This is a genomic window from Burkholderia cepacia complex sp. TUM26381 (assembly GCF_057439935.1).
Genome location: NZ_CM172007.1, coordinates 3,237,267 through 3,349,978, shown reverse-complemented (window position 1 = coordinate 3,349,978; position 112,712 = coordinate 3,237,267). Strand labels below are relative to the sequence as shown.

Here is a 112,712-nt window from a genome sequence, read left to right as displayed (position 1 = left end):
CATGCGCGACGTGACCATTTCAACGCCCGGCTTGTGCACGCCGCGCGTCGAGATGCACTGGTGCGCGGCTTCGAGGATCACGCCGACACCCTTCGGCTGCAGCACGTCGAACAGCGTATCGGCGATCTGCACGGTCATCTTTTCCTGGATCTGCAGGCGCTTCGCGAATGCGTCGACAAGGCGCGCGAGCTTCGAGATACCGACCACGCGATGGTTCGGCAGATACGCGACGTGCGCGCGGCCGATGATCGGCACCATGTGGTGCTCGCAGTAGCTCTCGAAGCGGATGTCCTTCAGCACGATCATCTCGTCGTAACCGTCGACTTCGCTGAACGTGCGCGCGAGGATGTCGCGCGGCTCCAGCGCATAGCCGGCGAAGAACTGCTCGTATGCACGCACGACGCGTGCGGGCGTATCGATCAGGCCTTCGCGGGCGGGATCGTCGCCGGCCCAGCGCAACAGCACGCGGACGGCGTCTTCTGCTTCTTCACGGCTCGGCCGGGATGCGGCCGGCTCGGTCACTGCGGATTTCTTACCCTTACCCATGTAGTGGCTCCATCGAAGGCCGCCAGCGGCGGCGGATATCCGGCCATTGTTTCATGCTTTCGCGGGTCGTGCGTGCGGGCTGCCGCTCGCCCTTCGTCACTTCGGCCATTCGTCCTGCTCGTCGTTGAACAGCGACGCGACGACGCCGCGCAGCCACGCGGTGCGCGGATCGTTGTGGTACTTGCGATGCCAGTGCTGTTTCAGGTCGAAGCGCGGCAGGGCGAGCGGCGGCTCGACGGGCACGATGAACGCGTGCTCGGCCGCATACGCATAGCCGATCGCGTGCGGCACCGTCGCGATCAGGTCGGTGCGGCTCAGGATGAACGGCAGGCTCATGAAGTGCGGCGTCTCGAGCACCGCGCGGCGCTGCATGCGCTGCTTCGCCAGATATTTCTCGAGCACCTCCTGGCTGCGGCCTTCGGCGCGCACCACCGCGTGCCCGCACGCGAGGAACTGCTCGACCGTGAACGGCGGCGCCTGCTCGAACGGATGGCCGCGCCGCATCAGGCACACGAACCGGTGCGTGAACAACCGCTGCTGGAAGAAGTTGTTGCCGTCGAGGTCGGGGAAGTAGCCGACCGCGAGATCGATCGACCCGGCTTCGAGGCCACGCCCGACTTCGTCGTGCGCGAGCGAGACCGAACGCAGGTTCGCATGCGGTGCGCGTGTCGCGAAAGCCTGCAGCAGCTTCGGCAGGAACACGATCTCGCCGACGTCCGACAGCGCGATCGAGAACGTATGCGTGCTCTCGGCCGGATCGAAGTCGTGCGGCGCGACGAGGCCGCGCTCGATCTGCGCGAGGGCATCGCGGGCGGCCGGCAGCAGCGCGAGCGCGCGCGGCGTCGGCTCCATCCCGCGCGACGTGCGCACGAACAGCGGATCGCCGAAATACTCGCGCAGCCGGCCGAGCGCGGTGCTCACGCGCGGCTGGCTCACGCCGAGCAGGTCGCCCGCGCGGCTCACGTTGCGGGTGTCGTCGAGCGCGACGAGGTAGGGAATCAGGTTCAGATCGAGCGTATCCATCGCCGGTCCAGTATCGTCAAAACGTATACAACATATCTCCTGAATCGCGTTGCCGCATAGTCGGGAAAGCGCTCAAATGTGTTCGACGATTCGAATTAATGTTCAGGAGACGAACAATGCGCACCCAAGTCGCGATCATCGGCGCCGGGCCGTCCGGCCTTTTGCTGTCCCATCTGCTGCGCCTGCAAGGCGTCGATTCCATCCTCGTCGAAGCGCGTTCGCGCGAATACTGCGAGAACCGCATCCGCGCCGGCGTGCTGGAGCAGGGCACGGTCGACACGCTGAACGAAGCCGGTCTCGGCGACCGGATGCGCCGCGAAGGGCTCGAACATCACGGCATCGAACTGCTGTTCGACGGCCAGCGCCATCGCATCGACCTGTCCGAACTGACCGGCGGGCGCGCGATCACCGTCTACAGCCAGCACGAAGTCGTGCGCGACCTGATCGCGGCCGGCGTCGAGCATGGCCATTCGATGCATTTCGAAGTCAGCGATGTCGCGCTGCACGACGTCGAAGGCGAGCACCCGTTCGTCACGTTCAAGCACGCGGACGGCCGCGCCGACCGCATCGACTGCGACTACGTCGCCGGCTGCGACGGCTTCCACGGCATCGCACGCCAGACGATCCCGGCCGAACGGCTGAATACGTTCGAGCGCGTCTACCCGTTCGCCTGGCTCGGCATCCTCGCCGATGCGGCGCCGTCGCTCGACGAACTCGTGTACGCGCACCACGACAACGGCTTCGCGCTGTTCTCGATGCGCTCGCCGACGGTCACGCGCCTGTACCTGCAGTGCAAGCCGGACGAGGACCTGGCCGAATGGTCCGACACGCGGATCTGGGATGAACTGCACACGCGCTTCTCGAACGATACCGGCTGGACGCCGACCGAGGGCCGGATCACGCAGAAGAGCGTGACGCCGATGCGCAGTTTCGTGTCGGAGACGATGCAGCACGGACGCCTGTTCCTCGCCGGCGACGCCGCGCACATCGTGCCGCCGACCGGCGCGAAGGGGATGAACCTCGCGGTGGCCGACGTCCGCGCGCTGTCCCGCGCGCTCGGCGCGCGCTACCGGACGGGCGACGCGACGCCGCTCGACACGTATTCGGCGACCTGCCTCGAACGCGTGTGGCGCGCCGAGCACTTCTCGTACTTCATGACGAACATGCTGCACGCGTCGCCGGACGATTCGCCGTTCGTCAATCGCCTGAAGTTTGCCGAGCTGAAATACGTGACGCGCTCGCGGGCCGCCGCGCAGTCGCTCGCCGAAAACTATGTCGGCCTGCCGTTCGACGACGCGACGGCCCCCGAGGGAACCCGCCTTGACAACGCGCTGTGCGCGACTCTATGATCGGCCCATCGTTCGCTAATCGAATCTAGGTTCGAATAGCGAACAAATACCGGGATCGACATCGGCCCCGGCGCGGCACGCGGCACGCGCGTGTCCCCTCGACAGGCCGCGCATCGAGCCGCGGGTTCGTATCAGGAAGAGACATGGTCAACAAGATTTTCGAATCGCTCCAGTCGGCGGTGGCCGACATCCACGATGGCGCGACAATCATGATCGGCGGCTTCGGCACGGCCGGCATGCCGTCCGAGCTGATCGACGCGCTGATCGCACAGGGCGCGCGCGACCTGACGATCGTCAACAACAACGCGGGTAACGGCGAGACCGGCCTCGCGGCGCTGCTGAAGGCGAAGCAGGTGCGCAAGATCATCTGCTCGTTTCCGCGCCAGAGCGATTCGCAGGTGTTCGACGGGCTGTACCGCGCGGGCGAGATCGAGCTGGAACTCGTGCCGCAGGGCAATCTCGCGGAGCGCATCCGCGCGGCGGGCGCCGGCATCGGCGGCTTCTTCACGCCGACGGGTTACGGCACCAAGCTCGCGGAGGGCAAGGAAACGCGCGTGATCGACGGCAAGCCGTACGTGTTCGAGACGCCGATCCATGCCGATTTCGCGCTCGTGAAGGCGTACAAGGGCGATCGCTGGGGCAACCTCGTGTATCGCAAGACCGCGCGCAACTTCGGGCCGATCATGGCCAGCGCCGCGAAGGTCGCGATCGTGCAGGTGTCGGAAGTGGTGCCGCTCGGTGCGCTGAACCCGGAACACATCGTGACGCCGGGCATTTTCGTCCAGCGCGTCGTCGAAGTGCCGCAGGCTGCGCATGCAGCCGAGCTGGCCGCCGAACATGCATTGCAAGCCGCCTGAGGAGACCGAGATGAAACGACTGACCCGCGATGAAATGGCCAAGCGCGTTGCCCAGGACATCCCCGAAGGCGCATACGTGAACCTCGGCATCGGCGTGCCGACGCTGGTGGCGAACCACCTCGACCCGAGCAAGGAAATCTTCCTGCACAGCGAGAACGGCCTGCTCGGCATGGGCCCCGCGCCCGCGCCCGGCGAGGAAGACGACGAACTGATCAATGCCGGCAAGCAGCACGTGACGCTGCTCACCGGCGGCGCGTATTTCCACCATGCCGATTCGTTCGCGATGATGCGCGGCGGCCACCTCGACTACTGCGTGCTCGGTGCGTTCCAGGTGTCGGCGAGCGGCGACCTCGCGAACTGGCACACGGGCGCGCCCGATGCGATTCCGGCCGTCGGCGGCGCGATGGATCTCGCGATCGGCGCGAAGCAGGTGTTCGTGATGATGGAGCACCTGACGAAGCAGGGCGAAAGCAAGATCGTCGCGCAGTGCTCGTATCCGGTCACCGGCGTGCAATGCGTGAGCCGTATCTATACGGATCTCGCGGTGCTCGACGTGACGGCCGACGGCCTCGCGGTGAGCGAGATCTTCACCGACCTGTCGTTCGACGAACTGCAGAAACTGACCGGCGTGCCGCTGATCGACGCGACGCAGAAGGCCGCTGCGTGAACCGCCGGCGTGCCGCCGCGTGCGCTCGCGCGCAGGCTGGCACGCTTGGGTGGACAATAGGCGCACGCCGTTTCCCCTATCTGATGCCATGCTCGAAGACAGCGCCCGCCTGACCTCCCTCATCTGCGGCACCGAGCCGCTCAACCGGATCTGGTCGCCCCGCGCGACGATCCAGCGGATGCTCGACGTCGAGGCCGCGCTCGCGCGTGCGCTCGCCGCGCAGCAGGTGATTCCCGCCGCCGCGGTCGCGCCGATCGAGCGCGCGTGCGACGCCGGCCGGCTCGACGCCGACGCGCTCGCGCATGGCGCGGCGCTCGGCGGCAATCTCGCGATTCCGCTCGTCAGGCAGCTCACCGCGCAGGTGAAGGCCGACGACCCCGAGGCCGCGAAGTTCGTGCATTGGGGCGCGACGAGCCAGGACATCATCGATACCGCAACCGTGCTGCAGCTGCGCGACACGCTCGACGTGCTGGAGCCGATGCTCGACGAAGCGTGCGCGTCGCTCGCGGCGCTCGCGCGCGCTCATCGCGCGACGCCGATGATCGGCCGCACGTGGCTGCAGCAGGCGCTGCCGATCACGCTCGGCCTGAAATTCGCCCAATGGCTCGATGCGCTGCTGCGCCACCGCGCGCGTTTCGCCGAATTGCGCGAGCGCGTGCTCGTGCTGCAGTTCGGCGGCGCGGCCGGCACGCTCGCGAGCCTGCGCGAGCAGGCGGCGGGCGTGACGGCTGCACTCGCGGCCGACCTGAGGCTCGCGGCGCCGGCCGTGCCGTGGCACACGCAGCGCGACCGCATCGCGGAAGCCGCGTCCTGCTTCGGCATGCTGACGGGCACGCTCGGCAAGATCGCGCGCGACGTGTCGCTGCAGATGCAGACCGAAGTCGGCGAGCTCGGCGAACCGGCCGCCGCCGGCAAGGGCGGCTCGTCGACGATGCCGCACAAGCGCAACCCGGTCGGCTGCGCGGCCGTGCTGACCGCCGCAGTGCGCGCACCGAACCTCGTTGCGACCGTGTTCGCGGGGATGGTGCAGGAACACGAGCGCGCGCTCGGCGGCTGGCAGGCCGAATGGGATGCGCTGCCCGACCTCGCGCGCCTGACGGGCGGCGCGCTCGCGCAGATCGCGCAGATCGTCGCGGGCCTCGACGTCAATACCGAACGCCTCGCCGCGAACCTCGACCTGACGCACGGCCTGATCCTCGGCGAAGCCGTGATGCTCGCGCTCGGCGACCGCATCGGCCGGCTCGACGCACACCATGTCGTCGAGCACGCATCGAAGGAAGCCGTGCGCACCGGCGCGACGCTGTTCGACGTGCTCGCCGCCGACGCGACCGTGTCGGCCCACCTGTCGCGCGACGCGCTCGCGCGGCTGCTCGATCCCGCACATTACGTCGGCGAGGCGCAGGCCTATGTCGACGCCGTGCTCGCGCTGCATGCGGGCACGACTCAACCAGGAGAACATTGATGCCTTTCGCCACTGTCAACGGCGTGAATCTGCATTACCGGATCGACCGTGCCGCGCGCGCCGACGCGCCGTGGCTCGTCTTCTCGAACTCGCTCGGCGCCGACCTGCAGATGTGGGCGCCGCAGATCCGTCCGCTCACGCAGCACTTCAACATCCTGCGCTACGACACGCGCGGCCACGGCCACTCCGACGCGCCGGCCGGTTCGTACACGATCGAGCAGCTTGCCGGCGACGTGATCGGCCTGCTCGACCACGTCGGCATCGACTGCGCGCATTTCTGCGGGATCTCGATGGGCGGGCTGACGGGCGCCGCGCTCGCCGCGCGCTACCCGTCGCGCATCGTGCGTGCGGTGCTGTCGAATACCGCCGCGAAGATCGGCTCGCCGGAAGTGTGGGCGCCGCGAGCGCAGAAGGCGCGCGCCGAAGGGATGGCCGCGCTCGCCGACGCCGTGCTGCCGCGCTGGTTCACCGATGCATTCGTCGAACGCGAGCCGCGCCTGTTCGACGCGATCCGCGATACGTTCGTGCATACCGACAAGGATGGCTATGCGGCGAACTGCGACGCGCTGAACGCGGCCGACCTGCGCGACGAAGTGAAGGGCATCACGCTGCCGGTGCTCGTCGTGACCGGCGCGAAGGACATGTCGACGCCGCCCGATCAGGGCCGCGCGCTCGCTGCCGCGATTCCCGGCGCGCTGCACATCGAATTCGACGCCGCGCATATTTCGAACATCGAGTGCACCGACGGCTTCAACCGCGCGCTGCTCGATTTCCTCAACGCGTGAGGGCATGGCGATGGACGACCAGGAACGTTACGAAGCAGGGATGAAGGTGCGCCGCGCAGTGCTCGGCGACGCGCACGTCGACCGTTCGATCGAGAACCGCACCGAGGTGACCGACGAATTCCAGAACCTGATCACGCGCTATGCATGGGGCGAGATCTGGACGCGCGACGGCCTGCCGCGCCATACGCGCAGCCTGCTGACCATCGCGATGATGGTCGCGCTGAACCGTGGCGAGGAACTGGCGCTGCACCTGCGCGCCGCGCGCAACAACGGCGTGACGCGCGACGAGATCAAGGAAGTGCTGCTGCAAACCGCGATCTACTGCGGCGTGCCGGCTGCGAACTCCGCATTCCATCTCGCGGACAAGATTTTCAAGGAACAGGACGAGGCCGGTTAAGCAACGGCTGTAGTGCGATCCTGAGCCGGGGCCTGCCGTCGATGGTTGGCGGGCCGTCGACGATGAATGAACGCGCCGGCAGAGTATCGGCGCGCGGCGCACCGGATGGCCGGTGCGCGAACAAAGGCAAGACGCGGTTCCGAGGCCGCGTCGCTTATAAACATACTGGCTTTGCATGGGGCTGGAGCAAGCGCTGAAGCGCGAACTCCGGTCGACCGCGAAGCATGGGATCCAGGCAAGCGCTAAAGGGCCAACCTGGATCCACACAGGAGACTAGCGATGAATCGCACACCCGTGGTCGATGTCCAGACCTTCATCAACGAGCAGCCGTTCGGCGGCTTTCAATGGCTCGTGTTCCTCATGTGTTTCGTGATCGTGCTGCTCGACGGTTTCGATACGGCCGCGATCGGCTTCATCGCACCGTCGCTGCTCGGCGAATGGAACCTGACCAAACCCGATCTCGCACCGGTGCTGAGCGCCGCGCTGTTCGGCCTCGCGTGCGGTGCGCTCGTGTCGGGCCCGCTGTCCGACCGGCTCGGCCGCCGCTCGTTGCTGCTCGGCTCGGTGTTCCTGTTTGGCGTTGCATGCCTGATGTCCGCCTTTTCGAACACGATCGGACACCTGACGATCCTGCGTTTCATCACCGGCGTCGGGCTCGGCGCGGCGATGCCGAACGCGGTCACGATGATGGGCGAGTTCTGCCCGGACAAGCGCCGCGCGACCGTGATCAACCTGATGTTCTGCGGGTTCCCGCTCGGCGCGGCGTTCGGCGGTTTCCTGGCCGCGTGGATGATTCCGCATTTCGGCTGGCGCAGCGTGCTGATGCTCGGCGGCGTGACACCGCTGCTGCTCGGTGTGCTGTTGCTGCTGAAGATGCCGGAATCGGTGCGCTTCATGGTCGCGAGCGGCCAGCAGGTGGACAAGATCCGCGCCACGCTCGCACGCATCTCGCGCGACGCGCTGAACGCCGGCTCGTTCGCGATGACCGAAGCCGCGCCGCAGACGGGCAGCAAGGGTCTCGGCGTCGTGCTGTCGCGCTCGTACATCGTCGGCTCGGTGATGCTGTGGCTCGCGTACTTCATGGGCCTCGTGATCTTCTACGCGTCGATCAACTGGATGCCGATCCTGCTGAAGGATGCGGGCCTGACGCCGAAGAGCGCGACGCTGATCTCGGCGCTGTTCCCGCTCGGCGGCGTGGGCGCCGTGTTGTGCGGCGTGCTGATGGACCGCTTCAACGCGAACCGCGTGATCGCCGTGTGCTATGCGCTGACGGCGGTGAGCGTGTATGCGATCGGGCAGGCGGCCGGCAACGTCGGGCTGCTCGTGCTGGTCGTGTTCGTGGCCGGCGTGCTGATGAACACCGCGCAATCGTCGATGCCGGCGCTGGCCGCTGCGTTTTATCCGACGGAAGGGCGTGGCACGGGTGTCGCGTGGATGCTCGGCGTCGGCCGCTTCGGCGGGATCGCGGGGTCGTTCCTCGTCGCCGAACTGACGCGCCGGCACTTCTCGTTCGCGGGCGTGTTCGCGACGATCGCCGTTGCGGGCTTGCTCGCGTGCATCGCGTTGCTGATCAAGCAGATGGCGCGGCCGCATGGTGTCGCGCAGCCGGCAGGCAAGATCGAGTCGCTCGGGCATTGAGCGAAGCGCGGGCCGGTGCGCTGCGCCGGCCCGCCGATACGGCAGCCATCGGGCCGCCGGCTATTCTTCCGCGTCGTGTTGCTTCACGAAGTTGCGCAGATACGCGCGCAGCGCGGCTTCCCGGCTGCGATGATCGGCGAGGTTCGCGGCGCCCATCTCTTCCTCTTCACCGAACATCGTCGGCGGCGCGCAGTAGGTGCCGATCTCGATGTCTTCGCGCAGCACACGAATCTCGTGCGTGAGCGGGTGATACTCGGCGATCCAGTGCATCCCCTCGATGTGTTCACCCGCCCTCAGCAGTGGCTTCATCGGCACTCTCCCGGCAGCAGCGGCGCAACCGGCGAAACGGTGGCGCGCGCTCGTAACAAAAGGGTACGCCTGCATCGGGCGAATCTCAACGGGCGCGCGGTGAGCGTTCACTACGCCAGCAGGTGCGCGATCAGCGGATACAGCGACAGGATCAGCAGTACGGCCATCGTCACGTTGAAGATGCGCAGCGCGCGGGGGTTCGACAGGAAGCGGCGCAGGCCGAGGCCGAACGCGGCCCACAGGCAGATGCACGGGAAGCCGATCAGGATGAACACGACGGACATCCACGCGGCGTTCATCCCGTAGTCGGCGGACAGGCGGACCGTCGTCGCGGCGGTCAGCACCATCATCCAGGCCTTCGGGTTGACCCACTGGAATGCGGCGGCTTCGACGAACGTCATCGGCCGTGGCTTGGCGCCGTGCGCCTTCACTTCGCCCGACGTGCCGATGCGCCACGCGAGGTACAGCAGATACGCGACGCTTGCGGCTTCGAGGATCGTGTACAGCAGCGGCAGGCGCTTGAACGCTTCGCCGAGGCCGAAGCCGACGCAGAGCATCAGGATCGCGACGCCGATGCTGATGCCGAACAGGTGCGGCATCGTGCGGCGGAAGCCGAAGTTGACGCCGGATGCGAGCAACATCGTGTTGTTCGGGCCGGGCGTGATCGATGTGACGAGCGCGAAGAGCATGCCGGCGGGCAATGCGCTCAAGGTGAGGAATTCCATCGCGGATTCTCCGTTCGGTTCGAGGCTGGGATGGAGATCAGTTTAGCGACGGTTCTCTGTACAGTACCGGTACAGTTGGATTGACGATTGCCGGTACGGGGGAGGTGGGGGCGGAAGGGCTTGTCGGCGATTGTTGAGGACCGGCAATGAAGAGGCGATTCAACGAAGATGGTATGAACGCGCCCCGTCCCAGGCCATCGGGCAGGAAGGCTGGCGGCCGCCATGCCCAAATTTTGATGACGGTAGCGTTGCCTGGGGGGCGGGCCGATCATGGCCCTGACATGAGATAGCGCTTGCACGGCCGTGGTATAGGGCGCATTCTCGTGAGGTTCGATGCGCGCGACCGACGGTTTTGCTTCGACTCCTTACGCTTCCCCCTGTCCGCAAGCTACGCAGAAGGCTCACCACGACGATCCCGCGCGCGAACGTCGAAGCTGCGAACTTCGCGCGTCAACCGAGCCTCCGTCCGAGGTTCGATCCGGCAGTTCCGTGCGCGAGAGATGCCGTCGGCCGCAAGCCCGCGGGTCGTCGTCCGCTCCTCGTATGGGGCGGGCGACGACGAAACTCAGTCACCGCGACGGTCCTGAAACTTGAATTTCTTCTTTTGGGATCCGGCATGCCTAAGCAAACTGAACTGAACCCAGACACGCCCGCCAGGCAAGGCGATTACGTTGACGTGAAAAAGGCGCGCGCCTTGGCACTGAAGCGCGCGGACAGCGAGCGCGCCGAGAAGCGGCGCGAAAACGACGCCCGAATTAATGTCAACGCGAGCAAGTGGCGTTATATCTGTCAGGAGGGTTAGATGGGGAATAGCGCCGTAACACTCAACTTTCCCAATCCCAGCCGCACCTACGACGCTTCCAGACACTGTGTGTGCTTCTGGGGTTACGACAATTCTCGCGAGATTACCTTTCTGGTCGACGATGCGATGCTGGCGAAACTGAACTCCGACATGGGTTCCGGCGAGCCCGCCTTGCTTGCGGCCTTCGACCGCAATCGCGACCGGATTCTGGGACTTGCCAGAGACCTTTACAAGGGGGGGCCCCAGAACCGGTACACGATCTCGTGAGCGTGGCCCCCGTTTGCGCGTGCACCCCATGCGCGGCTTCTTTCTGACCTGCACTCGCCGCGCGTGCGGGTATTCCGGGTCTGAGGGGACATGGATCGGTCAAGGCGTGCGGTGCTTGATTATCACGAACGCAGCAAGCACCGTCTCAACTTCTACGCTCCTGGCCCTGGGGGGCTCGACTGGGCAACCCAGCCGGATTCGTTTCGCGTATTTCACGGCGCTCCGCGCGTTGCTCTGCCGTTGGCCGCGGACACCCTGGCCACCTGCTACAACGCGTTACGCTGCGGCACCCTGCCGCCCACGCAGGGATTCGATCTATCCAGTCTGGCAATCCTGTTCGAACTCTCGCTTGGCTTGTCGGCGTGGAAATCCTTTGGTGCCCAGCGGTGGGCACTGCGCTGCAACCCTTCGAGCGGAAATCTGCATCCGACCGAGGGCTATCTTCTGTGTCCGGCTCTGCCCGGCTTGCCCGCAGGCGTCTACCACTACCTGAGCCGGGATCATGCGCTTGAACATCGCGCTTCAGTGGACGAGCCACGATGGAACGAGGCGTTTTCTGAAAGTGGTGTCCTGGTCGGCATAAGCTCGATCCACTGGCGCGAGGCATGGAAATACGGCATGCGCGCCTGGCGCTACTGCCAGCAGGATTGCGGCCATGTCATCGCTGCGATGAGTTACGCAGCCGCAGCGCTCGGCTGGCAGACGCGGTTGATGGAGTCGGTTGCGGATGATGCAGTGGCCGGCTTGCTTGGAGTGGACCGCCGCGAAGATTTCACGGAAGCCGAAACTGAGGCGCCGGATCTTTTGCTCTGGATTGGTAACCCTGATACGCGGCCCGATCTCGAGAGCATGCTGATCGCTTTGGACGGGGCACAGTGGCACGGACGCGCCAATCGACTGAGTTCGGGGCATGTGGCCTGGCCGGACATCGATTCGATTCATCGCGCCACCCACAAGACCCACACTCGCGGACCACCCTCGCCACCGCATCCGGAGCAGTGTCCAGCGCCGGCGACGCCAACCCTCGATCTCAGCTTCGCCCGAATCGCCAGACAGCGTCGCAGCGCCGTGAATTTCGATGGCACGACGCGCATCAGCGACGCGACTTTATTCAGCATGCTGGCGTGCTTGCTGACACATCCCGACACGCCGCCGTGGAATGCGCAGATGTCTCCTGCCGCAGTGCATGCGGCGCTGTTGGTGCACCGCGTCGACGGGCTGGAGCCGGGCCTGTATATGCTCGTCAGGACACCGGCCGCACTGCCGGATCTCAAGCGATCTCTGCGTCCGGAATGGTTGTGGCAAAAGATCGGGCCGGACCATCTGCCGCTCTATCTTCTACTACCGTACGATTTGCGCGCGGCGGCAAAGTTGATTTGCTGCCATCAGGATATCGGTGCCGATTCCTGCTTTGCGCTTGGAATGATCGCGAGATTCGAAATCGCGTTGAAGCAACCCTGGCGTTATCGCCATCTGTTCTGGGAATGCGGCATGCTTGGCCAGGCGCTTTATCTCGAAGCAGAAGCCGCCGGTGTGCGCGCGACGGGGATTGGCTGCTTTTTCGATGATGAGATGCACGCATTGCTCGGCGTGAAGGATCATGTCTGGCAATCCCTGTATCACTTCACCGTCGGTGGCGCGGTGGACGATCCACGCCTGTCGGCATGTCCGCCGTACGAGATTCAGCCTTGATGCGCAAGCCCACGCATCGATCCTGGCGGGGGAATATCCGCGAGGATCGCTCGCTGCCCGGGCATCGCAAGTCATTTCGATGCGATGAACGCCGCGGAAGCGAACCCATGACGCGTGCGTTCGGCTTCTGGCGTCGCCGTGGCCGATCGCTGCGCTCGACCGAACGAAGAAATGTGCCGGAGGATACCCTCCGCACGTGATCGTTTTTCAGAAACAACGACGGTCAAGTCGGCCATCGACGAGAGAGCAACTCGCGGCCCGAACCAGTCAGCTGATGCCGGGCATCGGCAGCCTCGTCACATGTCGATGACCGAAGCGCCGCTCACCTTTCCGTCGATGATGTCCTCTCCCTGCTGCCGGGCGGCACGCCTTGCCATTCCAAAGTCAGAGAATGCAAGCGGTTGGTCCAGCCTGAAAACACGGTTCGCGGCGGAGGTTGCTATCGCGCCCGGGCGACATATCCGCACCGCAACGTCATACCCTTCGGCGTAGCGGGAATGTCCGTCAAAGCGAATGAATGTGCGGGCGAAGACGAGGGGATGAAGCTCATACCCCTTGTAGAAAAGAAGCGGGCGTGTCGACATGTTGGTCACTCCACAGGGGGTGAGTCACTATACCTTCGAACGAGCACCTTAGGGCGGCGCCGAGACGATTACCGCAATTGAATTGACCGAAGGTGGCCTGGCGCGTATCGCGATCACGAGCTCTGCGAAGCGGATCGCTGCCTGCACGTGACGACGGCTGTCAGCCTCGCTCCTCTTCGGTGCGTGGCGATCTCTTCGAATCCATCTCCGCCCGAACGCGGCTTTTCATTTCCGCCGCCGCAGCCGGCTTAGCAGCTCAAGTGCCACCGTGTCAGCGTCGTTGTTGAGCATTTCCGCTCGCAACAGCAGGCCGCCGACACGAACGGCTGCATCCCAGCTATCTTCGGTCATTGCCTGATGGTTGCGTGCAAGCTGCTCGGCAAGAGCCAGGAGCGCCACCATCCTGGCCGACTCGCCAGAAGTCCGGCGCTCCTCCCTCTCGGCAATGAGCCGGAACAGACCAAGGACCGACTCGGCGGTCACGGAGGGGATAGTCATTCGGACTTTATACGCCCTTTCGGTCCGCCCCGCCCATATATCACGCCAGCCCCCGAACCTGCCTAGTACCGCCGCGCATACCCCTCGCGATACAGCGTAGCGCCGATTGACGTCAGCAGTGCGATCTCGTCCTCACTCAATCGACCCCATGCCTCCGCCAACCAGCCGGCGAACCCGGCACACGCATGGTCCAGATCGGCGGCCGCCTTTCCTTCCGCGTTCATCCGCTCGAAGATCGTCATCACGTCATGTGGCTTCATGGTCGGCTCCTTGTGAGCTTCCAGCATAGTTGATCGGGGGCGTCCGCCCCTACTTCGTCGCGCGCTCGATTTTCGCTCTGCCCGTGGCCACAAGCCGAAACCGGCCATTAGCGGTTCGACCCGGTGTCCCGTTCCGTTGACGTCAACATGCCACGTGCATATGGATCGGTTAAAGCCTGCCTGCGCCATGTCATCGCTCGCATTGTCGAGCATCCCCTGAACCGCGTCGGCCAGTTGCTGCCACCGGCCGTCGCTGATTTGTCTTGCTCCAATATCGTCCGGGTGCCTGGCTAAATCCATTCGCAGTCCGCAGGACTAGTCGGTCATGAACGACGAAGGAGGATATCTGCGACGGCTGCAACTGCGTTACCGGCCCGGATGAAGGTCGTGAACGTAGAGGGCGCCTGCCTGAACGCCCCGCGCCTGGATATCGTGTGCGTAGTCAGCCTGCGGCTGGAGACACTGCCTGCGGTACCAGGGGACGTACTCGCGAACGGAATCCTGGGCGGAATGCCGCTTAACCGAGGGACACGGCGGCTCGAATGTCATCGCGACGTAGGCAGCCAGCGGCAGCTGATGGCCGCCTGTTGCCTGCCGCAGCGACGCATGGCACTCGATTCAACGAATGAGCGCTGCGGTCACGGCTCTCATGGTCGCAATGGGACTACACTGAAGACGCTATAGCAGTAGGAGACAGTGATGAGAGACCCCGACCCCAAAAGCACCTTCCGGGGGCTGCCGCTAACTGCGGAGCAGGACGCGGAAGTGAGGCACTACATCAAGGTCCGAACCAGCCGTGGCCTGCCGTGGGACACGCCGGAGCTGAGCGCGATGCTCAAGGACATGCTGCTCCCCCCGGGTGACAGCAACAGCGATGCCGACTCCCCGGAAGACGAAACCAAAGCGGCTGCTGAGCGCGCAACGGCGTCGGTTGACGAAGCGATGGACCCCATCGAGGCGAGTGAAGAGCGGAATGCGGCCATGGAGTCGGAAAGCATGAAAGGACCGAGACGATAAAACCGCAGGCAATGATGCTTGCTGTCTGGTAGCGCCGTATGTCGGGGATCGTGATGTACACCGCATGGGTTCAGTGCGCATGATTTCAACGCCTGAGCGGGTGCCGTCGGCCCCCCGTGACATCGAGCCCCGCGACATCTGCGCTGAACACAAGGGGGCTGAATATGCGGCTGATCGAACCGGATGAACACCGAGACTTTCTGGCGACCCTGGCGCGCCGTGGTTTGGCAGAGGGCGATTTCGATCTGCAGGAAACCGATACGACCGACCCGAAGGGTGATGAGAACCTCGGTCTGCAGGGCTATGTCACCATAACCAGGTTCTCGACGCAGATTGCGAGGGAATACGTGGTCGGCGACGAAAGCGACTGGCTACAGCATTTCAGGAAAGATCTCGAAGCGGGTGCCTTCGATAGACTGGAATGATTTCCCGACGCGACGTGCCGCACCTGGGAGGAAGTCCGGCTTACGAGAGTCGCGGACTTCGTGGGCGTGGGACTCGTGCGGCCCGATGGCGTGAGCGCGGGAAAGACGAGCGGCGCAATGGAGGCGCTTCCTGCGCGGGTGGCTGGCGTGCCACCCGAAGTTCAAATCATCGACGCTGGGAGATCGTCGACCCAATACGCCTCGAGCCATTCGAGGGCCCAGCTTTTCGCAAAGACAATCGCGTCCTCGCGCACATCGAAGCCAGCCAGATCTCCGCTCAGTTGCACGTCATACTCGCTGCCATCCGAACGATTGATGCTGATCCGCGCGTGTGCCATGTATTCCCCGTCGGCTCTGCGCGGTGTCGGGTCGATATGGAATCGGGTTGAATCGAGCTGCATTTTCCTTCCTCCTTCAGTTGCTGCGGGACCAGTGGCCACCGCGAGCGTTTCGTCGCGACCGGGACCATCAAATATCGAGGAATGCCATGATATGACCTGCCTCCGGGCCCGATTCTCAGCTCGACATTCCGCCTTTGCGCAACAGCGCGCGGATCGAGAGAAACATCAGAAAGGCATCCTCATCGATTTCATGACGACGATCGAGAATGACGTCATCCAGCTCGGCACGAGCGTCATACGGCAGGAACTGCTCGATGACGCCAGAACCATCGTGTCGAATTCACTTCAACAGGTCTTTCCTGTTCATTTCCAGTCTCCCGCCGATGCCGGCACGCCATGCGCCAGGCGTGCTCGAGCTGTGGCGCCGCCGCGGACGCAGAAGCAGGATGGACAGAGGAAGAGGTCGGGACGCGCTATCCAACACGCTCATGCCCTGAAGACACGCATCGATCAGACGCTTCGTATAGGAAGGCGATACGTGTCGCGCTCGTCCGCATTGCGCGGTTTCGATGAGAGGCCCGATCACGTTCGGAGGGGGGCGCGCCTTGAGTGGCGCGGGAATCGGTAGCGAGTCAGTCAACGAATCCATGCTACGCCCATTGGCGAACTTGTACAGCGAAAGTTCTGCGCGAACCGCCGCATGGCTTGCGGCCCCGATCGGGCGCGGGGACGCATCGGTTCCGTCACGTGTGAACAATCGCCAGTACGCGGAGCGATGGTGCCCTGACGGTATCGTCGAAATTTCGCTTAGAAATTCGAAACAACTCGAAGCCATGGAGACAAAGATGTGCAACCGGGGCGAGCTTCGCCGATCGCGGCGTCTTCTTGCGCTCCCACCCGACATGCTCCGACCGAAACAGCTTGACAGGGTGTTTGGCCCCGCGTAGGGTGGGTGTCTGAAGCCTTCAAGAAGCGTGATTGCTGCTCATCACTGACCGCGGAACGCGGTATTCGTTGTCCTCTCCCTCCTTGATCCTTTTTCGTGCACCCCTATCGGGGCGCATGCATATTGTCCAATATCAGGAGAGTTTCCATGGATACCGGTACCGTCAAGTGGTTCAACGACAACAAGGGTTTTGGCTTCATCACGCCTGACAGCGGCGGCGATGATCTGTTCGCGCACTTCTCGGAGATTCGCGGCGATGGCTTCAAGACGCTGGCCGAAGGTCAAAAGGTCAGCTATGAGACGAAGCACGGGCCCAAGGGTCTGCAGGCATCGAACATCACTCCTCAGTAATCCACATCATTCTCCGATCCTGTGTACAGGGTCGGTCATGCAGTCATCGGTCGGGATCTTTCGCATCCGCCGCAGACGCCCCCGGTCCTCCTGCGACTACCGTTTCGCGTCGAGACGACTTGCACGGATATGTGCGAACGTACACCACAAGGAAGAAGGTGGGGACGCCGCGCGTCCGGCGACGAACGACTGGACGGCTCATTCATCGTGAGTTTGCGATCGACGCGTACGGAGGTAACTTTGACCAAGAGTCAGTTGCGCAACAAGCGATCACTCGCGAGACCACGGCGCTCCAAGGATTGGCCGGTGCTCGGCGCGGCGCTGAACTGGGTGCCGCCGAAGGCACCCGCTGCGCCCGCCAGATCGAGCGGGAAGAAGCGCTCCACCGGGACGCGCTAGCGGCCGGACAGGGCGTGGCCCGCATGTCGTGTTGGTACGCGCTCCCCACGCATGGTCAATCTCGTATTTGCAATGAAGCCGCGCCCTGTCGGGGGGCGGAGATCCGCACGCCACTGCGATTGCGGTGCGTCACATCGATTGGAGAAATTGATTTGGCAAAGGAAGAATTGCTGGAATTGGACGGCGTAGTGAATGAGGTGCTTCCGGACAGCAGGTTTCGCGTCACCCTGGAAAACGGCGCGGTCGTTGCGGCGTACGCATCGGGCCGCATGCGCAAGCACCGCATTCGCATTCTCGTTGGCGATCAGGTCAGGCTCGAATTGTCGGTCTATGACCTGACCAAAGGACGTATCAATTTCCGGCACAAAGACGAACGGGCTTCGCCCAGTGCGCCTCGAAACCGATTTGTTCGACGCTGACCATGTAGCGTCGATACAGGATTGATTGCGCTCGTCTACGCAGTTTGTAGCCATCAATCACCAGGAGTTCATCATGAGTATGTGTACCTATCGCGGATTCGAAATATATCCGCTGATCTACCCTCACTTTCACGCAGGCGCCGGCCGTACTCACAACTACGAAGCCGGTTTCGACGCGGCGGTCAAGGTTTGCCTGCGCGGCACCGACACCACGCTGACCCGGAGCCAGACCTTCAAGCTTGTCGACGGTGCGCCATTTGCCAGTGCCGGTGACGCACGCCGGGCCTCGCAACGTTACGCAGAAGACATCATCGACCGGAACCGAGGCGAACACTGGATGCTCGACGCGGTTCTTTGAGACGACTCTTTGTCGAACAGCAATGCATGGGCGCGCGCGTCAATCGGAGACTCGCGTCCCGATCCGATATTGAGCGAGCCGATGCCATGCTGCCGGTCACGGGAAAATTGCACCGTAGCGCCGGCATTCCTTTTTTCCGTGCTCTCAAAGCAGACCAACGGACGAGCGGCCGCATTGTGCGACTGGCGCGCTACGCGCTGATGGACGTCGCGTTGTCGAGCGACGCTGCGTAGCGACCAATCCGCCGACGCAGATTCAATCGATTCCTTGCGCTTTTTCGTGCACCTCGATTTGCTCGTCGAGCAAACTGCGCGCGAGCGTTCGAGCGGCGTCACGCGCCTCTACGTCCGTCGAAAAATCCCCTTCGGTATCGTGTTGCTCAGAGGAGTCAGGATCCTCTCCAATGCGGTGCACGTGGACGATTCCGCGATAGCGCCCAGACACGGTCTTCACCACGCGAAGGCGTGCCACGTGCGTATGGGTCGTACACACTTCATCATCCATGATGCCTTCCTTGCCAGGACCCCTGGTAAGACAACGACATGGTCGACTACACCCGCCCGCCTGCATCCGTGCGTTTGGCCCCCGGTAAACTTCGGCAAGGCGGGGTTGTCGCCGCCAGCGTGGGCACGTCAATGTTTGCGATGCAGCCACCCCAGGTGATGCGAGTCCAACCACTGACCGACTTCCATACCGGGATGTTCGCTCTGGTAACGGCGCGCCAACGCGAGGGCAACCACCGCGACCACCGCAAGACCAACCACCCAACCAATCATCGACTGAGTCATGACAGCCTCCTTGTGGAATGCAGCCATGACTGAATTCTAGGCGTCTTGGGGGAAGGATTCCCAAGTTCTGCTACGCCGCGAGGATGTATCGCCTCCACATATACGATCCTGGGGACGGTACGCTCGACCTCTTTCCGATCGGTAGCGCCCCATAGCCACGGACCCGGTTCGCAAGCGATCAAGCAGGTCATGGACTGGACAAGCGTCGCGTCGGAAAGCGAACCTCTGCTGTCTCGGCACCAGGATGCAGGCAAATGCGCTCTCATGTGTCTTGCGACAGACCGCGGTTGAACAGTCGCGGGGCCAACAGGCGCCATCCGATCGCTTCGACGCCACCGATACCCAGGCGGATTGCTGTTCCCGGGCCGCTTGGCCGACAGGGGCGCATGCTCGATCGAACCCGAGATATCTGTCGCTATGCGTCAGGCGTCCTTGTCGAGCCACCACGGCTTCGCTGCTCGCTCGACCGGATAGTAGTCGAGCGGCTTGCCAGCGAGCCGTTTCGGGCGCAGATCGTGGCCGGACCATGCCTTACCCGACGATGGGCCATGGTATTTCGCTGGGGCTCGGATCCTGCGCGACTTCCGGAAACCAGCGGCACACGGCAAATCATTCATCGGATGGTTCTACCGGAATACTCCGATGCAGGCGGGCGACATTCCCAAAGACGAATTCTCTGAGAAATCCCATACCCAAGGACATTTTTTCCGAGCTGGGTAGCATGGGGTTGTTTCAAAAAATATGGCCAAGTCATTGATTTTTATCGGGCGGAAAAGTCCCTTTTTCTGAGGGGCCCCAGTTGTTGTTGTCTCTCCGAAAAGATGTCCGGCTTCTCAATCTGTTGCCCTCCATCTACATGCCAGCCGATACGTTTGCCGTGTTTGGTGATCGGCGAGAAGGTGCGTGATTGTTTCCGACGAGGCTGGAATCGCCGGATTGATATTTTTCGCGACTCAATCGGTTGTCGAAAATATATTGGACGTCTCGAAATGGATGCTGCATTGTTCACGCATTCGCCGTGATCGCGGAAATTGTGCCGAAGGGGCCAGGTGACACGAGCGAACGCCATTCACGATTGCGGTCGCGGCTCCTGTTCCCGGAGTCGTGGCACGGGTCGGCCGGGCATTGAAAATAATGTCCGTGGGCCAGGCCGGGGCAACAAAGAAAGAAAAGCGGCGAAAAGGACCTGAGAAGATGAAGGAGACGCGACGGACGCGGGCAGCACTCCGGATCGGGCACATGCCCGACCCGGTTTCGCCATTACGCCCAGACCGAGATCTGTTCGACCGACAGCGCGGTCGCGACGGCAGGGCGGCGGAGCATGCGCTCCGTATGCGCAGCCCAATGCGCGAACCCGCGCATGTCGAGCTTCAGCATGTTCCCCCATTTGAAGAAGATCAGCAGCATCGGATCGACGATCGAGTAATGCTCGCCGAGTGCCCAGTCGTGCGCGGCGAGCCGTTCGTCGATTTGCGCGTACGCGGCGAGGATGCCGGTGCGTCCTTTCGCACGGATACCGTCGTGCGCGGCCGTGTCGTCGCTGAAGCGCGACGGATGGAAATTGAGCGCGACCGTCCCGGGCAGCACTGACGCGAGCCAGTTCATCCACTCGACGGCACGTGCGACGCCCATCGCGGTATCGGGCAGCAGCCGGGCCTCGGGATAGCGCATGCCGAGATAGAGCAGGATCGCGGACGACTCGGTCAGCACATCGTCGCCGGTGTGCAGCACGGGCACCTTGCCTTTCGGGTTGAGTTGCCGGAATTCGGCGCTCTGCGTTGCACCGTCCTTGATCGAGACGAGTGCGAGTTCGAACGGCGCGCCGAGCTCGCGCAGGATGACGTGCGGTGCAAATGACAGGTGGCCGGGGCAGTAGAACAACGTATGAGTTTTCATATTGGTTAAGTGTCCTATTTATATGAATCGGGAAGCTGACCGGGTTGTCGTGTCGACGCGTCGCATGGTGCATGACGCCCGCTCGAAAGTCAAAAACGAAAGACGATGTGAAGGATAGTGCGGCTCGATGCGAATGTCGCCGGCGGGCGCGATGCATGCGGGACGGGACGAACGAAAGTTTCTGGAGCGTAATCGTGATGCGGATGATGAGTCTCGACGAATTGATCGACAGCGTGAAGACGTTTCTGGCCGGCATCGATCCGGGCGCCCCGGCACGTGTGACGGCGCAGACGAACCTGCTCGATGCCAGCCTGCTCGATTCGCTGTCGCTCGTGCACTTCGTGTTGTTCATCGAGCAGACGCTCAGGATCGAGATTCCGATCGGCGATTTCGTGCTCGACTCGATCGCGTCGGTCGCGGCGATCTACGACCACTACGTGCTGGGTACGCCGCGCGCTGCAGGTTCTTCATGCTGATGCGCGCCTGTCCAACCTCGAACGTCACGACCCGGGACGCGACACGATGACGACGGAAGACCTGCTGAGCGGCGAGCATTTCGCGTATTTCGCGTACGGCTCGTGCATGAATCTCGCGAGCCTGTCGACCTCGCTCGGATGCGATGCGGCGCCGTATTTCGCGGGCGCGGCGCGGCTCGATGACCACCGTCTCGCCTTCAACTACGCGTCGCTCAACGAGCCGGTTTGCTGCGCCAACATCGAACCGGCTGCAGGCGCAATCGTCGAGGGGGCGCTGTACCGGTTGCCGATGGGCATGCTCGCCGCGCTGGAGCGCCGCGAAGGCGTGCATCTCGGCCGCTACGTACGGTGCGCGGTCGAGGTGTCGGAGCAGGGCGGGCAGCGCGTGCACGCGCTGACGTATCGCGGTGCAGTCACGCTCGACTGCGACGCCGCGCCGAGTGCACGCTATCGCGACCTGCTGGTGCGCGGGCTGGCCGATGCGGGCGTGTCGACGTCGTATCGGGACAGCACGGTCGCCTACATCGCCGGGTTGCGCGATCGCCCGCCAGCAATGCAGTGACGGCACGCCGTGCGCGGCCGGATGGAATCACGGTACCGGAGGCTCCACAAGGGCGTCCGGTCCAGCGGTGCGTTCTCGACTTCGAACGTCGACGAACGTTGTAAAGGAGCCCTAAGCGGGCATGTGAGCAAAAGGCTGAACATGAAGAACGCTTTCGACTACCCGCGCGCGCTGCGCGCGTTCCATCCTGCCGGCGACGCGGTTCCCGGGCACAACGACGTACAACGAGCCCCCGGGGGCGTCGCGCTGTCGCGACCGGCCATCGCGACACCGATGCGCACCTGATCCGCAGCACCCGAACCGGATTCGACGAACCGCTGAACGGACGTCGCACGCAGGCGTGCGGCCCGCGGCATCCTGCGCGCGCGAACGTGACGGCTGCGCTCGGCCGCGCTGGGCGACGCGGCCCGATGCCGAGCGGCGCAAGCCGGAATCCGGACGCCGTGCGCAACAAAAAATAACCGATCGAAAGAAAGGAAAAATCATGGAGACGCTTGTATCGACCGTATCGCCCGCATTGCGGGTTTCGGAGGAAGCAGCCTATCGCAAGGTCGCGTGGCGGCTGATGCCGCTGCTGCTGTTCTGCTATCTCGTGTCGTATCTCGATCGCGTCAACGTCGGCTTCGCGAAGCTGCAGATGGCCGGCGATCTCGGGCTGTCCGATGCGGCCTACGGGCTTGGCGCCGGCATCTTCTTCTTCGGCTACTTCATCTTCGAAGTACCGAGCAACCTGATTCTCCATCGTGTCGGCGCACGCGTCTGGATCGCGCGGATCATGGTGACGTGGGGCGCGATATCCGCGCTGACGATGTTCGTCACGACGCCGGCGGCGTTCTACGTAATGCGCTTCGTGCTCGGCGCCGCCGAGGCCGGGTTCTTCCCGGGCGTGATCCTGTACCTGACCTACTGGTATCCGGCGCACCGGCGCGGGCGGATGACGACGGTGTTCATGACGGCCGTGGCGCTGTCGGGGGTCGTCGGCGGCCCGGTGTCCGGCTACATCCTGAAGGCGTTCGACGGGCTCAACGGCTGGCACGGCTGGCAGTGGCTTTACCTGCTCGAAGGGTTGCCGTCGATCGTCGCAGGCGTGCTCGTGTATGCGCTGCTCGACGACCGGATTGCGCAGGCGAAATGGTTGAGCGACGACGAGCGCGCGCTGCTCGAGCGCAACGTGAACGCGGAGGAAGCCGTCAAGTCGCATCTGTCGCTGGGCGCCGTGATGGTGAATCCGCGGGTCTGGCTGATGTGCGCGATCTACTTCTCGTTCGTCATCGGCCTGTATGGCGTCGGGTTCTGGCTGCCGACGCTCATTCATGCGACCGGTGTGGCCGATCCGCTGACGATCGGGCTGCTGTCGACGGTGCCGTACGCGCTGGCGGTGCTCGCGATGATCGCGATCGCGCGCAGTTCGGACCGGCAGCGCGAGCGGCGCTGGCACCTTGCGGTGCCTGGCGCGATGGGCACGATCGGGCTCGTGCTCGCGGTCGGATGGGCGCATCAGACCGGGCTCGCGATCGCGGCGCTGACGCTCGCGACGATGGGCATCCTCACCGCGATTCCATTGTTCTGGAGCTTGCCGACCGCTTTTCTCGGCGGCACCGCGGCGGCCGCCGGGATCGCGATGATCAACTCGATCGGCAATCTCGCGGGATTCCTCGGCCCCTATCTGATGGGGCTGCTCAGGCAGGTGACCGGATCGAACGACGCAGGCCTTTACATGATGGCCGGCTGCATGGCGCTGGGCGGGCTGCTCGCGCTGTCGTTGCCGAAGGCGCTGGTGAACCGGTAGCGCGGCGTTTCCCCCAATGCATCCCGGAGACAGGACATGATCCACAACGAACCCGCGCTGTTCACCGACCAGTCGATCGGCGCTTCGCCGCAACGCTTTCGCGACGCGATGTGCCGCGTTGCGTCGGCGGTTCACGTACTCACGAGCGACGGGCCGGCAGGGCGCTGCGGCATGACGGCGACCGCCGTGCTGTCGGTGTCGGACGCGCCGCCGACGGTGCTGGTGTCGGTCAATCGAGACAGCGTGTCGGCGCAGCGGCTGATCGCGAACGAGGTGTTCTGCGTGAACACGCTCGGCGCGGCCGACCGGTTTCTCGCCGACGTGTTCGCGGGCCGCACCGCGCACGCACGCGACGAGCGCTTCTCGGTGGGCGAATGGGGCACGCTCGCGACGCGCGCGCCGGTGCTGGCGAGTGCACGCATCGCGCTCGACTGCCGGCTCGTGGCATCGATGAGCGCCGCGACGCACGAGCTGCTCGTGGGCGAAGTGGTGTCGCTGCATTGCGCGGCGCCCGACGACGACGCGCTCGTCTATCTGCAGCGCGAATTCCGCGTCGTATAACGACGCGCGCCGACAGGACGACTCACATGAAACGCGAAATCGTACAAGCCACCAACCGCTGCCGGAGCGAGATCCTCGCGGGCGGCTTTCGCACCGACGTTACGCGCATTGCGCAATGCGCACGGACGCACCTCGGCAACTATGCCGACAATCCGCACGTGCGCGCGCTGCTCGTGACGCTGGAAAACCGTTGCCTCGCATCGGGGCGCCTGCTGGACCTGACGTACTCGGTTGACCCTAGCTTCATCCTCGGTTTTTTCGATGTACCGTACAACGCCGACGCGTTTCTCGAGGCGGCCGCCATCGCACCCGTGCCGATTCCGCCGAGCGTGCTTGAAATCGCGCCGGACGGCAATGCGCTGCCGGTGCAGATCCGGATGTGCACGGACGGCTTCCGCAATCCGCTGGCGGTCGCCGTGTTCGGCGAGAACTTCATCGATGCCGATCTGCACGCCTATCACAAGGCGTATTACTTCATCGACAAGTTCGTCGAGCGCTTCAAACGCTACACGCGCCCGGCGATCGAGGCGAGATGGTCGCCGACGGCCTTTCCGGACCTGCTCGCGGCCGATGACGAACTGCTGACGCAGGCCAGCGCGATCTGGGTGCATTTGCACGAATACCACCATCGCACGGGCTTCCTGCCGATTCCCGAGTACCTCGATGCGAAGAGTACGCGCAACGGTGCCGGCGCCGAGGAGTTGCGCGTCGACATCCTGTCGATCCTCGCGCTGTTCCGGCTGCGCTCGGACGATCGCGTGCTGCGCGCATCGATCCAGTACATCCTGGCCGAGCGTCTGATCCGCTACCCGCTGCAGGCGCCGCCGCTCGACAACTACGACGCGCGCTCGTCCGTCGCGCTGTTTCATTACCTGTCTCGTCACGGCGTGATCGCGCAGCGTGGCGAAACACTCTATTTCGAAGGGGGCTACGAACGCCTGACCCAGGCGCTCAGGTCCATCGTGATCAAGCTGACCGCGCTCGAATACAAGCTCAGCGTGTCGTCCGATCTCGACCGGAGAAAGATCCTGTCGTTCGTGCTGCCGACGCTCGCGAAGAACGACAACAACTGGGGTGCGGCCGGCCGGCCGCACTGACGGCGGGCTGCTTGCCGGCCGCGCCGACCTTTTCGAATCGAATCAACCGAGGATCAGGATGCCTACCTATCGTTCACGTACTTCCACCCACGGACGCAACATGGCCGGCGCTCGCTCGCTGTGGCGCGCGACCGGAATGACCGACGCCGATTTCGACAAGCCGATCATCGCAGTCGTCAACTCGTTCACGCAGTTCGTGCCGGGCCACGTCCACCTGAAGGATCTCGGCCAGCTCGTCGCGCGCGAGATCGAAGCGGCCGGCGCGGTCGCGAAGGAATTCAACACGATCGCGATCGACGACGGCATCGCGATGGGCCACGACGGCATGCTGTACAGCCTGCCGTCGCGCGAACTCATTGCCGACAGCGTCGAGTACATGGTGAACGCGCACTGCGCGGATGCGATGGTGTGCATCTCGAACTGCGACAAGATCACGCCGGGGATGCTGATGGCCGCGATGCGCCTCAACATTCCGGTGATCTTCGTGTCGGGCGGGCCGATGGAGTCCGGCAAGCTGACCTTCCGCGGAAAGCGGCGGTCGTTCGACCTGATCGACGCGATGGTGGTGGCCGCCGATGAGCAGGTATCGGACGACGAGGTGCGCGCGGTCGAGAACGTCGCATGCCCGACCTGCGGCTCGTGCTCGGGCATGTTCACTGCGAACTCGATGAACTGTCTGGCCGAAGCGCTCGGGCTCGCGCTGCCGGGCAACGGCTCGGTGCTCGCAACGCACGCGGAGCGCAAACGGCTGTTCCTCGAGGCCGGCCGCGTGATTGTCGATCTCGCGCGCCGCTACTACGAGCAGGACGATGCGAGCGTGCTGCCGCGTTCGATCGCGACGCGCGATGCATTCGAGAACGCGATGACGCTCGACATCGCGATGGGTGGCTCGACGAACACGGTGCTGCACCTGCTGGCCGCCGCGCACGAAGGCGAAGTGCCGTTCACGATGGCCGACATCGACCGGCTGTCGCGCCGCGTGCCGGTGCTGTGCAAGGTCGCGCCGTCCGTGCAGGACGTGCACATGGAAGACGTGCATCGCGCCGGCGGCGTGATCGGGATCATGGGCGAACTGGATCGCGCGGGGCTGCTGAATACGACGCTGCCGACGGTTCATGCACCGAGCGTCGCGCACATGCTCGAGCGCTGGGACGTGATGCGCAATCGGGTCGATTCGGTCGCGCGCTTCTATCGCGCGGCGCCGGGCGGCGTGCGTTCGCACGTCGCGTTCAGCCAGGACAACCGCTACGACGAGCTCGATCTCGACCGCAAGACCGGCTGCATTCGCGACGCCGAGCATGCATTCTCGCGCGACGGCGGGCTCGCGGTGCTGTTCGGCAACATCGCGCGTGACGGCTGCATCGTGAAGACCGCCGGCGTCGACGGCGGGATGCTGCGCTTTTCCGGGATCGCACGCGTGTTCGAGGGGCAGGAGGAGGCGGTCGAGGGCATCCTCGGCGGTGCGGTCGGCCCGGGCGACGTCGTGATCGTCCGCTACGAGGGGCCGCGGGGCGGGCCCGGGATGCAGGAAATGCTGTATCCGACCAGCTACCTGAAATCGAAAGGGCTCGCGAAGCAGTGCGCGCTGATCACCGATGGCCGATTCTCGGGCGGCTCGTCCGGGCTGTCGATCGGGCACGTGTCGCCGGAGGCGGCCGAAGGCGGCGAGATCGGCCTCATCGAGAACGGCGACGTGATCGAGATCGACATCCCGAACCGCTCGATCCGTGTCGTCGTCGACGACGACGAGTTGCAGCGTCGTCGTGCGGCAATGGAAGAACGCGGCGAACGCGCGTGGCAGCCGGAGAAGCGGCAGCGCCGCGTGTCGGGTGCGTTGCGCGCGTATGCGGCGATGACCACCAGCGCCGCGCGCGGTGCGGTGCGCATCGTGAAGGGGTGATCATGCGGCCCGCCCCGATCCGTCCGGCAGCCGACGCGCAGGTCGACACCGTGCTCGTCACGGGCGGCCGCGCGCCGGCCGCGCATCACGGCTTCGTCAATCCGCCCGTCTATCGCGGCTCGACCGTGCTCGCGCCCAGCGTGGCCGATCTGCTCGGCTACACGCAGCCATACGTTTACGGCCGGCGCGGCACGCCGACGACCGCCGCGCTGCAGGACGCGGTGCTTGCGCTCGATCACGGCGCCGGCGTGGTGCTGTGTCCGTCGGGGCTCGCCGCGATCACGACCGCGCTGTCGTCGTGCCTGTCGGCTGGCGACCATCTGCTGATGACGGACGCGGTGTACCGGCCGGCCCGGCAGCTGTGCGACGGCGTGCTGCGGCGCGCGGGCATCGAGACTACGTACTTCGATCCGTGCGCGTCGGTCGACACGCTCGCCGCGCTGATCCGGCCGAACACGCGCGCGCTGTATCTCGAAGCGCCCGCGTCGCAGAGCATGGAGATGTGCGACGTGCCTGCGCTCGCCGCACTCGCGCACGACCGCGGGCTGGTGGTGCTGTTCGACAACACGTGGGCGACGCCGCTGTTCTTCGATGCGTTTGCGCACGGCGCCGATCTCGTGATCCAGGCCGGCACCAAGTATCTCGCCGGCCATGCCGACGTGATGATCGGCATGGTGTCGGCGTCGGCGCGCGCGCTGCCCGCGCTCGAGCAGTACCAGCGCGACACGGGGCAGTGCATCGGCTCGGACGATGCGTTTCTCGCGCTGCGGGGGGTGCGCACGCTCGGCGTGCGGATTCGCCAGCACCAGGCGAATGCGCTGCGCGTGGCGCGCTGGCTCGCGGCCCGCCCGGAAGTGCGGCGGGTGTGTTATCCGGCGCTCGAGGACGATCCCGGCCATGCGCTGTGGGCGCGCGACTTCAGTGGCGCGACCGGGCTGTTCTCCGTCGTGCTCCGGCCGGCACCCGCGCAGGCCGTCGCCGCGTTGCTCGAAGGGCTGGCCTATTTCGGCCTCGGCTATTCGTGGGGCGGCTACGAAAGCCTCGCGATGCCGTTCGACTGCTCGGCCTACCGCACCGCGTCGCACTGGGATCCGGGCGGCCCGTGCGTGCGCTTTCACATCGGTCTCGAAAACGCCGACGACCTGATCGGCGATCTGGAGGCCGGCTTCGCCCGCTTCAACGACGCGCGCTGACGGGCCCGCCGCGCGCGGCCCGCACGCATTGCGCCCCATTCCGACGACGAGGAACCCCGTATGACGAAGCAACTCTGCCTGGGTGGATTCATGCGACCGATCTGCCTGCACACCGCGTGGTGGCGGCATCCCAGCGCGCCGACGCTCGCAAATTTCAACTGGCCGATCATCCGGTCGCTTGCGCAGAAGCTCGAGCATGCATGCTTCGACGCGGTCTTCACGGCCGACCATCTGGCGGTGATGCCGATGCCGCCGAACGCACTCAAGCGCAGCGGCACGATTACGTCGTACGACCCGCTCGTGATGCTGTCGGCGATCGCCGCGTGCACCGACCGCATCGGCCTGATCGCGACCGGCACGACGAGCTACGAGGATCCGTACCTGCTCGCACGCCGTTTCGCGTCGCTCGATCACCTGAGCGGCGGGCGCGCGGGCTGGAACATCGTCACGACCGTCAATCCGGAAGCCGCGCTCAATTTCGGGCTCGAGACGGCGTTGCGGCACGCGGAACGCTACGAGCGCGCGGAAGAGTTCTTCCAGGTCGTGACGGGGCTGTGGGACGGCTGGTCCGATCATGCGCTGGTGATGGACAAGGAAGCCGGCGTGTTCTCCGATCTCGACCGGATCCGGCCGCTCAACCACAAGGGCAAGTTCTTCTCGGTGAAGGGGCCGCTCAACGTTGCGCGGCCGGTCCAGGGCTGGCCGGTGATCGCGCTCGCCGGGGCGTCCGAGGAGGCGCGCGACATGGCCGCGCGATCGGCCGATCTCGTGTTCGGCAACGCACGCAGCATCGAGACGGGCCGCGCGTTCTATCGCGACGTGAAGTCGCGCGCGGTCGCGGCCGGACGCAATCCCGACCATCTGAAGGTCTTGCCCGCGAACCAGGTGTACGTCGGCCGCACGCGTGCCGAGGCGCTGGCGAAGAAGCGCTACATGGACGATCTCGTGCACGTCGACAGCAACATTCCGAACCTGTCGATCCGGCTCGGCGTCGACTGCTCGAAATTCGATCCCGACAAGCCGTTGCCGGAGCTGCCGCATACCGAACAAGGGCAGGGCAACCAGCGTGAATGGGCGGCGCTGGCGCGTCGCGAGGGGCTGACGGTGCGCGAGCTTGCGAAGCGGGCCGCCGAATCCGGCACCGGCGAAATGGTTGGCACGGCGTCGGAAATCGCCGACCAGATGGAGGAGTGGCTGATGACGGAGGCATGCGACGGCTTCATCGTCGTGTTCTACACGGTGCCCGACGGCTACGACGACTTCGTGACGATGGTGGTGCCCGAGCTGCAGCGGCGTGGCCTGTTCCGCACGCGCTACGAAGGCGCGACGCTGCGCGAGAACATCGGCCTGCCGCGGCCGAAGAGCCCGCTCGACTGAGCGGCGCCGCATCCGATTTCGTGACGGGAGACCGTAATGACCCATGAAGCTTCACCCAGACACACGTGGATGACGACGACCTATCGCCGCCGGCTGGGCGTGCTGAGCGACGCGGCCCACCTGCCGTTGCTCGGCCACGGGCTGTGCGGCGTCGAGCGCGAGACGCTGCGCGTCGATGCCGCCGGCCGGCTCGCGATGACGCAGCATCCGCGCGCGCTCGGCGCGGCGCTCACGCACCCGTCGATCACGACCGACTATGCGGAGCCGCTGCTCGAGTTCGTCACGCCGCCGCAGCACGACGCCGCCGACGTGATCGAGCGGCTCGACGAGCTGCATCGCTACGCGTGCGATGCGATCGGCGACGAGCTGCTGTGGAGCCAGTCGATGCCGTGTCCGCTCGACGACGATCGCCGCATTCCGATCGCGTGGTACGGCACGTCGAACCTCGGCATCCTGAAGCACGTGTACCGGCGCGGGCTCGCGTTCCGCTATGGCAAGGCGATGCAGTGCATCGCCGGGATTCACTACAACTATTCGCTCGCGGATGCCGTGTGGCCGCTGCTGCGCGACGGGCGCACGCCGGCCGGCCGCGACGGGCACGACGCGCGTTCGGCCGGCTATTTCGCGCTGATCCGCAATTTCCACCGCTACGGCTGGCTGCTGCTGTACCTGTTCGGTGCGTCGCCGGCGTTGTGCGCGGGCTTCGTCGCGGGCGACCTGCACGACCTCGACACGTTCGATGCACAGACGCTGTACCGGCCGTACGCGACGAGCCTGCGCATGAGCGACCTCGGTTACCAGAACCGGGTGCAGGGCGCGTTCGCGCCGTGCCTCGACACATTGCCGGCCTATCTGGAAGGGCTCGCGCGGGCCGTCGCGCAGCCGTGTCCCGAGTACCAGGCGATCGGTGCGAAGCGCGATGGCGAGTGGCTGCAGCTCAGCACGCACCTGCTGCAGATGGAGAACGAGTTCTATTCGGCGATTCGCCCGAAACGCACGGTGCGCAGCGGTGAACGGCCGCTCGATGCGTTGCGCGGCCGCGGCGTCGAGTACGTCGAAGTGCGGTGCCTCGATATCGATCCGTTTGCACCGCACGGCGTAGCGGAGACGACGTTGCGCTTCGTCGACGCATTCCTGCTGTTCTGCGCGCTCGACGACAGCCCGTGCTTCACGGATGCCGAACAGGACACGTGCCGGCGCAATTTCGCGACGGTTGCACGGGAGGGCCGGCGCCCGGGGCTCGAACTGCAGCGCGGCGGCGAACGCGTTGCGCTGCGCACCTGGGCGCACGAACTGCTCGCACGCGTTCACGAGGCGGCCGGTGTGCTGGATCTCCAGCGCGGCGACACGCGCACGACCGCGGCGCTCGATGCGCAATACGCGAAGCTCGACGATCCGCGGGCGACGCCGTCGGCACTTGTGCTCGACGCGCTGCACACGTTGCGCGACGACCCGCGCGGCGCGTGCTTTGCGTTCGGGATGCGGCAGTCGCGTACGCATACCGGGGACTTCCGCGCGCGGCCGCTGCCGGCTGACCTGAAGGCGCGATTCGATGCGACGGCGGCCGAGTCGCTGAGCCGCCAGGCCGATCTGGAACGCACGCAGATCGGCAATTTCGACGCGTTCCTCGCCGCGTATCACGCGGGAACGCTGAACCAGGAGTGCGGCGAGCCGGCGCGCGACGCGCGATGAGGCCGCTGCTGTACCGAATCCATTCCACGGAGGACAGATGAGCAGTATCGCGGAAATGAAAACCGAACGCGGGTTCTCGGCACGCGCGGCCGGCGCAGGCGCGCTGGCGTCGTTCGTCGGGTTCGCGTCGACATTCACGCTGATCGTGAATGCGCTGACGAACGTCGGCGCGACGCGCGCGCAGGCCGCGTCGGGCCTGATGGCCGTGTCGATCGTGATGGGGCTGGCCGGCATCGTGCTCAGCGTCCGGACCCGGATGCCCGTCAGCGTCGCGTGGTCGACGCCCGGTGCCGCGCTGCTGCTCGGCCTGGGCGCGGTGAAAGGCGGCTATCCGGCGGCGGTCGGGGCACTGGTGCTGACCGGCGTGCTGCTGACGCTGGCCGGGCTGTGGAAGCCGCTCGGCCGCGCGATCTCGAAGATCCCGTTGCCGATCGCGAACGCGATGCTCGCCGGGATCATCCTGAACCTGTGCGTCGCACCGGTGCATGCGCTCGCGCGGTACCCGCTGGTCGTCGCGCCGATCCTGCTCGTCTGGGTCGTCATGATGCGGATCCGCAAGATCCTCGCGGTGCCGTGCGCGGCAGTCGCGACACTGATCGTGATCGCGTTCATCGCAAAGACGGGAGGCATCGGTGCGGACGGCATGATGCCGCATCTCGCGCTCGTCGCGCCGGTGTTCTCGGCGGAGACGATGATGAGCGTCGCCGTGCCGCTGTTCATCGTGACGATGGCGTCGCAAAACATTCCGGGCGTCGCGGTGCTCAACGTGAACGGCTACCGGCCCGAAGCGTCGCGGCTGTTCGCCGCCACGGGGCTGTGCAGCCTGCTGGCGGCGCCGTTCGGCGCACCGCCGATCGGGCTGGCCGCGATCACCGCCGCGCTGTGCGCGGGCGACGAGGCCGGCCCCGACGAATCGCGCCGCTACTGGGCGGGCATCGTGTGCGGCGCCGCGTACATCGTGTATGGGCTGGCCGCGAGCGCGGCGACGCTCTTCATCGCGGTCGCACCGCCGATCATCATCGAGGCCGTTGCGGGCCTCGCGCTGATGAACGCGCTCGGCGGCGCGCTGCTCAACGCATTCACCGACAAGGAGGCGCGCGAAGCCGCGATCCTGACCTTCCTCGTGACGATCGCCGGCCACGCGTTCTTCGGCATCGGCGGCGCGTTCTGGGGGTTGCTGACCGGCATCGGCGTCACGTTCGTGCTGCGTCGCGCGCAGAGCCGGTGATGCCGCGCGAACGCGCGGCCTGACGAAGTCCTGTTGCACTCATCAAAACAAAACGGAGCAGACATGCAGCACACCATCGTGAAAATGACCGCGACGCCGGTGTTCGCGCGCGGCGACGCCGAGATCGCCGGTGTCCGGTTGTCCGGCAAGCTGTCGGGCGTCATCGTCGAAATCGAGACGTCGCAGGGCGTGACCGGCCACGGCTTCACGGCGATCACCGACGAAGCGGTCGTGGCCGCCGCGATCGATCACGTTGCCGCGCCGAACCTGGTCGGGATGAACGTCGTCGAGCGCGAGCGGATTCTCGACAAGCTTTACTGGCTGCTGTGCCCGCGCGGGCAGACCGGCTACGCGGGGCACGTGATCTCCGCGATCGACATCGCGGTCTGGGACGCGATCGGCAAGATCGCCGGCATGCCGGTATGGAAAATGCTCGGCGGCGCGCGCCCGGTGGTGCCGCTGTACACGACGTTCGGCTTCGCGTCGCTCGAGCGCGCAGAGCTGACGCATGCCGCGCGCGCGCTCGTCGGCGCCGGGCACCGACGCATCAAGATGATCGTCGGCTATCACGCGCTGGCGCGCCGCAACGAAGGCCGGCCGCTCGACCAGGTCGTCGCCGACGACGTGGCGCGCGTGCGGGCCGTCCGCGATGCGGTGGGCGATGCCGCGGAAATCTACATCGACGCGAATTGCGGGCTCGACCACTATCACGCGCTGCGGCTCGCCGAACGCGTGGCCGACTGCGACATCGGCTTTTTCGAGGAGCCGATTGCCGACAACGATCCCGTCAAGCTCGCCGACCTGAGAAAACGCGGCGGCATTCCGGTCGCGACCGGGCAGAGCGAGGGGCAGTTGTTCCGGTTCCGCGATTTCCTCGTGAACGAGTCCGTCGACATCCTGCAGCCCAACGTATGCGTGTGCGGCGGCTTTTCGGTCGCGGCGCGTGCGGCCGCGCTCGCGCAGGCGTTCGGCGTGCCGATCGACAACGGCGGCACGTTCCCGTTCCACAACATGCACCTGCACGGCGGGCTCGCGAACGGCGGGTCGGTCGAGTGGCACGTTGTCGCGGTGGAGATCTGCCGGAACCTGTTTACCGGCCTGCCGGCCGAGCAGGACGGCACGCTGGCGCTGCCGGATGCGCCGGGCCTCGGCTTCGGCATCAATCGCGACGGCGTGCGCGAATTTTCGTCCGGCCCCGGATCGCTGGGGCACGGCAAGGCCTGACCGGCGGCCGGTGCGTGCCCGCCGCGGTGCGCGCACCGGCTGCGATGCGCTTGCAGTTGCCGGAGGTGGGTGTGCCGGTGGCCGATATCGGCGGCACGATCCACGCGCACCCGACGCTCGACGAAGTGCCGCGGGGGCTGCATTGCGCGCGCTCCCGTAGGCGTTGCAAGTGTGATCCAGCGTGGATGCGACTGGTGGGACTGGTGGGACTGGTGGGACGGAGCCCCGATACGCGGGGCTTCTTTGTTTGCGTTGGCAACGGATGCCATGCTTGGTTGGCCGGCTACCGGACGGGGTGCTGCGTTTCTACCCGGAAGATGGACGAGCAAGCGGTCGTTTCGATCGGATGCGACGGCGCCGACAAATGGACGAGCATGCCCGACGCTTTAAATGACCGAGCAACTCGAGCGCGCGTATTGACGCACGTATGGATGGTCGAGCCGTGAGCGGATGGCGAATCGGTCTCGAGCGTTGACCGTTCTCGGGATTAAATTTGTCTCGTTTGAGGTGCGAGGGTTCGCACGATGTTGATGAAGCTGGCGAGGACGTGCCCGATATCGTCTTTCCGCCACACAAGACCCGTTTCAACGATGGATGGCCCGTGTGCCAGAGGGCGATAGACGACGCCCGTGCGTCGCAAGTTGCGAAGCGATTGCGGAACCAGGGCGACGCCCATGCCGGCGGAAACGAGACTGACGATTGTTTGCATCTGGATCGCCTCCTGACCAATGCGAGGAACGACGCCGGCAGAACTGTAGCACTCCATAATGGTGTCGTAGAAAGCCGGCGCGAGATGCCGCGGGAAAATCACGAGCGGAAGCGCTGCGACGTCTGGCAGATGAATGGGTACGTCCTCGGGTGCGTTCGACGCGCCGGCCGGCATCGCGAGCACGAGTGGTTCGCTCAAGACCGGAAAATACGATATTTCAGCCGCGTAGCGCGGCGATACTGGCGGGATAATCAGGCCCGCGTCGATGCGGCCTGCGACCAGCGCGTCGATTTGGACGTCGCTTGTCGCTTCGGTGAGTTGTAGCCGCACTAGCGGATAGCGGGCGCCGAATTCGCGTAGCAGCGATGGCAGGAGCCCGTAATCGGCAATGGAAACAAATGCGAATGACAGTTTCCCGGTTTCGCCGCGCGCGAGGCTCTGCGCGAGTCGCGGAAGCGCTTCAGCCTCAGCGAGCAGTTTGCGCGCCTCGGGGAGCAACGCTTCGCCGACCGGGGTGAGCGCAACCGTTCGGTTCGTGCGCGCAAATAAAACGACGCCGAGTTCCCGCTCCAGGGAACGAATTGCCTGTGAGAGGGGAGGTTGGGTGATTGAAAGGCGCACGGCCGCGCGACCGAAGTGCCGCTCTTCAGCAACTGCCACGAAGTAGTACCACTGGCGTAGATCGGGAGGGGAATTGAACATTCTCGTGAAATGCGACTAATAGCGATGAACAATATATTGGACAAGCGGTATCTAGCGCGTGGGTTTTCCGGTCCGCATGTCGAAAATGGGCAGACTGCCCTTTGAAGGCACCCGATATCCCCTTCCACTCTGTAATTCTCGCGAATGATGGTCTCGTAGCAGCCTGGTATCGCGTTGTCATTCAGGAAGAGCGCGCCTCGGTCTGTTTGATTATTTTTCATCACCTTGATGTGACGAGTGAGCGGACACAAGTGGGATTTTACCTAACTCGGCGATCTGATTTTGGCCCTCTTCGAGAAGCGGCGATTTTCATGGTCGTGAGGGCGGTAATGGGCAGCGGAATCTTATCGGCGGTTCCAGCCGACTGAATGCCAAGGCAGGGCGGCTGACGAGAATCTCGCGCGAGCAGCACGACGAGTTGGGTATTTTTCCAGATGCGGCCCATCCAGGTGACGATAGAGACGAGCGTCCCATCGACGGTCAAGTCGAAGGAAAGCACTTCGGGGCGTCCTGTGTGAGCCGGGCCAAGCGTTGTCCTCAGGCAGGCAAACTTCGCTCGCGTCCGCGCCGGCAACCCGTGTTGGCTAGTCGCCATTTTGTATGCTCGCGACGGGTGTATCCGCCGCTATCCCGCTGTACCTGTTATTGAGCGCTGTGACGTAACACAGCAGGTCTTCAGTGCGCCCTTCTGAAACGACTTGCTCATCAAAGGTCGACACACGAGTTGAAAGAAACTCGCGCGCCCAGAACGATCAGAAAGCTGACTCACGGATTGGTCCGGGCTTGGGTTTGCGGATTGACTTGTGCTGTTTCTCGCTCTGATATCGTTATCGATACGCTCACTAATCCATGCCCACACGAGTGAATTTTGGCGAGCCGCTTCGAGGGCCATTTCTGCCGCGACGTCAGAGTCGCTGCCGTTGGCATTCGCTCCGAACATCTGCTTTGTTCGATTGACGTTCACGTCGCGCTGCCTGCTGGAAGCCCCGGCAGCATTTATTTCAGCTTGTAGTTTTTGACGCTACTTTCTCTGGGCGAGCCTGTTCTGCCCCTGCGTCTACTCGTGATATCTGTCGACTGCTGTTCCCTGTTCATGTCGGAACCGATACCGCCAGCCTCGCGGGTTTCGCGCCGGATCTGCCCGGCCTGTGTTCCCGCCACGGTCGCGGCGGGTTGCTGGGTGGCCGCGGATCGGGCGCCGAAGGATCACGTCGGCGTGATCAGCGGGATGACCAAACTGGTCGGAACGGAGGCAGCGTCGGCGCAAGTGCCGACGGGCGTCGCCCTTCCGGGTGACTGCTTGCGGTCCGGTACAGCGGATCGCCGGCGCAGCGCGATCGTGCGACGCGATTCATTCGGGTAAATTCGAACGCCTGATTGACAGGCGGCACGAGGTTGACTAGATTCATCGCATGAACGCACGTTTCGTCACGACCACCACGACCACCACCACGACCGCCAATGGCGGGCTGGGGGGAGGTTGCACGTCGTAGATCCATGCGTCGATCATCCCCAGAAGCCCCGCCGGAAACGGACGGGGCTTTTTTCATGCTCCGTTCGACCGGCACCTGACGTCAACGGAGAACGTGATGGACGATTTCGATCATCGAGTGCTTGGCAACAGGCTCGATCTGTTTCACCAGCAGGATGAAAGCCCGGGCGCCATTTTCTGGCATCCGCGCGGCATGATCCTTTTTCGCGTCGTCGAGGAATATATTCGTGTCCGGATGCGGCAGGCCGGCTTCGCAGAAGTCAGGACACCTCAGATTGTCTCGCGCGAGCTATGGGAGCAGAGCGGTCATTGGGAGAAGTTCGGGCGAAACATGTTTTCGCTCGAGAGCGACAGCAAGCCATACTGCCTGAAGCCGATGAGCTGCCCGGGCCATGTACAGGTCTTCAGGAAAGGCACGCGTTCGTATCGCGATCTGCCGGTCCGGTATGCGGAGTTCGGCGCGGTTCACAGGGCGGAGCCGTCGGGGGCATTGCACGGCCTCATGCGTGCCCGTGCGTTCACGCAGGACGACGCCCACGTGCTGTGCATGCCCGATCAGGTCGAGGCCGAAGTGGCGCGCTTCTGCGTGCTGCTGAAGACGATCTACGCAGACTTCGGGTTCGACGGATTCGACGTGGCGCTGTCGACGCGGCCGGCGCTTCGAGCCGGCGACGATGCGGTGTGGGATCGCGCGGAAGCGATGCTGGCGTCCGCTGCGCGAGCGGCGGGCCTGGATTTCGCGGTCCTGGCGGGCGAAGGCGCGTTCTACGGCCCCAAACTCGAGTTTCATTTGCTCGACCGTCAGGGGCGGAAGTGGCAGTGCGGAACGATCCAGCTCGACTTCGTGTTGCCGGAGCGGCTCGGCGCAACCTATGTTGCGGAGGACGGTGCGAAGGCCACGCCCGTCATGTTGCATCACGCGGTGCTCGGGAGCCTCGAACGGTTCATCGGGATTCTGCTCGAGCACTATGAAGGGTGGCTGCCGACGTGGCTGGCGCCGGATCAGATCGTCGTCGCGAACATCGGGGAGGGCGACCGCGCGTTTGCCGACGATACGGCGTTCGCCTTCGAAGAAATCGGTTGCCGGGTGCTGCGGGATTTTCGTTCGGAACGCTTGCCACGCAAGATCTTCGATGCGCGGGAGTTGGCCGCGCCGATCGTCGCGGTAACGGGGCCGAAGGAGGCGCTCGCCGGCGAGGTGTCGTTGCGGACGAGAGGCGGGGAGCAGCACGTGCTGAAGCTCGACGATGCGCTGGCTTACCTGAAGCAGCAGGCACGCGCGCCGTCAGCGACGCGCGTGTTTCGTCCGCCGGTTTGAGCGGACGGCGGAGCCCGTCCATGTGTCGTCGCGGCATGGACGGGTATCGGAGTGTCGGCGGGTACGCCGGAGGCGGCGCATGCTACCGGGTCCTTCGGAACCGCCCGCTCGCACACTTGAACCACAGCCGCACGGCCCCGACTCCGCCCGCCACCGGAATCCGCGGCAGCAGAAACGGATCGTCGGCCGCGCTGGCACATCCGCGCCGGGTGGTCGTCGCGTTGCCGTACCCGGCGTCCATGACCTGGTCGCGCACGCGCGCGTCCAGGTCGCCGTACGGATAGCAGAACGATTCGACACGCCGGCCGCTCAGCATTTCGAGTTGCCGCTTCGATTCGGTCAGCTGGAAGTCCGATACGGGCGTCGGCACATACGACAGCGCGACGTGATCCAGCGTATGCGAGCCGATTTCATGGCCGTGATCGCGCCACGCGAGCATATCCTCGCGCGTCATCAGCGGCGAGCGTGCCGTATGGGCATCTGCGTCCCAGTCGTTCGCCCCGCCGAACCGGCCGGCGACGAAGTAGCAGGTCGCGGTGAACCCGAGCGCGTCCAGCACGGGCATCGCGTGCGTCAGCACGTTGAGGAAGCCGTCATCGAACGAAATGCCGAAGACCTTGCCCTTGCGCTCCCCGCGCAGGTACGGCTGGAGTTCGCGCACGCTCACACCGCGGTAGCCGAGCCGCTTGAACAGCGTCATCTGGCGGCGGAACGCGTCGGGGGCGACGCTCAGGCCGCGCAGCCGGTCGGGCGGCGGCGGCAGCGGGCGGATCTGGTGATACATCAGGATCGGATAGCGTGGGGTGCGCGCAAGCATCGGCGGATCGCGGGAAAGCGGGGTTACGCGGCCTTGCGGAAAATCCGCAGGGTCTTGAAGTCGCCGACCTCGACGAAATCGGCATTCGCCGCCCATTGCGCGATGATCGGCTCGGCCTTCCGGTACGCCGACGAACCCTTGTAGAACAGCAGGTGGCCGTTGGGCGTGGTATGGCGTGCGAACAGGTCGAGCACCTCTTCGTCGGTCTTCGCGCCGTAGCGGCTGTTCGACTCGTCGCGGAATTCGCACAGATGGAACAGCGTGACGACGTCGAATGCCGGCAGCAGGCCCGAATTGCTCGTGTAGATGTCGCCGAAATACGCGAGATAGGTCTTGCTCACCTCGGGTTGCCGCGTGACGAGATCGACATACGACTTGTATTCCTTCGGCGACGCCGTCACGCCGAAGACGGTGTTGTTCAGGTGCGGCCGCGCGCATTCGACGCCGACATGGTGATGGCCGCCGGTGCCGAAGTGATAGATGCGCACGCCCTTGAGGCGCACGGATTCCAGCCATTCGACGAAGTGCACGTCGCACGGGCATTCCTGCGTGCGCAGATCCCAGTACTTCTTCCAGATATTCATTGCCATTTCGTGGTTCCCAGGGATGTCACCCAGCGATAGGGGTTGTGTCGAATCGAGTTCTGATAGACGGACAAGGTCGCCTCGACGAATTTGTCGAACGAGAATTCGTGCTTGCCTTTCAGCCGCGCGCTGCGCCCCATGGCGCGAACGCAGCCGGGTTCCCGCACGATCGCGCGCAGGATCGCCTCGATCGCTTTGGGCTCGCGCGGCGGGACGACCCACCCGTCCACGCCCGGCTCGACGTTCTCGGGCAGCCCGCCCACGCGCGTCACGATGGCCGGGCAGCCGAGCGACATCGCTTCGCGGCACGCGTACGACAGGCTCTCGTGGTACGACAGGACGAACGACACGTCGATGATCGAGAACGGTGTCCGTACGTCGTCGAGCCGTCCGGTGAAGGCGGTGCGCGACGCCATGCCGTGCCGCGCGATCTGCTCGCGTTGCTCGCCGGAGGGCTCCGCGCCGACCAGCAGTACGCGAAACCGCTCGCGCTCGGGTTCGGGCAGGCGGCCGAGCGCCGCGATCAGATCCATCCAGCCTTTTTCCGGCGCAGTGCCGGCGCTGCTGCCCAGCACGATCGCATCCGCACCGGACGACCCGAACAGCGCGATCTTGCGGCGGCGGAGCTCGTCGCCCGCCAGCCGTTCGGCAGCCGGCCGGCGCACGCCGTGCTTGACCACCGTCACGTTTCCATACGGCGAGCGCAGCGCGAGCATGCTCGCGACGTAGTCGCTGACCGCGATCGTGTGGTCGGTGGCCAGCCGGGCGCGCAACTGGTTGCCGAAGCTGTCGGCGCGATAGGTGTTGTGCTTGGTCAGCACGACCGCGGGCCGGTACCGGCACCCGAGCAGCGCCAGCATCACCTGCCGGTGATCGGCGGACCCGTTGACGTGGATGACGTCGAAGCGCTCGGCGACGATCCGCTGGCGCAGCCGGACGATTTCCTGGCAGAGCCGGTTCCAGCGCGGCTTGAATTCCATGTCGAAGATGGCCACGCCGGGACTGTCCTTCAACAGTCGCGACAGGCGGCTCCCCTCCGGCGACGCGACGGTCACGCTGTGATGGCGGCTCATCGCGACGGCGAGATCGCGGACGTAGGTGTCCTGGCCGCCGCCGTAATCGCCGTGGAAGTTGGTGTACAGAATGTTCATCACGATGCCGTTTTTTCTCGATCGCTCACTTCAAAGGAATCCTGATGAAATGAACGACTCAGCCTGATGGGAGCAATGACTCGAACACGGTGCTGCATTTCCGGCTCTGGATCGCGCATTGACGTCAAGGGATGGCGTCAAGGCGAAACATTTCCAAATATTACATATCGTTTACGTGCCGTAGTGTCGAGGTCTGCGCATCTTTGTGAAAATGTGTCGCGATCGCTTGATCGTGTCGCCACCGGCGTGACGATCTCCGGTGAACCTGACTGGAAGATGTGCCCCCGGGATTTGATCTCGACGGGCGCTTTCCATATAATGCGACGAATTAGTCCGGTTATCTCTGCAAGCATGGCTCGCACACGCAACGAAAACCTTCATCGGCAGCGCCGGGAGCAGGTCCTTGCCGCGGCCGCCCGAGTCTTCAAGGCCAAGGGGTTCCACGGCGCGCGCACCGAAGATATTTGCGCGGCGGCCGACATGAGCGCGGGCGCGGTGTTCCGCTACTTCGCCGACAAGCGCGAGATGATCGACGCGATCATCGTGGCCGAGGTGGAGCGCTATACGCAGGATGTCGAGCGTTTTCTGAACCGGGAAGGGTTGACGCGGCTCGCTCGCATCACGGCCGACGAACTGGCCGGGATGACGGGGCAGACCGATGGCGGCCTCGGTGTCGACAGCTGGCTCGAACTTGCGCGCGACGCCGACCGTCGTCCCGATTTCGTCGCACTCGACCGGAAGTTGCGCGGGGAGTTCGCGCGCGTGCTGGCGAGCGGCCAGGCCGATGGCTGGGTCAGGCCATCGTTGGATCCGGCCGGGGCCGCGAACATCGTCTTCTCGCTGTTCAACGGCCTGTGGCTCGACCAGAGCCTCGGGACCGCGAGCGACATCGAGCACATGGCCGCCGCGCTCGGCGACTTCTTCCGGACCTACGTCCTGGTTTCCTGACACCCCACGCTGCCCTTCATGAGGAACATCGCATCATGCAGACAATGACGCCCGACGTCGTTCACGCATCGGCCCGCCCGCCCGGGTCGTTTTTTTTGCTCATTAACGAGACGAAGTACTCCGTTTATTATTGGATACATGCGCTTGCAGGCTTGCTCAAACGGTGCAGCCGGTTGTTGCCGATCGTGTGCGTCCTCCTGCTCGGTGCCTGCGCGACGCCGCCGGAGGTGGTGAAGTCCGGCGAGGCGGTGTCCTATCGCGGGCTCGTGAAAAGCGGCGAGCATGGCATGGCGGTGCCGCCGCGGCCGGCCGATCTGGGCCGCTATGAGCGGGTCGTCGTCGAGTCGGTGCAGGCCACGCCGTCCGTATCGGCCGACGTGTCACCCGACGAGGTTCAGGCGGTGCGGGATGTGCTGCAGCACAGCCTGGAAGCGGAACTGCACAAGCGCTTCGCCGCGCCGGCGAGCGGCGATGCCGGCCCCTCGCTCACCGTTCGCGTTCGCATCACGCGCGTGGCCGACGCGTCGCCGCTGCTCAATATCGTGACGACGTCGTTGATCTTGTGGCCGGTCAGCACGGGCGGCCTGTCGATCGAGGTCGAAGCGCTCGATGGCCGCACGCGCCGGCAGGAAGCGTTGCTGCTGCTGGCCGACGATGGCGGCGCACGGGATTTGATGGGGAGCTTCCAGCGCACCGGTCATGCGCGCGCGCTCGCGCAACGGTTTGCCGCCGAGGCGGCGGACTTTCTCGCACAGTTCGGCCGGGCCCCCGCGCCCTGACGCATCCACGGGCCTGCCGCGCCGTTCCCTGCCTGATCCGCCTGCATTCCCCGGCATCCGGCCCCACAGGAAGCGGGCCGGATCGCGACAAACCCGCCTTTTACGACGACATCCGGACGCAAATCAACCGGCGCCGCTTTCAGATTTGAAAGCCGGTGCGCCATTTGCGTTAGAATGCCCCCCCTTGTCCGCCCAGGCGACCGCCAGAGACCGCCAAAGCGGACTCGTCGCCCGCGCGGCGACACAGGTTCCGATTCGCAGCCGGACGCGAATGATTTGCCAGCCGTTAGCAACATACGTTTTGTAATTTGGATTACTAATGAAGAAGAAGCACAACATTACCAAGTACATCGTTGTCGCGATGATTCTTGGTATCGCCGTGGGTTACGCATGCCATAGCGCGTTTCCCGACCCGAAAATGGCGAAGGAAGTCGCCGGCTACGTGTCGTTGCTGTCCGACGTGTTCCTGCGACTGATCAAGATGATCATTGCGCCGCTGGTATTCGCGACGCTGACCGTCGGCATTGCGCAGATGGGCGACGGCAGCGCGGTGGGCCGCGTGGGCGTCAAGGCGTTCGGCTGGTTCTTCATCGCATCGTTCACGTCGCTGCTGCTCGGTCTGCTGACCGCGACGATCCTGCAGCCGGGCAGCCACCTGAGCCTGCCGCTGCCGCCTTCCGATGCGGCGCTCAACCTGAAGACGGGCGCCTTCACGCTGAAGGATTTCGTGGTCCACCTGGTGCCGAAGTCGATCGCCGAGGCGATGGCGAACAATGAAATCCTGCAGATCGTCGTGTTTTCGATCTTTTTCGGCACCGCGCTGTCCGCGCTGGGCGATGCGGGCAAGCGCCTGACCGGCGTGATCGAGGATCTCGCGCAGGTGATGCTGAAGGTGACGGGCGCGGTGATGTGGTTTGCGCCGATCGCGGTCTTCGCGGCGCTTGCGTCGACGATCACGACCGAAGGGCTCGGCATCCTGCTGACGTTCGCGAAGTTCATGGCGAGCTTCTATCTGGCGCTCGCGCTGCTGTGGGGCGTACTGACGCTCGCCGGCGTGACGTTCCTCGGCAAGCGTGCGTTCACGCTGATCCGGCTGATCCGCGAGCCGTTCCTGCTGTCGTTCGCGACGGCGAGCTCCGAGGCCGCGTATCCGAAGCTGCTGGACGCGCTCGACCGCTTCGGCGTGAACCGCAAGATCTCGAGCTTCGTGCTGCCGATCGGTTACTCGTTCAACCTCGACGGTTCGATGATGTATTGCACGTTCGCGGTGCTGTTCATCGCGCAGGTGTACGGCATCCATCTGCCGCTCGGCACGCAGATCACGATGCTGCTGATGCTGATGGTGACGTCGAAGGGGATGGCCGGCGTGCCGCGCGCGTCGCTGGTCGTGATCGCCGCGACGCTGAACCAGTTCAACATGCCCGAGGCCGGGTTGCTGCTGATCATGGGCGTCGACATGTTCCTCGACATGGGGCGCTCGGCCACCAACGCGGTCGGCAACTCGATCGCGGCGGCCGTGGTCGCGAAGTGGGAAGGGCAGCTCGGTGATCCGCGCGACGACAACGAGTCGGACGGCGGCACGGTTGCCGACGTGAAGATACGGGAGACATCGGCATGATGCGCGGCAACGCGGCGACGCGTTGCCTGCCCCGGCGTCCATGACGATCGCCGGCCTGGATTCGATACGGATTCAGGCCGGCGATTTGCTTTGTGCAATGACTTTGCGCCGTATGCGGCGGCCTGTTCCGATTTTCCGGTAAAAGCGTCCGCCGTTTCAATCTGTCGTCGCTGGGCAAGCGGCGATATTCCCGCAGGCGAACGCCCGACTTTCTCCATTCCCGTTCCGGCACGCAAGTGAACATTCACTGTTGCGCAGTCGCGCTTGCCGCAAGCGTGCGATCCGCAATTTTTTTCGATTTATATAACGCTATTCTCGCCCTGCTCATTATCGAAGGCATGCCGTACGTAATACCGACTGCGCCAGATGATTCAGGGGAAGAAGTTCCGCATCGCGGATTTCAAGCCATCTGGCCGGCCCGATCCCTCATGTGAATGTTTGCCTCATTCAGGAGCGCATCCGTCATGGTCGCCAGTAAACGAATCCAGGCTGCGCTTCTTGCCGCAGCGATCGCCGCAATTGCGCCGGCGACTCATGCAGGCAATACCACCGACTGGCTGGCGAATACGTACGGCACGCTCGCGGCGCACGTCGGCAACGTCGCGCGCGCGATGTGGGTCGCGCCCGAAGGCGTGATCTACACGGCGTCGATGTGGGACGAGGATGAAGGCGGCGTCGCGATCTACCAGAACGGCAAGAGCATCGGCTCGATCGGCACGCATTCGGAATTCCAGGGCAGCGCGATCACCGGCAACGCGACGTCGCTGTTCGTCGCGCTGCAGCCTGGCAAGACGTACGGCAGCGGTGCGGTGGGACGCTACAACCGCGCGACGAAGTATCGCGACCGCGTGATCCAGATCAGCGCGGCGACCAACCAGCCGCGCGTCGATGTCGTCACCGGGCTCGCGACGGCCGGCTCGCTGCTCTATGCCAGCGATTTCTACGGCAATCGCGTGCGCGTGTTCACCACCGACGGCGTGTGGCAGCGCGACATCGACGTGCCGGCGCCGGGCGCACTCGCGGTGGATGGCGCGGGCAACGTGTGGGTCGCGCAGAAGGCGGCGGGCTCGATCGTCGGCTTCAGCCCGGCCGGTGCGCTGCTGAACACGATCCGGATGCCGGCCGGCTCGCAGCCGTCGGCGCTGTATGTCGATGCGGCGGCCGCCCAGCTGCTGGTGGGCGACGAAGGCCCCGACCAGAACATCAAGCGTTATTCGATAGCGGGCCGCCCCGCGCTGGCCGGCACGTTCGGTGTGCGCGGCGGCTATCTCGACACGACGACGGGCATCAAGGGGCAGGTCGGCGCGCAGCGCTTCACGCGCATCGTCGGGATCGGCAAGGACACCGGCGGCAACCTCTACGTGCTCAACAACCCGTGGGGCGGCAGCTGGGATCTCGGCCGCAACGGCGCGACCGACATTCATGCGTACAGCAGCACGGGGAGCCTGCGCTACACGCTGCAGTCGCTGAACTTCGAAGGCATCGCCGCGCCGGACCCCGTCACGGACGGCGCGCTGTTCTACGGCGGCACGCACGTGTACAGCGGTACCGCGGGCGGCAAGTTCGTCGCGAACACCGTCGACCCGTTCGCCTACCCGTCGGACCCGCGCATCAACATGAGCGATACGCAGCGCGACGAACACTTCGGGCTGCTCACGTCAGTGGGCGCGAACCGGATCCTCGTCGCGGCCGGCCAGAATCCGCCGGTCTTCTACTTCTACCATTTCAACGCGGCGAACGGCTATATCGCGATTCCGGACGGATCGATTCCGGGCCCCGCGTTCAACACGACGCAACGCGTGACGAGCGGCTTCAGCCTCGACAGCAAGGGCGGCGTGTGGGCCGGCCTCGACAAGACCGGTGCGATCACGCATTACCCGCTGAGCGGCTTCGACGCGAACGGCAAGCCGTCGTGGGCGGCGGGCGTCGCGACCCGCATTCCGGCCAGCATCGTGCCGCTGACGCGCATCGTCTATCTCGCGGACAGCGACACGATGGTGCTTGCGCAAGGGGCGGCCGGCAGCAACGACTGGACGTCGATCGGCACGCGCATCGAGGTGTATCACGGCTGGAGCGCCGGCAACACAACGAAGCCCGATCCGGTGATCACGCTGCCGCACAGCGGCGCGAAATCGATCGACGCGGTGGGCAATCATCTGTTCGTCGGCTACTGGTTCAGCAGCAGCGGGCCGCTGTGGCCGAACGTCGACGCGTTCAACCTCACCACCGGCAATCTCGACGCCACGCTGGTCAATGCAAGCCCCGCGACCGTCGATACCAGCAGCGCAATCGACGCGATGTACAGCATCCGCGCGTACCGCCGGTCGAATGGCGAGTACGTGGTGATGAAGAACAACGTGAAAGGGAACAGCATCACCGTGTACCGGTGGACGCCCTGAGCCGCTGAACGCGCGGCCGCTTCGGCTGACGGCCGTACTCGCGAAGTCGTGACGGCAATCGGGGCGTTCTCGCGGGATTGCTGCACAACACGAATGCAATGAACGGCGCGCACAATGCGCGCCGTGCCGCGTTGCGCGGCCTCTCCCAACCTCCCGACGCGGAAATGCCGTTCCGTGCACAATGACAGCGGCACACGCAGACGCTGCGTGTGCAGGTGTGCACGATGAACGGGCGCGGCCACCCCGTGCCGCGCTTTCCATGCTCGAAGTGACGAAACGATGAAGATGAAAACGACACCGAACCGCCTGTTGCTGATTGCCGCGCTCGCAGGCGCATTGAGCGGTCCTGTCCACGCGCAGACGGCGGCGACCGTCGCGACCGTCAACGGCACGCCGATCACGCAGGCCGACGTCGATACGCTGCTGCGCGCGTCGGGGCAGCCCGACTCGCCGCAGGTCCGCCAGGCGATCAAGAACCAGCTGATCACGCGCTTGCTGGTGCAGCAGGCGGCCGAGAAGGCGAACTACGGCGACAAGCCCGAGGTCAAGGCGGCGGTACAGCAGGCGAAGGTGACGGCCGAGGTGCAGCTGTACCTGCGCGACAACGTGAAGCCCGAGCCGGTGACCGACGAGCAGGTGAAGGCGCGCTACGACGCACTCGTCGCGACGCTCGGCAAGAGCGAATACAAGCCGCGCGTGATCGTCGTCAAGGATCCGGTGACGGCTGCGACCGTGCTGAGCGAGCTGAAAGCGGGCAAGTCGTTCGACGGGCTGGCGCGGCAGTACAGCATGGCGCCGAGCCGCGACAGCGGCGGCGAACTGCCGTGGGTGAGCTTCAATACGCCCGCTGCGGAAGGCAAGACGGGCGGGTTGCCGCTGCCGGTCGCGCAGGCGCTCGAGAAGCTGACCGCCGGCGCGGTGACGAAGGATTCGATTCCGGTCGACGGCGTGCGGGCGATCGTGAAGCTGGATGCGAAGCGGCCGACGCAGGTGCCGGGTTTCGAGGCCGCGAAGCCGGGGCTTCAGCAGCAGCTGCAGGCGATCGCGGTCGAGAAGGCGAGCGCGCAGATGATCGGCAATCTGCTGAAGGACGCGAAGATCACGCAGTAATCGTCATGCGGCGGCATTGCAATGGCGCGCGTCACGCGCGCCAGATCATGCTCGCGCTCGTGCCGGTTTCCGACGCGAGCCGGAAGCCCAGCCGTTCGTAGAGCCGGCGCGCCGGGTTGCCGTGCAGCACGCTGAGCGATACCGGCACGTGCTCGCGCGCGGCGTCGGCCAGCAACGCGTTCAGCACGGCCTCGCCGATGCCGCGGCCCTGGTGCGCGGGGAGGATCTGGATCTGATGGACGTGCCATTCGCCGGCGGCACGCGTCACCTTCAGCAGGCCGATGGCGGCAGCGCCTTCGCAGACGATCATCGCATCGTCGAAGTGCGCGCAGATGCGCTGGTCGTGCGCTGCGTCGTCGGTCGGCGCGCCGACGCGCTGCAGGTGCTCGGTCATCGTCAGTCGACGGAGCGTCAGCAGGAAGGGGAGGTCGGTGTCGGAGGCGGTGCGCAGGCTGATTGCGTGTGTCATGGTGCGGACTCGTGCATTCGGGATGGGGAGCGGTAAGTGGCTCCCCGCCGCGCATGATTCCCGATTGCGGGAAGCCGGTCAAAGGCAGGGCAACGGAATGTGCGGGACATACCCGATCGTCCTGCCCGATGGGCGTGCCGGATGTCGATCATGCGTCGCCAAGATTGGCAGTCAGGTTGTCGATCACGACGCGTTTCAGGCTGGCGAGTGCGGAGGGCGCATTGCCGCTCGCGCCGTGGAGGCACACGTCGACGGGCGGCAACGGCGGGAGGCCGTCGCGCTCGCCAAGCCGTCGCAGCGCCGACGGCACACCGACCATCGTTCTCGGCGTAATGCCCAGTCCGCCCGCGACGCCGGCCCACAGGCTTTGCAGGCTGCCGGTCGTGTAAGCGAGCCGCCACGGGATGCCGGCCTTGTCGAGCGCTTCGGTCCCGGCCTTGCGGAACAGGCACGGCGGCTTGTACAACGCGAGATCGAGCGAGGCGCCGGCGCGCGGGCGCACGTCGACACCGGACGGCCCGATCCACACCATCGGCAGCGTGACCAGGCGTTCGGCGTCGGCGCGATGGCCCCGGCCCATCGCGAGAACGAGGTCGAGTTCGCCGCCGTCGAGCCGCTCCAGCAGTGCGCCGTTGCCGTCGACGACGATGTCGACCCGCACGCCTGGGTGGGTGCGCTTGAACTGGCCGAGCGCGACCGGCAGCCACGATTCGGCGAAGTCGCCGGGCAACCCGAATCGCACGGCGCCTTCGATTGCCGAGCCGCGGATGGCATTCACCGCTTCGTCGTTCAGTTCGAGGATACGGCGGGCATAGGACAGCATCAGTTCGCCGGCGTCGGTCGGCACGAGGCCGCGCCCCTGCCGGCGAAACAGCGGCTGGCCGATCTGTGTTTCGAGCTTGCGCATCTGCTGACTGACCGCCGACTGCGAACGGCCGATCCGGTCGGCGGCGCGGTTGAGGCTGCCGAGCCGGTCCGCGGCGATCAGCGTGCGCAGCGCATCCATGTCGAGATTCGGGAGCGTCATGATTCGGTTTTTCTTATAAGTCAGTTTCAAATTATCGTATTTATTGCACATTCTCCCCGCTACGATCAAGCGAACCGTTCATTGCGGTTGACGGGGATGCGCGCCTACGCCACTGCGGATTCCCGTGACGTTTCTTCCCTTCTTTCCGACAAGGACTGCGAATGAAAATCGGCTCGATATTCCGTCAAGGCTTCCCCGGCATGTTGCTGGCCGCATCGATGGTTCCCGGCGGCGCATCGGCCGCACCGTCGCTCGCGGGGACCTGGACCTTGGTCGCGGCGGACGTTCAGCATCCCGACGGCACGATCGGCCGCGACTACGGTGCGGATCCGAAAGGCCTGCTGCTGATCGACCCGCACGGGAACTACTCGCTGCAGATCTTCAAGTCCGAACGCCTGCGTTTCGCTTCGAACGACAAGGCGACCGGCACGCCGGATGAATTCCGTACAGCCGTGCTCGGGTCCAGCACCCATTACGGCACCCTGACCGTCGATCCCGCGGAGCACACGCTGGCGTTTCACATCGTCAACGCGTCCTATCCGAACTGGGTCGGGCAGACGCAAACGCGCAGCTATCAATTGAAAGAGGGCGAATTGAGCTATCGCGTTCCACCGCGGCCCAACGGAGACATACCGATTTCGGTGTGGCGGCGAGTCGATTGAGACGGACGGAGATCCGAAGCCAGCCGCAAACGGCCGCGAGCGCGGCCGGCGTTGCGCCCGCCGGTATTCCCCCGCCCGCCGCGTCCGCATATCATTCGCACATCGCGCACCTGCAGGCCGCAGGCGCGGCACACAGGGATTCTCGATGGACACCAAACGATCGCGGCCGGGGCTCGTCGCCGCGCTGCTCTGGGCGGCGCTGTATCTCGCGACCGGTTACATCTCGCACGAGTTCAACGGCCCCGTCCGGCTGACGGGCTACATCTGGCTGCCGGCCGGCGTGACGGTCGGCGCGTTCATGCTGCGGCCGGTGCGCGACTGGCTGACGCTGGCCGGCGCGTTCCTCGTCGGGCAGCTCGCGCTGACCACGATCGAACACGGCAGCCTCGTCAACGCGGTGCTGTTCACGGTCGACGAGGTCGGCGCGGCTGCGCTCGCGGTCTGGCTCGTGCAGCGCGTGCGCTTCTCGCTCGAAGGGCTGTACTTCCTGCGCTCGGTGATCCTCGCCGGGATGATCGCGGGCGTCGTCGGCGCGGTCGGCGGCGCGGCGTGGTACACGACGGTCAAGGGCGCGCCGTTCTTCGACGTGTGGTCGGTGTGGGCGGCGTCCGATTTCGTCGGCGTGCTGCTGGTCACGCCGGTGCTCGCATCGTGGTCGCGCTTCCGTGCGCACCGCTCGGGCGACCACGAACGCTTCGACCTGGTGCTCGGCATCGTCGCGTTCGTGCTGCTCGCGGTCGTCGCGCTGGTGATCTTCGACGGCGACACGTCGCGGAAATTCGGCACGGGCGCCGGCTTCGCGCTCACGTATATCCCGCTGTTCCTGACCGTCGCGGTCACGCTGCTGCTCGGCGGCCGCGTGGGCTCGTCGTCGGTGCTGGTGCTCGCGCTGATCGTGATCGAGCAGACCGCGCAGGGCGACGGCCCGTTCTCGTCGTTCCACGAGCACTATGGCAGCGCGCTGCTCGAAGCGCAGCTCTATCTGGCGGTCGCGTCGCTGCTGGTGCTGACGGTCAGCACGCTGAAGACGACGCGCGAACGCGTGCACGAGCATGCGGCGGTCCTGCAGAACAACATGGAGCTCGCACTCGCGAGCGCCGGCCAGATCGCGTACGTGCTCGATCCGGAGTCGGGCCGGATCGACTGGAGCGGCGACGTCGAGCGCGTGTTCGGCGTCGGCGTCGATGCTTCGCAGATCGCGAGCGTGCCGCTCGTGCTCGAACGCGTGCAGCCGGGCGACCGCGAGGCGCTGAGCGACTACTGGAACGCGGAGATCGCGGGCGAGGATCGCGCATCGCTGTCGCTGCGCATCGTGCTGCGCGACGGCGGCACGCAGACGATCACCGACCACGGCGCACCGCTGCTCGATTCGAACGTCGACGTGACGGTGGTCGCGGGCGTCTGGCAGATCGAACGCGTATGGCCGGCGGACGAATGAGCGGGCACGCGTCATGACAGGCCGCACGGGCGTCCTGCTGATCCACGGGCTCGGCGGCACGCAATACGATCTCGGTTCGCTGCACAAGGCGATGCGGCGCGCGGGCGCCGACACGCACATGATCACGCTGCCCGGGCACGGCACGCGCCCCGAGGATCTGGCCGGCGTGCGCGCGGAGGCGTGGCTCGACGCGGTGACCGAACAATATCGCGCGCTGGAGCGCGAGTACGACACGCTGCATGTCGCGGGCATGTGCATGGGCTCGCTGGTCGCGCTGCTGCTGTGCCATCGCGTGCAGCATGCGCGCGGCCGGCTCGCGTTGCTGGCCACGCCGATGTTCATCGACGGCTGGTCGACACCGTGGTACCGGTCGCTGCGGCACGTGCTGTACCGCGTGCCCGGAGTGGCGGAGCGAATGCGCGTCGAGGAAGGCGATCCGTTCGGCATCAAGAACGCGACGATCCGCGCGATCGTGAAGAAGAAGTTCGAGCGGCAGGACAGTTTCCACTATGCGTGGGTGCCGCTTGCCTGCGTGCGGCAGGTCGACCGGATGCGCGACTGGGCGCTCGACGCCGCGGCCGGCACGCCGTGCCCGACGCTCGTTCTGCATGCACGCGAGGATGAACTGACGAGCCTGCGCTCGGCCGATTTCCTGCTGGAGAAGATGCCCGACGCGCGCGGGATCGTGCTGGAGAACAGCTATCACATGATCTGCGCGGACAACGATCGCGACGACGTCGCGCGGCACGTGCTCGAATTCTTCGGGTTCGATCCCGTGCATGCGGTGAGCCAGGCGATGGCGCGCAGGATGGGGCGGCTGGAACCGTGACGCCGAAGCGCCCGGCTCGGGACGCCCGACATCCGCCGCCCCCGGTACGCATCGGCTCATGCATGCGAGCGCCGGGGCGCATTCATGCCGTTGCCGTCGCGCGTCGAGCCAGCAGCGCCGATGCGGCCAGCTGGCCGCGTACCGCGTCGATCGCTGCGTTGTCCGGCGCAATGCCTTCAAGGTAGATGAAATCGACCGTCGACAGGCCGATGACGGCCAGCACCTGCTTCAGGTACGGCGTCAGGAAATCGGGCTGCCGTGCCGCCGGCCCCGTGCAGATGCCGCCGGAGCGCACCAGCACGAGCACGGGCCGATCGGCGAGCAGGCCGAACTTGCCTTCCGGCGTGGCCCTGAACGTGCGGCCGATGCGCAGCACGTAATCGATCCACAACTTCAGCGCGGCGGGTACCGTGAAATTGTGCATCGGCGTGCTGATCAACACGCCGCCGCTGTGCTCCACTTCCGCGATCAGTTGTTCGGAGCACGCCAGCGCGGGATCGGAATCCGGTTGTCTCGCGACCAGTGCGTGCGCATAGGCGGTCGACAGCGAAGGCAACCCGGGTTCACCGAGGCTGCGCGACACGACACGTGCATGGGGGCGGGCCGTCTGCCATTGCGCGATGGCTTCGCATGCGAGGCGCGCGCCCAGCGAATCGCTTCCATGCGGGCTGGCATCGACAAAAAGAAGGTGGTTCATCCGAGCGCCTGCAGAGACTGGCTGAAATGCATGCCGCGGGACAGCAGCCCCTGGCGGAAATAGAAACGCTGCGCGAGCGCATTGGACAGCCCGGTATCGAGTACCAGGTGCATGCAGCCGTGTTGCCGCGCGTCGTCGCGCACCGCATCGAGCAGCCGCTCGCCCAGCCGCTGGCCGCGCGCGTGCCCGGTCGCGACCAGGTCGTCGACGTAGACGAAGCGGCCGTACAGCGTGTTTTCGAGGTGACGGTATCCCGCCAGCGCGACGACCGCACCGTCCGGGGTGGCGTGCCGCGCGGTCAGCAGCACATAACCTTGTTCGGCCTGGCGGCGCATCTGCCGCACGAACGCATCGGCATCGGTCAGGTGGGGGCGCAGCTCGCGCATCACGTCGAGCGCCGACCGGTAATCCGCATCCGTCACGGCTCGTTTCAAATGAATCTCTTGCATCACGATGGCTCCACGGTAACGCCGTTACTTTACAAACCGGATGGCTTATCCTGAAGGGGCAAAAAGTGACTATTTGACTGGGACATGAACTTCGACGACCTGATCCCGGACCGCCATCTCGACATGCCGGTCTACCGGCAGCTGTACGGGCGCATCCGCGATGCAATCGAGACGGGCAGGCTTGCGCCGGGCAATCGCGTGCCGTCGGTACGGGGCCTGGCCGGCGAACTGAATCTGGCACGCGGCACGGTCGAAGCGGCCTATCAGATCCTCATCGGCGAAGGGTACCTGGTCGCACGCGGGCCGGCCGGTACCGTCGTTTCACCGCAGCTGCCGGATGGCCGGCAGCCGCGCGCCGCCGCGCCCCGGCCGGACGAAGCGCTGCACGGCGATCCGGCGGCGAGCGGGCCGAAGCCGTTTCAGATGGGCATTCCCGCGCTCGATGCGTTTCCGCGCATGCCCTGGATTCGGCTGACCGGGCGTCATGTGCGGGCGATGGCGACACCGTCGCTGGACTACGCGCCGCCCCAAGGTCACGACGCGCTGAGGCGCGCGCTGTCCGCCTATCTCGGCGTATCGCGCGGCATCGACTGCTCGGCCGGGCAGATCTTCGTCACCGCGGGGTATCGCGGCGCACTGGACCTGATCTGCCGGACCCTGCTGCGCCCTGGCGATACCGGTTGGTTCGAGGATCCCGGTTACATCCACGCACGCCGCCTGCTCGAGCACGCGGGCATGCGGCTCGTGTCCGTTCCGGTCGACGACGACGGCTTGTGCGTGGAAGCGGGGCGACGCCGTGCGGCCGATGCGCGTTTCGCCGTGGTGACCCCGACCCATCAAAGCCCGCTCGGTATCGCGCTGTCGCTGCCGAGACGCCTGGCATTGCTCGACTGGGCCCGCCGGCAGCGGGCCTGGATCGTCGAGGACGACTACGACAGCGAGTTCCGGTACGACGGTCGCCCGCTGCCCGCGCTCAAAAGCCTGGATCGCCATCGCCGCGTGCTTTACACCGGCTCGTTCAGCAAGGTGCTGTATCCGGGCTTGCGACTGGGCTATCTCGTCGTGCCCGAGGAGCAGGTCGATGCCTTTCGCGAAACCGCCGGCTGGCTCGGCGGCAGCGGCCAGATGCTGATGCAGTCCGTCGTCGCCGACTTCATGGAACACGGGCACTTCGCGCGCCACCTGAAGAAAATGCGTGCGCTGTACGCAACCCGCCGTACGTGGCTGATCGATGCACTGGTCAAGGTCTTCGGCGACGCGCTGCACATTCCGCCCCGCGCGGGCGGCCTGCATGTCGTGGCGTACTGGCGCGCGGCAGTCGACGATCGCGCCGTCGCACACATGGCCGACCTGCACGGTTTGTCCATCCAGCCGCTGAGCGGCTGGAGCCCGGGCGGCCGGACGCCGTCCGGCATGCTGCTCGGCTTCACGAACCTGGCCTCGGCGCAGCAGGCCTTGACCCTGGTTCGACGCCTGCACCGGCTCATTCGCGCGTGAACCGCGCGTGGCCGGCAACGTGCCGGCCGCCCGGGCCGCGCATGCGGGTCATCGCCCACCGTGATGCCGGGCCGGAGCGATGCCGTTACCCGGCCTCCGGCCGCCGTGCGATCCGTGCGCGGGTCGCGGGCGATGCAAGACAGGTGGCCACGGCTTCGTAGCCGGGGGCGCCGGGGTACGGTGCGACGCGAGCCGGTGGGCTATGGTTGGCGGGACACAGAATGATCGCTTCGTCGGGGCCGACGGCCGACAGATCCAGCATGGCCGACGAGCGGGTCAGCAGGAACAGCGGCCGCATGCCGCCGGCCCTGGCGCGCTGGCGAAGGCATGCGATCAGCGCCGCCTGCGTCGACTGGTCGAGATCCTGTTCGATCATGTCCACGACCCGGGCGCCGGCGCCGTCCGCCTCGAGGCCGGCGAGCAGCGCGGTCAGCGCCGGAGACGGCGTGGCGCCTTCGCCCGCGAGCCAGGCCGACGTGCGCCCGACGCGCGCCTTCAGCACCGGATCGGCCTGCAACGCGGCGAATGCCGCCGCGCCGTCGTCCTCCAGCCGGTCCAGCCCGATGAACGCGGCGCCGGGCAGCGCGTCGGCCAGCCGAAGCGCGAGCCGCGTCTTGCCGCTCCCCAGCGAACCGATGATGTAGTTCAACGGACGGATATCGCGACACTCGAACCATTCGCCGTTCCACGGCCAGGGGAGGCTGAACGCAACGCCGGCGGCCGCGGGGTCGAGCAGGCGGGTCAATTCGCCGTCGTTGGGCATTCGGCCGCGTGCGAGATCGGCACGGATGGCGCGAACCTTGCCGACCTTGCCGACCAGATCCCGGATGCCGCGCTCGAGCGCCGCTTCATGCGTCGCCAACGCGTCGTTCAGGCTGCCGGCGTCGCCATCCAGCACGCTCGCGACCTGGGCAAGGCTCAGGCCGAGCGCGCGCAACGCCGCGATTTCGGCGGCACGCGCCAGATCGTCCGGGCCGTAGGCCCGGTATCCGGACACCGTGCGCCCGGGCGTGACCAGCCCTTGCCGCTCGTACAGCCGCAGCGCCTTGACCGATACGCCGAGCCGTGTCGCGGCTTCCGATGCGCTCAGGCCGCGCGTGACGTTGCTCATGGGTCGCCCCCGGGTCGTCGATTCGTTGCGGTCAGCATAAAGGCGATCCCAGGGGCCGGGTCAAGCGGGTTTCCGCATGTTTCGGCCGGCCGCGATGCGGGCATGACGGCCACGCCCCGCTGCTCAGTCGGCGGCCGCGAACTCGTCCCGCAGCGCGTGATACAACCGCCGGTACCGCGCGAGCCGGCCGGCCAGCAGATCGACCGACGCCGCATCGGGCGCGACCGTCTCCGTCACCGGCGGCGCGACACAGACGTCCGCGAGCGAGTCGTCCGTCGCAGCGAGTCGCGCCAGACGCGCGGCGCCGAGTGCTGCACCGACCGCGCCGTCCGCGTGGCGCTGCATCGTGAGCCCGGTCGCATTCGCGCACAGCCGCGCCCAGAACGCGCTTTTCGATCCGCCGCCGATGAACGACACCGCGTCGAGCGTCGTGCCGGCCGCGCGCAGCGCGTCGTAGCCGTCGGCCATCGCGAACGCGACGCCTTCCATCACCGCATACGCGAGGTCGTACGCATCGTGTTCGTTGGACAGCCCGAAGAACACGCCGCGCGCATGCGCGTCGTTGTGCGGCGTGCGCTCGCCGCCGAGATACGGCAGGAACAGCGGCGCGCGGGCCGGCTCCGCGCGTTCGGCGCGCGCGGCCAGCACAGCGGCGGTCGTGCCGTGTGCCCGCGCGAGCCAGTCGAGGCTCGCGGCGGCCGACAGGATCACGCTCATCTGGTGCCAGCGCCCTTCGATGCAGTGGCAGAACGCGTGCACGGCGGCGTCCGGGTTCGGCGCGAAACGGTCGTTGCCGGCGAACAGCACGCCGGACGTGCCGAGCGACAGGAAGCCGCTGCCGGCGCCCGTCACGCCCATGCCGATCGCGGAGGCCGCGTTGTCGCCGGCCCCGCCGGCGATCGTCACGGGCCCCGCGATGCCCCATTCGCGCCGCAGCGTGTCGCGCAGCTGTGCGGCGGGCGCATTGCCTTCGACGAGGCGCGGCATCTGCGCGCGCGACAGCTCGGTCGCGGCGAGCATCCGGTCGGACCAGTCGCGGCGCGCGCAGTCGAGCCACAGCGTGCCCGACGCGTCGGACAGGTCGGACACGAATTCGCCGGACAGGCGCCAGATCAGGTAATCCTTCGGCAGCAGCACCTTGTGCACCGCGCGGAACACGGCCGGCTCGTATTTCGCGAGCCACAGCAGCTTCGGCGCGGTGAAGCCGGGCATCGCCATGTTGCCGGTGATCGCGCGCGATTCCGGCACCAGCGCCTCGAGCTCGACGCATTCGGTGCCCGCGCGCGTGTCGTTCCACAGGATCGCGGGGCGCAACACCTGGTCGGCGCGATCGATCAGCGTCGCGCCGTGCATCTGCCCGGACAGCGCGATGCCTTGCAGCGCGGCAAAGCCGGCCGGGTGCGCGGCGCGCACCGATGCGATCGCGTCGAGCATCGCGTGCCACCACGCCTGCGGGCTTTGTTCGGACCAGTGCGGATGCGGGCGGCTGATCGACAGCGTGGCCGAGCCGGTCGCGAGAGGCACCGAACGGGAATCGGTGAGGAGTACCTTGACCTCGGACGTGCCGAGATCGATGCCGAGAAATGTCACGTATGAAGCGTCCTGTCTGGGGCGCGCGGCGGCGCGCGTCGCGGGGGCGGCGCGTCGTCGCGGCCATGGGGTTCGTTGAGCCGGTGCAGCGCGCGGAACCTCGACGGCGGCACCTGCTTCATCGCGAGAAACTGTCGGTTGAAGTTCGACAGGTTGTTGAAGCCAACCCGGTAGCAGATGTCGGTCACCGTCAGGTCGGAAAACATCAGCAGCTCGCACGCCTCGTTGATGCGCAGGCGGTTCAGGTAGCGCACGAACGACGAGCCGGTGTGGCGGCGGAAGAACCGCGTGAAGGTGCTGACGCTCATGCCGGCGAACGCGGCGACGTCGGTCTCGCGCAGCATGCCGGGCAGGTTCTGCTGCAGGTACGACAGCACCTGGTTGATGGTCGACGACATGTAGTGCTGCGCGTCGCTGCGGTAGCCGGGGCCCGCGAGCACGCGCCGCTCGCGGCACGACGACAGCCGGTCGAACAGCGACATCAGGATCTCGACGCGCCGGCAGCCGTGCGCGTTCGCGAGTTCGAGCATCAGCGGCGCGACCTCTGCGCCGACGCGGTCCGGAAACTGCACGCCGCGCGCCGCGTCGTCGATCAGGTCGATCACCGGCTGCAGCTCGCTGAACGCGCCGACCATCTTCTCGATCGCATCGCGCGAGAACTGCAGCACGACGTCGCGCGACGACACGCGTTCGCCGTCGGCAAGCTCGCTGACCCAGTTGTGCGGCAGGTTCGGCCCCGTGACGATCAGGTTGCCGGGGCCGAAATCGCCGATGTGGTCGCCGACGAACACCTTGCCGTGCGACGCCTGGATCAGATGAATCTCGTACTCGGGATGAAAGTGCCACTTCGCGACCGAATGCGGGTAGTCGTGGACCCACGCGCGGAACGACTCGTCGCGGTGGGTGGGAACGATCTCGAGATCCGGGTTCATCGTGTGCTCCGTCGGGGCGTGCCGGCGTGCTACGAACGGGACATCGACCAGCCCGTCGCGGCCGGCGGCGTGGCGCGCGTTGCGGCCGCCGGCGGCGCCGCCTGCGCGATCGGGTTCGCGTCCGGCAGCGTGACGTTGCGCTCGGTGCCGGCGTCGAACAGATGCAGGGCTTCTTCGTCGAAGCGCAACGCTACCACGGCGCCCGGCATGGGGGCCATCGGGGCCGGCACGAGGGCCGCGCACGGCCGGCCGCGCCAGTCCAGCGTGACGAGCGCCTCGGCGCCGAGCAGCTCGACGAGCTCCACGGTGCCGGTCAGTGCGAGCGTGCCGGGGGCCGGATCGCCTTCGGCGACGAGCCGCAGGTGGTTCGGCCGGATCGCGGCCTTCACGTGCTGGCCGTCCTGCAGCCCCGCGAAGCGCGACGACGCGAGCGGCCAGCGCGCGCCGTTGCAGTCGAGCAGCAGGTTCGCGCCGAGGCGCTCGATCGTGCCGTCGGCGAAGTTCATCGCGGGCGTGCCGACGAACCCGGCGGCGAACACGGTATGCGGCCGGCCATACAGTTCGGCCGGCGTACCGATCTGCTCGATGTGGCCGCCGCGCATCAGCACGACGCGGTCCGCGAGTGTCATCGCTTCGAGCTGGTCGTGCGTGACGTACAGCGTGGTCGTCTTCAACTGCCGGTGCAGCCGCTTGATGTCGCCGCGCAGCTGCGTGCGCAGCTTCGCGTCGAGATTCGACAACGGCTCGTCGAACAGGAACACGGCCGGCGTCTTGATCATCGCGCGGGCGATCGCCGCGCGCTGCTGCTGGCCGCCCGACATCGCGCGCGGACGGCGGTCGAGCAGCGCGTCGAGGCTCAGGATGCGCGCGACGTCGCGCACGCGGCGGTCGATCTCGCCGGCCGGCACCTTCAGGCGCCGCAGGCCGAACGCGATGTTGTCGTACACCGTCATGTGCGGGTACAGCGCGTAGTTCTGGAACACCATCGCGACATTGCGCTCGCGCGACGGCAGGTCGTTGACGACGGCATCGCCGATCACGAGCTCGCCGCCGGTGATCGCCTCGAGGCCCGCGATCATCCGCAGCATCGTCGACTTGCCGCAGCCGGACGGGCCGAGCAGCACGATGAATTCGCCGTCGGCGATCTCGAGGTCGAGCGGGTGCAGCACGGCGGGGCCGCCGTCGTAGTGCTTCGACAAAGCCTTGCAGGTGATCTGGGCCATGGCTCAATCCATTTCGATCTGAATCTTGACGTCGCGCGGCTGGCCGCTCGCCGCTTCCTCGAACGCGCGCACGCCTTCGGAGAACGGGAACGTGCGCGAGATGAACGGCTTCACGTCGATCGCGCCGGACGCGATCAGCGCAAGCGCGCGCGGGAAAATGTTCGCGTAGCGGAACACCGATTCGATGCGGCCTTCCTTCGCCTGCAGCGCGACCACATCGAGCGGTACGGGCTCGACGGGCATGCCGATCAGCACCGCGCAGCCGCCCGGGCACATCAGGTCGACGAGGCCCGCATACGCGTTCGCGCTGCCGCTCGCCTCGAACACGACGTCCGCGCCCCAGCCACCGGAGGCGTCGGCTACCGCGTCGGCGAGCGGCCGCGTGCGCACGTCGACGGTCGTGACGGCCGGGTTGTCGCCAAACAGCGCGAGCTTGTCGGGCACGACGTCGGCGAGGATCACGCGCGCGGCGCCGCCGGCGAGCGCGGCGAGCGCCGTCATCGCGCCGATCGTGCCGGCGCCGATCACGACCGCGAGGTCGCCTGGCTTCATCGCCGCCTTCTTTGCGGCCTGCAGGCCGATCGACAGCGGCTCGACGATCGCGCCTTCGGCGAACGACACGTTGTCGGGCAGACGGTACGTGAACGCGGCCGGATGCACGACGAACGGCGTCAGGCAGCCGTGGATGGGAGGCGTTGCCCAGAAGCGCACGTCGGGATCGAGGTTGTAGAGCCCGCGCAGTGTCGCGGGCGAATCGAAGCGCGGCACGCCGGGCTCCATGCACACGCGATCGCCGACGCGCAGGTGCGTGACGCCGGCGCCGGTCTCGACGACGGTGCCGGAGGCTTCGTGGCCGAGCACCATCGGCGCATCGACACGGAACGGGCCGATGCCGCCATGAACGTAGTAATGCACGTCGCTGCCGCAGACGCCAACCGTATGGACCTTGATCCGGACGTCGCCGGGGCCGACCTCCTGCGGCAGGTCGATGTCGCGCAGCGCGAGCTCGCGCGTGCGTTCGAGTACGAGCGCTTTCAACACATCCTCCTTATTTTCCCTTGACCATCGAATTGAGCAGGCGGCTCAGCATGCCGACGAACACGAGCGGCGGCAGCGCGAGCAGCACCGTCGACGCGTTGATCACGCCCCACGGCACTTCCTGGCCGAGCGACGTGAACGCGGATGCGACCACCGGCAGCGTCGCGCTGCGCGACGACGTCAGCGCGAGCGCGATCATCAGTTCGTTCCAGACCAGCACGAAGCTGAACACGATGCCGCCGAGCAGCGTGCTCGCGCACACCGGCAGCGCGATATGCCAGAACACCGCATACGGGCCGTAGCCGTCGAGCGCGGCGGCTTCCTCGATCTCGCGCGGCAGCCGGCGGAACACGGGGATCGACAGCCACGTGATGGTCGACAGCGTGACGAGCAGGTACGTGACGATCATCGACAGCTTGGTGTCGTACAGCCCGAGGTCGACCCAGATCGCGATCAGCGGCAGCGCGACCGCGACGGGCGGCAGGAAGCGCAGCGACAGCAGGAAGAACTGGATGTCGCGCTTGCCGCGCACCGGGTAGTGCGCGATCGCATACGCGGCCGGCACGCCGAGCACCGCGCCGATCAGCACGGCCGCGCCGACGATCGCGATGCTGTTGCCGAGCCCGATCAGCACCTCGGGGCTCGACAGCACCTGCTCGTAGTTCGCGAGCGTCGGCGTGAAGAAGAAGCGCGGGGTCGGCGTGACGATGTCGAGCAGGTGCTTGAGCGAATTGAGCACGGCCCAGAACAGCGGGAACGCGGCGACCAGCAGGATCGCGCCGGCGATCGCGACGGTGGAAACGGCGGCGGGGCCGCGGCGGGCCATCAGTCGTCCCATTTGTTGACCCTCTTCCAGATGAGCGTGAAGACGAGCGTGGTCGCGACCATCATCAGCACGGCCATGCCGGACGCATACGACACCTTGCCGGCGAGGCCGATGCCCTGCTGGTACGCATAGAGATCGAGTGTCTCGGTCGCGATGCCGGGGCCGCCCTTGGTCATCACGTAGATCAGGTCGAACGAACGCAGCGACTCGACCATCTTGATGAACACGAGGCTCACGAGCGGCGCCTTCAGCATCGGCAGCGCGATGTACGCATGCACCTGCCACGTCGTCGCGTAGTCGAGCCGCGCGGCTTCGAGCGGCTCGGGCGGCAGCGTCTCCAGCAGCTTCAGGATCACGACCGCGAAGAACAGCCCCCATTGCCACACGTCGACGAGCGCGACCGCGTACAGCGCGAGATGCGGATCGGCGAGGAAGGCGGTGTTCTCGACGCCGAGCGTGCCGAGCAGCCAGCTCAGGATCCCGGTGAGCGGCGCGTACATGAACTTCCAGATGAACGCGGCCGACACGCGCGGCAGCAGCACCGGCATGATCAGCACCAGCGACGCGAAGCGGCGCCAGCGGCCGTGCACGCGCTCGAACAGGAACACGGCGAGCGCGATGCCGACCAGCACCGCGCCGGCGACCGTGACGACTTCCCACAGCACGGACACCTCGATCGCGTTCAGGAAGCGGCGGTCCGACGCGAGCCGGATGAAGTTGCGCAGGCCGACGTATTCGCTGTCCGGGTAGCGCAGCACGCGGTTGCGCAACGCGAGGTTGATCGCGGCGACGGTCGGGACGAGGCTCAGGACCGCGAGCAGCGCGAGCGTCGGCGCGAGGAATACCCACGGCAGGCTCGTGCGGTCGCGGCGCGCGCGGCCGCGCCGGGCCGACGGTGTGGATGGGGCCGGGCGGACGCCGAGCGCGCGGCCGCCGGCGCCGTCATTTGCGAGCGCCATGTTCGAGCGCATCCTTCGCGTACTGGGTCGCGTCGTCGAGCGTGCCGCGCGGGTCCGCCTGCGTGCCGGTGAACACCTGTTCGAGCGCGATGCCGAGGTTGTCGCCGATATCCGGCCACTGCGGCGTGCGCCAGATCGTCACCTGCGTGACGGGGTTGGTGTCGTTCAGCCCGGCCTGGATCTGCGGCGCGACGTGCTGCTTGAAGTACGGGCTGTTGATCGTGCTCGTGCGGTTGTAGTCGCTGAACACGCCGCTGCGCAGCCGCGCCTGCTCCTGGTCCTTGCTGGTCGCCCAGGCGATGAAGCGGCCGGCGGCCATCCGCGTGCAGTCGTCCTTCGCGCCGACCGCCGAGATCGCGAAGCCGTGGCCGTACGCGGCCGACGGCAGCGGCGCGGGCGGCCGCGTGTAGCCGACCTTGCCGGCCACGCTCGACTTGCTCGCATCCTCCATCCAGTCCGCGAACGGCGTCGATTCGATCATGAACGCGACCTTGCCCGAGCGGAACGCTTCGAGCGCGTTGCTCCAGTCGTAGGTCGCGGCGCCCGGCGGCGCGTACTTGAACAGGTCGCTGTAGAGCTGCGTGGCCTTCACGGCGGCCGGCGAGTTGAACGCAGGCTGGCCGCCCTTGTCGGTCCAGGCGCCGCCCATCCCGAGCATGAACGGCGACCAGCGCCACACGTTCATCCCCGAGCCGCGCTGGCCGCGCGCGACCCAGCCGTACAGCTTCGGCGGCGCGTTGAGCTTCTTGATCGCGGCGACGAGCTGGTCGAGCGTCTTCGGCACCGGGATGTGCGCGGCGTCGAGCAGGTCGCGGCGGTAGAACAGGAAGTCGCCGCCGCCGATCAGCGGCGCGAAGTACGCGACGCCGTTGTAGCTCGCGACCGCACGGCGGCCGGGCAGGAAGTCGTCGTAGTCGTAATCCTTCGGGTAGTACTTGAGAAGCGGCACGATCCAGTTGGCCGACGCGAATTCGGCGACGTTCGCTTCGTCGACGTAGTAGATCTGGTAGGAACCCGCGCCGGTCGACGCGTCGAGCCGCGATTTCGCGCGGCGGTCGTTCTCGCCGAAGTAGCTGATCTCGACCTTGGTCCCGCTTTTCTTCTCGTAGTCGGCCAGCGACTTCTCCATCACCGACAGGCCGAGACTCTTCTGCGCGAGCACCCGAAGGGTCGGCACCTTGCAGGTTTGCGCGGCCGCGACGCCCGGCAGACAGGCGCCGAGCAGCAAGCCGGCTGCGACGATTCGCATCTTGTTCACCCGTGTCTCCTTGATTCTGCTTGTTCGAATACCGTCGATGACGGCAGGACTCATGGTGTGACGGCGGCGATGCGGGCACCACATCAAAAGAAAACGCGAACCGATACTTTTTGCTCAGGGTCGGTCGTGCGATGCACAAAATGTGTCGGTCGGGCGCGTGGCGTGGTGCGCCGCCCGACCGACAGGAGGGGAAGGGAGGGGAAGGCGGGGCGCTAGCCGCGCGCCGGCCGGTGCGGCGCGTCGGGCGCGATCCGGTAGACGCGCAGCGCGTTGTCGTGCCAGATCGCACGGCGCGCGGTGTCGTCGAGATGCGCGATCGCGCGGGCGAACGTGCGCAGCAGCACGGGATAGGTCACGCGCAGCCCGGCCACCGGGAAATTGCTCGCGAACAGGCAGCGCTGCCAGCCGAAGATCGCGATCGTGTCGCGGACGATCCGCGCGTTGTCGGCGTCGTTCCACGCCGCGTCGCGCAGGCCGAGTTCGGAGATCTTCACGGTGACGCGTGGCAACGCGGCGAGCGCTTCCATGCCGCTGCGCCAGCGCGCGAGCCCGGCTGCCGAGCGGTCCCACGGCAGGCCCGCGTGTTCGAGCACGACGTCGACGTCGGGGGCGCCGGCAAGCAGCGCGGCCGCTTCGCCGAGATGCCAGAACGGCACGCGCAGGTCCCAGCTCAGGCCGTGCGCGGCGAGGCGCTCGAGTGCGGCCGGCCAGCGCGGGTCATGCAGCGTGCCGGGCCCGTCGATCGACGCATCCGGCGTGGCCGCGGTGCGCGGCTTGAAGCGCACGCCGCGCACGCGCGGCCACGCGGCCTGTTCGGGGAGCCGTTCGTCCACGTCGCCGGCCAGCAAGTCGACCCACGCGACGACGGCCGACGGCAGCCCGTGCGCGGCGGCGACGTCGTGCAGCCAGCGCGTTTCGGCCAGCGCCTCGTCGTGCGCGCGCTCGGCCTCGACGTGCACGCTGGCGACGATCGGCGCGTGTTGCGCCGCGTGCCGGAATTCGTCCACGCCGAAGTTGCGGCACAGCGCCGCGTAGTCGCCGAACATGAAGCGTGCCGGATCGTATTGCGCCTGCAGCCACGGGTAGTGCGCACCCGCATCGAGCTGCCACAGGTGGTGATGCGCATCGACGAGCGCATCGGGCAGGCCGTCGATGTCGTCGGGCGACGAACCGTCGTGCATGTCAGCGCGCGCCGGCGAGCACGTACGACGCATCGGGCTCGCGTAGCGTCGCCAGCGCACCGACGAAGCGCCACGTATCGAGATCGAGTTCGCGCACGTAGTCGTCCTGGAACGACACGTACGCGACGCGCCGCGACGGATGGAACGACAGTGCGGTCGGGTTCGCGGGCAGCGCGATGCGCTCGATCTCCTCGAGCTGCCGCGCATCGAACACCGAGATCGACCGTTCGCCCGAATTGGTCAGCAGCAGCAGGTCGCGGCCGTCCGGCGCGCTCGTCCGGTAGATGCGGTTCGGATCGCTGCGTGTTTTCACGCGGCGGCCGCAGGTCATCGTTTCCGTGTCGATCTCGACCAGCGTGTCGTCGCCGCGATTCGCGACGAACAGCGTGCGCTCGTCGCCCGACAGCGCATTGCCCTCGGGGCGCGGGCCGGGCATCACCGCGCGCGGCGCGACCGTCGCGTCGCGCGGATGGAACTGCGTGACCGTGTTCGACAGCAGGTGCACGCCGTAGGCGCGGCTCGCGTCGCGCGTGAGCGTCACGAGGTGCGTCTTCACGCCGCCGGACGGCACGGCCATGTTCGGCACCGGCTGCCGCGTCGGCTCGTCGAACACGAGCAGCATGTCGTGTGCCTCGCTCATCGCGTACAGCCGGCCGTCGCGGTCGGCCGCCATCCCGTGCGGCCGGTAGTACGGCCACAGGTCGAGCATGCGCGTGTGCGTGCGCTCGACGAGGTCGATCTCGGCGATCCGGTGATCGCCTTCATGGCCGCGCGACCACGCGGTTTCGATCCCGAAGATGCCGACGTACGCGTGACGCTCGTTCGCATCCACGGTGAATTCGTGCGGGAAGTTGGGCAGCACGATGTGCTTGAGCGGCGCTTTCGTGTCGAGGTCGTAGAAGCTGAAGGTGTGGGCGCATTTCTGCACCAGCAACAGGATGTCGTTCATGGTGAGTCTCCGTCATGTCGTTCGCAGTCCCGCGTATCCGGGGTCAGTCCTCGCAGCGCTTCGGCAGCGTCATCGCGAGCAGGCCGGCCACCGCGAGCGTGACCGCGAGGCTGTAGACGCCGGCCGCCGCGCTCACGTGCTGGGTCAGCACGCCCACCGCATACGGGCCGCAGAAGCCGCCGAGATTGCCGAGCGCGTTGATCAGGCCGCGCGCACTGCCGGCCGTCTCGACGCTGCAGAGCTTCGGCGGAATCGCCCAGAACACGCCGGCGGCCGCCTGCAGGAAGAAGCCGCAGCCGATCAGGAACGTGAACGACACGGCCATCGACCCGTGCGTGAGCACCGACAGCGCGAGGCACGCGGCGAAGCCGACGAGCGGCAGCAGCACGAACAGGCGGCGCTTGCCGGTCCGGTCAGACCAATACGACGTGACGAACATCCCGATCACCATCGCGACATACGGCAGCATCGCGAGCAGGCCGATCTTGCCCATCCCGCTGTGCGTGAGGTTTTTCAGCAGGGTCGGCAACCACATCGTATAGCCGTAGATGCCGACCTGATAGCAGAAGTTGATCGCGATGAGCAGCCAGATCGTCGGGTTGCGCAGCATCTCGTCGAACGACGCGGCCGCCGGCGTGCCGGCCGCGCGCTTGCGCTCCTGCTCGTCGCGCAGCGCGTCGAGGATGTATGCCTTCTCGCGGGGCGACACCCAGCGCGCGGTCTCCGGGCCGTCGTCGGCGAACATCATCCACGCGACCAGGCACAGCAGCGACAGTGCGCCCGCGCTGAAGAACAGGTGACGCCAGTCGTACGCGGCGAGGATGAAGCCGGACAGCGGCGCGGTGATCATGCCCGCGAGCGGCACGAACATGATGACCATTGCGTTCGCACGGCCACGCTCGCGATCGGGGAACCAGTGGCTGACCATCGTCAGCACGACGGGCAGCATCCCGCCTTCGGCCACGCCGAGCATGAAGCGCAGCGCCAGCAGTTGCCAGGTGTGCGTGACGAGACCGGTCAGCACCGACAGCACGGCCCAGCTCACGAGCGACCACGCGATGAAGGTCTTGCCGCTGCCGAGCGCCGCGCGCCGGCCGCCGGGAATCTGCAGGAACAGGTAGCCGAAGAAGAAGATGCCGCCGGCGAGCCCTGCCATCGTCGCGTCCATGCCGAGATCGGCGTTCATCCCGCCGGGCATCGCGAACGCGATGTTCACGCGGTCCATGTAGGAAATGATGCAGGCGAGCAGCAGCGGCGGAATCACGCGCAGCCAGCGGCGGCGCGGAATGGCTTCGCCGGCTTCGTATGCCGGGGTGGCGGGGGTCAACAGGGTCATGGCGTCTCCATCCAGTTTGGGTCGTCGGCCGCGGCGGCCATCTGACGGGCCGCTGTCTTGCCGTGGCGGGCCGGCCGGTGCCGGCCGCCGATGCGCGGCGCCCGCGCGCCGCACGTACTTCCGGTATTAGCGCCCCCAGCGCAGCACGAGCGGGTCGAGCCGCCGCGCCGCGTCGAGCAGGCCCGCCCGCACCTGCGGATGCAGCTCGGGCCACGGCGCGCGCGGCTGGTCGCACGCGATCACGCCGCCTTCCTTCATCAGCGCCTTCGCGGTGAGGAAACCCGCCTGGCGGTTCTCGTAGTTGATCAGCGGCAGCCAGCGCGCGTACTGCTCGCAGGCTTCGTCGCGGCGGCCGGCGAAATACGCGTCGGTGATCCGGCGAATCCCGTCCGGATAGCCGCCGCCCGTCATCGCACCGGTTGCGCCGGCATCGAGATCGGCGAGCAGCGTGATGCCTTCCTCGCCGTCCCACGGCCCCTCGATCGCGTCGCCGCCGAGCGCGATCAGCTCGCGCAGCTTCGACGCGGCGCCCGCCGTCTCGATCTTGAAGTACGACACGGCATCGAGCTCGCGTGCGAGCGACGCGAGCAGCGACGCCGGCAGCGCGACGCCGCTCGCCGGTGCGTCCTGGATCATCAGCGGAATGTCGAGGCTGTCGGCGACTTCGCGGAAGAACGCACGCACCTGCGTTTCGGGCACGCGGAACGTGGCGCCGTGGTACGGCGGCATCACCATCACCATCGCCGCGCCGAGCGCCTGCGCCTGCCGGTTGCGTGCCGCGCAGAGCCGCGCGCTGAAGTGCGATGTCGTGACGATCACCGGCACGCGGCCCGCGACGTGCTCGAGCGTGGTGCGCGTGATCAGGTCACGTTCGTCGTCGCCGAGCGCGAACTGCTCGGAGTAGTTCGCGTGGATGCAGAGGCCGTGCGAGCCGGCATCGATCATGAAGTCGAGGCAGCGGCGCTGGCCGTCGAGATCGAGCGCGCCGTGCGCGTCGAAGATCGTCGGTACGACCGGAAAAACGCCCTGGTAGCGTGTTTTCATGGCCGGCCTCACTCGACGATGTCGAACTGGTCGAGGAATTCGGTCTTCAGCGTGAGGCCGAGGCCCGGTACGTCGTCGCGCAGCTGCAGGAAACCGTTCTCGGCCACCGGCTCGCCGTCGAAGATGTAATAGAACAGCTCGTTGCCGACCTCGACGTCGAACATCGGGAAGTACTCGCTCATCGGCGACGCGAGCGTGCTCATCGTCAGGTGATAGTTGTGCATCTGGCCCGCATGCGGAATCACCGGCACGCTGTACGCCTCGCACAGCGCGTTGATCTTGTGCGCCATCGTGATCCCGCCGACACGGTTCGTGTCGTACTGCACGACCGACACGGCCTTGCGGTCGAGCAGCTGCTTGAAGCCGTACAGCGAGAATTCGTGTTCGCCGCCGGAGATCGGGATGCGCGTCAGCTGGTTCAGCTCCGCATAGCCGTCGATGTCGTCGGCGATCACCGGTTCTTCCAGCCAGCGCGGCTGGTATTTCTCGAGCTTCGGCAGGATCCGCTTCGCGTATTCGAGGTTCCAGCCCATGTAGCACTCGAGCATCAGGTCGTTGTCGTAGCCGATCACCTCACGGATCGCCGCGACCGACTTCAGGTTCTCGACCACGCCCTGCTGGCCGTGCGCGGGCCCGTAGCCGAAGCGCATCTTGAACGCGCGGAAGCCTTCCTTCAGGTACTGCTGCGCCTCGTCCTGCATCGCCTTCAGGTCGGTGCGGTAGAGCTTCGAGTAGTAGCAGGGGATCTTTTCCTTGGTGCGGCCGCCGAGCAGCTTGAACACCGGCTTGCCGACACTCTTGCCGAGGATGTCCCAGATCGCGATGTCGACCGCCGAGATCGCCGCCATGCCGATGCCCTTGCGGCCCCACGCGTGGGTCGCGCGGTACATCCGCTGGTTCAGGTATTCGTAGTCCCACGGGTCCTGGCCGATCACGAGCGGCGCGAGGTACTGGTCGATGATGACCTTCGCGACGTGCGGCGCGAGCGCGACGTTGCCGAGGCCGACGATGCCGTCGTCGGTCTCGACCTCGACGACCGTCCACGCATGGAAGCGGAACGTGCTCATCGTCTCCTGCGGCGCGTACAGCAGATCCATCGCGTTCGAACAGAAGTTGCCCTGCGGCGGGACGGTCTTGCCTTTCCACTGGAATACGCGTGCGCGTACGGACCGGATTTTCATGGCGGTGTCTCCGAGAGTCGGTGTTGTCGTGTGTGAAAGGCGGGCGGCCGGCTTGGCCGTCACGCCGAAACAGCGGGGGTGCGGCGCGCGGCGCCCATCCGGCAGGCGATCTGCAGCGCCTGCCAGGTCGCGCCGACGTCGGCGGTGCCGCGGCCCGCGATGTCGTACGCGGTGCCGTGCGCGGGCGTCGTGATCGGCACGGGCAGCCCGCCCTGCACGGTCACGCCGCGCGAGAAGCCGAGCAGCTTGATCGCGATCTGCCCCTGGTCGTGGTACATCGTGACGATCGCCTGGTAGTCGCCGGCCTGCGCCTTCAGGAAGATCGTGTCGGCGGGGAACGGGCCGTGGAACGGCGCGTCGGTCGGCCAGTCGCGCGCCTGCAGCTTGCGCACCGCCGGCTCGATGATGTCGACTTCCTCGCGGCCGCAGCTGCCGCCGTCGCCGCCGTGCGGGTTGAACGCGGCGATCGCCACCTTCGGCGCCGCGACGCCGTTCGCGAGCAGCGACCGGTAGATGAGTTCCGACGCCTGTTCGATCCGCTCGATGCTCAGGCAGCCGGCCGCGTCCTTCAGCGGGATGTGCGACGAGATACGCGCCGTCCACAGTTCGCCGAGCGTGTTGAATTCGCAGAAGTAGCCGGTCACGCCGAGCGCTTTGGCGAAGTGGTGCAGCTCGTCGTCGTGGCGCAGCCCGCCGAGCTTCATCGCGTACTTGTTCAGCGGCGCGAAGCAGATCGCGTCGATGTCGCCGGCCAGCGCCGCGTCGAGGCACTGGTCGAGCACGGCGAGCGTCGAGCGGCCGCCGGCCGCGCCGGGCTGGCCGGCCGTGACCTGCGCGGGATCGATCGTGTCGACTTCGACGAACGCGGCGCGCGCGGCCGCCGGCCGGCCGCGCACGGCGGCCAGCGACGCCACGGGCTCGACGTCGACGGTGACGCCCGCGACGCGCTGGCCGGCTTCCCACAGCCAGCGATCGCCGATCAGCACGAGATTCGCGCGGGCGGTGGCGTCGGGGCGGGCGAGCAGTTTCGCGATCAGTTCGGCGCCGATGCCGGCGGGGTCGCCGAGCGTCAGCGCGACGACGGGCAGGGTGGCGGCGGTCGAGGAGGTGTTCATGCGGTGTCTCCGGTGGCGGCGCGTGGCCGTTCGTGTATGGGGTTCATGCTAGGTAGACGGAATGAGTCGGTAAATTGAAAACTCTTGATGAATCGATAACCTGGAGTAATCAAAGATGGGCTCGATCGACCGACGAGACTCGACCCCGCAGTTGCTGAACCGGCTGCGCATGCGCCAGATCGCGTTGCTGCTGGCCGTCGACGAATGCTCGACGCTGCGCGCGGCCGCCGAGCAGATGGGCCTCACGCAGCCGGCCGCGACGAAGATGCTGGCGGAACTGGAGAGCGCGCTCGGCCAGCGGCTGTTCGATCGCGTCGGGCGCGGGCTTGTGCTGAACCCGGCCGGCGAGCGCGTGCTCGGCTATTTCCGCGGGATTCGCGGCAGCGTGGAAGCGTTGAATCGCGAGCTCGGCGAGCTGCAGCTCGGCAGTGCCGGGCGGCTCGCGATCGGCAGCATCATGGCCGCGTCGCCGGGGCGGCTCACCGAGGCGCTGGTGCAGTTGAAGGCGCGTTATCCGCTGCTCGCGATCGACATCGCGGTCGATACGAGCGACCGGCTGATGCCGCAACTGCGCGAAGGCGTGCTCGAAGTGGTGATCGGGCGCAATGTCGGCACGGATTGCGATTTCCGCGTGGTCGACGACGAGGCGCTCGCGATCATCGCGGGCCGCGACCATCCGCTGGCGGGCGCGGGGCCGGTGGCGTTCGATGCGCTGCTCGATTACGCGTGGATCGTGCAGCCGGCCGGCAGCCCGGCGCGTGAAGTCGTCGAACGCGAATTTCGCGCGCACCACCGGCCGATGCCGCGCGGGCTCGTCGAAACGGGGTCGATCCTGACGACGATGAACCTCGTCGACCGCTCGTCGATGCTCGGCGTGATTCCGCTGACGGTTGCGCAGCGCAACGCGGAGCACGGGCTCGTCGCGATCGTCGATTACACGCTCGAGCTGAAACTGCCGTCGTACGGCAGCATCGTGCGGCGCGACCGGCCGCTGAGCGCGCCCGCGCAGCAGTTTCTCGCGCTGTTTCATCACGACGGAGCCGAGGATGACGGCGACGCGTAATGGCGCGGGTTGCCAGCCGAGGCGGCCGAGCCAGCCGCGTCGGCCGCGCTGGCCGAATCGGCCGAGCAGGCCGAATCAGCCGAATCAGCCGAATCAGCCGAACCAGCCGAACCAGCCGAACCAGCCGAACCAGCCGAACCAGCCGAACCGGTAATACGCCCGCATCGCGGAACGCGATGAAACGTGATGGCGCCGCCGGCGAGACGGGGGAGGCAGGCGAACCCGAAGCGAAAGGCTTCAGCGCGCCGACGGCGCGGCGGGCGCGTCGGCGAGCGACGGCATCGATTCGGACAGCGTGCGATCGGGGCGAATCCGCAGCGCGGCGACGATACCGATCAGCAGCATCGCGACCGAGCCGATGAACGGCACCGTCCAGCTGCCGGTGCGGTCGACGAGATAGCCGAACAGGATCGGTGACAGGATCCCCGAGATCGCGGAGCCGGCGTTCATCATCCCGCTCGCGATGCCGGCGTGGGTCGGCGCGATGTCGCTCGGCACGGCCCAGATCGGCCCGATCGTCAGTTCGAGGCACAGGAACGACCCGGACAGGCACAGCGCGACGCCGGCCGTCGAGTGGACGAACGCGAGCGGCAGCAGGCAGATCAGCGCACCGGCGAAGCTCGTGACGATCACGCTCTGGCGCGACAGCGCGAGGTTGCCGGTCTTCCGGTAGATGCGGTCGCAGAGCCAGCCGCCGAGTGTGTCGCCGACGACGCCCGCGAAGAACACGCCGGACGCGAACAGCGCGGTCGATTTCAGGTTCAGGCCCTGGCCGTTGAGGAAGAACGTCGGCAGCCACGTGAAGAACAGCCACGCGGTCCAGCCGTAGCAGAAGTAGACGAAGATGGTCGGCGCCATCCGGCGGAACAGCGGCCCCCACGGCGTCGGGCCGGACGGGGCGGCAGGGCGGGCGGTGCGCGCGCGGCCGTCGTCGTCGCCGAGCGGGTGCTCGCGGAAACCGACGATCCACCATGCGAGCCATACCACCGTGACCGCCCCGATCACGAAGAACGCCGCGCGCCACGACAGCCACGTCATCAGCGCGGCGACGATCGGCGGCGTGACCGCGTTGCCGAGCCGCGAGAACGAATGCGTGAAGCCCTGCACGACGCCGCGCCGCTCGCGCGGAAACCAGTGCGTGATCGCGCGGGCCTGGGCCGGCAGCGTCGCGCCTTCGCCGATGCCGAGCAGCAGGCGTGCGGCAAACAGCAGCCCGAGGCTGTGCACGAGCCCGGTCGTGAAGGTGGAGACGATCCAGATCAACCCGCAGCCGATCAGCGTGATGCGGGCGCCGAACCGGTCGGCGATCCAGCCGCCGCCGATCTGGCAGATTGCATACGAATACGCGAACGCGGAGAATGCGACGCCAAGTTCGGTATTCGACAGGCCGAGTTCGGCCTTGATCGCACCGGCCGCGGTCGCGAGGTTGACGCGGTCGACGTAGAGAATGAACGAAAGCGCACACAGCAGCCACAGCGTGTGGCGCCGTTGACGGTGATCGTTATGCATGTGTCTCACTCCATTTTCGTGCGCGGCGTTGCAATGACGCGGCGTTCACGGGCGAAGCCAGCATCGCGCGGCGGCGGAGACACTGTCTAATGAATCTTTGGGATCAATCGATAACCGCAGGTATTCATTCCTGTTTCAGCCACGCCGGAACCACAGACGCAACGCAACACCACGGGTGAAGAATTGACCGACAACGACGAACTTTCGCTCCGCCGGGAGAGCCGCTTCTGGCAGCTCGCGCCGGTGAGATGGTGGATCCGCGGGCACGGCAGCGACGGCTATTCGTTCCGTCTGCTGCTGCACCCGCTCGTGCTCGTGTGCGTGCTCGAATTCGTCTGCATGATGTTCGAAGCGCTGTACACCAGCATCGCCGTCAGCGCGGTCGCGACGCTGTTCCTCGGCTTTGCCGGGTTCTACGGCGCGCAGCGCGAATGGCTGATGACGTCCGTGACCGCGCGCGCGCTCGTGAAGGCGCGCATGAAGAAGGCGGCCGAGCGGTTCTCGTCGCTCGGCGTCGGCGCGACCGTGCTCGCCATCTTCGTTGCCGCGACGTCGCTGTCGCTCGTGATGTCGGGCCAGCCGGTGCTGGACAGCGTGTCGAAGGATGCCGTGTCGATCTTCATCGCGCTGGTGTTCCTGCCGGTGTACGTATCCGGTGCGGTGCGCAAGCTGGCGATCGCGCGGATCGAGGAACTGGAGGCGCTGCGTCACGCGACCGTCGGCACGCGGCTGAAATTCGACCGGGCCGGCGCCGTGCGCGCGGTGGTCGTGCAGGGCGCGGCCGGAAAAGGGACGGTATCCGTGATGGAGTACACGGTGCTCGGGTTCAGCCCGCCGCTCGAACAGGTCGGGCGTGAACCGCGCGCGTGAAGGTGTAAAGGTTTAAAGGTGTAAGGGTGCGCGTTACGCCGGGAACCGTTCGCTGTCGGGCGCCGGCGCGAGGTTGTCGGGCCACTGCACCTCGAACCGCGTGCCGCCCGCGCCGGTCGGTGCGCAGAGGGCTTCGCCGTGATGCGCGTGCGCGATCGCCGCGACGACGGCGAGCCCGAGGCCGGTGCCGCCGGGTTGCGTATCGTCGACGCGCCGGAACGCCTGAAACACGTGCGGTGCGAAATCGGCCGGGATGCCGGGGCCGTCGTCCTCGACGCGCAGCCGGCACATGCCGTTCTCGATGCGCGTCTGGATCCGGATCGCGCCGGGCACCGCATGGCGGCGCGCATTCTCCAGCAGCGCCAGTAAAGCCTGGCGGATGCGGACCGGGTCGCAGCGCATGCGCCGCGGGTCGAGATCGAGTTCCGGATGCTGGCCGGCGGCCTGCAGCGCGTGCGTGAACACGTCGACCACGGCGCGCACGTCGGCAGCGAGATCGGTGTCGCGGATCTCGATGCTGAGGTGCCCGCTGTCGGCGAGGCTGACCACGCGCAGATCTTCGATCAGCCGCGTCAAGCCTTCGACCTGCGTGAGCAGGCTGCGGTACAGCGCTTCGCTCGGCGTGAACACGCCCTCGGCGAGCCCCTGCAGCCGCCCGCGCAAGACGGTGACGGGCGTGCGCAGTTCATGGGCGATCGCCGCGTTCCAGAACGTCTGTTCGTCGGTCACGCGCTGCAGTTCGCTCGCGAGCGCGTTGAAGTTGTCGGCGAGCAGCGCCGCTTCGTGCAGCGAACGGTCGCCGGCGACGGCGCGTGCGGCGAGATCGCCGCGCGCGACGCGGCGGATGCTGTCCGTCACCGAGTTCAGCGGCACGAGGATGCGGCGCGACAGGTTGACCGCGACGATGATCGCGATCAGCAGGCCGACCAGCGTGGTCGAGATGATCCACACCCACTCCGGCCCGCTCGGGAGCCAGCTCTGCGGCTTGAAGTACTCGGGCGAGTACTTGTACAGCAGGTAGTAGAACGCGTAGGCCGTCACGACGATCAGCACCGTGATGCCGAAGGCGATCGCGCCCATCGTCAGCGCGATCTGGCGGCTCAGGCCGTCGAGTTTCAATCGCCGCTCCACAGTTTGTAGCCGACGCCGCGCACGCTGGCGGGCACGCCTTGCACGCCGAGGTCGTCCAGTTTCTTGCGCAGCTTGCTGACGTGGCTGTCCACGGTGCGCTCCAGCGCGTCGCCTTCCGGCAGGCAGGTGGCCATCAGCTCGGCGCGGCTGAACACGCGGCGCGGCGCACGCGCAAGCTGCGCGAGCAGCTTGAATTCGGTGAGCGTCAGCACGAGCGTGTGGCGTTCGCTGCCGACTTCGACCGTCGCTTCGTGGTGCTCGAGATCGATCTCGAACGGCGCGGCGCGCAGCACGCGCTGTTCTTCCTGGCGCGAGCCGGCCATCGACCGGCGCAGCACGGCCTGTGCGCGCGCGACGACTTCGGCCGGGTTGAACGGCTTGACCACGTAGTCGTCGGCGCCGATGCGCAACCCGGTCAGCTTGTCGATGTCCTGGTCGAGCGCGGTCAGCATGATGACCGGCGTGTCGCCGCGATGGCGGATTTCGGCGAGCACTTTCCAGCCGTCGACGTGCGGCATCTGCACGTCGAGCAGTACGAGGTCCGGCTTCAGCGACAGGTGGAGTTCGAGCGCGCGGCGGCCGTCGGCCGCGTGCACGGTGCGCAGGCCGTTGCGCGCGAAGTACGCGATCAGGATCTCGGCGATCTCGGGTTCGTCCTCGGCGATGAGGACGAGCGCTTGCGCGCCCTGGCCGGCGCCGGGAGATGAAGAAAATTCGGGCATGGCCACTCGTTCAGATCCATCGGGGTTCCATCGAATCGCCATACTACCGTACGACCCGTTCCATCGAACGAAGGCGGGCGCAGCGCGTTCACGAACGGCATCGCGATGATCCTGCCGCTCGACCTGCCGGGCGTGTCGCGCGGCAAGCCGCTCGACAAGATCGGCCAGCGTTCGCTGCCGCAGGGCGAGATCTATTTCGACAACGTGAAGGTGCCGAAGCGCTTCGCGGTCGCGCTGAAGGACGACTATCTCGGCAACCTCGCATCGACATGGTCGTATGCGGGCACGCACATGTGCCAGGTGTTCGTCGGTGCCGCACGCGCCGCGTTCGAACTGGCGCTCGCCTACTGCCACGAGCGCAAACAGGGCGGCGCGCTGCTGATGGATCACCAGATGACGCACCTGCGCATCGGCGAGATGCTGCGCCGGCTCGAGATGGCGCGTGCGATCGCGCGCCGCAGCCTCGCGTTCTCGCGGATGTCGCCGCAGAGCCATCCGTATGCGACCGCGCAGGCGAAGGTGAGCGTGACCGAGGAAGCGATGAAGATCACGCACGAGGCGTTCCAGCTGTTCGGCGGCAATGGCACCACGCGCGAATTCCCGATCGAGAAGCTGTTCCGCGACGTGCGCTCGGCGTTGATCGAGGATGGCGAGAACACCATTCTCACGTCGCGCCTCGGCGTGCTGGCCGGGCAGCTTTATCAGAACGGGTGGGCGCGCGAGTAAGCGGCACCGGGCGCCCTGCGGTCGCGCCCCGGCAGAACGCCGCCCGGGGCGCGGCACGCACCGTCAGTGCCCGACTTCCTTGCAGTGCGGAATGCCGGCAAGGACACCGTGGCCGCCGGGAATGAACACGGCGATATACGGCGAATCGGCGCCGAGATCTGGTCGAGCACGTCGTTCAGCGTGCTCGTCGCAGCGCCGGCGTATCTCGCCCGCCACGGTCGCCGCGCCCGCCGAGCAGGCCGCCGCGTCGTCGGCCGCGTCGCCGCGTGCGGCGAAGAAAGCCGACCGCGCGGCCGACCGCGCGGTCGCGAAGAAGGTGCGCCAGGCGATCGTGAAGGCGCCCGGCATCGGCAATGCGCAGCCCACCGTGTTCGCGAAGGCGAAGACGGGCGACGTGACGCTGGCCGGGCCGATCACCGACGAATCGCAGGACCGGGGCGCGGTGGACGCGGCCCGTCAGGTGCCGGGCGTGACGTCGGTGAAGAGCAAACTCCAGCTGCGGCTGGAGGGCGGCCAGTAACGGGTTGCGTGTGCCGCCCCCTGGCAACGATGGCGGCACCATGACGACCCGGGGCCCGGGGGCACGATCGCGTCGTCGTGCGTCAGAGGTGCCCCAGCAGCACCAGCACGACGACGATGACGACGATCAGCCCGACCGAGCCCGATGGCCAGTAGCCCCAGCTTCGGCTGTGCGGCCATGAAGGAAATGCGCCGATCAGCAGCAAAATCAGGATGACGATGAGGATCGTACCGAGCATTGCACCCTCCCGGAATGGGTTGACGTGACGGTGCGTGATGCCGCAATCCGCGTGCCCGCGGGCATTGGGCCCGGCTGGGAATGGCGCGGAGCGGGAATGAATTCATGTAGTGAATACCTGCTGATTCAGAAAATAAATTTCAAAAATGCTTCCCTGCTGGCTATGCTGAATCCTTCACTCAGGCGGGCATGCGATGGCTGAACTCTTTCTGGTACGGCACGGGCAGGCATCATTCGGCACCGACGACTACGACCGGCTTTCCCCGGGCGGCGAGCAGCAGGGTGTCTGGCTCGGCGAATACTTCGCGTGGCAGCGCCTTGAATTCGACCGCGTGATCTGCGGCACGATGAACCGCCATGCGCAGACGGTCGACGCGATTCTGCGCGGAATGGGCCGCGAAGGCGTGCCGGTCGACCGTCACCCCGGCCTGAACGAATACGACTTCCACGGGTTGTTCGCGGCGGCCGCCCACGACTATCCGGAGATCGCACGGCTTGCCGCCGGCTCGATGAAGGAGCACTTCCGTGCGCTCCGGCAGGTGCTGCAGCTGTGGACCGAGGACAAGCTCGACGGCGCCCCCGAAACCTGGTCGCATTTCCAGCAGCGCGTGGGCGACGCCCGCGCCGCGATCCGCCACGGCGGCGGCCAGCGCGTGCTCGCAGTGAGTTCCGGCGGCCCGATCGCGGTCACCGTTCAGCAGGTGCTCGCGGCGCCGCCGTCGAGCGCGATCGCGCTGAACCTGCAGATCCGCAACAGCAGTCTTTCGCAGTTTTTCTTCAACGCCGATGCGTTCCACCTCGCGTCGTTCAACGGCATCCCGCATCTGGAGGATCCCGAACGGCACGCGCTGCGAACCTACGGCTGACCCACGAACGATCGCGACGATGACGAACCCTTCCCAGCAACTCGACGTAGCCCGCCTCACGCACTATCTGGAAACGCACGTGCCGGGCTTCGAAGGCCCGGTCGACACGGAGAAGTTTGCCGGCGGCCAGTCGAATCCGACTTTCCTGCTGAACGCGAAGAGCGGCCGCTACGTGCTGCGCCGCCAGCCGCCGGGCGAACTGCTGAAATCCGCGCACGCGGTCGACCGCGAATTCCGCGTGCTGAGCGCGCTGTCCGGCACCGCGGTGCCGGTCGCGCGCCCGTATCACCTGTGCGAAGACCGCGACGTGATCGGCAGCCTGTTCTACGTGATGAGCTTCGAGGACGGCCGGATCTTCTGGGATCCCGCGCTGCCGGAACTGCCGAAGGCCGATCGCGCGACGTGCTACGACGCGCTGCTGCAGACGATGGCCGCGCTGCACGACGTCGATGTCGATGCGGTGGGACTCGCCGACTACGGCCGCCCCGGCAACTACTTCGAGCGCCAGATCGGCGTGTGGACGAAGCAGTATCGCGCGGCGGAAACCGGACGCCTCGACGCGATGGAGACGCTGATCGACTGGCTGCCGAATGCCTGCCCCGAGGATACGGGCCGGCCGGCGCTGGTGCACGGCGATTTCCGGATCGACAACCTGATGTTCGCGCGCGACGGCTATCGCGTGCAGGCCGTGCTCGACTGGGAACTGTCGACGCTCGGCAACCCGCTCGCCGATCTCGCGTACTTCTGCATGTGCCTGCGGCTGCCGTCCGGCGGGCAGGTGCGCGGGCTCGCGGGCCAGGATCGCGCGGCGCTCGGCATCCCGGACGAAGCGGCGATCGTCGCGCGCTATTGCGAACTGCGCGGCATCGAGCCGATCCGCGACTGGCACTTCTACCTTGCATTCAGTTTCTTCCGGCTCGCCGCGATCGCGCAGGGCGTGAAAGCGCGCGCGCTGCAGGGCAACGCATCGAGCGAGCAGGCGCTGCGCGTCGGCGAGATGGCCGGCCGGCTGGCCGAACTGGCCGTCGGCGTGATCGACGCGCATCGTTGATATCGCCAGGGTCGCCGGGCGGCGACTCGACAATCCAATCAATGGAGGAGCACAGCAACATGGCAACGAATCTGTTCGACCTGACGGGCAAGATTGCCCTGGTGACGGGCGCGAGCCGCGGCATCGGCGAGGAAATCGCGAAGCTGCTCGCGGAGCAGGGCGCGCACGTGATCGTATCGAGCCGCAAGCTCGACGACTGCCAGGCGGTGGCCGATGCGATCGTCGCGGCGGGCGGCCGCGCCGAGGCGCTGGCGTGCCACGTCGGGCGTCTGGAGGACATCGCCGCGACGTTCGAGCATATCCGCGGCAAGCACGGCCGCCTCGACATCCTCGTGAACAACGCGGCCGCGAACCCGTATTTCGGGCACATCCTCGATACCGATCTCGCCGCGTACGACAAGACCGTCGACGTGAACATCCGCGGCTACTTCTTCATGTCGGTCGAGGCCGGCAAGCTGATGAAGGAACACGGCGGCGGCGCGATCGTCAACACGGCGTCGGTGAACGCGCTGCAACCGGGCGACCGGCAGGGCATCTACTCGATCACGAAGGCGGCCGTCGTCAACATGACGAAGGCGTTCGCGAAGGAGTGCGGGCCGCTCGGCATTCGCGTGAACGCGCTGCTGCCGGGGCTCACGAAAACGAAGTTCGCGGGCGCGCTGTTCGCCGACAAGGACATCTACGAGACATGGAAGGCGAAGATCCCGCTGAAGCGCCATGCGGAGCCGCGCGAAATGGCCGGCACCGTGCTGTATCTCGTGTCGGACGCGGCGAGCTATACGAACGGCGAATGCATCGTCGTCGACGGCGGCCTGACGATCTGAGCGCGCGATGAAAATCGACAGCTACGCCGGGCAGGCCGTGATGATCACCGGCGCCGCCAGCGGCTTCGGCGCGCTGCTCGCGAGTGAACTGGCCGCGATGGGCGCACGGCTCGCGCTCGGCGACCTGAACGGCGAAGCGCTCGAACGCGTGGCCGCGCCGCTGCGCGCGGCCGGCGCCGACGTGATCGCGCAGCGCTGCGACGTGCGCGTCGAGGCTGAGGTGGCGGCGCTGGTGCACGCGGCGGCCGAGCGCTTCGGACGGCTCGACGTCGGCATCAACAACGCGGGCATCGCGCCGCCGATGAAGGCGCTGATCGATACCGACGAAGCGGATCTCGACCTGAGCTTCGCGGTGAACGCGAAGGGCGTGTTCTTCGGGATGAAGCACCAGATCCGCCAGATGCTCGCGCAACGCGAAGGCGTGATCCTGAACGTCGCGTCGATGGCCGGGCTCGGCGGCGCGCCGAAGCTCGCCGCGTATGCGGCGTCGAAACATGCGGTGGTCGGGCTCACGAAGACGGCCGCGCTGGAATACGCGCGCCACGGCATCCGCGTGAACGCGGTGTGCCCGTTCTACAGCACGACGCCGATGGTCACCGACAGCGATATCGGCGACCGCCAGGACTTTCTCGCGCAGGGCTCGCCGATGAAGCGGCTCGGCCGCCCCGACGAAATCGTCGCGACGATGCTGACGCTGTGCGCGAAGGAAAACACTTATCTGACCGGGCAGGCCGTCGCCGTCGACGGCGGTGTCTCGGCCTTCTGACCGAACGGAAGACGGAATCTCGAGGAGTCGATCATGGAATTTGGCTACACCCCGAAAGTGGAAGCATTGCGCGAACGCGTGCGCGCATTCATGGACGCGCACATCGTGCCGCGCATCCGCCAGTGGAACGAGGAAGTGCATGCGGGCCAGTACCCGGTGTCGTTCATGGAGGAACTGAAGGCGCGCGCGAAGGCGGAAGGGCTGTGGAACCTGTTCCTGCCGCACCTGAAGGACGACGAGCCCGGCACGGGCCTGACGAACCTCGAATACGCGCCGCTCGCCGAGATCATGGGGCGCGTGGGCTGGGCGTCGGAAGTGTTCAACTGCAACGCGCCGGACACCGGCAACATGGAGCTGCTGCACATGTTCGCCACGCCCGAGCAGCGTGAACAGTGGCTGCTGCCGCTGCTGCGCGGCGAGATCCGCTCGGCGTTCGCGATGACGGAGCCCGACGTCGCGTCGTCGGATGCGACGAACATCACGACGCGCATCGAGCGCGTGGGCGACGAATACGTGATCAACGGCCGCAAGTGGTTCATCACGAACGCCGCGCATCCGAACTGCAAGATCTTCATCGTGATGGGCAAGACCGATCCCGATGCCGAGTCGCACCAGCAGCAGAGCATGATCCTCGTGCCGCGCGATACGCCGGGCGTGACGGTCGTGCGCAACATCACGGTCGTCAATCACTACGCGCCGGAAGGGCACTGCGAGATCACGTTCGACAACGTGCGCGTGCCGGCGCGCAACCTGCTCGGCGAGGAAGGCAGCGGTTTCGCGCTCGCGCAGGCGCGCCTCGGGCCGGGCCGCATCCACCACTGCATGCGTTCGATCGGTGCGGCCGAGCTGGCGCTGGAGTTGATGGTCGACCGCGCGCAGTCGCGCGTCGCGTTCGGCAAGCCGCTGAACCGTCACGGCACCGTCGGCGAATGGATCGCGCGTTCGCGCATCGAGATCGACCAGGCGCGCCTGCTGGTGCTGAAGGCCGCGTGGATGATCGACAAGGTCGGCGCGAAGGCCGCGCGCAAGGAAATCTCGATGATCAAGGCGCTCGTGCCGACCGTCTATACCGATGTGTGCGACCGCGCGATGCAGGTGTTCGGCGCGGCGGGGTTGAGCCCCGATACGCCGCTCGCCGACCTGTGGACGTGGGGCCGCGCGCTGCGCTTCGCCGACGGTCCGGACGAGGTGCACCTGCAGGCGATCGCGCGGATGGAGATCAAGGACGGCGAGCCCGGTTCGACCGCGCCGTACCTGACGCCGCCGCTGCGCGGCTGACCGGCCGGTCTTCGCCTGGCGAACATGGACGAACGGGAGGCGCGCGCCGTAAGATGCCGGCAAGGAGATCCGGCGATGCGCCTTGCGAAGATTGATCTGAACCTGTTCGTCGTATTCGAGGCGATCTACAACAAGCGCAACCTGACGCGCGCGGCCGAGGTGCTGAACCTCACGCAGCCGGCCGTCAGCAACGCGCTGGCGCGGCTGCGCAAGTCGCTGAACGATCCGCTGTTCGTCAGCACGCCGGCCGGGATGATGCCGACCCCGATGGCCGAGAACATCGTCGGCCGCGTGCGCGAGGCGCTGCAACTGCTCGATTCGAGCGCGCACGAAGGCGACGTGTTCGATCCGGCGTCGTCCGAGCGCGTGTTCCGGCTCAGCATGAGCGACCTGACCGAAGCGCTGCTGCTGCCGGCGCTCGGCGAACTGCTGCAGACGCATGCGCCCGGCATGCACGTGCGCAGCTACACGATGGACCGCCGCGAAGTCGCGACCGCGCTCGCGAACGGCTCGGTCGACATCGCGATCGACGCGCCGCTGATCGGCGATCCGCATCTGCACCAGGCCTTGCTCGTGCGGGACCGCTACGCGTGCATGATCCGCGACGATCACCCGTTCAAGGGCAACACGCTCACCATGGACGACTACCTGTCGATGGGGCACATCCACGTGTCGAGCCGCCGCAAGGGCAGCGGGCACGTCGACGCCGAGCTGACGCGGCTCGGGCTGCGCCGCAATATCCAGATGCGCGTGCAGCATTACATGGTCGCGCCGCTGATCGCGATGCGCGGCGATCTCGCGCTGACGGCGCCGCTGCGGCTGCTGCAGCGCTATCCGGCGCGGATTCTCGAACTGCCGTTCGAGATGCCGGGGCTCGACTACTTCTGCTACTGGCATCGCAGCGCCGATCAGGACCAGGGCAGTCGATGGTTGCGCGAGCAACTGATGACGCTGATGGGCGGGATCGGCGCGCCGCAGTGATGGAGCGCGGCGCGCGTGGGCCGCATGCGCGTCGATAGCGTCTTCAGATTTGCAGCGCCTGCGCCAGCACGCGCGCCACATGCACGGCCTGGGTCTGCGCACCATCGTGAATCTGATGCCGGCAGCTCGTGCCGTCCGCGACGACGATCGCGCCTTCGGCCCGCGCCCGCACGGCCGGCAGCAGCGACAACTCGGCCATCGCCTGCGACGCATCGTAGTGCTCGGCTTCGTAGCCGAAGCTGCCGGCCATCCCGCAGCACGACGATTCGACCGGCGACACCTTCAGCCCCGGAATCCAGCCCAGCACGGTCTGCACCGGCGTGAATGCGCCGAATGCCTTTTGATGGCAATGGCCGTGTACCAGTGCCTCGCACGCGTCGATCGCGCGCAGCGGCAGTGACAACCTGCCGGCTTCCTGCTCGCGGACGAGAAACTCCTCGAACAGGAACGCATGACTGGCGAGTCGCGCGGCTTCGTCACCGTAGCCATAAGCAAGAAACTCGTCACGCATCGACAGCAGGCACGAAGGCTCCAGCCCGACTATCGCGACACCGCGTTCGAGATACGGCCGCAACGTATCGAGCGTGCGCTTCGCCTCGGCTTTCGCTTCGTCGACAAGCCCGGCTGCGAGGAACGTGCGGCCGCAGCACAGCGGCCGTTCGCCTGCGCGCACGTTGAAATGCACGGTGTAGCCCGCTGCTTCGAGTACGGCCTGCGCAGCGCGCGCGTTGTCCGGCTCCTGGTAGTTGCTGAACGTATCGACGAAGAGCAGCACGTCGCGGGTTGCCGAGCCGGGTTCTTGTGCAGACCCACCCGCATTCGCCAGAAACGGCCGCGCAAACGCGGGCAGCGCACGCTGCGGCGCGAGGCCGATCCATTGCTTCATCGCCGCCGCGACGACCGGCACGCCGTTTGCAAACGCGATCGCCCCGCGCAACCTGGACGCCCACGGCGCGTAACGCGGCAGATACGCGACGAGCCGTTCGCGCAGCGTCGTGCCGTGCTTGCGGTTCCACGCATGCCGCGCCTCGATCTTGAAGCGCGCCATGTCGACACCCGTCGGGCAGTCGCGCTTGCAGCCCTTGCACGATACGCACAGGTCGAGCGCGGCCTTCACGTCGTCGCCGGCGAGCCCGTCGTCGCCGAGCTGCCCCGTCACCGCGAGCCGCAGCGTGTTCGCACGGCCGCGCGTCACGTGCTGTTCGTCGCGTGTCACGCGGTAGCTCGGGCACATCGTGCCCGCGTCGAACTTGCGGCAGTGGCCGTTGTTGTTGCACATCTCGACGGCCGATGCGAGCCCGTGCGTGATGTCGGTGCCCGTGCCGGGTGCGGTTTCGTCACCGGTCAGCGGGTTGCGCGTGACGTTCCACGCAGACCAGTCGAGCGCGGGCTGCGACGGCAGCGCCGCATAGCCCGGCGCGAAGCGGAAGTTCTCCCGCACATCCATGCGCGGCGGGTTGACGATCTTGTCCGGGTTGAAGCGGTTGTCGGGATCGAACAGCGCCTTGATTTCCGTGAACGCCGCGTTCAGGCGCGGGCCATACTGCCACGCGACCCATTCGCCGCGGCACAACCCGTCGCCGTGCTCACCCGAATACGCACCCTTGTACTCGCGCACGAGCGCCGCCGCTTCGCCGGCGATCTCGCGCATGCGCGTCGCACCATCGCGCCGCATGTCGAGAATCGGCCGCACATGCAGCGTGCCGACGCTCGCATGCGCGTACCACGTGCCTTCGGTCTCATGCTTGTGGAACACGTCGGTCAGGCGGCGCGTATATTCGGCGAGATGTTCGAGCGGCACCGCGCAATCCTCGATGAACGACACCGGCTTGCCGTCGCCCTTCATGCTCATCATGATGTTGAGCCCGGCCTTGCGCACGTCCCACAGCGCCTTCTGCGCGCCGGCATCGGTCATCTTCACGACGCTGCCGGGCAGCCCGAGATCGGCCATCAGTTCGGCGAGCCGGTCGAGCTGCGTCAGCTGCGCATCGCGCGATTCGCCCGCGAACTCGACGAGCAGGATCGCCTGCGGCTGCCCGGCCAGCGCCTGTTCGATCACGGGCCGGAACGCCGGGTTCTCCATCGACAGGTCGATCATCGTGCGATCGACCAGTTCGACGGCCACCGGCTTCAGCTTCACGATGTGCTGCGCGGTATCCATCGCCTGGTAGAAGGTCGGGAAGTTCACGACGCCGAGCGTCTTGTGCGCGGGCAGCGGCGCGAGCTTCAGCGTGATCTGCCGGCTGTGCGCGAGCGTGCCTTCGGAGCCGACGAGCAGGTGCGCGAGATTCGCGTGGCCGTCGTCGGTGTACGCGCGCGGGTTCTGGCAGTCGAACAGGTCGAGGTTGTAGCCGGCCACGCGGCGCAGCACCTTCGGCACGCGCTCGACAATTTCGTCGCGCTCGCGCCGTGCGATCCGTTCGACGCCGTGCAGCAGCGCGAGCGTGCGACGATCGGTGACGGGCTGCGCAAGCGAGCCGAACCGGCACTCGCTGCCGTCCGCGAGGATCGCGTCGATCGCGAGCACGTTGTGCACCATGTTGCCGTACTCGATCGAGCGCGACCCGCACGAGTTGTTGCCGGCCATCCCGCCGATCGTGCATTGCGCGCCGGTCGACACGTCGACCGGAAACCACAGCCCGTGCGGCTTCAGCCACGCGTTCAGGTGATCGAGCACGATGCCCGGCTCGACGGTGACGGTGCGCGCCTGCGCATCGAATTCGACGATCCGGTTCAGCCACTTGCTGTTGTCGACGACGAGCGCCTCGCCGACCGTCTGCCCGCACTGGCTCGTGCCGGCGCCGCGCGCGAGCACGGGGATCTTGCGGTCGCGCGCGACGTCGAGCGCGATGCGCAGGTCGTCCTGGTCGCGCGGCACGACCACGCCGAGCGGCATGATCTGGTAGATCGACGCGTCGGTTGCGTAGCGGCCGCGGCTCGCGCGATCGGCGTGGACGTCGCCGCGCATTTCCGCGCGCAGCCGCTCGAACAGCGGCGACAGCGCGGCGCCTTGCGACGGCACGAGATGGACAGGGCGAACCAGCGAAGGCGTGACGGCGGATTTCATGGCGGCGGTCGGTATCGGGTGAAAACGGATCAGGCGTGGATCAGGCGAGCGTGACGCTGACGGGCGGCAGCCCGGCGATGCGGCCGACGGCCGTGCCTGCCGCGTTCGGGAAAAACATCCCCGTGTACGAGCCGGTCGTGACGACGGTGCCGGCCGGCAGCACGATGCCGCGCTGCGACGCATGATTCACGAGCCACGGCAGCAGGCGGCGCGGGTCGCCTGCGGGATTCGTGCCGGGTGCGGCGCCGGCGATGTCCTTCCCGTCGAACGTGAAGGCCGGGTTGGGCGTGAGGAACGGAAAATCCTCGCGATAGCCGGTCATTTCGCCGAGCACGAGTGCGCCGTGGTTCTGCAGGTCGGCGAGCTGCGCAACGGGCGCGACGTCCGGCCATTCGCGGAAGCGGCTCGCGACGATCTCGATCGACGCGCCCATCTGTGCGATGCCTTCGAACACTTCTTCGTCGGCATACGCGGTGGCGCGCGGCGCGAAGTCGCGGCCGAAGCGGAACGCGATTTCCAGTTCGAGGCCGAGAGGCCGGAACGCGCCGCGCGGCAGCGTGACGCCGCTCGCATGCCGGCAGTCGTCGGGCAGCGGCGCGCCCTGGATCGGGCCGTCGGGCTGTTTCGCGCCGACCTTCCACGCGCCGATCGCGGCGCTGCGTTCGGCGAGCACCTGCGCCTGCACGGCATAGGCAGCATCGGCGCTGACGGGGACGAGTTCGGGCGGCAGCGCGGCGAACGCGATGCCGTGTTGCCAGCCGGCGGCGAGCCGGGCGGCGAGATCCTGGGTAGCTTGGGTCATCGTGCGTCTTGAAGAAGAAGGCGGGCGCCGGCGGCGGCAGCGCCCAGGTTGGCATCAGGCCGGCGAGCGGTTGGCGGCGGGCTGTTCGGCGGGTGCATCGGCGAAGCGGCTGTCCGGCTGCATGCGGAACGCGAGCAGCACGCCCACGCCCATCAGCACCATGCTGCCGATGAACGGCAGCTCCCAGCTGCCGAAGCGGTCGATCACGAAGCCGGAGATCACCGGCGACAGGATCGCCGCGAGCGCGGAGCCGGAATTCATCATCCCGCTCGCGGTGCCCGAGTATTCCGGTGCGATGTCCATCGGCACGGCCCACATCGGGCCGATCGTCATCTCGGCGAAGAAGAAACCGGCCGCGAGGCACGCCATCGACACGTACAGGTGGTGCGTGAACAGCAGCGGCAGCAGCGACAACAGCGTGAACAGCATGCAGATCGACACCATCCAGCTGCGCGCACGCTTGAGGCTGCCGGTGCGAGCATAGACGCGGTCGGTGACGATGCCGCCGAGCGTGTCGCCGATCACGCCCGCGAAGAACACCGCGGACGCGAACACCGCCGATTTCTTCAGGTCGAGGTCGTAGCTGTGCAGGAAGTACTGCGGAATCCAGCTCAGGAACAGCCACAGCGTCCAGCCGTAACAGAAGTAGACGATCGTGACGGGCATCATCCGGCGGAACAGCGGGCCCCACGGCACGGTGGCGGGCTTCTGTTTCGGCGGCGGCAGCGCATCGAGTTCGGCCTGTGTGATGCGCGGATGGTCCTTCGGATGTTCGGTGTAGACGAGCGCCCAGACCGCGACCCACACGATGCTGATCACGCCGCAGATGTAGAACGATTCGCGCCACCCGTACACGGCCATCACCGCGACGACGGCGGCCGGTGCGACCGCGTTGCCGACGCGCGAGAACGCATGCGTGATGCCCTGTGCGAAGCCGCGTTTCTCGCGCGGCACCCAGCGCGACATCGCCGACGTGGCCGCCGGGAACGTCGCGCCTTCGCCGAGCCCGAGCAGCAGGCGCGCGGCGAGCAGCGACGCGAGGCCGCCGGCCATCCCGGTGAGCAGCGTTGCGACGGCCCACAGCAGCCCGCACGCGAGCAGCGTGCGGCGCGCGCCGAAGCGGTCGCTGACCCAGCCGCCGATGATCTGGAATACGAGGTACGGATACGCGAATGCGGAGAACACCAGGCCGATCTCCGTCTTGTTCAGCCCGAACTCCCGGCCGAACCCGGCGGCAGCCGTGCTCACGTTCACGCGGTCGAGGTACGTGATGAAGTACATCACGCACAGCATCACCAGCACGATGCTGGTCGCCCGGAACAGCTTCATGTTGCGTCTCCTAGATGTTGTCTGGCTTGCCGCTGCAACCGCGCCGGCTCTGAGGCCGGTTTCGTGCCGATGCAGCGCGGCCGCGCGTCGTGCGGGCCGCAAAGGGGAACGAGCGATGTGCCCGCGGCACGCCGCAGGCACACGCGGTCAGGCCGCCGCGCGCAGCGCGGGCGTGTGGGTGTTCGACGCGAGATACGCCATTGCCGCGACGACCCCGCTTGCGGCAACCGGCACGCCGGCGAGCTTCAGCCCCATCTCGCAGCCGGCGAGCGTGGCCATCAGCGTGAGGTCGTTGCAGTCGCCGAGATGGCCGATGCGGAACATCCGGCCGCGCATCTTGCCGAGCGCCTGCCCGAGCGACATGTCGAAGCGTTCGTAGATCAGCTTGCGCACGGCGTCCGCGTCGACGCCGTCCGGCATCATCACGCCGGTCAGCACGGGGCTGTAGACGGCCGGGTCCGCGCACTGGATCTCGAGGCCCCATGCGCGCACCGCGCGGCGCGTCGCTTCCGCGAGCCGCTGGTGGCGCGCGAACACGTTGTCGAGCCCTTCGCCGAGGATCATGTCGAGCGCTTCGGCGAGCCCGTACAGCAGGTTGGTGTTCGGCGTGTACGGCCAGTAGCCGTTCCTGTTCGCCTCGATGATCTCGTGCCAGCCCCAGAATGCGCGCGGCAGTTTGGCGTGCTCGCTCGCCGCGAGCGCCTTCGGCGACACCGCGTTGAAGCTGATGCCCGGCGGCAGCATCAGCCCCTTCTGCGAGCCCGACACCGTCACGTCGACGCCCCATTCGTCATGGCGGTAGTCGGCGGACGCGAGCCCCGAGATCGTGTCGACCATCAGCAGCGCCGGGTGGCCGGCCGCGTCGATCGCGCGGCGCACCGCCGCGATGTCGGACGTGACACCGGTGGAGGTCTCGTTGTGCACCACGCACACGGCCTTGATGTCGTGCGCGGTGTCGGCGCGCAGGCGCGCTTCGATCAGGTCCGGCTGCACGCCGCGGCGCCAGCCTTCGATGCCCGGCAGGCCGAGGAATTCGGGCTTCAGGCCGAGCGCCTCGGCCATCTTCTTCCACAGCGTCGCGAAGTGGCCGGTCTCGAACATCAGCACGGTGTCGCCGGCGCTCAGCGTGTTGGTCAGCGCGGCTTCCCATGCGCCGGTGCCGGACGCCGGATAGATGACTACCGGCTGCGTGGTCTTGAAGATCTTCTTGATGCCGGCCAGCACCTTGAGGCCGAGCGCGCCGAATTCGGGGCCACGGTGGTCGATGGTCGGGTAGCTCATTGCCCGCAGGATGCGGTCGGGCACCGGGCTCGGCCCCGGAATCTGCAGGAAGTGGCGGCCGGACGGGTGAAAGTCGAGTTGCAGCATGGTCGTTCTGTCTCCTTGGTTGCATTTTGAATTTTGCATGCAAAATACTTTAGCAGAGCGACCACGGCAGAACCAAGCGCTGATTTCACCGAAAATGCCGGTGTTTACCCGACATTGGCGGGGTGATATTCGGGTCGGGCGAGTTGCAGTAGAATCGCGGGAAGCAAGAAGGAAGGACTTTGCATGCAAGATTTGAATGATCTGGAGCATGCCGGCAGCGCGCCGGCACTGCCGAAACTGGAGCGGCAACGGCTGCACGACACGGTCGTCGAGCACCTGCGCAAGTTCATCGTCGAAGGCGTGCTGACGCCGGGCATGCGGCTGAACGAGCGCGAGCTGTGCGAGACGCTCGGCATCTCGCGCACGCCGCTGCGCGAGGCGTTCAAGGTGCTGGCGTCCGAGGGGCTGCTGGTGCTGTCGCCGAACCGCGGCGCGAGCGTGTACCGGATGACCGAATCGGAGATCCGCGAGACGTTCGAGCTGATGTCGGGGCTGGAGGCGTTTTCCGGCGAGCTGGCGTGCGAGCGCATCACGCCCGCCGAACTGGCGGAGATCAAGGCGCTGCATTACTCGATGCTCGCGTGCCGGATGCAGAACGACCTGCCCGGCTACTACAGCCGCAACCAGGAAATCCACGACCGCATCAACGAGGCCGCGCGCAATTCGGCGCTGCGCGGCACGTACCAGGCGATCAACCGCCGGATCATGTCGATGCGGTTCCGCTCGAACCAGCACGTCGAGAAGTGGGATCGCGCGGTGCACGATCACGAGGAGATGATCAAGGCGCTCGAGGCGCGCGACGGCAAGGCGCTCGCGGCGATCCTGCGGCGGCACTTGCTGGAGAAGCGCGACGCGGTGTTGCTGCTGCACGCGGAAGTCGACGCGTAGCCGCGTTCCGCGTGCGGGTTCAGAACGCCGTGCGCAGCCCGAGCCCGGCCGAATCGCCGTTTCCGTAGCCGCTCGCGCGGTCGCGCAGGTAGGCCACGTAAACATCGGTCCGTTTCGACAGCCGGTAGTCGTAGCCGAGCGCCCACGTCGTTCTTGACGGGCGGTCGCGGCCGTGGCTCTTCGCGGCCATCACCGATGCGAGCACCGTGCCGAAGCCGATCGGCACCGCCGCGCCCACCTGCCCGCTGTGCGTGCCGAGCCCGCCGCCGTCGATCGCGTCGTGCACGTACTGATAGAACGCGGTGAACTTCACGACCTTCAGGTCGTAGCCGACGCCGGCCAGCACGGCGTCCTGCTGCGTGAAGCCGGCGATGGATGCGTTCAGGTCGCCGGGCGTCCGGTCGAATTTCGCCTGCTGGAACGCGAGCGTCGCGCTGAACGCGCGGTGTGCGTCGTAGGTGAAGCTGCCGCCCCACTGGTTCGCGCCGGTATGGCCCGGCGCGTTGCCCGTCGCATAGATCAGGTTCGCCTGCAGAGCATGCTCGCCGGGTGTCGAAACCAGCACCGAATTGCTCCACCCGTTGTCGCCGACGAGGCCTTGCCCCGCGACGCCCTTGTACATCTGGTTCAATGCAGGTGAAAAGCCGAACGACGTCGAGAACGGATTGAAGCGCACGACGGCGATGTAGTACGGCGTCGTGTTGCGTCCCGCGCGCAGCACGCCGTACGGCGTCGCGATGCCGACATACGCGTTGCGCCCGAAGAACGTATCGCCGCCGAAGCGGCCGGCGCCGCCGTTCGACGGGCGCATGAATGCTTCGAGCGCGAACTGCAGCGCGTAGCCGCCGCCGAGCGCCTCGCGGCCGCCGATCCCCCAGAAGCTCGTCGTGAAGCCACCCGAGTTCATCGCATACGCGCGCGGCTTGCCGAGGCTCTTTTGCGTGCCGGCATAGACGTCGGCCAGCCCGTACAGCGAGACGGACGACTGGGCCGTGGCGTCGTCGGCGATCGAGCACACGATCAGCGATGCGCCGACGGCCGACAGCAGTCGACGGCGCCGGCCGGCAATCCGGGTTGAATGGATAGGCATACTGATTGAATCACATAGAGGAAGAGAACGGACGGGTGCGCGACGGCACCCGTCGAACGGAACGTCAGAACGCGTGGCGGATACCCGCGCGCCCGACGGCCTGCTTCTGGTTACTCGACGGATTGAAGCCCGCGATCTGCGCGACCGGCGCGTCGCCGGCGGCCTTCTGGAACGCACCCATCACATAGACGCTGGTGCGCTTGGACAGTGCATATTCGACGCTCAGGTTGAACTGGTGATACTTCGGCTCCGCGTTCGTCGCGTGGTCGCGGCCCGTCGTGTACGTATAGCCGGCGCCGATCGTCACGGCCGGCGTCGGGGTGACGAGCGTCGACAGCTCGTAGTTCTGGAACGTCGCATCGTGCCCCGCGCTGCCCTGCTGGAAGTTCGTGTTCGTGAAGTCGGCGAGCAGCTTGAGCCACTGTACGACCTGGTACGACGCACCGACGCCGAACACCTTCTGCGCGCGCGCCGCGTCGAGGTAGTTGCCGTAGATCGCGTTCGTGAAACCCGGATAGTTCTGGTAGCCCTGTGTCGACACGCCCGGGTTGTTGATCCGCAGATAGCCGACGCCGAAGCCGACCGGGCCGGCCGCATAGCTCGCGCCGACGCTGAACGTTGCGTTGTCGGAGAAGCGGCCCGGCTGCCCGCCGAACGCATAGAGGCCGCCGAACGTGATGCCCGCGATCGTCGGGCTGCGATACTTGACCGCGTTCGAGATCGGGAAGCCGTTGTCGGTGTTGTCCATGTCGTTCGGGTGCGCGAAGTAGTAGCCGCCGATGTTGCCGTTCAGCGTGAACGGCTCGACGTAGTCGACGATCGAATCCCACTGGCGGCCGAGCGTCAGCGTGCCGAGCTTCGTGTCGTTCAGGCCGACGTACGCGTTGCGCGAGAACGCCAGGCCGCTGCCGAGGCGGCCGGAGTTGAGGTCGAAGCCGCTTTCGAGCCGGAAGATCGCGCTCAGGCCGCCGCCGAGATCCTCGGTGCCGCGCACGCCCCAGCGGCTGCCGGCCGTCACGCCCGACGCGAGCTGCACGAGATGCTTGCCCTGCACGTTCGACACGTAGTCGACGCCGTCTTCGACGATGCCGTACAGCGTGACGCTGCTTTGCGCGTGGGCGGTGGCGGCCGCGGCGAGCGGCAGCGCGAACAGGATTTTTTTCATGAGGATGTTCCGGTGCGGGGTGGTTGAAAGACGGCGAGCGGCGTGCGATATGGACGGACATTCGGGCCCCGCGCCGCGATCGAACGGCGATCGCGGCGGCGGGTGTGACAACCGACGGGTGAAACGAAGGAAGGGCGGCGCGCCGCTCAGTTGCGATACGCGCGCAGCAGCGCATCGGCAGCGCGGAAGTCGGGCGTGAGTGGGCGGTCGCGCTGGAGGAACGCGACCTTCGTGCGCAGAGCGCGGTACAGCGGCTGCGTGGCCGGCGCGAGCGTGAACGACGGCTGCTTGCGCTGGCGCAGGTCGATCGCCTGGCCGGCTTCGACGAGTTCGAGGCCGAGCAGCGTGTAGCTCGCGTCGATCTGCTTCTGCACGCGCTGTACGACGTCGGGCGCGTTCGTTGCGATGTCCTCGATGCCGCCGGCAACCGGCAGGTAGTCGAGCGACACGGGCATCGCGAGCGACTTCACCGTCATCGCGAGCGCGGTCGGCGGCTTCTCCATCGCGCCGAACGCATGCACGGTGTCCTCGGTGCCGAGGAAGCGCGAGAGGCCGGTGAGGTGCGGGTCGTTCAGCTTGACGATGCGCTGGGCGGATGCGAGTGCGTTGTGGCCGAGCGCGAGCCCGAGCTGTTCGAACGCGAGCACCCACGGCAGCGGCTCGAAGTTCGCGCTCGGCAGCACGGCGCCGCCGCCGTCGACATAGCCGGCCGCGTCCTGCGCCCGGCTCGACTTCGGCGTGACGCCGACCGCGACGCCCGGGTTGTCGTCGCTCGAATTGAGCTGCACCTGCAGCAGCGCGCGCGCTTCGTCGTAAGTGCGATCTTCTTCGCCGAGCAGGTAGACGCCGGAGCGGAAGCTGAGCGGATCTTGCAGCGGCCGGTCCGGATCGCGGTTCCACAGGCTGCTGCCCGCGAGCAGCGTGCGCAGCGTGGCGCCCGCGCGCAGCGTCGCCGGGAACGGCCGCAGCGCGAGCGTGTCCTCGCGGAACGGCGATACGTTGCCGTTCAGCCCCTGCAGGCTCAGCGCGAACACGACCTTCGACACCTGCGCGAGCCGTGCCATGTCGGCGAGCGCCAGCGCGCCCATGCCGGCCGAATACGCGTTGGAACTGAGGATCGCGAGCGCGTCCTTGCCGTACGGGCGGATCGTCGCGATGCCGGCCGACTTCAGCGCGTCGGCGGCCGCGATCTTGCGGCCCTGGTAGTACACGTCGCCTTCGCCGAGCATCGCGAGACCGACGTGGCTCAGGATCGTGATGTCGGCCTCGCCGATCGAGCCGTCCGCCGGCATGGCCGGTGTGACGCCGCGATTGAGGAACTGCGCGTACGCGTCGACGATCGCCGGCTGCACGCCGGCGCCGCCGTCGAGCATCGCGTTCAGGCGTGCGGCCATCGCGGCGCGGGCCACGCGCACGCTCATGTCGGGGCCGACGCTGCCCGAGTGCGCATGGATCAGCCCGATGTTGAAGCGTGTCGACGCGTCGATGACTTCCTGCGACAGCTTGCCGTGCGCGTCGACCATCTCGCGGTCCTTGTTGAGGCCGACGCCGACCGTCAGCCCGTAGATCTGCTGGCCGGCCGCGGCGGCCTTCAGCAGCACGTCGTGCGCGGCGACCACGCGCTGGCGGGCGGACGGCGCGATCGACACGGCTTCGCCGTCGGCAATGCGCGCGATCGATTCGGGTGTGGCGGACCGGCCGTCGAGCGTGACGTCCGCGAAGGCCGGGACGGCGGCGAAAAGCGCGAGCGCGACCGCGCTCCGCATGAGGAAGCGTTGCATGAAGCAGTTCTCCGAATTCAGGCGTGACGTGACGTGGAAGACAGGGCGGCGATCGATACGAGCGCGATGGCGCTTGCGACCATCACGTACCAGGCAGGCGCGAACGGGTTGCCCGATCGCTGCGTGAGCCACGCGAGGATCGCCGGGGCAAAGCCGCCGAAGATCGTCGTGGCGATGTTGTAGGACAGCGACATGCCGGTGGCGCGCACGCGGGTCGGGAACAGCTCCGACAACGCGGCGGGCGCGACACCGGTGAAGATCGCGACCATCACGCAGAACGCGCTCTGGACGACGATCAGCGCGGCGAGCGTGTGCACGTCGGCGAGCCAGTGCAGCAGCGGATACACCGACACGAGCATCAGCACCGCGCCGACCGTCAGCACCGTGCGCCGCCCGAAGCGATCCGACCAGCTCCCGGCGCACACGCAGGTGACGGCCATCAGGCAGTTGCCGATCAGCGACGCGATGAACGCGTCGCGTCCGTCGAAATGCAGCGCGCGCTGTACGTGCGTCGGCATGTAGATCACCAGCGCATACACGCACACGGCCCACAACACCGAGAACCCGGTACCGACCACGAGCGCACGCGGATAGTCGCGCACGACCTGCAGCAGCGGCGTCTTGCGTTCGGCCGGCGCGTGCGCGGCGCGTGCCATTTCCGCGCGGAAATGCGGCGTTTCGTCGAGTGTCTTGCGCAGCCACAGGCCGACCGGCGCGATCGCGAGGCCGAGGATGAACGGAATCCGCCAGCCCCAGTCGCCGATCTGTTCGCGCGACAGCGTGAGCGTCACGGCGGTGGCGACCAGCGCGCCGAGGATGTTCGACGCAGCCATGCTCGCCTGCAGCCACGATGCGTAGCGGCTCTTCTGGTCCGCCGGCGCGTGCTCGATCAGGAACGCCGCGGCGCCGCCCACTTCGCCGCCGGCCGAGAAGCCCTGCAGCAGCCGGCCGCACAGGATCAGCAGCGGCGCGCCGATGCCGATCGCGGTGAACGGCGGCGCGAACGCGATGATGCCGGTGCCGGCCGCCATCACGAGGATGGTCAGCGTCAGCGCGGCCTTGCGGCCTGCGCGATCGCCGTACACACCGATCGCGAGCGCGCCGAGCGGCCGCGCGATGAAGCCGATCCCGAACGCCATGAACGCCTCGACCAGCTCGGTGCCCGTGTCACCGCGATGGAAGAAGTTCTGCGCGATGTACACGGCAAAGAACGCGTAGACGGAAAAGTCGTACCACTCCAGCGCGTTGCCGATCGACGCCGCGGCGATCGCGCGCCCGGCACTCGAGGCGGGGGGCGACACGGCCGTGGCCGTGTCGAGGGGAACCGCGGTTTGCTTCACTTCGATCTCCTGTCGTCGTGCGGACGGCCTTACAGCCGGATGTGCGGAATCTGCTTGCGTTCCGCTTCGTCGAGCGCTTCTTCGTAGCCGGCGTCCGCATAGCGGATCACGCCGAGCGCCGTGTCGTTGGTCATCGACAGCGTGAGACGCTGGTTCGCCGCCGCGCTGCCGTCGGCCACGACGGTGATGCCTGCGCTGGTCATGTAGCCGCTGTAGCCGCCGCCGCCCGAATGGATCGCGACGAGATCGGCCATCGACGAGCAGCTCATCATCGCGTTCAGCAGCGGCCAGTCGGCTACCGCGTCGGAGCCGTCGCGCAGGTTCTCGGTCATGATGTTCGGGTGCGCCATCGCGCCGGCGTCGAGGTGATCGCGCGTGAACGCGACCGGCCCGGCCAGCACGCCGTCGCGCACCATCGCGTTGACCGCGAGCGCGAGGCGCGTGCGCTCGCCGTGGCCGAGCCACGCGATGCGCGCCGGCAGCCCTTCGAACGGCACGCATTCGCGGGCGCGTTGAATCCAGTTCGTGACGATCCGGTTGTCCGGGAAGTGCTCGAGCAGGTAGTCGTCGATGATGCGGATGTCGTTCGGGTCGTTCGACAGCGCGATCCAGCGGAACGGGCCGATCGCACGGCAGAACAGCGGGCGCAGGAACGCCTCGGTGAACACCGGGATCTCGAACGCGCGCGTGACCCCGCCGTCCTTCGCATGCGTGCGGATCAGGTTGCCGTTGTCGAACACGATCGCGCCGCGATCCTTGAAACCGAGCATCGCCTCGACGTGCCGCACGATCGACGCGCGGCTCGCGTCCATCAGCTTCGTGCGGTCGCCGTCGCGCAGCGCGCGCGCTTCGTCGAGCGTGTAGCCCGACGGCACGTAGCCGTACACGAGATCGTGCGCGGCCGTCTGGTCGGTCACGATGTCGGGCACGACGCCGCGTGCGAGGATCGCCGGGAACACGTCGGCCGCGTTGCCGAGCAGGCCGACCGAGACCGGCTCGCGCCGTGCCTGCGCGTCGCGGATCAGCGCGAGCGCTTCGTCGAGATCGCGCGCCTGCCGTTCGAGGAAGCCGATCTGCAGCCGCTTGTCGATGCGCGTCTGGTCGATCTCGACGACGAGCGTCGCCGCGTTCGCCATCCGGCCCGCGAGCGGCTGCGCGCCACCCATCCCGCCGAGGCCGGCCGTCAGGATGAAGCGGCCGCGCAGGTCGTTGTCGAAATGGCGCTCGGCGATTCGCGAGAAGATTTCGTAGGTGCCCTGGATCACGCCCTGCGAGCCGATGTACTGCCAGTCGCCGGCCGTGAGCCCGCCCCAGCAGATCAGGTTGCGCCGCTCCAGTTCGTAGAAGTGTTCGGCCTTTGCCCACTGGCCGATCAGGTTGCAGTTCGCCATCACGACGAGCGGCGCGCTCGCGTGCGTGCGCAGCAGCGCGACGGGCTTGCCGGACTGCACGACGAGCGTGTGGTCCTCGTCCATCGTCTTCAGCGTGTTGACGATCGCGTCGTGCGACGGCCAGTCGCGCGCCGCGCGGCCGAGCGCCGCATAGACGATCAGGCGATCGGGATCCTCGCCGACGGCGAGCACGTTCTCGAGCAGGCGCAGCAGCGCTTCCTGGCGCCAGCCCTTGCAGCGCAGCGTGTTGCCCGACGTGACTTCGAAGGTGCGGTTCATCCGGTTCGTCATCGTGATCTCCGTTCAGCGCGCGAGCGCATAGTCGGCGATCGAGATGCCGAGTGCGGCTTCGACCGGCGGATAGACGGCCGGATCGAACACCGACGACGACAGCGGAATGTGCGCCTTCGCGACGCGCAGTACGTGGATCTCCATCCCTTCCTTCAACTGCCCGGCGCTGACGGGGCGGCCTTGTGCATCGAGCGTCGTGATTACGTCGGGGTAGGTCGCGATCCGTGCGCCGTGCGCGTCGTCCACCGCCATGTGTTCGTTCATCACATGAATGACTGCGCGCTGCGCGCCGCTGCCGACATGGACGAGGCCGACGTCGAACGCTTCGCGCGTGTATTCGAGCGTGTTGCGCTCGACCTTGCCGCTCGCGACGATCTCGCCGCGGGTGGCCGCGCAGATCGCGTCGATCACCGCGCTGCCGCCGCGCCGTTCGGCGTCGATGATCGCTTCGCCGAGGGCGAGCGCGCGACTGATGCCGCCGAGCGCCGCATGCTGGCGCACGTACGAGGCGCGAATCGGATTGCGGCAGCTCGCGATGAAGCCGCCGGCCATGTCGGCCGCCTTGCGCAGCACCGGCGACACCCTTGCGGTCGCGCCGCGCACGACCACTTCCATGTACGCATGCTGTGTGCGGTTGCCGCCGGCTGCCGCCTGGATCATCGGCGCGGTGCTCGATGCGAGGCCGAGCGAGCCCATGTCGCCGGTCGGATGGGCGCGGATGTCGCCCACTGCGTCGACCACCTTGGTGCCGAGCAGCGCGGACGGCAGCCACGCATTCAGCGTGCTCGACATCCCGTTCTGCCCGATGATGAGCCCCGCGAGCGGCTCGCCGAGCGCGTCCTGCACGAGCTGTGCGGCCTTCACGTAGTCGGCGCCGAGCATTTGCCAGTCGGTGAGGCCGCCCGGCGCGCCGATCGCGGCGGCCGTGGCGATCCACGCATCGTCCGGCAACTCGTCGATGGTGACCAGTTCGGGGCGGCCGATCGTGACCGCGAGCGTGCCGAGTTCACGGCCGTGGTCGGCCCAGCCGCCGCCGCCGCATGCGAAAACCGAACCGCCCTTGACGGCGGCTTCGACGTCCTTCGAAGACAGAATGCGTCCCATGTGTCGTTTGTCCTGAGAGGGGAAAAGGGCTGTACGCGCCGGCCGGAAAGCCTTGTGTGGCGGTACTGTCCAAACGATTCTAGGGACGCCGAATATTGAGCGTTATTGCTATTTTATGGAGACTTCATAACGCGATGTTAAGCGTAGGGTAATCCCGGTGACGCTCGAGCGACAGGCTGCCTGCGCGCGAATCCGTCCCTGCCGGTGCGACGACGAAACGCAGGCTGGACAACGATTCCAGCCCGTTTCGGCACCGCAATTCATGCGTTCGCGGAGAGCGTATGGAGCGTGTCGATGAACTCGTGCGCGAGCCTCGACAGGGGGGCGAGCACCGGGTGCAGCACGCTGACCGGCGCGGCGATCGTCGGCACGATCGGCTTCACGACGATCTGCGGCCATATCGGCCCCGCGACCGTCAGTTCGTCGATCAGCGCGATGCCGGTGCCGGCCTGCGCGAGCGCGCACGCGACGTGCGCCTGCTGCACCTCGATCTTGACCTGCGGCACGAGCCCTTCGTCGCTGAACAGCCGCCGCACCAGTTGCCCGAGCGGAATGTCGCTGCCATAGCCGATCAGCGGCTGGTTCGCGAGATCGCGCACGGCCAGCGTCTTGCGGCGCGCGAACGGGTGCGATGCGGGCACGGCCGCGACCATCCGGTTCTCATAGAGAGGCTGGCTTTCGACGTTCGGGTGCGTGTCCTGCAGGAACGCGATGCCGAGCTCGACCTGCTGCGTGAGCACCGCCTGCAGCAGCACGCTCGGGATCATCGTGTGCAGGATGATGCGCACGTCGGGAAAGCGCTCGTAGAACGCCGCGATTGCGCGCGGCAGCAGCGATTGGCCGAGATTGGGGCTGCACGCGATGCGCAGGTGGCCCATCCGGTTCTCGATCAGGTCTTCCGCGATTTCGTTGACGCGCTGCACGCCCTGGTACACCGCGTTGACTTCGACGAACAGCCGCTGCGCTTCCGGCGTCGGGTAGAGCCGCCCCTTGATGCGCTCGAACAGCGCGAGGCCGAGCCGTTGTTCGGCATACGAAATGAGCCGCGAGACGGCCGGCTGCGAGACGTGCAGCAGCTTCGCGGCGCCGCTGATCGAGCCGGTCAGCATGATGGCGCGAAACACCTCGATCTGGCGCAGGTTCAGACGCACAGCCTTAACTCCATGTTATGTGGGGACGATAAATCGGCATGAGACATTCTGGCAGAGCGCTGCCTAAACTGCTCGTGATCAAAAAAGCAGGAGGCGAAGATGAGCGAATTCGAGCAGGTAGTGCGCGGCCGGCTGGTCGATGCGCGCGAGGTGGTCGACGACGGCTGGCTGGCGATCCGTGGCGGGCGGATCGCCGCACGCGGCACGGGCGTGCCGCCGGCGGCACGCGAGACGGTCGATGCGCGCGGGCAGTGGGTGCTGCCTGGCGTTGTCGACGGGCAGGTGCATGCGGCCAGCCAGGCCAACCAGGAGGGGCTCGGTCACGCGTCGCGTGCGGCCGCCGCGGGTGGCGTGACGGTGATGGTCGACATGCCGTACGACGATCCGGAACCGGTCGCGTCGCGCGCGCAGCTCGACCGCAAGATCGCGGAAGCCGAGCGCGACTGCCACGTCGACGTCGCGCTGTACGGCACGCTCAACGCGAAACACGGCCTCGAAGCGGCGGCCGGGCTGATCGACGGCGGCGTGTGCGCGTTCAAGTTCTCGACGTTCGAGGCGACGCCCGGCCGGTTTCCGCGCGTCGAGGAGGACGTGCTGTACGACGCGTTCCGGCTGATCGCGCCGTCGGGCCTCGCATGCGGCGTGCACAACCAGATGCAGGACATGACGCGCAAGAACGTCGCGCGGATGATCGAAGCGGGCGACACGGGCTGGGACGCGTTCCTGCGCGCGCATCCGCCGCTGATCGAGAACCTCGCGACCGCGCTGATCTACGAGATCGGCGCGGAGACGGGCGCCCGCGCGCACGCGGTGCACGTGTCGACGTCGCGCGGCTTCGAGTTGTGCAACATGTTCCGGCAGGCCGGCCACCGCGCGAGCATCGAGACCTGCGTGCAGTACCTGATGCTCGATCACGAAACGCATACGAAGCGCTTCGGCGCGAAAACCAAGCACTATCCGCCGATCCGGCCGCGCGCGGAGCAGGACCTGCTGTGGACGCACATCGCGCGCGGCGAATGCACGTTCGTGTCATCGGATCACGTGAGCTGGGGGCTCGAACGCAAGGGTGACCCGAACGTGTTCCGCAACGCGTCGGGCGGCCCGGGGCTCGAAACGCTGCTGCCGGCGTTCTGGACCGGCTGCGAACAGCGTGGCATCGCGCCGACGCGCGTGGCCGAACTGCTGGCGACTCACCCCGCGCGGCATTTCATGCTCGACGACCGCAAGGGATCGCTCGACGTCGGCGCCGATGCAGACTTCGTGATCCTCATGCCGGAACGCTATGCGTTCGATCCGTCGCGCAGCCTGTCGGCCGTGCAGTGGAGCGCGTTCGAAGGGATGGAATTCACGGTGCGGATCGCGGCCACCTATTGCCGCGGCGCGCTCGTGTACGACGGCGAGCGCATCGTCAACGCAGCAGGCTCGGGCCGCTTCCTGAAGCCGCACGGCAGCCGTTCGATCGCCCCGCAACAGGAGCCAGCATGAATCCGACGGATTTCCCTTTCCCGCCGCTGAACGCGGTGCGCCTGAACGCGCGCGTCGAGCAACTGGCGCGCTTCACGCGGCCCGACGTGCCGTGGACGCGCCGCGCGTTCTCGCCGCTGTTCGCGGAAGCACGCGCATGGCTCGCCGCGCAGTTCGCCGAGGCCGGGCTTGCAGTGTCGATGGACGCAGGCGGCAACCTGATCGGCCGCCGCGAAGGCAGCGGCCGCCGCACGAAGCCGCTTGTGACGGGCTCGCACTGCGACACGGTGGTCGGTGGCGGCCGCTTCGACGGGATCATCGGCGTGCTCGCGGGCATCGAGGTCGCGCATACGCTGAACGAGCAGGGGATCGTGCTCGACCATCCGTTCGAGGTGATCGACTTCCTGTCCGAGGAGCCGAGCGATTACGGCATTTCGTGCGTCGGCAGCCGCGCATGGGCGGGCGTGCTCGACGCAGGCATGCTGCGCGCGACGAACGCAGAAGGCGAAACCCTGGCGGAAGCATTGCGCCGCATCGGCGGCAACCCGGACGCGCTGCGCGAACCGCTGCGCGCGCCGGGCAGCACGGCCGCGTTCGTCGAGTTGCATATCGAACAGGGGCCGGTGCTCGAAACGCGCGGCTTGCCGATCGGCGTCGTGACCAACATCGTCGGCATCCGGCGCGTGCTGATCACCGTGACCGGGCAGCCCGACCATGCGGGCACGACGCCGATGGACATCCGTCGCGACGCGCTCGTCGGCGCCGCGCACCTGATCGAGGCCGCGCATGCGCGCGCGTCGGCGCTGTCGGGCAACCCGCACTACGTGGTCGCGACGATCGGGCGCATCGCGATGACGCCGAACGTGCCGAACGCGGTGCCGGGGCAGGTCGAGCTGATGCTGGAAGTGCGCAGCGACAACGACGCGGTGCTCGATGCCTTCCCCGAGGCGCTGCTGGCCGGTGCGGCCGCACGCCTCGATGCATTGCGCCTGAGTGCACGCGCGGAGCACGTGAGCCGTGCGCGGCCGACCGACTGCCAGCCGCTCGTGATGGATGCGGTCGAGCAGGCGGCCACCCAGCTCGGCTATCCGAGCATGCGGCTGCCGAGCGGCGCGGGGCACGATGCCGTGTACGTCGCGCCGACCGGGCCGATCGGGATGATCTTCATTCCGTGCCTGGGCGGCCGCAGCCATTGCCCGGAAGAGTGGATCGACCCGCAGCAACTGCTCGACGGCACGCGCGTGCTGTACCGGACGCTCGTCGCGCTCGACCGCTCGCTGGCGGGCGCGGCGTAACGTGATGGCAGGCGCGCGGCGTGATGCCTACGCGGTGCGCTGCCCTTCGCGCGGCCCGTGCCCCGTCCAGCGTTTGAATGCGCGCCGGAAGTTGTGCGCGTCGCTGAATCCGACTTCGTGTGCGACGTCCTCGATCGACAGCCGGGGGTTGCTCAGCAGCGTGAACGCGCGCTTGCGGCGGATCGTGTCGATCACCGTCTGGTACGACACGCCCTGGTCGGCGAGCCGCCGCCGCAGCGTGCGCTCGCTCATGCACAGCTGCGCGGCGATCTCGGCGAGCGATGGCGTATGCCGCAGGTCGCGCCGCATGATCCGTTCGATCGATTCGAGAAACTCGGTGCCTTTGGATTCGGGCGGCAGCGCGTCCTGCAGGAATTCGAGCACCTGGCGATGCGCGAGCGGATCGTGCGTCGCGATCGCGCGGTTGCCGATCGACGCGTCGCACGACAGCAGGTTCTGCTCCTGCTCGAAGCGCACCGGGCACGGGAACACGCGCCCGTACTGCTCCGCATAGGCAGGCGGCGGGTAGCTGAGATCGATGACCTTCGGCTGGAACGCCGGGCCGACGAGCGAGCGCCCGATCTTCAGGAAGCTGCTGAACGCTTCCTCGACGAGGAAGGCCTCGATGTCCGGTTCGAGAAACACGTTGGTCGCGCGGATCGACAGCGTGCGCGCGTCCGACACGAGGTCGAAGCGCATCAGCGGCCCCGTGTGGCGCTGCAGCTCGAGGCCGACCGTGATCGCGTCCTTCAGCGTGGGGCTCGTCAGCATCGCATAGCCGACCAGCCCGATCGACGCGATCGTCTCGCTCGTGCCGAGTTCGAGGCCGAGCGCGCGCTGCGGCGCCATCTCGAGCGCGCGCCGGATCATCGTGCTGGCCTGGCGCAACGAAATCCGGCACGACGGATTCGACAGGTCGGCCACGTCGAAGCCGAGCCCGAGGCACAGCCGCACGGGATCGATGCCCAGTTCCTTGCTTGTCTCCGCGAGGCACCGCAGTAAATGCACCGGCAGATTCGCCGTCGTATAACGGGCGGTATCGTCCATGGATGCTCCCTGTTTTTTTCCACGGATTGTACTCGTCCCGCCCGGCCGGGGTGCCGCCCCGGCCGTTATCGCCCACATGCCATGCGCCCCCGCGTCAGAAGTAGTGCCGCAGGCCGACCGTCGCGCCGAGCTGCGTGGTGCTCGTGCTCGGCGACTGCCCGTTCACGCCGACCAGCTGCGCGCCGATCAGCCCGCCGCGGTAGATCGCGTAGTCGACTTCCGCGTAGAGCATGCTGCGCTTCGACAGGGCGTAGCCGGCGATCGCCTGGAACTGGCGCGCGCGGCCGTCGAAGTCCGGCGTGTAGCCCGACTGCGTGGTCCACCAGGCGTTGACGGCCGCCGTGAAGGTCTGCGTGAAGCGGTAGGTGAGCCCCGCGAGCGCCATCTTGCGGCGGCGGAACCCGCCGGGCGTCGACGGATCGACCACCTGCGCGGGCGAGATGATGCCGAGCGCGGCGAGATCGGTCGGGCTGAACGGGCCGTTCTCGAACGACGTGAAGTCGTTGTCGCGCGCGTTCTCGATATAGCCGGCGTTGACGGTGGCGTTGCCGAGCGTGACCGAGCCGCCGCCGCCATAGATGTCGAACTTCGCGTGCGTGACGTCGTCCCAGCTGCGCATGAACGACGCGCCGACCGTAAACGGCCCCTTGTCCGGCGCGTACGCGATCGCCGCGCCGGCCTGGCTGCCGAGCGCGCCGCCGCCCGCATGGCCGCCCGGTGCGTACTGCGCGAGCAGGTACAGGCTGCCGAGCTGTGCGCCGTACTGGATCATGTTGCTGGTGCGCGCACCCGCGAGCATCGTCTGCTCCGGTTTGAACAGGTTGAAGTACGGATCCTGCGGGCCGGCCCACAGGTTCGAGCCGTAGGTCAGCGACACCATCTCGAACGGCACGTTGTACTGGCGCCCGAGCGAGAGCTGACCGAGCGACGTCGACGTGAGCCCCACGTACGCGACCTGGAAGAAGTTCGGCGAGCCGGCCGGCACGATCGCGCCGCCGTTCGGGCCGAAGTGGCTTTCCACGTTGAACTGCGCGGACAGCCCGCCGCCCAGATCCTCCTGCCCCTTGAGGCCCCAGTAGCTTTCGGTCAGGCCGCCGCCGTCGGCCATCGAGAGCTTGCGGCCGGTCGACACCGGAGTGCCGTCGGCGCCGTAGGACACACCGTGCGTTTCGTAGCGGATGCCCGCGTCGATCACGCCGTAGAGCGTCACGTTGCTTTGCGCGTGCGCGCCGGCACTGGCCAGGACCATCATCGCGCAGCATGCCGCGCGAATGCTATCGGGACGATTCATTCTTATGGACTCCGCATCGGTCAGGGGGGCGGCAGCGTTGCACTGCCGGAAGCGACTGTAGAAAGCCAAATTTGCGCGGGCCACGGCCGCGGCGGCCAATCTCGTGGTGCGTCGCGGCCACGCCGTTGCGCAGTGCGGTCAGGGTGACGCGCGGACCGCGACGCCGGGTTCGGCACGGCGCAGCGCGAGCCGCACGCACGGCGCGGCGGCCAGCACGGCCACGCACAGGACGTGCGCGACGTGCTGGCCGCCGAAGCGGCCGAGCAGCGCGCCGGACAGCGCGGTGCCGATGCCGGCCGCGAAGAACGTGACGACGAGCGTGCGCGCGACCAGCGAGCCGTCCGGGTCGACGTCCGACAGCATCCCGGTGAGAAACGGCACGATCACGAAGAACGCGCTGTTCAGCACGAACTGGCTCAGGAAGTACGTGCTGCCGCTGCGCGCACCGAAGAACCATTCGATCGACCCGATCATCGCGAGCTGCGCGGCCCAGATCAGCACGAGGCGATGCTTGTGGCTGGCCGGATGCGACGGAATCGCCGCGCCGACGAAGCCGAGCAGCGACGACACCGACAGCAGCACGCCGATCGTCGTCGGCGACAGCCCGGCGCGCTCGCCGACGAAACCCGCGATGGCCCACTGCGACGCCTGCACGCCATAGACGAGCGCGGTCACGATCCAGATCGCGATCACCGGCCGCCACGGCAGCGCGTGGCCGCGCGCGCGGGCTTGCGATTGCGCGCTCGCGAATGCGTCGATACCGCGGATCGCGGGCGCCAGCACCGCGACGACTGCCGCCAGCAGCGCGAACACCCAGCGGCCGAGCCACGCGGCAGGCAGTGCCGAGATCAGCACGAGGATGCCGCCGTTGATGCCGCCCGCGAGCAGGTTGATCTGCCCCCACAGGCGGTCGGTCGACGCGCGCTGCGACACGCCCGATGCGACGACGACGAACAGCATGCCTTCGAACAGCCCCGTCATCCCGCGTGCGGCGGCGGCCGACACGACGCCGGGCGCGATCGCGCTGAGCGCCTGCCCGACGATCGCGCCGACGAGGCCGGCCAGCGTGAACGGCCGCGCGGCGCGCGCGATCCGGTGCGACAGCAGTGCGCAACTGATCGCGATGCCGAGGATCTCGGCGCTGACGAGCGCGGTGGCCGTGCCTTCGTCGAGCCGGAAGCGCATCATCACGGCCGCGACGAGGAACGGCGACAGGATCAGGCCGTTGGTGGCCGCCGCGAAGGCGAGCGCGAGGCGCACGACGGCGCCCGTCGACGGATCGGGGCGCGACTGCGCGGCGGAGTGCAGCGTGGCGGTGGTCATGAAGTCTCCTGGCTGGAACGCGGCCGATCTTGCGCGACGCCGGCCGTTTCGTGCATCGGGTGTGTCCCTCGGCGGGCTGTCGAAGCCGGCGCGGAGGCGAATGCGTTCGGTTGCAGCCCGAACAGCGTGCGCAGGTACGGCGTCAGGAAGCGGCCGTGCGGGTCCATCCGCTCGCGCAGCGCGAGGAAGTCGTCCCAGTGCGGGTAGCACGCGGCGAGTTCGGCCGCGCGCAGCGCATGCACCTTGCCCCAGTGCGGCCGCCCGCCGTGGTTGCGGCAGATCGCCTGCACGCCCGAGAAGTACGCGTCGAACGGCATCCCGCGATACTGGTGCGCCGAGATGCGCACGCTGTCGCGCCCGTAGTCGGGGCTCAGCCAGATGTCGTCGCCGCGCACCCAGCGGTATTCGATCGGGAACATCAGCGGGAAGCTGCGGCGCGCGATGAAGTCGCGGATTTCGCGCAGTGCGTCGGCGCCGCGTTCGGCCGGCACCGACCATTCCGTCTCGTTGAAGCGGACGCGCCGCACCGTCGACAGCATCGCGTAGCTCGCATCGACATGCCGGCCGGCCGATACGGTCGACGCGCACAGCCGGCTCAGCGCCGGGCACAGCGACGGCACGCGCCGGCCGAGCCCGCACAGCGCGCCGAACACGGTGTTCTCGAGGAACGATTCCGATGCGCGGCTCGCCCAGTGCACGGCATCGGCCGGCGCGTCGGTCATGTCCCACGCCTTCGTCAGCACGGTATCGGTATGCGGGAACCAGTAGAACTCGAACGAGCGGTGCTTCGCGATCAGCGTGTCCGCCTGCGCGAGGCAGTCGTCGAGCTGCATGCCGCCGCGTTCGAGGCGCAGGTTGAATGCGGGCACGAGGCGCAGGCCGATCTCGGTCAGCACGCCGAGCGCGCCGAGCCCGATCCGGCCGCCCGCGAACAGTTCGGGATGCGTGTCGGCCGTCGCGCGGATCTCGCTGCCGTCCGCACACAGGAAGGTCAGGCTGTCGATCTGCGTCGACAGGTTGCCGAGCGTGATGCCGGTGCCGTGCGTGCCGGTGCTGGTCGCGCCGGCGATTGACTGCACGTTGATGTCGCCGAGGTTCTCCATCGCGAGGCCGTGCCTGGCGAGTGCGGGGCCCAGCGCCCACAGTCGCGTGCCGGCATGCACGCGTGCGACGCGCTGGTCGCGATCGACGTCGATCACGCCCTGCATCGCGTCGAGCGACAGGATCACGTCGTCGGTCTGCACGAGCGGCGAGAACGAATGACCGGCGCCCGCCGCGCGCACGGTTGCGCCTGACGCGGCCGCGTCGCGCAGCACGGCGGCGAGCGCGGTGCGCGATGCGGGCGTCGACACGGTTGCATCAGGACTGCAGACATATCCCGACCAATTGCGCCACATGGTGTTGTCTCCCTGGGTCTCGTTTGAATGTTTGGGTTTGTGCGGGTTGAATGAGGAGCACGTGGCCCGTCAGAAAAAGCTCTTGCCTTCGCCGCGATAGGTCGGCGCCTCGCCGACCACGCGGCCGCCGCGGATCAGCAGCAGCGTGTTGAAGCGCTCGCACAGCTCGCCGGCTTTCGCGTGGCGGAACAGGATCGGATCGCCGACGGCTGGCGCGAATCCGTGCGGCACACGCACGGGCGTCTGCACTTCGCCCGCGCCTTCGTTGGCGATCAGCGTGCAGCCGGCCGGCAGCCACGGGCGCGGCAGGCGGCTCTTGCCTGCCGGGCCCGACGCGACGTAGCCGCCGCCCAAGCAGGTCACGATGCCCGGCTGCGGCATCCGCACGACCGGCAGCGCGAAGCCGGCGGCCGGCTGTGCATGGAATGCCGCGTAGTGGTCGAACAGCGCCGGCGCATAGAGGCCGGAACCGGCTGCGAGTTCGGTGACCGACGCGTCGCCGAGCGTGCTCTCGAAGCTGCCGGTGCCGCCGCCGTTCACGAAGCGCAGCGTGTGGCCGGCGTCGACGAGCGATTGCACGGCGGCCTGGCGGCGCGCATTGATCTCGCGCGCCGAGCGGCGCTTCAGGTGGCGCACCAGCGCGTTGCGTGCGCCGCCGCCCGGTTCGGTGTCGGCCACGCCGGCGATCTGTCCTTCGTAGCCCATCAACCCGTCGAGCCGCACGTGCCGCCGCTCGCGGATGCGGTTCGCGAGTGCGAGGGCGCCGGCCGCGTCGCGCACCGGCGAGCGGTACATGCCGAAGTACAGGCCCGGATACGCCGACGACATGTCGAGATCGATCGCGAGCGGGATCGTCACGCGTTCCTCGTGGGCGATGCGGTCGATCGCGTCGACCTGTGCGCCGTCGTCGACCATCAGCGTGATCGAGCGGCCCTGCCTGAGTTGCGCGGCGACCGCGCGCAGATCGTCCGGCTCGACGGTCGGATACGCGACGACGATGTCGTCGAACCCGCCTGCCGCGAGCCATGCGGCTTCCCCGGCCGAGTAGCACAGCAGCCCCTGCATGAACGGGCCGGCGGCCAGCGCCGCGCCGATCAGTTCGCGCGAGCGCACCGATTTCGTCGCGAGCCGGATCGGCATCCCGCGCGCGCGGCGCTTCAGGTCGGCGAGATTCGCGTCGAGGCAATCGAGATCGACGAACGCGGCGGGGAGCCGGCGGCCCGCGAGCGCGTCGCGGTAATAGCGGTAGTCGCGGACGGCGGCAGGGGGGCGAAGCGGGAGGTCTGCACGGCTCATGGAACGGGCTCGGCTGGGTCGGTTGTGCGTCGCGCCGACCGTTCGGCGCGTGTCGGAAATCAGCATAGGGCTGGCCAAAATGGTGACCAAGCGCTGAGCGGGTCGTTAGACGGGTCCGATCCGGCCATCCGTATCGGCCACGTCGGCGGCGCACCGCTGCGCGTCGCGCGGCTGGACCGCGCCTTGCTTGGTGTCGCGACGCGCATCGCGCATGTGGGCCCGAACCTCCGCCGGGCGGGCAAGGCGCGCCAACGCTCGCGTTTGCCGAGGCGGCAACGAAATGCGTTTCAAACGTCGTGCCGGGCCTGGCCGGCGCGAGCAGGTTTAGTGCCTGCGTTCTAGTGCCGCTTTTGACTGCATGCCGGATTCGACCTAGAACCTACTCGCGGATGCACCGGCGAAGAACGGCATGACGTGACGAGGAGGCGACATGAAGAAGAACAGGGCACTCTGGCGGCGCACAGGCGCGATCGTGGCGATCGGCGTGGCTGTCGCGATCTGGCGGTACGAAGCGGCGACGCCGGCCGAAGCTGCGTCATCCGGCACACCGGCCGCAGCAGCGAGCACGCAGCCCGTCGCGGCCGATGCGTTCGGCACCGGCGCCGCGACGCCCGGCCCGGAAGCGCGACGGCTCGACGTCGATGCGCTGCGCCGCAGCCTCGCGGGGCGCCCCGATGCGGATGCCGAAGTGAAGCGCATCGTCGCGTTCGCGCGCTTCCGCGACGAGGTCGCCGCTTATGGCGATCGCCGCAACAGCCTGCCGCAGGCCGAGCGCTCCGTGCTCGCGCGCCGGATTCTCGACGAACTGCCCGACCATGTCGCCCGTAACGAGATCGTGCCCGTGCAGGCCGAAGCGCTCAGCGCGGCGCTGCTGACCGATACCGAGGCCGATCCCGCGACACGCAGCGCGGCGATCCGGTCGATGCGCGCGCAATGGGATGCGTATGCGCAGCAGACGGTCGGGCCGTCACCAGCGCAGGATCCGCGCTATCTCGCGTACGAACGGCAAAGCCGCGACGTGGTCCGGCAGGTTCAGGCGAGCGTTCCCGATCCCGACCAGCAACAGACCGTCATCGCGCAGCGCCTGCAGGCGCTGCGTGTCCAGCTGTTCGACGGCGCGTCACCGTCCGGCGTGCACTGAGCGCCGAATCCGCGACGCCGGGCCGATGCCCGGCGGCCGCGTCATGTCCATTGACCAGGAGGGGAGATGTCCACAGCACGATGCCTGCTGCGCGTCGCCGTCGCGACGTTGCTCGGTTGCGCGGCACTGAACGGCCACGCGGCCGATACGACGATGCCGGATCCGTCGATTCCCTATTATTCGTGGTACGAAGTGACGTTGCCGGAGAGCAGCGGCGCGTCGTGCGGCAACGGCACACCGATGCGCTTCTACGTCAATCGCGCGCAGTCGGACAACCTGCTGTACATGATGGAGCCGGGCGGCGCGTGCTGGAACTACGGCACCTGCACGCAGACGTCGACCGGCGCCGAGGCCGGCCTCGGCGGCTTCAATCCGGACGGCATCCCGCACAACTACATGAACGGCACCGCGAACGAGGCGCTGCTGTCTTCGTTCCTGTCGCCGCTGCTCACGCGGATGGATCTCGCGCACATTCTCGTCGGCGAACCGAAGGTCGAGACGCAGCAATGGACACAGGTTTTCGTGCCCTATTGCACCGGAGATATCCACATGGGCAGCGCGGTGCGCAACTACACGTCGCCGACCGGCGACTGGCGTCTCCAGCACTACAGCGGGCTGAAGAACATCCAGGCCGTCGCGCAGTGGCTGACGTCGCACGGCTTCGGCAAGCCGAACCGGCTGCTCGTGTACGGGATGAGCGCGGGCGGCTACGGCACGCTCGCGAACTACGCGACGCTGCGCAACACGCTGCAGCCGCAGGCGCATAGCTCGCTGCTCGACGATGCCGGCACCGTGTTCAACACGCCGTTCGATGCCGATGCGGCCGCGCATCCGTCGGTCGGGTTGTACGACAGGGTGCGCACCGAGTGGGGGATGACGGGCCCCGACGGGATGATCACCGTGAACAGCCGGCTGACCAGCCGGTTCGATCCGGGCAACATGGGGAGCGCGTACGCGGCGCTGTCGGCGACCTTTCCGCATGACCGCTTCGGCTTTTCCAGCTACCAGCGCGACAAGATCATCGCCGCGTATCACTACCGCGCGTTCGTGCCGGCCGTGATGGCGGCGCCCGACGATGCGACGAAGGATGCGTTGTCGCTCGCGATGTTCGCGACGGAGCTGGACGGGCTGAAGCAGACGCTGAACCCGCTGCCGAACTTCGGCTACTTCATGCCGTGGGCACGTAACGACTTCATCGACAACCACCAGGTGACGGCGGTCAGCTTCACCGGGTCGGGGATTCACGAGAACGGCACCGACGCCGACATCGGCACGTTCGTCGACAACCTGCTGAACCAGCAGGACCCGGCCGATACGCCGGTGATGAAGGCGTTCCGCACGCAGCAGTGGTCGGACTTCACGTTCTCGACGTTTCTTGCGTGGATCGACAGCGTGTTCAACCTGACCGGCGAAGCCGGGCCGATCTCGGGGCATCGTGCATAAGGTGTTGCGCCTGGGCGAGCGGGCGGCGGCGCGGTACGCCGCCGTTCCTGCCGGGGCGATGCGCGCCTAGAAAGAACCGTCGTCGAAGCGGGACGAAGCCGGACGGCGCTTCATGTCCTTCAGCCAGTCCCGGACCTTTTCCGGATCGTCGAATTCGCGCAGTGCCACGGTCAGGTCGTGGTTGCTGCGCTGCATGCCGGCGATGTCGCGCGTGAGCATGCGCATCACGGTATCGGGCGCCACCTTGACCGTCGACGCGATCCCGTAAGTCCGCCGGAAGCCGGTCTCGACGTGCTGGATCTCCTGATCCAGCTCGCGGAGCTGCTCCTCCAGGATGCCGTTGTAGCGCGTCAGCCGTGCTTCGCTCAGGCCGTCGATCGCGCGCCGGTCGATCTGTTCGATCTCCAGCTGCAATTCCAGCAACTGCAGCAGATTGCCTTTCGCATACGCGTGATTGACCCGCTGCATCAGCACGGTCTTGCGCTCCTGCTCCTGCGGATCGGTTTCGCGATCGGGGTGCAGCGCGCTCGCGAGCTTGCGATAGACCTCGCGGATCGACTTGCTCGATTCGGCCTGCTCGGCTTCGCGCTGGGCGGCTGCGGCCGATTGCCGGGGCGCTTTCTTGCGTTTGGCGCGCTGCGCTTCGCGGGCTTCATGAGCGGCCATGTCGCGCTCGAACTGTTCGTCGAGTTCCGCTTGCATGCGCTCGGCGAGTTCGTCGGGCGACAGCGCGTCGAGATCGTCTGCCGGTTCAGCGGCGGGCGTCGGTTCCGGCTTCTGTTTCGTCGGTGCGCGATCGGCCGCTGCGGGGTCGTCGTCGCCGGAGGCGGCGTGCCGGTTGTAGATGATTTTCAACGCCGCGTCGGCGCTGACGTCGAGCAAGTCGCGAGCCATGCTGGCGATCAGCCCGGACAGCGTGCGCTGCTCGGCCTTGCTCAAGCCCTTCTGCAGGAACGCGTCGTCGAGCAGATTGAGCAAGCGAATCCGCAACGCCGTCGACGCCTGTTCGAGCGGCAGCAGCCCGTCGACGAATTTTGCCTGGAAGGCCGGCATCACGGCGTCCCACGCGCCGAGCCGCTCGCGTCGCTTTTCGATCTGCTTGACGAGCGTATTGAACGTGTTCTGGGCTTTCGACAGGCTGGCTGTCTCGTGGCCGGGTGCGATGACGACCGCGGCACCGCGATGTGCGGTCATGATGAATGTCCTCCGGCCGCGGCGGGAGGCGCAGCAGGCCGGTATTTTAGCCGGATGGGCTGCGGGGCGGCACGGAAGGGCGCTATCCTCCGCAGCGACCGGCGGCGCGTTACGGCTTCACCGTCGCAACGGCCGGCAAGCCGGACTCCGCGCCCGGCGCGCCGTTCGACCC

The 112,712-nt window shown here is 67.0% G+C and carries 107 protein-coding genes and 1 pseudogene (2 of these 108 cut by a window edge); 52 read left to right on the top strand and 56 right to left on the bottom strand.

Features of this window, described 5'->3' with window-relative positions:
• Both folE and ACWMMN_RS31870 read right to left on the bottom strand, forming a co-directional pair.
• Positions 1-546, bottom strand: partial view of a GTP cyclohydrolase I FolE gene (gene folE, locus ACWMMN_RS31875; RefSeq protein ID WP_059238178.1) — the 5' portion only. The gene continues 90 nt to the left of window position 1, outside the view; 546 of the gene's 636 nt are visible here — the first part of the coding sequence; the start codon lies at positions 544-546; its stop codon lies off the left edge, out of view.
• A gap of 96 nt (positions 547-642) precedes the next feature.
• Positions 643-1,569, bottom strand: a complete 927-nt coding sequence (locus ACWMMN_RS31870) for a LysR family transcriptional regulator (RefSeq protein ID WP_059238176.1) — start codon at positions 1,567-1,569, stop codon at positions 643-645.
• 116 nt (positions 1,570-1,685) lie between these two features.
• Here ACWMMN_RS31870 and pobA point away from each other — a divergent pair, with 116 nt between their 5' ends.
• The 7 genes from pobA to ACWMMN_RS31835 all read left to right on the top strand — a co-directional run bounded on the left by pobA (position 1,686) and on the right by ACWMMN_RS31835 (position 8,724).
• Positions 1,686-2,918 carry a 4-hydroxybenzoate 3-monooxygenase gene (pobA, locus tag ACWMMN_RS31865; RefSeq protein WP_174991754.1) on the top strand — a complete coding sequence of 411 codons (1,233 nt, stop codon included), beginning with the start codon at positions 1,686-1,688 and terminating at the stop codon, positions 2,916-2,918.
• A gap of 143 nt (positions 2,919-3,061) precedes the next feature.
• On the top strand, positions 3,062-3,775 hold the full coding sequence (locus ACWMMN_RS31860) for a 3-oxoacid CoA-transferase subunit A (protein ID WP_256086996.1): 714 nt from the start codon (positions 3,062-3,064) through the stop codon (positions 3,773-3,775).
• Between the two features lie 10 nt (positions 3,776-3,785).
• Entirely contained in the window at positions 3,786-4,442 is a 657-nt protein-coding gene (locus ACWMMN_RS31855; protein WP_059240863.1) for a CoA transferase subunit B, read from the top strand.
• Positions 4,443-4,530: 88 nt separating this feature from the next.
• Positions 4,531-5,904, top strand: coding sequence for a 3-carboxy-cis,cis-muconate cycloisomerase (locus tag ACWMMN_RS31850; protein WP_059238169.1), 1,374 nt, complete (start codon positions 4,531-4,533; stop codon positions 5,902-5,904).
• Positions 5,904-6,689 carry a 3-oxoadipate enol-lactonase gene (gene pcaD, locus ACWMMN_RS31845; protein ID WP_059238167.1) on the top strand — a complete coding sequence of 262 codons (786 nt, stop codon included), beginning with the start codon at positions 5,904-5,906 and terminating at the stop codon, positions 6,687-6,689. Before ACWMMN_RS31850 ends, pcaD begins: the two co-directional genes overlap by 1 nt.
• A gap of 10 nt (positions 6,690-6,699) precedes the next feature.
• A complete protein-coding gene (gene pcaC, locus ACWMMN_RS31840; protein ID WP_059240862.1) occupies positions 6,700-7,086 on the top strand; it encodes a 4-carboxymuconolactone decarboxylase in 387 nt (128 codons plus the stop codon).
• 279 nt (positions 7,087-7,365) lie between these two features.
• A complete protein-coding gene (locus ACWMMN_RS31835; protein WP_059238166.1) occupies positions 7,366-8,724 on the top strand; it encodes an MFS transporter in 1,359 nt (452 codons plus the stop codon).
• 60 nt (positions 8,725-8,784) lie between these two features.
• Here the strand turns inward: ACWMMN_RS31835 and ACWMMN_RS31830 are convergent, their stop codons facing one another.
• Together ACWMMN_RS31830 and ACWMMN_RS31825 are read right to left on the bottom strand one after the other, a co-directional pair.
• On the bottom strand, positions 8,785-9,033 hold the full coding sequence (locus tag ACWMMN_RS31830) for a hypothetical protein (protein WP_059238163.1): 249 nt from the start codon (positions 9,031-9,033) through the stop codon (positions 8,785-8,787).
• Between the two features lie 110 nt (positions 9,034-9,143).
• Positions 9,144-9,758 (bottom strand): LysE family translocator, encoded by a 615-nt coding sequence (locus ACWMMN_RS31825; RefSeq protein WP_059238161.1) that lies wholly within the window; start codon positions 9,756-9,758, stop codon positions 9,144-9,146.
• A 616-nt stretch (positions 9,759-10,374) separates the two neighbouring features.
• Here ACWMMN_RS31825 and ACWMMN_RS31820 point away from each other — a divergent pair.
• The 3 genes from ACWMMN_RS31820 (at position 10,375) to ACWMMN_RS31810 (ending at position 12,519) form a co-directional block, all read left to right on the top strand.
• Positions 10,375-10,560, top strand: coding sequence for a hypothetical protein (locus tag ACWMMN_RS31820; RefSeq protein WP_174993985.1), 186 nt, complete (start codon positions 10,375-10,377; stop codon positions 10,558-10,560).
• Positions 10,561-10,827: a DUF1488 family protein gene (locus ACWMMN_RS31815; RefSeq protein ID WP_174993986.1), complete on the top strand. Its 267-nt coding sequence runs from the start codon at positions 10,561-10,563 to the stop codon at positions 10,825-10,827.
• A gap of 111 nt (positions 10,828-10,938) precedes the next feature.
• Positions 10,939-12,519 (top strand): SagB/ThcOx family dehydrogenase, encoded by a 1,581-nt coding sequence (locus ACWMMN_RS31810; protein ID WP_486423655.1) that lies wholly within the window; start codon positions 10,939-10,941, stop codon positions 12,517-12,519.
• Between the two features lie 296 nt (positions 12,520-12,815).
• Here ACWMMN_RS31810 and ACWMMN_RS31805 read toward each other — a convergent pair whose 3' ends face one another.
• The 3 genes from ACWMMN_RS31805 to ACWMMN_RS31795 all read right to left on the bottom strand — a co-directional run bounded on the left by ACWMMN_RS31805 (position 12,816) and on the right by ACWMMN_RS31795 (position 13,861).
• Complete coding sequence (locus ACWMMN_RS31805) at positions 12,816-13,103, bottom strand: hypothetical protein (RefSeq protein ID WP_486423654.1); 288 nt, start codon at positions 13,101-13,103, stop codon at positions 12,816-12,818.
• Positions 13,104-13,328: 225 nt separating this feature from the next.
• Complete coding sequence (locus tag ACWMMN_RS31800; RefSeq protein ID WP_486423653.1) at positions 13,329-13,601, bottom strand: hypothetical protein; 273 nt, start codon at positions 13,599-13,601, stop codon at positions 13,329-13,331.
• A 62-nt stretch (positions 13,602-13,663) separates the two neighbouring features.
• Entirely contained in the window at positions 13,664-13,861 is a 198-nt protein-coding gene (locus ACWMMN_RS31795; RefSeq protein ID WP_256086994.1) for a hypothetical protein, read from the bottom strand.
• A gap of 699 nt (positions 13,862-14,560) precedes the next feature.
• Here ACWMMN_RS31795 and ACWMMN_RS31790 point away from each other — a divergent pair.
• Both ACWMMN_RS31790 and ACWMMN_RS31785 read left to right on the top strand, forming a co-directional pair.
• Complete coding sequence (locus ACWMMN_RS31790) at positions 14,561-14,878, top strand: hypothetical protein (RefSeq protein WP_059238152.1); 318 nt, start codon at positions 14,561-14,563, stop codon at positions 14,876-14,878.
• 164 nt (positions 14,879-15,042) lie between these two features.
• Positions 15,043-15,303 (top strand): hypothetical protein, encoded by a 261-nt coding sequence (locus ACWMMN_RS31785; protein ID WP_059238149.1) that lies wholly within the window; start codon positions 15,043-15,045, stop codon positions 15,301-15,303.
• 161 nt (positions 15,304-15,464) lie between these two features.
• Here ACWMMN_RS31785 and ACWMMN_RS31780 read toward each other — a convergent pair whose 3' ends face one another.
• A complete protein-coding gene (locus tag ACWMMN_RS31780; RefSeq protein WP_059238147.1) occupies positions 15,465-15,704 on the bottom strand; it encodes a hypothetical protein in 240 nt (79 codons plus the stop codon).
• Between the two features lie 1,033 nt (positions 15,705-16,737).
• On the opposite strand from ACWMMN_RS31780, the gene ACWMMN_RS31775 reads away from it, so the two are divergent.
• From ACWMMN_RS31775 to ACWMMN_RS31765, 3 genes are all read left to right on the top strand, one after another.
• Positions 16,738-16,941: a cold-shock protein gene (locus tag ACWMMN_RS31775; protein ID WP_059238145.1), complete on the top strand. Its 204-nt coding sequence runs from the start codon at positions 16,738-16,740 to the stop codon at positions 16,939-16,941.
• A 551-nt stretch (positions 16,942-17,492) separates the two neighbouring features.
• Positions 17,493-17,759, top strand: coding sequence for a translation initiation factor IF-1 (gene infA / locus ACWMMN_RS31770; protein ID WP_081051969.1), 267 nt, complete (start codon positions 17,493-17,495; stop codon positions 17,757-17,759).
• A 73-nt stretch (positions 17,760-17,832) separates the two neighbouring features.
• Positions 17,833-18,117, top strand: a complete 285-nt coding sequence (locus ACWMMN_RS31765; protein ID WP_059240859.1) for a hypothetical protein — start codon at positions 17,833-17,835, stop codon at positions 18,115-18,117.
• A gap of 255 nt (positions 18,118-18,372) precedes the next feature.
• Here ACWMMN_RS31765 and ACWMMN_RS31760 read toward each other — a convergent pair whose 3' ends face one another.
• The 3 genes from ACWMMN_RS31760 to ACWMMN_RS31750 form a co-directional block, all read right to left on the bottom strand.
• Positions 18,373-18,621 carry a hypothetical protein gene (locus ACWMMN_RS31760; protein ID WP_486423652.1) on the bottom strand — a complete coding sequence of 83 codons (249 nt, stop codon included), beginning with the start codon at positions 18,619-18,621 and terminating at the stop codon, positions 18,373-18,375.
• A gap of 128 nt (positions 18,622-18,749) precedes the next feature.
• Complete coding sequence (locus ACWMMN_RS31755; RefSeq protein WP_059238141.1) at positions 18,750-18,932, bottom strand: hypothetical protein; 183 nt, start codon at positions 18,930-18,932, stop codon at positions 18,750-18,752.
• Between the two features lie 1,233 nt (positions 18,933-20,165).
• The gene (locus tag ACWMMN_RS31750; RefSeq protein WP_059238139.1) at positions 20,166-20,801 is read right to left on the bottom strand and encodes a glutathione S-transferase family protein; all 636 of its coding nucleotides are present in this window, start codon (positions 20,799-20,801) and stop codon (positions 20,166-20,168) included.
• Positions 20,802-20,998: 197 nt separating this feature from the next.
• Here ACWMMN_RS31750 and ACWMMN_RS31745 point away from each other — a divergent pair, with 197 nt between their 5' ends.
• From ACWMMN_RS31745 to ACWMMN_RS31690, 12 genes are all read left to right on the top strand, one after another.
• Positions 20,999-21,277 carry a phosphopantetheine-binding protein gene (locus ACWMMN_RS31745; RefSeq protein WP_196486645.1) on the top strand — a complete coding sequence of 93 codons (279 nt, stop codon included), beginning with the start codon at positions 20,999-21,001 and terminating at the stop codon, positions 21,275-21,277.
• 46 nt (positions 21,278-21,323) lie between these two features.
• A complete protein-coding gene (locus tag ACWMMN_RS31740; RefSeq protein WP_340625525.1) occupies positions 21,324-21,839 on the top strand; it encodes a gamma-glutamylcyclotransferase family protein in 516 nt (171 codons plus the stop codon).
• 141 nt (positions 21,840-21,980) lie between these two features.
• Entirely contained in the window at positions 21,981-22,124 is a 144-nt protein-coding gene (locus ACWMMN_RS31735) for a hypothetical protein (RefSeq protein WP_155627242.1), read from the top strand.
• Positions 22,125-22,323: 199 nt separating this feature from the next.
• A complete protein-coding gene (locus ACWMMN_RS31730; protein ID WP_486423651.1) occupies positions 22,324-23,628 on the top strand; it encodes an MFS transporter in 1,305 nt (434 codons plus the stop codon).
• A gap of 36 nt (positions 23,629-23,664) precedes the next feature.
• Positions 23,665-24,189, top strand: coding sequence for a flavin reductase (locus ACWMMN_RS31725; RefSeq protein ID WP_059238133.1), 525 nt, complete (start codon positions 23,665-23,667; stop codon positions 24,187-24,189).
• Between the two features lie 26 nt (positions 24,190-24,215).
• Entirely contained in the window at positions 24,216-25,286 is a 1,071-nt protein-coding gene (locus ACWMMN_RS31720) for a DUF6421 family protein (RefSeq protein ID WP_226196145.1), read from the top strand.
• 58 nt (positions 25,287-25,344) lie between these two features.
• The gene (gene ilvD, locus ACWMMN_RS31715) at positions 25,345-27,186 is read left to right on the top strand and encodes a dihydroxy-acid dehydratase (RefSeq protein ID WP_174993991.1); all 1,842 of its coding nucleotides are present in this window, start codon (positions 25,345-25,347) and stop codon (positions 27,184-27,186) included.
• 2 nt (positions 27,187-27,188) lie between these two features.
• On the top strand, positions 27,189-28,379 hold the full coding sequence (gene metC, locus ACWMMN_RS31710) for a cystathionine beta-lyase (RefSeq protein ID WP_059238129.1): 1,191 nt from the start codon (positions 27,189-27,191) through the stop codon (positions 28,377-28,379).
• 60 nt (positions 28,380-28,439) lie between these two features.
• Positions 28,440-29,756 (top strand): LLM class flavin-dependent oxidoreductase, encoded by a 1,317-nt coding sequence (locus ACWMMN_RS31705; protein WP_059238127.1) that lies wholly within the window; start codon positions 28,440-28,442, stop codon positions 29,754-29,756.
• Between the two features lie 69 nt (positions 29,757-29,825).
• On the top strand, positions 29,826-31,448 hold the full coding sequence (gene gshA / locus ACWMMN_RS31700; protein ID WP_174994021.1) for a glutamate--cysteine ligase: 1,623 nt from the start codon (positions 29,826-29,828) through the stop codon (positions 31,446-31,448).
• A 37-nt stretch (positions 31,449-31,485) separates the two neighbouring features.
• A complete protein-coding gene (locus tag ACWMMN_RS31695) occupies positions 31,486-32,676 on the top strand; it encodes a benzoate/H(+) symporter BenE family transporter (protein ID WP_059238123.1) in 1,191 nt (396 codons plus the stop codon).
• 63 nt (positions 32,677-32,739) lie between these two features.
• A complete protein-coding gene (locus ACWMMN_RS31690) occupies positions 32,740-33,900 on the top strand; it encodes a mandelate racemase/muconate lactonizing enzyme family protein (protein WP_059238122.1) in 1,161 nt (386 codons plus the stop codon).
• Between the two features lie 487 nt (positions 33,901-34,387).
• Here ACWMMN_RS31690 and ACWMMN_RS31685 read toward each other — a convergent pair whose 3' ends face one another.
• Together ACWMMN_RS31685 and ACWMMN_RS31680 are read right to left on the bottom strand one after the other, a co-directional pair.
• Positions 34,388-35,311 (bottom strand): LysR family transcriptional regulator, encoded by a 924-nt coding sequence (locus ACWMMN_RS31685; protein WP_059238119.1) that lies wholly within the window; start codon positions 35,309-35,311, stop codon positions 34,388-34,390.
• A gap of 259 nt (positions 35,312-35,570) precedes the next feature.
• A complete protein-coding gene (locus ACWMMN_RS31680; protein WP_486423650.1) occupies positions 35,571-35,810 on the bottom strand; it encodes a hypothetical protein in 240 nt (79 codons plus the stop codon).
• A 1,090-nt stretch (positions 35,811-36,900) separates the two neighbouring features.
• Between ACWMMN_RS31680 and thrS the strand changes: the two genes are divergently transcribed.
• Complete coding sequence (thrS, locus tag ACWMMN_RS31675) at positions 36,901-38,121, top strand: threonine--tRNA ligase (RefSeq protein WP_486423649.1); 1,221 nt, start codon at positions 36,901-36,903, stop codon at positions 38,119-38,121.
• An 82-nt stretch (positions 38,122-38,203) separates the two neighbouring features.
• Here the strand turns inward: thrS and ACWMMN_RS31670 are convergent, their stop codons facing one another.
• The 3 genes from ACWMMN_RS31670 to ACWMMN_RS31660 are packed head-to-tail and all read right to left on the bottom strand — an operon-like array spanning position 38,204 to position 40,673.
• On the bottom strand, positions 38,204-38,938 hold the full coding sequence (locus ACWMMN_RS31670) for a polysaccharide deacetylase family protein (RefSeq protein WP_059238113.1): 735 nt from the start codon (positions 38,936-38,938) through the stop codon (positions 38,204-38,206).
• A 23-nt stretch (positions 38,939-38,961) separates the two neighbouring features.
• On the bottom strand, positions 38,962-39,522 hold the full coding sequence (locus tag ACWMMN_RS31665) for a hypothetical protein (RefSeq protein WP_175847626.1): 561 nt from the start codon (positions 39,520-39,522) through the stop codon (positions 38,962-38,964).
• Positions 39,519-40,673 (bottom strand): glycosyltransferase, encoded by a 1,155-nt coding sequence (locus ACWMMN_RS31660; protein WP_059238109.1) that lies wholly within the window; start codon positions 40,671-40,673, stop codon positions 39,519-39,521. Before ACWMMN_RS31660 ends, ACWMMN_RS31665 begins: the two co-directional genes overlap by 4 nt.
• Before the next feature lie 246 nt (positions 40,674-40,919).
• Between ACWMMN_RS31660 and ACWMMN_RS31655 the strand changes: the two genes are divergently transcribed.
• The 5 genes from ACWMMN_RS31655 (at position 40,920) to ACWMMN_RS31635 (ending at position 47,527) form a co-directional block, all read left to right on the top strand.
• The gene (locus tag ACWMMN_RS31655) at positions 40,920-41,621 is read left to right on the top strand and encodes a TetR/AcrR family transcriptional regulator (protein ID WP_233464332.1); all 702 of its coding nucleotides are present in this window, start codon (positions 40,920-40,922) and stop codon (positions 41,619-41,621) included.
• Positions 41,622-41,656: 35 nt separating this feature from the next.
• The gene (locus ACWMMN_RS31650) at positions 41,657-42,400 is read left to right on the top strand and encodes a DUF3313 family protein (RefSeq protein ID WP_174993994.1); all 744 of its coding nucleotides are present in this window, start codon (positions 41,657-41,659) and stop codon (positions 42,398-42,400) included.
• 319 nt (positions 42,401-42,719) lie between these two features.
• Positions 42,720-44,018, top strand: a complete 1,299-nt coding sequence (locus tag ACWMMN_RS31645; RefSeq protein ID WP_486423648.1) for a dicarboxylate/amino acid:cation symporter — start codon at positions 42,720-42,722, stop codon at positions 44,016-44,018.
• 464 nt (positions 44,019-44,482) lie between these two features.
• Positions 44,483-46,417, top strand: coding sequence for an SMP-30/gluconolactonase/LRE family protein (locus ACWMMN_RS31640; RefSeq protein WP_486423647.1), 1,935 nt, complete (start codon positions 44,483-44,485; stop codon positions 46,415-46,417).
• A gap of 279 nt (positions 46,418-46,696) precedes the next feature.
• Positions 46,697-47,527 (top strand): peptidylprolyl isomerase, encoded by an 831-nt coding sequence (locus ACWMMN_RS31635; protein ID WP_059238100.1) that lies wholly within the window; start codon positions 46,697-46,699, stop codon positions 47,525-47,527.
• Positions 47,528-47,558: 31 nt separating this feature from the next.
• Here ACWMMN_RS31635 and ACWMMN_RS31630 read toward each other — a convergent pair whose 3' ends face one another.
• Both ACWMMN_RS31630 and ACWMMN_RS31625 read right to left on the bottom strand, forming a co-directional pair.
• A complete protein-coding gene (locus ACWMMN_RS31630) occupies positions 47,559-47,996 on the bottom strand; it encodes a GNAT family N-acetyltransferase (RefSeq protein ID WP_486423646.1) in 438 nt (145 codons plus the stop codon).
• Positions 47,997-48,144: 148 nt separating this feature from the next.
• Entirely contained in the window at positions 48,145-49,023 is an 879-nt protein-coding gene (locus tag ACWMMN_RS31625; protein WP_486423645.1) for a LysR substrate-binding domain-containing protein, read from the bottom strand.
• Positions 49,024-49,184: 161 nt separating this feature from the next.
• Here ACWMMN_RS31625 and ACWMMN_RS31620 point away from each other — a divergent pair, with 161 nt between their 5' ends.
• The 3 genes from ACWMMN_RS31620 to ACWMMN_RS31610 all read left to right on the top strand — a co-directional run bounded on the left by ACWMMN_RS31620 (position 49,185) and on the right by ACWMMN_RS31610 (position 51,952).
• On the top strand, positions 49,185-49,685 hold the full coding sequence (locus tag ACWMMN_RS31620) for a lipocalin-like domain-containing protein (RefSeq protein WP_059238094.1): 501 nt from the start codon (positions 49,185-49,187) through the stop codon (positions 49,683-49,685).
• A gap of 145 nt (positions 49,686-49,830) precedes the next feature.
• The gene (locus tag ACWMMN_RS31615) at positions 49,831-51,123 is read left to right on the top strand and encodes an MASE1 domain-containing protein (RefSeq protein ID WP_174993999.1); all 1,293 of its coding nucleotides are present in this window, start codon (positions 49,831-49,833) and stop codon (positions 51,121-51,123) included.
• A gap of 13 nt (positions 51,124-51,136) precedes the next feature.
• A complete protein-coding gene (locus ACWMMN_RS31610) occupies positions 51,137-51,952 on the top strand; it encodes an alpha/beta hydrolase (RefSeq protein WP_059238090.1) in 816 nt (271 codons plus the stop codon).
• A gap of 82 nt (positions 51,953-52,034) precedes the next feature.
• On the opposite strand, the gene ACWMMN_RS31605 is transcribed toward ACWMMN_RS31610, so the two are convergent.
• Together ACWMMN_RS31605 and ACWMMN_RS31600 are read right to left on the bottom strand one after the other, a co-directional pair.
• A complete protein-coding gene (locus ACWMMN_RS31605; RefSeq protein WP_486423644.1) occupies positions 52,035-52,649 on the bottom strand; it encodes an FMN-dependent NADH-azoreductase in 615 nt (204 codons plus the stop codon).
• Entirely contained in the window at positions 52,646-53,098 is a 453-nt protein-coding gene (locus tag ACWMMN_RS31600; protein ID WP_059238087.1) for a GNAT family N-acetyltransferase, read from the bottom strand. Before ACWMMN_RS31600 ends, ACWMMN_RS31605 begins: the two co-directional genes overlap by 4 nt.
• A gap of 84 nt (positions 53,099-53,182) precedes the next feature.
• On the opposite strand from ACWMMN_RS31600, the gene pdxR reads away from it, so the two are divergent.
• Complete coding sequence (gene pdxR / locus ACWMMN_RS31595) at positions 53,183-54,595, top strand: MocR-like pyridoxine biosynthesis transcription factor PdxR (RefSeq protein WP_486423643.1); 1,413 nt, start codon at positions 53,183-53,185, stop codon at positions 54,593-54,595.
• Between the two features lie 85 nt (positions 54,596-54,680).
• Here the strand turns inward: pdxR and ACWMMN_RS31590 are convergent, their stop codons facing one another.
• The 14 genes from ACWMMN_RS31590 to ACWMMN_RS31525 all read right to left on the bottom strand — a co-directional run bounded on the left by ACWMMN_RS31590 (position 54,681) and on the right by ACWMMN_RS31525 (position 70,338).
• A complete protein-coding gene (locus ACWMMN_RS31590; RefSeq protein ID WP_174994001.1) occupies positions 54,681-55,706 on the bottom strand; it encodes a MerR family transcriptional regulator in 1,026 nt (341 codons plus the stop codon).
• Positions 55,707-55,829: 123 nt separating this feature from the next.
• Positions 55,830-57,296 (bottom strand): xylulokinase, encoded by a 1,467-nt coding sequence (gene xylB / locus ACWMMN_RS31585; RefSeq protein WP_174994002.1) that lies wholly within the window; start codon positions 57,294-57,296, stop codon positions 55,830-55,832.
• Entirely contained in the window at positions 57,293-58,228 is a 936-nt protein-coding gene (locus ACWMMN_RS31580) for an AraC family transcriptional regulator (RefSeq protein ID WP_059238079.1), read from the bottom strand. Before ACWMMN_RS31580 ends, xylB begins: the two co-directional genes overlap by 4 nt.
• A 29-nt stretch (positions 58,229-58,257) precedes the next feature.
• Entirely contained in the window at positions 58,258-59,451 is a 1,194-nt protein-coding gene (locus ACWMMN_RS31575) for an ABC transporter ATP-binding protein (protein ID WP_486423642.1), read from the bottom strand.
• 3 nt (positions 59,452-59,454) lie between these two features.
• A complete protein-coding gene (locus tag ACWMMN_RS31570) occupies positions 59,455-60,489 on the bottom strand; it encodes an NAD(P)-dependent alcohol dehydrogenase (protein ID WP_174994004.1) in 1,035 nt (344 codons plus the stop codon).
• Between the two features lie 10 nt (positions 60,490-60,499).
• Entirely contained in the window at positions 60,500-61,327 is an 828-nt protein-coding gene (locus ACWMMN_RS31565; protein ID WP_486423641.1) for a carbohydrate ABC transporter permease, read from the bottom strand.
• Positions 61,315-62,274: a carbohydrate ABC transporter permease gene (locus tag ACWMMN_RS31560; RefSeq protein WP_226196151.1), complete on the bottom strand. Its 960-nt coding sequence runs from the start codon at positions 62,272-62,274 to the stop codon at positions 61,315-61,317. The genes ACWMMN_RS31565 and ACWMMN_RS31560 overlap by 13 nt, the downstream gene beginning before the upstream one ends.
• A complete protein-coding gene (locus ACWMMN_RS31555; RefSeq protein WP_264168222.1) occupies positions 62,258-63,523 on the bottom strand; it encodes an ABC transporter substrate-binding protein in 1,266 nt (421 codons plus the stop codon). The genes ACWMMN_RS31560 and ACWMMN_RS31555 overlap by 17 nt, the downstream gene beginning before the upstream one ends.
• A 221-nt stretch (positions 63,524-63,744) precedes the next feature.
• A complete protein-coding gene (locus ACWMMN_RS31550) occupies positions 63,745-64,713 on the bottom strand; it encodes an amidohydrolase family protein (RefSeq protein WP_486423640.1) in 969 nt (322 codons plus the stop codon).
• 1 nt (position 64,714) lies between these two features.
• On the bottom strand, positions 64,715-65,662 hold the full coding sequence (locus ACWMMN_RS31545) for a YncE family protein (protein WP_059238071.1): 948 nt from the start codon (positions 65,660-65,662) through the stop codon (positions 64,715-64,717).
• 43 nt (positions 65,663-65,705) lie between these two features.
• The gene (locus ACWMMN_RS31540; protein WP_059238069.1) at positions 65,706-66,998 is read right to left on the bottom strand and encodes an MFS transporter; all 1,293 of its coding nucleotides are present in this window, start codon (positions 66,996-66,998) and stop codon (positions 65,706-65,708) included.
• A 126-nt stretch (positions 66,999-67,124) separates the two neighbouring features.
• A complete protein-coding gene (locus tag ACWMMN_RS31535; RefSeq protein WP_059238067.1) occupies positions 67,125-68,042 on the bottom strand; it encodes a dihydrodipicolinate synthase family protein in 918 nt (305 codons plus the stop codon).
• 8 nt (positions 68,043-68,050) lie between these two features.
• A complete protein-coding gene (locus ACWMMN_RS31530) occupies positions 68,051-69,223 on the bottom strand; it encodes an L-rhamnonate dehydratase (protein ID WP_059238065.1) in 1,173 nt (390 codons plus the stop codon).
• Between the two features lie 59 nt (positions 69,224-69,282).
• Complete coding sequence (locus tag ACWMMN_RS31525; RefSeq protein ID WP_486423639.1) at positions 69,283-70,338, bottom strand: 4-hydroxythreonine-4-phosphate dehydrogenase PdxA; 1,056 nt, start codon at positions 70,336-70,338, stop codon at positions 69,283-69,285.
• 115 nt (positions 70,339-70,453) lie between these two features.
• Between ACWMMN_RS31525 and ACWMMN_RS31520 the strand changes: the two genes are divergently transcribed.
• Positions 70,454-71,401: a LysR family transcriptional regulator gene (locus ACWMMN_RS31520; protein WP_174994007.1), complete on the top strand. Its 948-nt coding sequence runs from the start codon at positions 70,454-70,456 to the stop codon at positions 71,399-71,401.
• Positions 71,402-71,638: 237 nt separating this feature from the next.
• Here the strand turns inward: ACWMMN_RS31520 and ACWMMN_RS31515 are convergent, their stop codons facing one another.
• Entirely contained in the window at positions 71,639-72,910 is a 1,272-nt protein-coding gene (locus tag ACWMMN_RS31515; protein ID WP_174994009.1) for an MFS transporter, read from the bottom strand.
• 183 nt (positions 72,911-73,093) lie between these two features.
• On the opposite strand from ACWMMN_RS31515, the gene ACWMMN_RS31510 reads away from it, so the two are divergent.
• Positions 73,094-73,780 (top strand): hypothetical protein, encoded by a 687-nt coding sequence (locus ACWMMN_RS31510; protein ID WP_174994010.1) that lies wholly within the window; start codon positions 73,094-73,096, stop codon positions 73,778-73,780.
• 33 nt (positions 73,781-73,813) lie between these two features.
• On the opposite strand, the gene ACWMMN_RS31505 is transcribed toward ACWMMN_RS31510, so the two are convergent.
• Both ACWMMN_RS31505 and ACWMMN_RS31500 read right to left on the bottom strand, forming a co-directional pair.
• The gene (locus ACWMMN_RS31505) at positions 73,814-74,899 is read right to left on the bottom strand and encodes an ATP-binding protein (protein WP_059238053.1); all 1,086 of its coding nucleotides are present in this window, start codon (positions 74,897-74,899) and stop codon (positions 73,814-73,816) included.
• On the bottom strand, positions 74,896-75,633 hold the full coding sequence (locus ACWMMN_RS31500) for a response regulator (protein ID WP_059238052.1): 738 nt from the start codon (positions 75,631-75,633) through the stop codon (positions 74,896-74,898). The genes ACWMMN_RS31505 and ACWMMN_RS31500 overlap by 4 nt, the downstream gene beginning before the upstream one ends.
• A 69-nt stretch (positions 75,634-75,702) precedes the next feature.
• On the opposite strand from ACWMMN_RS31500, the pseudogene ACWMMN_RS31495 reads away from it, so the two are divergent.
• Together ACWMMN_RS31495 and ACWMMN_RS31490 are read left to right on the top strand one after the other, a co-directional pair.
• Positions 75,703-76,359 (top strand): annotated as a pseudogene (locus ACWMMN_RS31495) (acyl-CoA dehydrogenase family protein); the annotation flags it as partial.
• Between the two features lie 121 nt (positions 76,360-76,480).
• Positions 76,481-76,879: a BON domain-containing protein gene (locus tag ACWMMN_RS31490; protein WP_486423638.1), complete on the top strand. Its 399-nt coding sequence runs from the start codon at positions 76,481-76,483 to the stop codon at positions 76,877-76,879.
• Positions 76,880-76,961: 82 nt separating this feature from the next.
• Here the strand turns inward: ACWMMN_RS31490 and ACWMMN_RS31485 are convergent, their stop codons facing one another.
• Positions 76,962-77,117 carry a DUF3309 family protein gene (locus ACWMMN_RS31485; RefSeq protein ID WP_081051964.1) on the bottom strand — a complete coding sequence of 52 codons (156 nt, stop codon included), beginning with the start codon at positions 77,115-77,117 and terminating at the stop codon, positions 76,962-76,964.
• A 193-nt stretch (positions 77,118-77,310) separates the two neighbouring features.
• On the opposite strand from ACWMMN_RS31485, the gene ACWMMN_RS31480 reads away from it, so the two are divergent.
• From ACWMMN_RS31480 to ACWMMN_RS31455, 6 genes are all read left to right on the top strand, one after another.
• Positions 77,311-77,982 carry a histidine phosphatase family protein gene (locus ACWMMN_RS31480; protein ID WP_059238012.1) on the top strand — a complete coding sequence of 224 codons (672 nt, stop codon included), beginning with the start codon at positions 77,311-77,313 and terminating at the stop codon, positions 77,980-77,982.
• Positions 77,983-78,001: 19 nt separating this feature from the next.
• Positions 78,002-79,033, top strand: coding sequence for a phosphotransferase (locus tag ACWMMN_RS31475; protein WP_486423637.1), 1,032 nt, complete (start codon positions 78,002-78,004; stop codon positions 79,031-79,033).
• Positions 79,034-79,092: 59 nt separating this feature from the next.
• Entirely contained in the window at positions 79,093-79,857 is a 765-nt protein-coding gene (locus ACWMMN_RS31470; RefSeq protein WP_059240854.1) for an SDR family oxidoreductase, read from the top strand.
• Positions 79,858-79,864: 7 nt separating this feature from the next.
• The gene (locus tag ACWMMN_RS31465; RefSeq protein ID WP_059238008.1) at positions 79,865-80,623 is read left to right on the top strand and encodes an SDR family NAD(P)-dependent oxidoreductase; all 759 of its coding nucleotides are present in this window, start codon (positions 79,865-79,867) and stop codon (positions 80,621-80,623) included.
• 33 nt (positions 80,624-80,656) lie between these two features.
• Entirely contained in the window at positions 80,657-81,901 is a 1,245-nt protein-coding gene (locus tag ACWMMN_RS31460; protein WP_059238006.1) for an acyl-CoA dehydrogenase family protein, read from the top strand.
• Positions 81,902-81,976: 75 nt separating this feature from the next.
• Positions 81,977-82,882, top strand: a complete 906-nt coding sequence (locus ACWMMN_RS31455) for a LysR family transcriptional regulator (RefSeq protein WP_486423636.1) — start codon at positions 81,977-81,979, stop codon at positions 82,880-82,882.
• A gap of 43 nt (positions 82,883-82,925) precedes the next feature.
• Here ACWMMN_RS31455 and ACWMMN_RS31450 read toward each other — a convergent pair whose 3' ends face one another.
• The 4 genes from ACWMMN_RS31450 to ACWMMN_RS31435 form a co-directional block, all read right to left on the bottom strand.
• Positions 82,926-85,949: an FAD-binding and (Fe-S)-binding domain-containing protein gene (locus ACWMMN_RS31450; protein ID WP_486423635.1), complete on the bottom strand. Its 3,024-nt coding sequence runs from the start codon at positions 85,947-85,949 to the stop codon at positions 82,926-82,928.
• Positions 85,950-85,989: 40 nt separating this feature from the next.
• Entirely contained in the window at positions 85,990-86,751 is a 762-nt protein-coding gene (locus ACWMMN_RS31445) for a 2-keto-4-pentenoate hydratase (protein ID WP_342705576.1), read from the bottom strand.
• Between the two features lie 54 nt (positions 86,752-86,805).
• On the bottom strand, positions 86,806-88,080 hold the full coding sequence (locus tag ACWMMN_RS31440; protein WP_174992563.1) for an MFS transporter: 1,275 nt from the start codon (positions 88,078-88,080) through the stop codon (positions 86,806-86,808).
• Positions 88,081-88,227: 147 nt separating this feature from the next.
• A complete protein-coding gene (locus ACWMMN_RS31435) occupies positions 88,228-89,448 on the bottom strand; it encodes a pyridoxal-phosphate-dependent aminotransferase family protein (protein ID WP_486423634.1) in 1,221 nt (406 codons plus the stop codon).
• 183 nt (positions 89,449-89,631) lie between these two features.
• On the opposite strand from ACWMMN_RS31435, the gene ACWMMN_RS31430 reads away from it, so the two are divergent.
• Entirely contained in the window at positions 89,632-90,336 is a 705-nt protein-coding gene (locus ACWMMN_RS31430; RefSeq protein WP_059237993.1) for a GntR family transcriptional regulator, read from the top strand.
• Positions 90,337-90,355: 19 nt separating this feature from the next.
• On the opposite strand, the gene ACWMMN_RS31425 is transcribed toward ACWMMN_RS31430, so the two are convergent.
• The 7 genes from ACWMMN_RS31425 to ACWMMN_RS31395 all read right to left on the bottom strand — a co-directional run bounded on the left by ACWMMN_RS31425 (position 90,356) and on the right by ACWMMN_RS31395 (position 99,649).
• Complete coding sequence (locus ACWMMN_RS31425; RefSeq protein WP_486423633.1) at positions 90,356-91,426, bottom strand: porin; 1,071 nt, start codon at positions 91,424-91,426, stop codon at positions 90,356-90,358.
• A gap of 64 nt (positions 91,427-91,490) precedes the next feature.
• Positions 91,491-92,591, bottom strand: coding sequence for a porin (locus tag ACWMMN_RS31420; RefSeq protein WP_059237989.1), 1,101 nt, complete (start codon positions 92,589-92,591; stop codon positions 91,491-91,493).
• Between the two features lie 146 nt (positions 92,592-92,737).
• Positions 92,738-94,372 carry an HAL/PAL/TAL family ammonia-lyase gene (locus tag ACWMMN_RS31415; protein ID WP_486423632.1) on the bottom strand — a complete coding sequence of 545 codons (1,635 nt, stop codon included), beginning with the start codon at positions 94,370-94,372 and terminating at the stop codon, positions 92,738-92,740.
• 17 nt (positions 94,373-94,389) lie between these two features.
• On the bottom strand, positions 94,390-95,712 hold the full coding sequence (locus ACWMMN_RS31410; RefSeq protein WP_486423631.1) for an MFS transporter: 1,323 nt from the start codon (positions 95,710-95,712) through the stop codon (positions 94,390-94,392).
• Positions 95,713-95,741: 29 nt separating this feature from the next.
• Complete coding sequence (gene ertB, locus ACWMMN_RS31405; protein WP_174992674.1) at positions 95,742-97,382, bottom strand: thiourocanate hydratase; 1,641 nt, start codon at positions 97,380-97,382, stop codon at positions 95,742-95,744.
• 24 nt (positions 97,383-97,406) lie between these two features.
• The gene (gene ertC / locus ACWMMN_RS31400) at positions 97,407-98,498 is read right to left on the bottom strand and encodes a thiohydantoin desulfurase (RefSeq protein ID WP_059237984.1); all 1,092 of its coding nucleotides are present in this window, start codon (positions 98,496-98,498) and stop codon (positions 97,407-97,409) included.
• Positions 98,499-98,758: 260 nt separating this feature from the next.
• Positions 98,759-99,649: a LysR family transcriptional regulator gene (locus ACWMMN_RS31395; RefSeq protein ID WP_059237982.1), complete on the bottom strand. Its 891-nt coding sequence runs from the start codon at positions 99,647-99,649 to the stop codon at positions 98,759-98,761.
• 99 nt (positions 99,650-99,748) lie between these two features.
• Between ACWMMN_RS31395 and ACWMMN_RS31390 the strand changes: the two genes are divergently transcribed.
• Together ACWMMN_RS31390 and ACWMMN_RS31385 are read left to right on the top strand one after the other, a co-directional pair.
• Positions 99,749-101,134 (top strand): hydantoin-5-propionate amidohydrolase, encoded by a 1,386-nt coding sequence (locus ACWMMN_RS31390; RefSeq protein WP_059237980.1) that lies wholly within the window; start codon positions 99,749-99,751, stop codon positions 101,132-101,134.
• On the top strand, positions 101,131-102,408 hold the full coding sequence (locus ACWMMN_RS31385; protein ID WP_486423630.1) for an allantoate amidohydrolase: 1,278 nt from the start codon (positions 101,131-101,133) through the stop codon (positions 102,406-102,408). The genes ACWMMN_RS31390 and ACWMMN_RS31385 overlap by 4 nt, the downstream gene beginning before the upstream one ends.
• 27 nt (positions 102,409-102,435) lie before the next feature.
• Here ACWMMN_RS31385 and ACWMMN_RS31380 read toward each other — a convergent pair whose 3' ends face one another.
• From ACWMMN_RS31380 to ACWMMN_RS31360, 5 genes are all read right to left on the bottom strand, one after another.
• Entirely contained in the window at positions 102,436-103,455 is a 1,020-nt protein-coding gene (locus tag ACWMMN_RS31380; RefSeq protein WP_059237976.1) for an AraC family transcriptional regulator, read from the bottom strand.
• A 94-nt stretch (positions 103,456-103,549) separates the two neighbouring features.
• Complete coding sequence (locus ACWMMN_RS31375) at positions 103,550-104,746, bottom strand: porin (RefSeq protein WP_059237974.1); 1,197 nt, start codon at positions 104,744-104,746, stop codon at positions 103,550-103,552.
• 138 nt (positions 104,747-104,884) lie between these two features.
• Positions 104,885-106,069 (bottom strand): MFS transporter, encoded by a 1,185-nt coding sequence (locus ACWMMN_RS31370; RefSeq protein WP_059237972.1) that lies wholly within the window; start codon positions 106,067-106,069, stop codon positions 104,885-104,887.
• The gene (locus tag ACWMMN_RS31365; RefSeq protein ID WP_486423629.1) at positions 106,066-107,421 is read right to left on the bottom strand and encodes a D-arabinono-1,4-lactone oxidase; all 1,356 of its coding nucleotides are present in this window, start codon (positions 107,419-107,421) and stop codon (positions 106,066-106,068) included. Before ACWMMN_RS31365 ends, ACWMMN_RS31370 begins: the two co-directional genes overlap by 4 nt.
• Positions 107,422-107,535: 114 nt before the next feature.
• Positions 107,536-108,762 (bottom strand): amino acid deaminase/aldolase, encoded by a 1,227-nt coding sequence (locus ACWMMN_RS31360; protein ID WP_256086947.1) that lies wholly within the window; start codon positions 108,760-108,762, stop codon positions 107,536-107,538.
• A gap of 430 nt (positions 108,763-109,192) precedes the next feature.
• On the opposite strand from ACWMMN_RS31360, the gene plcR reads away from it, so the two are divergent.
• Both plcR and ACWMMN_RS31350 read left to right on the top strand, forming a co-directional pair.
• Complete coding sequence (gene plcR, locus ACWMMN_RS31355) at positions 109,193-109,903, top strand: phospholipase C accessory protein PlcR (RefSeq protein ID WP_486423628.1); 711 nt, start codon at positions 109,193-109,195, stop codon at positions 109,901-109,903.
• Between the two features lie 66 nt (positions 109,904-109,969).
• Positions 109,970-111,346, top strand: coding sequence for a pectin acetylesterase-family hydrolase (locus ACWMMN_RS31350; RefSeq protein WP_059237965.1), 1,377 nt, complete (start codon positions 109,970-109,972; stop codon positions 111,344-111,346).
• 66 nt (positions 111,347-111,412) lie between these two features.
• Here ACWMMN_RS31350 and ACWMMN_RS31345 read toward each other — a convergent pair whose 3' ends face one another.
• Together ACWMMN_RS31345 and ACWMMN_RS31340 are read right to left on the bottom strand one after the other, a co-directional pair.
• The gene (locus ACWMMN_RS31345) at positions 111,413-112,540 is read right to left on the bottom strand and encodes a J domain-containing protein (protein ID WP_059237963.1); all 1,128 of its coding nucleotides are present in this window, start codon (positions 112,538-112,540) and stop codon (positions 111,413-111,415) included.
• Between the two features lie 109 nt (positions 112,541-112,649).
• On the bottom strand, positions 112,650-112,712 hold the end of the coding sequence (locus ACWMMN_RS31340; RefSeq protein WP_059237961.1) for a DUF4148 domain-containing protein. 261 nt of this gene lie beyond the right edge of the window; 63 of the gene's 324 nt are visible here — the last part of the coding sequence; the start codon falls outside the window, past its right edge; the stop codon is at positions 112,650-112,652.

Coding starts and splice junctions, on each gene's coding strand:
- ACWMMN_RS31440 (WP_174992563.1), bottom strand. CDS start 88,080: ATGAAGCTGTTCCGGGCGACCAGCATCGTGCTGGTGATGCTGTGCGTG.
- ACWMMN_RS31815 (WP_174993986.1), top strand. CDS start 10,561: ATGGGGAATAGCGCCGTAACACTCAACTTTCCCAATCCCAGCCGCACC.
- ACWMMN_RS31645 (WP_486423648.1), top strand. CDS start 42,720: ATGAAGAAGAAGCACAACATTACCAAGTACATCGTTGTCGCGATGATT.
- ACWMMN_RS31740 (WP_340625525.1), top strand. CDS start 21,324: ATGACGACGGAAGACCTGCTGAGCGGCGAGCATTTCGCGTATTTCGCG.
- ACWMMN_RS31520 (WP_174994007.1), top strand. CDS start 70,454: ATGGGCTCGATCGACCGACGAGACTCGACCCCGCAGTTGCTGAACCGG.
- ACWMMN_RS31380 (WP_059237976.1), bottom strand. CDS start 103,455: ATGGACGATACCGCCCGTTATACGACGGCGAATCTGCCGGTGCATTTA.
- ACWMMN_RS31635 (WP_059238100.1), top strand. CDS start 46,697: ATGAAGATGAAAACGACACCGAACCGCCTGTTGCTGATTGCCGCGCTC.
- ACWMMN_RS31375 (WP_059237974.1), bottom strand. CDS start 104,746: ATGAATCGTCCCGATAGCATTCGCGCGGCATGCTGCGCGATGATGGTC.
- pdxR (WP_486423643.1), top strand. CDS start 53,183: ATGAACTTCGACGACCTGATCCCGGACCGCCATCTCGACATGCCGGTC.
- ACWMMN_RS31805 (WP_486423654.1), bottom strand. CDS start 13,103: ATGTCGACACGCCCGCTTCTTTTCTACAAGGGGTATGAGCTTCATCCC.
- ACWMMN_RS31720 (WP_226196145.1), top strand. CDS start 24,216: ATGAAACGCGAAATCGTACAAGCCACCAACCGCTGCCGGAGCGAGATC.
- ACWMMN_RS31690 (WP_059238122.1), top strand. CDS start 32,740: ATGCAGCACACCATCGTGAAAATGACCGCGACGCCGGTGTTCGCGCGC.
- ACWMMN_RS31460 (WP_059238006.1), top strand. CDS start 80,657: ATGGAATTTGGCTACACCCCGAAAGTGGAAGCATTGCGCGAACGCGTG.
- ACWMMN_RS31615 (WP_174993999.1), top strand. CDS start 49,831: ATGGACACCAAACGATCGCGGCCGGGGCTCGTCGCCGCGCTGCTCTGG.
- ACWMMN_RS31360 (WP_256086947.1), bottom strand. CDS start 108,762: ATGAGCCGTGCAGACCTCCCGCTTCGCCCCCCTGCCGCCGTCCGCGAC.
- ACWMMN_RS31625 (WP_486423645.1), bottom strand. CDS start 49,023: ATGACGCTCCCGAATCTCGACATGGATGCGCTGCGCACGCTGATCGCC.
- ACWMMN_RS31860 (WP_256086996.1), top strand. CDS start 3,062: ATGGTCAACAAGATTTTCGAATCGCTCCAGTCGGCGGTGGCCGACATC.
- ACWMMN_RS31540 (WP_059238069.1), bottom strand. CDS start 66,998: ATGACCCTGTTGACCCCCGCCACCCCGGCATACGAAGCCGGCGAAGCC.
- ACWMMN_RS31350 (WP_059237965.1), top strand. CDS start 109,970: ATGTCCACAGCACGATGCCTGCTGCGCGTCGCCGTCGCGACGTTGCTC.
- ACWMMN_RS31800 (WP_486423653.1), bottom strand. CDS start 13,601: ATGACTATCCCCTCCGTGACCGCCGAGTCGGTCCTTGGTCTGTTCCGG.
- ilvD (WP_174993991.1), top strand. CDS start 25,345: ATGCCTACCTATCGTTCACGTACTTCCACCCACGGACGCAACATGGCC.
- thrS (WP_486423649.1), top strand. CDS start 36,901: ATGGACGATTTCGATCATCGAGTGCTTGGCAACAGGCTCGATCTGTTT.
- ACWMMN_RS31390 (WP_059237980.1), top strand. CDS start 99,749: ATGAGCGAATTCGAGCAGGTAGTGCGCGGCCGGCTGGTCGATGCGCGC.
- ACWMMN_RS31745 (WP_196486645.1), top strand. CDS start 20,999: ATGCGGATGATGAGTCTCGACGAATTGATCGACAGCGTGAAGACGTTT.
- ACWMMN_RS31760 (WP_486423652.1), bottom strand. CDS start 18,621: ATGGATGATGAAGTGTGTACGACCCATACGCACGTGGCACGCCTTCGC.
- ACWMMN_RS31550 (WP_486423640.1), bottom strand. CDS start 64,713: ATGCACGACGGTTCGTCGCCCGACGACATCGACGGCCTGCCCGATGCG.
- ACWMMN_RS31640 (WP_486423647.1), top strand. CDS start 44,483: ATGGTCGCCAGTAAACGAATCCAGGCTGCGCTTCTTGCCGCAGCGATC.
- ACWMMN_RS31825 (WP_059238161.1), bottom strand. CDS start 9,758: ATGGAATTCCTCACCTTGAGCGCATTGCCCGCCGGCATGCTCTTCGCG.
- ACWMMN_RS31575 (WP_486423642.1), bottom strand. CDS start 59,451: ATGGCCCAGATCACCTGCAAGGCTTTGTCGAAGCACTACGACGGCGGC.
- ACWMMN_RS31620 (WP_059238094.1), top strand. CDS start 49,185: ATGAAAATCGGCTCGATATTCCGTCAAGGCTTCCCCGGCATGTTGCTG.
- ACWMMN_RS31870 (WP_059238176.1), bottom strand. CDS start 1,569: ATGGATACGCTCGATCTGAACCTGATTCCCTACCTCGTCGCGCTCGAC.
- ACWMMN_RS31485 (WP_081051964.1), bottom strand. CDS start 77,117: ATGCTCGGTACGATCCTCATCGTCATCCTGATTTTGCTGCTGATCGGC.
- ACWMMN_RS31435 (WP_486423634.1), bottom strand. CDS start 89,448: ATGCTGCAACTCGACTTTCACCCGTCCGGCCGCCACTTCCTGCAGATT.
- ACWMMN_RS31580 (WP_059238079.1), bottom strand. CDS start 58,228: ATGAACCCGGATCTCGAGATCGTTCCCACCCACCGCGACGAGTCGTTC.
- ACWMMN_RS31470 (WP_059240854.1), top strand. CDS start 79,093: ATGGCAACGAATCTGTTCGACCTGACGGGCAAGATTGCCCTGGTGACG.
- ACWMMN_RS31855 (WP_059240863.1), top strand. CDS start 3,786: ATGAAACGACTGACCCGCGATGAAATGGCCAAGCGCGTTGCCCAGGAC.
- ACWMMN_RS31730 (WP_486423651.1), top strand. CDS start 22,324: ATGGAGACGCTTGTATCGACCGTATCGCCCGCATTGCGGGTTTCGGAG.
- ACWMMN_RS31420 (WP_059237989.1), bottom strand. CDS start 92,591: ATGAAAAAAATCCTGTTCGCGCTGCCGCTCGCCGCGGCCGCCACCGCC.
- ACWMMN_RS31835 (WP_059238166.1), top strand. CDS start 7,366: ATGAATCGCACACCCGTGGTCGATGTCCAGACCTTCATCAACGAGCAG.
- ACWMMN_RS31490 (WP_486423638.1), top strand. CDS start 76,481: ATGAACACGGCGATATACGGCGAATCGGCGCCGAGATCTGGTCGAGCA.
- ACWMMN_RS31430 (WP_059237993.1), top strand. CDS start 89,632: ATGCAAGATTTGAATGATCTGGAGCATGCCGGCAGCGCGCCGGCACTG.
- ACWMMN_RS31545 (WP_059238071.1), bottom strand. CDS start 65,662: ATGAACGACATCCTGTTGCTGGTGCAGAAATGCGCCCACACCTTCAGC.
- ACWMMN_RS31515 (WP_174994009.1), bottom strand. CDS start 72,910: ATGCATAACGATCACCGTCAACGGCGCCACACGCTGTGGCTGCTGTGT.
- ACWMMN_RS31650 (WP_174993994.1), top strand. CDS start 41,657: ATGCAGACAATGACGCCCGACGTCGTTCACGCATCGGCCCGCCCGCCC.
- ACWMMN_RS31465 (WP_059238008.1), top strand. CDS start 79,865: ATGAAAATCGACAGCTACGCCGGGCAGGCCGTGATGATCACCGGCGCC.
- ACWMMN_RS31565 (WP_486423641.1), bottom strand. CDS start 61,327: ATGGGACGACTGATGGCCCGCCGCGGCCCCGCCGCCGTTTCCACCGTC.
- metC (WP_059238129.1), top strand. CDS start 27,189: ATGCGGCCCGCCCCGATCCGTCCGGCAGCCGACGCGCAGGTCGACACC.
- ACWMMN_RS31750 (WP_059238139.1), bottom strand. CDS start 20,801: ATGAAAACTCATACGTTGTTCTACTGCCCCGGCCACCTGTCATTTGCA.
- ACWMMN_RS31735 (WP_155627242.1), top strand. CDS start 21,981: ATGAAGAACGCTTTCGACTACCCGCGCGCGCTGCGCGCGTTCCATCCT.
- ACWMMN_RS31785 (WP_059238149.1), top strand. CDS start 15,043: ATGCGGCTGATCGAACCGGATGAACACCGAGACTTTCTGGCGACCCTG.
- ACWMMN_RS31850 (WP_059238169.1), top strand. CDS start 4,531: ATGCTCGAAGACAGCGCCCGCCTGACCTCCCTCATCTGCGGCACCGAG.
- ACWMMN_RS31590 (WP_174994001.1), bottom strand. CDS start 55,706: ATGAGCAACGTCACGCGCGGCCTGAGCGCATCGGAAGCCGCGACACGG.
- ACWMMN_RS31660 (WP_059238109.1), bottom strand. CDS start 40,673: ATGAACATTCTGTACACCAACTTCCACGGCGATTACGGCGGCGGCCAG.
- ACWMMN_RS31345 (WP_059237963.1), bottom strand. CDS start 112,540: ATGACCGCACATCGCGGTGCCGCGGTCGTCATCGCACCCGGCCACGAG.
- ACWMMN_RS31670 (WP_059238113.1), bottom strand. CDS start 38,938: ATGCTTGCGCGCACCCCACGCTATCCGATCCTGATGTATCACCAGATC.
- ertB (WP_174992674.1), bottom strand. CDS start 97,382: ATGAACCGCACCTTCGAAGTCACGTCGGGCAACACGCTGCGCTGCAAG.
- ACWMMN_RS31415 (WP_486423632.1), bottom strand. CDS start 94,372: ATGCAACGCTTCCTCATGCGGAGCGCGGTCGCGCTCGCGCTTTTCGCC.
- pobA (WP_174991754.1), top strand. CDS start 1,686: ATGCGCACCCAAGTCGCGATCATCGGCGCCGGGCCGTCCGGCCTTTTG.
- ACWMMN_RS31780 (WP_059238147.1), bottom strand. CDS start 15,704: ATGCAGCTCGATTCAACCCGATTCCATATCGACCCGACACCGCGCAGA.
- ACWMMN_RS31610 (WP_059238090.1), top strand. CDS start 51,137: ATGACAGGCCGCACGGGCGTCCTGCTGATCCACGGGCTCGGCGGCACG.
- ACWMMN_RS31425 (WP_486423633.1), bottom strand. CDS start 91,426: ATGCCTATCCATTCAACCCGGATTGCCGGCCGGCGCCGTCGACTGCTG.
- ACWMMN_RS31525 (WP_486423639.1), bottom strand. CDS start 70,338: ATGAACACCTCCTCGACCGCCGCCACCCTGCCCGTCGTCGCGCTGACG.
- ACWMMN_RS31555 (WP_264168222.1), bottom strand. CDS start 63,523: ATGCGAATCGTCGCAGCCGGCTTGCTGCTCGGCGCCTGTCTGCCGGGC.
- ACWMMN_RS31725 (WP_059238133.1), top strand. CDS start 23,665: ATGATCCACAACGAACCCGCGCTGTTCACCGACCAGTCGATCGGCGCT.
- ACWMMN_RS31790 (WP_059238152.1), top strand. CDS start 14,561: ATGAGAGACCCCGACCCCAAAAGCACCTTCCGGGGGCTGCCGCTAACT.
- ACWMMN_RS31560 (WP_226196151.1), bottom strand. CDS start 62,274: ATGGCGCTCGCAAATGACGGCGCCGGCGGCCGCGCGCTCGGCGTCCGC.
- pcaC (WP_059240862.1), top strand. CDS start 6,700: ATGGACGACCAGGAACGTTACGAAGCAGGGATGAAGGTGCGCCGCGCA.
- ACWMMN_RS31755 (WP_059238141.1), bottom strand. CDS start 18,932: ATGGCTGCATTCCACAAGGAGGCTGTCATGACTCAGTCGATGATTGGT.
- ACWMMN_RS31820 (WP_174993985.1), top strand. CDS start 10,375: ATGCCTAAGCAAACTGAACTGAACCCAGACACGCCCGCCAGGCAAGGC.
- ACWMMN_RS31685 (WP_059238119.1), bottom strand. CDS start 35,311: ATGTTCAATTCCCCTCCCGATCTACGCCAGTGGTACTACTTCGTGGCA.
- plcR (WP_486423628.1), top strand. CDS start 109,193: ATGAAGAAGAACAGGGCACTCTGGCGGCGCACAGGCGCGATCGTGGCG.
- ACWMMN_RS31475 (WP_486423637.1), top strand. CDS start 78,002: ATGACGAACCCTTCCCAGCAACTCGACGTAGCCCGCCTCACGCACTAT.
- pcaD (WP_059238167.1), top strand. CDS start 5,904: ATGCCTTTCGCCACTGTCAACGGCGTGAATCTGCATTACCGGATCGAC.
- ACWMMN_RS31455 (WP_486423636.1), top strand. CDS start 81,977: ATGCGCCTTGCGAAGATTGATCTGAACCTGTTCGTCGTATTCGAGGCG.
- ACWMMN_RS31600 (WP_059238087.1), bottom strand. CDS start 53,098: ATGCAAGAGATTCATTTGAAACGAGCCGTGACGGATGCGGATTACCGG.
- ACWMMN_RS31765 (WP_059240859.1), top strand. CDS start 17,833: ATGAGTATGTGTACCTATCGCGGATTCGAAATATATCCGCTGATCTAC.
- ACWMMN_RS31370 (WP_059237972.1), bottom strand. CDS start 106,069: ATGACCACCGCCACGCTGCACTCCGCCGCGCAGTCGCGCCCCGATCCG.
- ACWMMN_RS31630 (WP_486423646.1), bottom strand. CDS start 47,996: ATGACACACGCAATCAGCCTGCGCACCGCCTCCGACACCGACCTCCCC.
- ACWMMN_RS31445 (WP_342705576.1), bottom strand. CDS start 86,751: ATGACCCAAGCTACCCAGGATCTCGCCGCCCGGCTCGCCGCCGGCTGG.
- ACWMMN_RS31605 (WP_486423644.1), bottom strand. CDS start 52,649: ATGAACCACCTTCTTTTTGTCGATGCCAGCCCGCATGGAAGCGATTCG.
- ACWMMN_RS31500 (WP_059238052.1), bottom strand. CDS start 75,633: ATGCCCGAATTTTCTTCATCTCCCGGCGCCGGCCAGGGCGCGCAAGCG.
- ACWMMN_RS31530 (WP_059238065.1), bottom strand. CDS start 69,223: ATGAAAATCCGGTCCGTACGCGCACGCGTATTCCAGTGGAAAGGCAAG.
- ACWMMN_RS31385 (WP_486423630.1), top strand. CDS start 101,131: ATGAATCCGACGGATTTCCCTTTCCCGCCGCTGAACGCGGTGCGCCTG.
- ACWMMN_RS31775 (WP_059238145.1), top strand. CDS start 16,738: ATGGATACCGGTACCGTCAAGTGGTTCAACGACAACAAGGGTTTTGGC.
- ACWMMN_RS31705 (WP_059238127.1), top strand. CDS start 28,440: ATGACGAAGCAACTCTGCCTGGGTGGATTCATGCGACCGATCTGCCTG.
- ACWMMN_RS31795 (WP_256086994.1), bottom strand. CDS start 13,861: ATGAAGCCACATGACGTGATGACGATCTTCGAGCGGATGAACGCGGAA.
- ACWMMN_RS31450 (WP_486423635.1), bottom strand. CDS start 85,949: ATGAAATCCGCCGTCACGCCTTCGCTGGTTCGCCCTGTCCATCTCGTG.
- ACWMMN_RS31480 (WP_059238012.1), top strand. CDS start 77,311: ATGGCTGAACTCTTTCTGGTACGGCACGGGCAGGCATCATTCGGCACC.
- ACWMMN_RS31665 (WP_175847626.1), bottom strand. CDS start 39,522: ATGAATATCTGGAAGAAGTACTGGGATCTGCGCACGCAGGAATGCCCG.
- ACWMMN_RS31695 (WP_059238123.1), top strand. CDS start 31,486: ATGAGCAGTATCGCGGAAATGAAAACCGAACGCGGGTTCTCGGCACGC.
- ACWMMN_RS31535 (WP_059238067.1), bottom strand. CDS start 68,042: ATGAAAACACGCTACCAGGGCGTTTTTCCGGTCGTACCGACGATCTTC.
- ACWMMN_RS31830 (WP_059238163.1), bottom strand. CDS start 9,033: ATGAAGCCACTGCTGAGGGCGGGTGAACACATCGAGGGGATGCACTGG.
- ertC (WP_059237984.1), bottom strand. CDS start 98,498: ATGGGACGCATTCTGTCTTCGAAGGACGTCGAAGCCGCCGTCAAGGGC.
- gshA (WP_174994021.1), top strand. CDS start 29,826: ATGACGACGACCTATCGCCGCCGGCTGGGCGTGCTGAGCGACGCGGCC.